Source organism: Ignavibacteriota bacterium, from assembly GCA_016212665.1.
Classification (GTDB): Bacteria; Bacteroidota; Ignavibacteria; order UBA10030; family SZUA-254; genus FW602-bin19.
This window is the reverse complement of sequence record JACREZ010000002.1, coordinates 57,672-151,075: the sequence shown is the minus strand read 5'-3', so window position 1 is coordinate 151,075 and position 93,404 is coordinate 57,672. Positions and strand designations below refer to the sequence as shown.

Below are 93,404 nucleotides of genomic sequence, written 5' to 3'. Positions count from 1 at the left end.
TGAGAAAATCAGGTCAGAAGTTCCCAAGAACAGGCGTGAAGTAGGGAAGATTAGGTCTGAAGTTCCCAAGAACAGGCGTGAAGTAGGGAAGATTAGGTCTGAAGTTCCCAAGAACAGGCGTGAAGTAGGGAAGATTAGGTCTGAAGTTCCCAAGAACAGGCGTGAAGTAGGGAAAAACAGGTCTAATGTTCTCCAAAATATCTTTGGATTTCACGGTTCCTACTTTGGCACGAAGAGTCAAGTCACGGATTGGTACAGAACCAAAGGTAAACTGTGAGAATCCGTGTCATCATTTGTGGCAATTCGTGGTGAATTACAAAATGAGCCTCACTCCGCCATTGATCACTCTTCCTTCAAGCGGCGCATAGATGGGGAGAGTTCTGAATGTTGAGAGTTGGTCACCATCAATGATTGGTTCGAAGCGTGTTTGTCGCGTGTCGAAAATGTTTTCAAAATTCACAAAGAGGCGAACAATGCCGAACCCTTTTTCTGCAATCAAACCGGTAATCCAATAACTTGGTGAATAATCCCGCCACGGGTTTCTTTCCAATCGTTGAGTTCCGGTCCAATAATTTTCCAATCCTATTTTAAATTTCTGATGATGATTTTCATAAAAGAGAATCGCTCCGAAAGAATGTCGCGGATTGAGAGCGAGTTCATAGATTCTATTCCTGTCGTTCTGCGTTGCAAACGTGTAGGTGTAACCGAGCGAGAGTTTGAAATCTTCATACGCAAGTTTCAGGGAAAGTTCTCCGCCGCGTGAGAATGTCCGGTCGTCTGCGTTGCGAAGGTAAAGGATATTCTGTGCAAGCGAATCGTCATCGGCAATGAGTGCACGGTCTATGTTTGTCAGATAGAGAGCGGCGTTCGTTGTTACTCCGACCTCGCCGATAAGTGTTTTCCAGTTTACATCAAACGACAAACTTTGTGAACCTTCTGCGGATAAATTGCCGGTTGTTTTAATGTTTTGATACCGTGTTTCCTCAATCTCTTCAACAAAGATAGTGGGCGCTTTGAATCCTGTACCGATTCCAAGTCGCATAGTAAGTGAAGAAGAGGGACGAACCATGGCAGAAATTTTCGGAGTGATGAACGTCCCGAATTCATTGTGAGCATCGAGACGACCGCTTAATAAGATGGTCGTAATCTCTGTCAAAGCAAGTTCATCCTGAACAAAGAGACCGAAACTGTTGTAGCGATAATCAAGAGGAAGTGAATGTGTCGTTGTTCTGTCTGTCAGGATATCGGAGGTAAACGCCGCGCCAAGAACAAGAGTTTGCTTTTCGTAATCAACGGTATATTGCAACTCCGAGTAGAATAATGATTGTGTTGCATTGAATGGCAACGTGCCGAATACTGCATCCCGTTTCAATTGTGCGGTTGCAAATTTGAACAACAGCGCTTTATCGGGTGAAGGTTCGTATTTCGTACTTCCCGCAACATCCGTTCTGTTCGTATTGATAGTTTCGACATAGAGCGGATTGGTGAGAGGTTGCGATGTAAAGCCGAGTATTCCCCCTGTCCGTTCTTCTTCCATATATCCGAACGAAACGATTGCGGAGAGTTGTTCAGAAAAATTATAGGTAAGTTTTGGAGTCACTAAGAAGCGTTTAAATTCGGGAACATCAGCAAACATATCGTCGTCAACAAGAGCATGGTCTTGTGTGTTTCTGCTTACGAGAATTGTTGTGCCAATATCTCCGTGTTGTTTGGAATAAAATGTTGCAACGTCAAATCCGTTTTGCGTAGTAGCATTGACAAGCGCCTGAAATTCCTCTTCGGGTTGCGGTACTTTTGTAATGAAATTAACAACGCCGGAAATTGCATCCGTACCGTACAGTGCAGAAGTCGCCCCTTTAACGACTTCCACTTGTCGAAGATTGAGAGGAGGAAGTTGCGTGAGACTGAAACCGGAAGAGAGTCCGCCGAAGTTTGGAATACCATCGGTCAGCAATTGTGTGTATCGTCCCGCAAGTCCCTGAATGCGGAGATTTGCTGAGTTACTTGTTGCCGAGGTTGTTTGCACTCTCATTCCTGTTGATTCGTTCAGTAACATGGCAACGTTGGAAGGAGTCATCAATAATTTTTCCTCAACTTCTTCCTGCGGAATTGCTTCAACCCGAACCGGAACATCATCAATCGCCCGAACCGTTCGTGTTGCAGTGACAATGAATTCTTCTTCTTCGAGATGTTCTTCTTCGAGTTCAATCATGAAAAAGAGTGAATCATGTTCTGCTGTGTTGATTTCCGTTTCAAACTCTTCGTAGCCGATGATGGAAACATTCAGTAATAAAATTGAATCCTTCGGAATTGAAAACGAAAACTCGCCTTCCTCGTTCGTTGAAGAACCGAGCGTTGTACCTTTCAGCGTAACAGATGCGCCGGTCAGAGGTTCGAATGAATCAGCATCACGGACAACTCCTTTGAGTGGAATTGTCTGCGATTGAAGCGAGAGTGAGAAGAGAACAGTAAAGAAAAAGAATAGTACAGTAAGTTGAAGTTTCATTAGTTATGATGTTTACATTAAGAATGGATGCTCGAAAGAAAGATAGAAAAACAATCCGACATTTGTCATCTCTTCGGAAATTCTGATTGGAACGGCGATGCCCGGAACGCATTGCAGTGAGTTCGTATCAATCGCATACCGGAAGCCGGGGCTGATGATGAGTTCGTTTTCATAAACTACATCTCCGTTTGTGTCAAAGTTTGCATTGATGTTATCTGCAACTTCCAGCATGAAATTGTATTTCTCATCTGCAAGGTAGATGAGACTTGCGCCGATGTTGTAAGAGAACAAAGCTCTTTGAGCCGTTGCTTGACCTCCATCATGGGTTGTGTACCCATGGATTATTGCATTTGGCAACCACGTCATCCCTGCATTTATATGCGTTATGAAGTCGTTGCTCATTCTTTTGCTTATAGGAAGATTAAACTGAATTCCCCAATCACCCGGGTCGTAGTCCCTTCCAAGTGACGATGGAAACATGAATGATAATCGAGGAGCCGTTGTTATTTCGTCTTCATGAGTAGTAAGTTGATAACGATAGTTTAACAAGATGTCACCCGGTTCTTCAATCGAGCGTGATTCTAAACTGTACGGAATCGTGTAACTAAATTGATGGGTTTGGTTGACAACCCACCATTCCTGAGTGAAGGTAAAAACAAATTCCTCTTCGGGAGATGTAAAATATGTTGAATTAAAAATATGTTGTACAACTCCATCTTCCTGATTGTAAGCTTCTTCAATGAAGAACGAGTTGTCTTCGATTGCATCCGAGAACTGTGTTTCTGTTTCCTGACTGAAACAAAGTATGTTTGAAAGAATAATGAGAACAAGTATTGGGTATTTTTTCATAAGCCATTATCTGAATGTTAATTTAACATTATTTCTTTGGTTGAATTACATCGTACACATTCGGTGCATTGGGATTTGATTTTCCGCCACCAATCCACTCGCCTGCTTCAGAACTGACAGAACGAAACTCTCCTATGCCCGCGCCGCCGTGGTCATCCTGACAGCCGACGAGAACGGTGTATTGCCATTGCTCGCTTGCTTTACCAATTTGTTCAATCGGTAACGAGAACTCTATTGTCTTTGTCAAAACATTTCCGAGCGGATTCTTTTCATCCCCCGCCACAGGGATATGTTCAGCAATGATTTTCCCTTTTGAATCAACCAAACGAATTCCCCCGCCAACAAAAATTATTTGCTCGAAGGCATTTCTGTTTTCCAAAACATAATTTGAATTCATTCCGACAACCGTTTGACCGGAGTTAAGTTTGTTATCTTTATCAATTGCGATTGCAACGTAGGTCAATTGAAATCCATACTCAGGATGCCAACCCGGATTGGAAAGAATGGCAAACTGCAATTTGAAGAAAACATTTTTCTCGTCTGTGCTGACAGTGAAGCGCGTAATATCCAAACTTTTTGCCTGCAAATATGGAGTTTGCGGATAAATGAAACCGCTCGTGCCGGTATCATCGCCTTCGGGGTCGCTGGCATCAAACAGTATGTTTGCTTGATTTGATTCTCGCTTGATGTCTGAATTCCTCAACATCGTGTGTGTTGGACCTTTCAGTGAGGAAAGGTCAGATTTCACTTGCGGCGTTGCAAGTTTAATTTCTGTAAACCGAATCGGTGGTAATGCCGGAATCGCACCGCTCTGATTGATTCGTTTCTGATTGAGTGTTACCAATCGTTCATCTATGGAAAATACAGTTCGCTTATTTGCCGGAGCGGTGAAGCGATAAATCGGCAGAGAAAGAGTTTCCGGAGTTGCGTCGAGAACGAGGTCGTGAGGAACGATAAATTCAATTTGTAGCGGCGTAGCATCGGGTGGCGAAGTAAGGGCAAGTTCAAATTGCGTTTTTGTTTTCTTATATTCGACCACAATTTGCTGATTGCCGATTGTTACTTTGAATTCTGCTTTTGAAAGAGCAAGCGGAAGTCGTGGAGCAAAAAGGATTCGCGGATTCTTCGACAAATAAGAAATATTATCTGATGTTTTGAAGTAATTTGTATTGACATACACGCCGAGATACGATTGGTAACAATTCCGAATGAACTCTGCCAAACTCCACGCTTGAGAATATGTTCCCGAATTTCTCGGTTCAATTTCGTCCGGGCGCGCCGCCGCATCCATCAGTTCAGGAATTGTACCGATTGCATTTCGTTCGATGAGATTCTTTGCCATGGTTGATGTTACATCGAACGCGAGGTTCGAGAGACCAAACTCGGTTGCCAAATCAATCCACGCACCGGCAAGCCACGTCCACACAATGCCGTTGTGGTAAGCGGCATCGGGAACGTAGTTCGGTTCGTAGTGATGGAACGGATGGAAGTTTTCATCGTCGGGAGAAAGTGAAGCAATACCATGTTGAAAAACAAGATTTTCTGTTATCGTTCGGAACGGTTTGACAAAATTATTCTTTTCAGGAAACATCGAATACGTAAACAACGCATTCGGTCGGAGTTGCTTATCCGGTTTATGGTTTGGTTTCAGATGGTCGTAAATCATCCCGCTCGATGAATCATAAAAATATTTGATAAAGTTTGTCTGCAATTTTGTGGCAAACTTTCCCCACTTCAGCATTGAAGAATCATCTTTCATGAATTCGGCAAGGCGAAAACCGACATTGAGTTGTTTATACCAAAGCGCCTGAATATCGTTTGCACGATTTCCGCGCGGGCTCCACGCACCGTCCGGTCCGACTGCATCCATCCACGTTTCTGCTTCTCCATGTGTAAGAAAATTCATGGAGTCGGTATGATACTTTATTGTTCCTTCGATGGAACGCTTGACGACCGGATACATCTCACGAAGGAATTCTGCATCGAGCGAGTATTTGAAATAATCATACAATGACATTACAAATCTTGGAGTCCCATCAGCCGTGTTGTACGCAATCGAATTTGTCGTAACAAGATTGGGAATACGTCCGTAGTTTGCACTACTCTTGTTTGTATCTTGCCACGCGGCGAACGATTTTAAAATTTCTTTTGCATCAGAAAAATTTCCGTTAACAAGTGTTGCACCGGGAAGCGTGATGTATGTATCTCGTCCCCAATAATTATCAAACCACGGTAAGCCGGCGAATATTCCTTTCTTTACTTGATTCATGATGAGCGCATCGAGAGAAAGTTTTGCCCATTGCATTGCAATTTCAAACCGTTTGTTTGATGTTTGAATGAATGACTCATTCAGGAGAGTTTCCATCCGCTCTTTTCTTGATGAGATTCTTTCAGAATAATTTTTCAATACGCTATGAGCAAGTTGAACGGTTTGTTCTTTTGTATCACCCGCGACGAAAACGATTATTGATTTTTGATTTGAGATAACAGTTTTTATTCCCATCGGTGAGAATGATTGCTGAGCAATTTCGCTTTGATTCATTAAGCCCGGATTAGCAGTTGCAACACCAAGCCACACCGGAAAGTTTCCTTTTTCTGTTCGTGTAAGTTGCCGTTTGCGGGCGATGAGAAGGACGTTGTGCTCGAAACTTGCTTCGCATTGTTCGAGAGTGAGAAAATCACTGAAGAAAGGACGAACCAAAAGTTCATCACCATTGATTTGTTCGAGTTCAATAACAAGAGCGTCAACGGAATCGAGTAACGTAACAGTTTCTTTCACCCCGTTCGGATACGTTCTGACAAGTTGATGAGGTCTCACTAAAGCGCTTGCCTCTGATTTTAAAAGCGGAGAATCATCAATCATCAAACGATAATCATCCAATATTTCATTCGACATAATACGCCAACCCTGCCACGCGGAGCGATGATTGCCATTCGTTTCTGTATAAAACACGCCCGCTTGTTTGTTCGTGTAAGCGACCTCGCGGGAACTCCCGGCTTCAACTCCGATGGATAATTCTTCTAACGAAATCTGTTGTTGACCTTGAACGTCATGAAAAAAAATCGGGATAAAGTTGAGTGTGAGAGCAAGTAAACAATAGAATATTCTGGACTTCATTAATTGTCGAAAATAATTTGAGGTGTAAACATAACAAAATTCCGTCTGTCATTCAATAGAAAAATTGGAACGCAGACGCGACTCTCGTGTGTTCATTTTCTGATTCTTGTAAATCACTCAATTATTCCATAAATTTTGACCACTTTTTGAAAGGTTGGATACATTAGATACTTATGAATACGCTTAAAACAGTCTTTTTAATGACACTCATGACCGTTTTGGTTCTTCTCATCGGCTCAATGTTGGGCGGAGAGCAAGGACTCATTATGGCTTTTGGAATTTCTCTGTTAATGAACTTCGTTTCGTATTGGTTTTCAGATAAAATTGTTTTGATGATGTACCGGGCGAAACAAGTAACGGAGGCAGACGCGCCAAAACTTTATTCGATGGTGCAACGGGTTGCATCGCAAGCACAATTACCTATGCCGAAAGTGTATATCATTCCTGAAGATTCACCCAACGCATTCGCAACCGGACGTAATCCCGAACATGCCGCAGTTGCCGCAACCGAAGGAATACTTCGCATGCTAAGCGATGATGAATTGGAAGGAGTTATCGCACACGAATTTGCACACATCAAACACAGAGATATTTTAACCGGAACCATAGTCGCAACAATGGTTGGCGCAATAACGATGCTTGCCCGCATGGCTGGCTTTGCCATGATGTTCGGCGGCGGGAGACGAGATGATAGGGAAGGTGGTAGCGGTTTAGGTGAATTGGCATTATTGATTTTAGCGCCGATTGGCGCAGTCTTAATTCAAATGGCGATTTCACGTTCACGCGAGTTTGCCGCAGATGAAGGCGCGGCAAGAATTACCGGCAGACCTCTTTCATTAGCAAATGCTTTGCAGAAATTAGAGCGCGGCGCTGACCGAATTCCGATTGAAACTCAGCAACCGGCTACCGCCCACATGTTCATCGTCAATCCGTTGCGTGGCGGCGGTGTTTTCAAATTGTTTATGACTCATCCACCGATGGAAGAACGGATTGCACGCTTACAGCAATTCGCTATGGGTGGAATATAATTTCATCGTACGTTCTTTAATCATCATTTAGTTTATGCCGAATACAAATTCTTCTCCTACGGTCGGGTTCATCGAGAAAGATAACCCGTTCGAATCCATGATGCATCGGTTTGATGTTGCCGCCGAAATTCTTCAACTTGACCCGGGAATTTACAATTACTTGAAAACTCCGGTGAAGCAAGTCATTGTTTCAATTCCAATCCAAATGGATGATGGTCGCATTGAAATCTTCGATGGCTACCGTGTGATTCATAATGATATCCTCGGACCATCGAAAGGTGGAATTCGCTACTCGCCTGATGTCACGATTGATGAAGTGAAAGCACTCGCCGCGTGGATGACATGGAAATGTGCGGTGATGAATATTCCTTTTGGCGGCGCGAAAGGCGCGGTGAAATGCGACCCGAATAAATTGACAAAGGTTGAGTTGGAAAAAATTACCCGTCGTTACACGGCGAACATGCTCGACGTGTTCGGTCCCGACCGCGACATTCCCGCTCCCGATATGAATACGAACGAGCAAATAATGGCGTGGATTATGGACACCTACAGTATGCACATGAAGAGAACAGAGACTGCTGTCGTGACAGGGAAACCACTCATTCTTGGCGGTTCACTTGGACGACGAGAAGCAACAGGTCGCGGTTGTATGATGGTGACACTTTCTGCTATGGAAAAAATAGGATTGAAGCCAAAAGACTGTACCGTTGTCGTTCAGGGATTCGGGAATGTTGGTTCTGTTACTGCTCAACTGCTTTCAGAGCATGGCTGTAAGATTATTGGAATTTCAGATGTAACAGGTGGATATTTCAATGCGAACGGCATCAGTATTTCTGATGCGCTTGATTGGGTTGCGAAGAATAAAACATTGGAAGGATTCACCGGCGGCGATAAAATCACTCAGGAACAATTGCTTGAACTACAATGCGATGTGTTGGTTCCTGCCGCAAAGGAAGAACAAATCACAGCTCAGAACGCTCCCAATATAAAGGCAAAAATAATTTGTGAAGGAGCGAATGGTCCGACTGTTGCCGCCGCAGACCCGATATTGAGAGACAAGGGAATTGTTGTTATCCCTGATATTCTTGCCAACGCAGGTGGTGTGACGGTCTCCTATTTTGAGTGGGTACAAGACCGTATCGGTTATTTCTGGACGCTTGACCGTGTGAACCGTCGGCTTGAAAGGATGATGAAACAATCGTTCGATGCAGTATATGAAACTGCACGCAAGCATCAAGTGACGTTACGAATTTCTGCCTACATTATGGCGATTGATAAAGTTGCAAAGACATTGAAAGTGCGAGGCATTTACGCCTGACGAAGATTCATATCCGGCAAACACGTTGCGTCAAACATTCCGTGTTTTCATTTTCCTTTTGATGTTACCGTTTTCGGTTGCACTTTCTCGCGGGATGCAATCAGGCGATACCAGCAAATCGAACATGGAACTCTTCCGGCTCGGAATTTCAACTTTGACCGATTCAATCCTTCAGTCTTTGCCTTCTGGTAAATCAAACTCGATTGTGCTTTCATTTCAAAGTGAAGATGAACTTTTATTTGTTCGTCAAGCGGTTGTTTTGGAGTTGCAAGCGAAGGGAGTTCAAGTCTTTCTGGATTCATCAGACATGAGCCAAACAGCGGTTGAACTACAAATTATTTCTCCCGATTTGAAGGTGAAGTATGATGATTCGTTTCGAAGTGGATTTCTTGGAGAGACAAAAGCACGGCGAACGATTTCTCTTTCGTTTCCATTTCTCATTAAAGAATCTCAAACAAATAAAGTGTTGGCAAGCAGTACGTTACCTTACAGTTATTCTGATACGGTTTCAGTTTCAATGATTCCGATGCTTGAGCAGGAGGGAATTCCAAGTACACACGCGCCCCTGCCGGAAGGAAGTTTTTTCGACAAACTGCTTGAACCGTTTATCATCATAGGTGCAACTGGAATTGCAGTCTATTTATTTTTTCACGTTCGTAGTTGAGTTAAAATTTCATGACAAAAATAATTTATGTGTTTATTTTTTTGATTTCCATTTTCTTCCTCGGCTGTTCGTCGTCTGATTTGACAAAGAACATGACTGCTGAGGAACGGTTTGAAATCGGGAAACAACTGTTTGATGAAGAAGACTATTTCGAAGCAAAGAAGGAATTTGAGTTGATTAAACTTCAGTTTCCGGGAAGTTCCGTTACCGATGATGCGCAGTATTATCTTGCTGAATGTTTTTTCATGCGGGAAGAGTATTTACTCGCCGCCGAGGAATACAAATCCATCAAACGAACGTTGCAGGGAAGTCCCTACTTACCTCTTGCGCAGTACAAAATTGCAATGAGTTATTACAATCTCGCACCGGTTTCTTATTTGGATCAGGAATACACACTCAAAGCGATTGATGCATTTCAAACATTCATCGAATATTATCCAAGCAACGAGTTAGTGGCAGAGGCATCGGGCAAGATAAAAGAATTGAATATCCGTCTCGCGCAGAAAGATTTTGATTCTGCGGAAATGTACATGCAACTCGGTTATTACCGGGCGGCGGCATATTATTTCAATAGCGTCGTGGAAAAATTTCATGACACTCCGGTTGCAGAACCGGGGCATTTAGGATTGGTGAAAGCATTGGTTGGCCGGAAAAAGTTTGACGAAGCAAAAAAAGAAGTCGGCAAATTTTTAGAAAAATATCCACATTCAAAATTCAAGAGCGATGCAGAGTCCTTGCAGAAAGAAATTGAAGACAAACTGAAATCGCAATCCTCCGCGTTGTTTCAACACACGAATTCACAAACAAGCAAATAAAAGGGTTTCACATGCACGGGGCAAATCAAACAAAAAAGAAAAAGCGATTTGTGAAAGATTCCCAAGTCGAGATGACGCAATTAGTCCTTCCTAACGATACCAACACACTTGGAAATCTTCTTGGCGGAAGATTGATGGAGTGGATGGACATCGCCGCGGCTATTTCTGCACAGCGTCACTCCAACAGGGTGTGTGTTACTGCCGCGGTTGATAACTTAGTATTTCATCAACCGATAAAACTTGGAGAAGTTGTTGTGTTGCGGGCGTCGGTCAATCGAGTGTTTGGAACTTCGATGGAAGTCGGTGTACATGTTACGACGGAGAATTTACTTGCGGGGGAGAAAAAAATCTCCAACACTGCGTACCTTACATTTGTCGCAGTAGATGGGACCGGCAAACCAATTCAAATAGAACCGGTGATTCCGCAGACGAAAGAAGAGCGTCGTCGCTATCGGGACGCGCTCGAACGACGAATGATTCGCCTTCAACAATCGGAAACAGCGAAACGTTAGTTTTTCTCTTGTTTCAATTTATCCACATCCCTTTTTTGAAACGTGTTCAGGTTGTTTCGGTAACACTGACCCTTCAATTCATTCTTACCGCCACCGTCTATTCCCAATTCCAAAAAACGACGTTCGGAGCGATTTCAGAAATTCGAGCGATAAAAAATCCGCTCGGCTTATTCAAGGGTGATTTTAATGGCGATGGGATGACAGACCTCGCCACCTACAATCGAACACAATTATTGTTTCAAATACAATCAAGCGATTCTTCCGGGTGGAAGGCAAGCAGACAAATGACGGAGGGAGGAAACGTCACGAAAATCTTCTCCGCTCAATGTAACTCAGATAGAATGTCAGACCTGATTGTCGTTGACGGGAAGTCATCACAAATCAGAATTCATCTTGCGAAGAAGGAGATGGAGTTCTATGTTCGCACGACGCTCCGGTTCAAGGATGAAGTTCCTGAAGTTCTGACAGCAGACATCAACAAAGATTCAAAAACAGATTTACTCTTGTTTGGAAAACGTGAAAGCGGTTTGACTGTCTATCTCGGTGGCGGAACAGGTGGATTTGCAAAATCAATGACCCTCTTCCCCGAACATAGTTTCAGTTCCGTTTGTATTTCGGATATGAATGACGATGGTGTTCAGGATATTATTGCATCGGATTGGTTGGAGAACCTCGTTTGTGTGTATCGCGGTTACGGCAGAATGAAATTCGGTGACCCGACAGTTCTTCGGTTAGATGCTGAGCCAACCATTGTCAAAGCCGCGTACCTTGATGCAGACTCAACGAAAGATATTGTTGTTGCCTTTGCACATTCAAATGACTTGTCTGTTTTTATCGGAGATGGTGCAGGGGATTTTACTTCAGAGTTTACACTCCATTCTCAGTCAACGAGTGACCAATTATTTCTCGATGACACTAATTCGGACGACCACATGGACATTCTTTCTTTCAATCAACATCAGAAAGCATGTACTATTTGGTTGATGAATGAAAGCGGCTCGTTTGATGAATCTGCTCAGTTATCATGCGGAAGAAATCCTGTTGAAATATTGCTCTTTTCACATCAACGAACTGATACATCAAATATCGCGGTTGTTGATAGTGAAGGTTCGACGATACGACTGATGTGGAACGCGCAAGTAGCGAGACCGGTAGCGGTTGAAATGCTATACGCTCTTTCACCTGAACCGAGCGGCATCATCGCAACGGATTTGAACGGCGATACATTTCCTGAAGTTGTTGTTGTCAATAAACAAGCAAAAACATTTTCCTTTTTGATGAACAACGGTGATGGCTCATTGTTCGGGCAACGCTCACTGTCAATTCCAATTCATGCGACCAAACTGAATTACAACTCGAAGAACGGACAAGGGGGAATTTTGATTGCCTCGAATAGAGAGGAAGATAAACTTTCTATAACAGAATTTACCGGCTCGTTAGAAAATCAAACAACATACACATTACCGATTCAACGCGGTTCTCAAATCCTTTCCCGGTATGTAGATAAACAAACAAAACAATTGCATTTCTTCGTTCTTGAACGGGATACGGAAACAAAACAATTTTCCATTATTAAGTTCTCTCAGATTGCGCCGACAAAATATGTCGAGCAAAATATCATCTCGCGTTTTGAACCCTCGCTTATTGCCGCGGCAATGAATGATTTCGACAAGGACGGGGACAACGATATCGCGTTTCTCGGTCAGAAGTCTTCCGGCAGAACACTGGAGTTGCGTCGAATCATAAGAAGTGAAACGACAAACGTTGTTCAACCGTTTCTTGATTTTACAATTGACAAAAGAGAAACTCCACCGACGTTGATGTGGAGCGCAGATGTTACGGGCGACGGCTATCCCGACTTGATTATGAATTTTCAAAAGCCGGAAAACTCGCTTGTAGTTTCGGTAAACGGTACTAATGGAATTTTTCTCCAACCGAAATTTCAATCTCGATTTCCCGTTAGTGTTTCCTCGCGCGACCAATTACGGGTGTTTGATGTGAACAACGATGGCAGGATGGACATTGTTGTGAATAACAGTCTCACCAAAGAAATTCAGGTGTATTGGGGAGCTGGGAACGGGCAGTTTCCGAACGTGAACAGATTAATCAGTGCAGAAGGAATCGGCGGATTCACAGTTGCAGATATTAATGCAGATGGTATCCAGGAATTAATAGTGACAGACAGTATGAATGGCTGGCTGAAAGTGATTTCGTTACGATGAAAAAAAGAATCTCCATATCAATATTCTTATTGATTATTCCATTGGTGTATACTTTCTCTGCCGGGAGGGAAAGAACATTATCTTCGTATGCAGAATTGAGAAGCGCGATTTTACAGGTAACGACAAACAACAATCAACAAAATGTATCGCCCGAATCACCGTCGGAAAAGTGCGGACTCTGGTTGTCCTTTGAGATGCAACGGTTGATGCCCGAACTTTCACACTCTGAACAGGAGGAGATACGCCAGTTACTCTCTCCGCAAGAGTATCAGACGAACAGAATCATCGGACGCTTTCAAATCTTCTACGATACAACCGGAAACGATGCGCCAACGATGTTGAGAAATGTCGGTGATGATGTTGAACCAATTCCGGGAACTGTCGAGGAATTTGTTGATTCTGTAGGAAAATTTTTCAACGATGTATGGGAGGTTGAAGTAAACATCCTTGGTTATCCTGCTCCTCCTCTTGATAATTCAAATTTGTATCGAATTAACATTCGGGACTTAGGATTAGGTTATTATGGAATAACTGAGCAGGTACATCAAGTAGGGACTACTCCTTTACCAACATACCTGACGTTTATAACAATTGATAATGATTTCCGTTGGGTTTATTCTCCGAGCAGAGGAATACCCGGACTAAAAGTTACGGCTGCACATGAATTTCACCATGCGATTCAACTTGGCAATTATGGCGAACGGTATGATGACAGGTACTTCTATGAAATTACTTCGACATGGATGGAAGATGTTGTGTACGATGACGTTAACGATTACTACCAATATCAATCGAACAGTCTTGCGCGAAGTTCACAATTTTCCAGACCGGAACTATCGTTCAAGCGCTATGACGGACAGATGGAATACAGCCGTTCGGTGTGGGGAAAGTTTATCGAAAAAAAATATACTCCTGAAGTGATGAAGCGAACGTGGGAACATCTGCCAAATTATTCCAGCATCTATGCGATTGACCGTGCATTGACAGAAATCGGAAGCACGTTCCGAAATGCGTTTGCTGAATATTCTTTTTGGAATCTGAATACAGGTCCCGGTTCTGACACGGTGAAGTTTTATTCTGAGGGAATCTACTACCCGCCGATGCGAATGAGACAGATGACGGAATATATGAACACTTCACGTTCAATCGAAGATAGTATGCAGGCAATCTCATCGTTGTACTTTCCGATTTGCAGCCGCAGAACAATTTCTGACACATGTGGTTCTGCTATGAAAATGATTACAATCGTTTCCAACGCGAATGTTACACCGAATCGAACTTGGTTTCGCTTTTTGTATCTCATGGATAGTATCGGAGACGCTTCATATCGAAAACTCAGCAACGGCATATTTGTGAAACTTGACGTAGCAGACCCGATAAACTGGTTTACGTACGAATCTGTTCCTGCTGTCGTTCAGAATGTGTTGGTGTATCCGAATCCATTCCTTGCCAAAGAGCGAAAGCCATTAAATTTCCGGTTGCCGACTGCAATTCAACAAAAAGCGATGCTGTACGTTTTCAGTTCGAGCATGGATAAAGTGATTGCAAATGAATTTCCTATTGATTACAAACGTCCACTTGAACCGAGCATCGCATGGGATGGACATGACGAAAACGGGGAAGCAGTTAGTTCGGGAATTTATTTTTTCATCATTCAGATTGACGGAAATGAATATCAGGGAAAATTTGCTGTGGTGAGGGAGTGATGAACGGTTTGAGGTTCGAAGTTGCCGGTTTGAGTAAAACGTACAACAGGAGAAGTATTTTTTCTCAGGTAAGTTTTACTTTAAACGAAGGGGATTCGATTATTATTGGAGGAAGAAACGGAAGCGGTAAATCAACGCTTTTGAAAATTCTCATTGGAGTACTTTCTCAAACGAAAGGAACAATCTCTGTGTCGGTTGATGGGAAGGAAGTGAAGAAACAAGATTTGTTTCGCTCGATTGGTTTTGTTTCTCCTTATCTACAGATGTATGATGAATTTACCGCGCTTGAGAATTTAGATTTATACAGGAAAATCCGGACAATCAACGTTGCGGATGAAATGCTTTCTTCGTTGTTGGAACGAGTGAATCTTACACAAGCGAAGAATCAACTTGTGAGAACATTTTCCTCCGGTATGAAGCAACGCTTGAAGTACGCATTTGCATTACTTCATCAGCCGCCGTTCCTTTTGCTTGATGAACCGACAGCGAATCTTGATAGCGAAGGAAAAGCAATTGTTCATGAGATTGTGCAAGAACAGAAAAAACGCGGACTTATCATCATCGCAACAAACGAACCGGATGAAATCAAATGGGGAGACTCTGTTTTGAATCTGGATGAATTCAAAACGAAAGCAGGAAACAGCAAATGAGTTCGTCCCTTCGTTCTGCATTTACTGTTTTCTTAAAGGATTTCAAATCGGAAGTCCGAACACGCTACGCGCTGAACGCGTTGCTGATGTTTGTCGTAACAACAATTTCCATCATCATCTTTGCAATCGGTAATGAAACGGTCAACACCGACATACTTTCGGGAATTCTCTGGGTGATTATTTTCTTCTCTTCGATGGCAGGACTTTCCCGAACGTTCGTCAGCGAAGAAGAACGGGGAACGGTAATGACGCTTCAACTCATCGCAACTCCAATGACAATCTTTGCTGGCAAGTTATTATTCAATCTTGTTTTGCTTGCGATGTTGAATCTCGTCAGCGTTGTGTTGTACTCGCTTGTCATTTCCAATTTCGTGATTAAGAATTTCGAGATATTTCTTCCGACAATCATTTTCGGGACGTACGGATTAGCCGCCGCCTCAACGATTATTGCGGCAATTATTTCCAAAGCCGGCTCGAAAGGGACTCTCTATCCCGTGCTTTCTTTTCCGATTTTATTACCACTTCTCTTAACCCTCATTAACGCAACCAAACTCTCCGTCGAAGGAGCAACATTTACCGATGCACTGAGCGAGTTTCAGGTTCTTATCGCATACAGCATCGTCATTACAACCGTTTCGTATTTGTTGTTTGAGTTTATTTGGAGAGAGTAAGCATGTAGGTCGAAAAGCCTTTTCGACCCATTCTCACCTTACCAACTACAGAATTATTTCTAATAGTTTTATTGAGTTGTGTATATCGAAAAATCAGAAAAATATAAGAAAGGAGAATAAAAAATGACCAGTCTCGATATTGGTGCTACTATTTTGGTCGTTATCGGAATTATCACGTTGTTTATTTCCCGTGAGCCGAAAGAGCATCCCAAAAAACAATAACACCATGCACAAGTATTAAGCCGGACGCAACATTGATTGAAAGAAGTTGATGCACGAACATTTTTACTAACACACTTAAAGGAGCTACACCATGTTTACAAACTCAATTTATTGAGAAACACCTGATACAATTTTCTTTCACTACCATTCTTTAGTGCTCTACGAGTCGTTGACTTTGCTTGTTGGTGGAGGTTGATGCGCAGGTCTAAGTCCCGTGGGGAATACCAGCCCGATGCAAATTGAGGCGTTACGCCGATAATTATTGGATTTAACAAGTTGAATTCGTACAATTGCGCAAACGAAAATAACACATTCTGGACAGACGATGGAACAACAAAATATTTACCACACAATTGAAACACAGTTTGCCACATTAGATGAACGTGAGCAAGAAAAGGTTCTCTCATTTATTCAATCGTTGCTTGACCGGAAATATTCGGAGAGCAAGAAAAGGAATCTTTGAAGTCTTGAACGTCTTGTTGGTATTGGGATAAGCGATGTTACTGATGGCGCTGAGGAACATGACCATTATATCTATGGCACATCTATAGGATGACGATGTTGCCTGAGGAAGTAGAGTCAGGGAGACACAAGGTTATTCCTGCCGACCACGATATTGGGATGAAAGCGTTTCAACTATTACAACACTATTACGATAAGCCAGATATTTCGTTTGTAGATTTTACATCGTTCGTTATTATGCAGGAAGAAAAAATTACAAATGTATTCTCCGGCGATAGACATTTTGAGCAAGTGAATTTGGGTTTTCATTTGCTGAAATAGACAGAAGCAAAGTTCTCTCTACGGTAGTAAGAAATGCTTCGCAAGGCTGAGGAAATGAGTTTCAGAAATAAATATTACAATACACTTTACAAGACAAAAAGGAGTAGACATGCAACATATTATATTTGTATCAATGAGAACATTCATGTTTGGATTAGTGATAATGTTCATTGGTACTAATTCTGGAGTTTGGGCTGAGCGTCAATACGATGCAGACAATAATCTTATGAGTGAGAACAGAAATATCGTTTCACAGGGAAGTAGACACGACGATACTATGGATAAAGTAGGTGTGACTACACAAGGGATCATCTCTGGAATAGTCTATAATGATCTCAATACAAATGCCATTTATGATGTGAATGAACAAGGATTGGAAGGTTGGACAGTAAACCTTTCAGGAGATGTAAACCTTACAACAGAATCTGACGTTAACGGGAATTATTCTTTTAATAATCTCCCTATAGGGCAATATCTTGTTACAGTTCACAATAGAGAGGGTTGGACACGTACTCCTCCAAGACGGAGGTTCACAAATTATATTAATGAGAATGAACGAACTATTTTTACACGCTTACAACAAATCCGTGAAAATGCATATCAATATTATCTTGGATCGGGAGGGCGTTCTTATCTTAACTATACAATTCCTGGTTCTCTAACAAGTGATAGCGCGGCTACCTATTCGATAAGCGCTAAATCAACAAAAACGTTCACACTGCTTGCTTCTTCAGTTCGATGGACTTATTTAAGGGGAAGTATTACTGTAACCATTGATAGTAATGGTACCATTGCATCATATACTCCATGGGGACCTTATTATAACAATGCATACTTTATCAAAATAACTTCGACTGGTCAGTCTGTTACACAAAAAAATTTTGGGTACTTCCCATTCGAGGTACGTGGGCGGGTTGTTTCAAGTATGCGCGATCAAACCGGAGGAGTTAGTGGAAGGACCGTGTTACTTTCTTCACCATTTTTTACTACAGCGACATCTACTGATACACTTGGATATTATGTCTTTAGTGACATTCCGTCAGGGATTTATTCTATTGAATTAGTGAGTAGTGAAGGATGGACGCAAACTGTACCGCCGGAAAGTACTCTTGCCTCTAATGATAGTATTTACAATAATTCGTTCCAACTCATGAAAGGTATTTATCAAATATTTGATAATGCGATATACTATTATCTCAACCATGCTACGTATGAAGGATATATTATTCCTGATTCTTTATCGGGTTCAGGAAATCCTGAGGGGACTTTTTCAATTGTGAGTGCCTCTTCTCTTCAGTTAAAAATACAGGCAACATCGAAACGATTTGTTGAAGTATTTCAAAATTACACACTGAATCAAAACGGACAATTCGAATCTAATTCGGGTTCGGGTGGGGCGACAATCAGTAATGGAAAATATGTTATTCCATTTTTTCAAGATGGTAGCCACGGTCTTAAACCTCATTATTATGATGAGTTTGATCGCTTCAATTACAACTTTGCAGTTTCCCAAAACAGTTCTATCACCGGCGTAGTTTTCTATGATTCTACTTTAGATGGAGTAAAAGAGGTAGAAGAAAATGGGGTCTATCAAATTCCCATTTTTATTACCGGCGCTGAGAATGCATCAATGGTTACAGATAGTAATGGAAATTATTTGTTTACAAACATTCTTCCCGGTAGTTATTATGTTACAGCGAGAACAAATGAATCTTGGAAACAAACAAGTCCTTCACCAAGTGTTATTGTTCATTCACGGGATTCAGTCCTTAATAATTTTCGTGATGTAACAACCTGGTTTTATCGGCTTGCTCATGATGCTTTACTTTTTCGTATTCCCCCAAGTTCACGAGGTGGTGGAGAAGGAGATTATTGGGGGTATTATCCTAATCCCGGACTTGTTTTACCAGGCTTTGCAACATATAGTGTAGTTTCGAGATCACAATTTTCTGTGAGTTTCCAAGCTACATCAGCTTATGGATTTGGAACCGTAACGGCTTCTGCTGATTCACTCGGAAGGGTAAATTTTACTTCTGTAACTGGTGATTTTGCATCGTTAGGCTATTATTCGATTGCAACGGATTCTGCACAATTTTCCGGGCAGCATTATGATTTTGCTATGATAAACGTAGGAACCGTTTCCGGCACATTATTTCACGATGCAAACAGAAATGCTGTGAATGACCCCGGTGAACTTCCACTTTTTGGTTGGACTGTAAAACTCGATGGTCTGTCCCACCATGCAGCCGTCACCGATGAGCAAGGAAATTATTCCATTGATGACTTACCGTTTGGTAACTATCTTGTCAGTGAAGTGATGAAAGAAAACTGGTTTCAAACGTATCCTGAAACAAGTTATCAAAACAAAACGTGGTTGCGCTCAAAATTTGAAGTGACAGCATTCAGCAGACTTGAAACAATTGCAAGTGATGCCCGAAATTATTTTTATGGAGTTGGAAATCATTCTTTTGTCGGGTACCAAATTCCGGTAAACCTCAGTTACGATAGTATAGCAACTTATACAATTCGTAACTCTCAAACAGGTAGCATAGCGTTGAAAGCTGTTAACTCCATTCCTTTTGATTTTTTCTTTTTTGTAACATATGATTCAACCGGTAGTTTAATTGAATATGACAATAATGGATTTACTATGGGAACTTCATTAGTTCGTGTGACGCCGGATAGTGCAGAAATTACATCAATAAATTTTGGCAATAAACCATATGAAATATCGGGAATGGTTTACCACAGCCAGTATGATAGTGTGTCAAGGCTTTCAGGTCGGCTCGTACACGTACAAGGACCCGTTGATACGGTCTTAGTAACTGATGCACAAGGCAACTATTCTCTCAGTGATATTCCGTCAGGTGTTTATTCAATCGCCGAAGAAACAAACGATAGTTTATTTCTCGTGGGTCCTCCTCAACATAATATTCCCCGGAACGACACCTTGTACGAAAAATTGTGGGGACTGACTTCTACTCTTTATCGGATAACAGAAGATGCTACGAAGTATTATCATGAGCATTTTTCATATGTAGGTTATAGTATTCCAGATTCACTTTCTTCATTCGGTAGTTCCTATGGTACTTACACTATTGAACTTGCAACTTCAACAAAAATCAGATTGTGGGGAGTCTCAAACTACGACGGCTTCCCTTCCGAAATGATAGAGTTGGAACCATTTGGAGTATTTTCATCTGGAAGTGGTAGCACTCGCGGGTTTATTGCAGGAAGATATATTGTTCCGTTTGCACATGTTCAGGAACATGGGTGGAAAGTAAATTGGAGAGACGGCGTGGATCAATACGGTTACAATTTTTATCTTACTCCAAAAAATACATTTCATGGTACAATTTACAATGATGAAAATGGAAATGGCAATATAGAGCCTTCCGAACAAGGCATTCATGGAGGAAAGGTTTTCATTGCCGGTAGAACTATTGATACGGTAGAAACAGACGTAACGGGTAACTACATAGCAGAAGGAGTAGCGCCTGGAAGTTACGTTCTTACAAGTGCAGTAGATTTTGGCTGGGAACAGACAGTACCGGAACGAGTAAGTTATTCAACGAGAAGAGATTCTATTATTTCAAATCTCAATCAAATAATTTTTACTTTGCATCAGGTCGCTCAAGATGCCTATGCTCTTTGGCTGACTCCAACAAAGGCATCGGGATTAGAAAAAACATATTTTGGATACTACATACACCATACTACTCAAGAAGGTACGTTTTATAATTCAAACGCGACAGATGCCACTTCAATTCCACTCAATGGAGAATCGTCTCGCGGTTATGGTAAGGTTGTAGCATCGCTTGATACATTAGGGAAGCTTGTATTCACATCGTTTACTGGCGCTTTCGATTCAGTTGGAAGTGTAGTAGTTTATACCGATACACTTCGTTCAACGACAGAGTATAATTTCGGACTTTATCAACAAAAATTCAACGTTATTTCTTCAGTTATAGGAAATGGAACAATCACACCAGTGGATACCCAAGTGGTAAACTACGGCACAAACATTCAATATTTGTTTTCACCGGGAACGGGTTATCATTTTGATAGTTTACTCATTGATGGGATAGCAGTTGATTCAAGTACAAGTTATACGTTTAATAATGTAACCGAAAATCACACTATCAGAGTTGTTTTTGCAGTGAATCATTACACGCTTACTGTGAATGCGGAACATGGAACAGTCAGCAAAACACCTGATCAAGACTTATATGATGCTGGTTCTATCGTTGGACTAAAAGCGATTCCTTCGACAGGTTATCACTTTGTCGGTTGGAGCGGAGACACAACAAACTCAGCAGATTCCCTTACTATCACAATGAACCGCAATAAGAATATTATTGCTACGTTTGCAATTGATACTTTACTCATTACTGCGACAGCAGGTGAGAATGGTTCAATCACTCCTTCCGGTTCTGTACAAATTTTGTATGGAGGGAGTCAGAGATTTACATTTACACCTTCGTTGAATTATCATGTCAATAGTGTAATTGTTGATGGGAGCAAAGTGGATTCACTTGAAGGTTATACGTTCTCGAATGTAACAGAAGATCATATAATTCTTGTAACATTTGCTGTTATTACAGGTTCAATAAGCGGATTGAAGTTTCATGACTTAAACGGCAACGGAATCAAAGACGGGAATGATGCAGTGTTGGAAGGCTGGAATATCCATCTTTCCGGCGTATCAAGTGAAACCACACAAACCGATGCAATCGGTCGTTATACATTCTCGAATGTTCTTCCCGGCACGTACACTATTTGTGAAGAGAACAGAGCCGGATGGGTTCGGTCAATGCCGGATTCGTGTTACGCCATTACCATCGCCGCCGGAGATACGGTTGATACTCTGAACTTTGGCAATTATCAGAGAGGGATGATTAGCGGAGAGAAAATAGTTGACATGAATGCAGACAGTTTGTTGAACGGAGAATTGGGAAGATATAATTGGGTTATCAAGTTATACGATTCCGCAACGTGTCAGTTAGTAAAACGAACAACAACTTCATCACAGGGTGAGTTTAGTTTTCAGAATTTAGAACCGGGAACATACATCCTCGAAGAAAGTTTGGAAGTCGGGTGGCTCCAAACATTCCCGCGAACAACAACACCGAATGTCAGCTATCGAACATGCGGAGTGAATTCTGCACAACGTTCTTATCATCTTTCCGTTTCCTCCGGTGATACAATTGCAAATGTTGATTTCGGGAATTACCAATACGGAACAATCACCGGAATGAAATACGAAGACTATGATGCAGACAGTCTGATTTCCATTAACGACATTAAAAAATCAGGGTGGGTAATAAAACTCTTCAATCAGGGAACGTGCAGTTTAGTCAGTGAAACAGTAACAAATGCCACAACCGGTTACTCGTTCAGTAATCTTTTACCCGGAACATACATTGTAGAAGAGAGTTTGCAAACAAGTTGGATTCAGACTGTGCCGAGAGTTGGTGCATCGGGCGTTACTCTTACAACGTGCGACGCCAATGCCGGAACACGTGCGTATGTTGTTACTGTTACTTCAGGAACAAATGCCATTGGGAAAGATTTCGGTAACACACGATATTGCAGTATCAGTGGGAAGAAATATCAGGATGCAATTGCCGATAGTCTGATAACGAATGATTCAGCGATGAACGGCTGGACAATCAAATTGTATCGTCTGGGTTGTACGTTAGCAGAAAGAACGGTAACGTCCGGCAATGGAGACTTCGTATTTGATAGCTTATTGGCAGGGACATACATTGTCGAAGAAAGTTTGTTCACGGGTTGGTATCAGAGTTTTCCGCGACAAGGCTCGGGCATTGTTTCTCCGTGCGGGCAAAATGCAGGGGGAAGAGTTTATAGTTTTGTTTTACACTCGGGAGAAAACTCAACCGGGGTAAGTTTTGCAAATTACCAACATGGAAATATTACAGGAGTAAAGTTCCATGATATTGATGGAGATTCTGTTTGGGATGGGAATGAACAAACGCTGCAAGGCAGAATCATGTATTTGGATTTAAATCTCAATGAAAATCTTGATACGGGTGAACCGATTTCTCAGACGAATGGAAGCGGTGAATATCAGTTTTCCAATCTCAAGCCCGGAATGTATTATCTCCGTGAGGTTGAAGTGAGCGGATGGATTCAAACGACATCGAATCCTAAAATTGTTTTGCTCCACAGCGGAGAAAGTCTTGCATCCCTTAATATTGGAAATTTCCAACTTGGCAGTATGAGCGGAATGATGTTCAATGACAGGAATGGGAATGGAACAAAAGAACAAAACGAATCGCCACTCAGTGGGTGGAAAATGTATTTAACAAAATCATCTCCAACGTTTCGTCTTGATTCAACAACAACAAACGTCAACGGAGAATTTATGTTTGATTCGTTGAAGTATGGAGAATATTGTTTGTCGGAAGAGATGCGTGAGGGATGGGAATTTACTTTGTTGCCTGTTTGCCCGGAAATAATATACAGCGGGAGTAATCATGTTAACCGGAATTTTGGCAACAGGCAGGAGGAAACTGTTCTGTGTGAGTTACTGAATCGGTGGAATATGGTTTCTGTTCCGGTTGTTCTTAGTCAAATGGATGAGGATAGTGTTTTTCCTGACAATGCTTCTCAAACATTTTCTTTCAGTTGTAATGCAGGCTACGTTGGGACAGATACATTAAGCAACGGCGTCGGCTATTGGTTAATGTTTTCTGATACTACATCGAATAGAATTATTTCGGGTGGAATAATTTCAGAAGATACGATTGATGTTTGTGCCGGATGGAATATGATTGGTTCGATGAGTGATACAGTAAGTACAGTATGTATCAACACAGAAGGTACAACTATTGAAACACCATTCTTTAGTTATCAGGATGGATATGTTACTTCATCAATCATCAAACCATGTAAAGCGTATTGGGTGAAAGTGAGCAGCGATGGAAAACTGATATTGAGGAAGTGTGATTGAAAATTGGAGTAGTGGAGTAAAGGAGTTTTAGAGTAATGGAGTAATGGAGTAATTCTCCAATTCTCCATATCTCCAACACTCCAATCCGCGAGAATTGCTTGCTTTTCGGAAACGAAACGGTTATCTTCTTGCCGCAGTATGAAAATAGGAATCGCTTGTTACCCGACATATGGCGGAAGCGGAGTTGTCGCTTCTGAACTTGGCAAGGCATTAGCCGAACGTGGACATGAAATCCACTTCATCAGTTATGCCATGCCGATGCGGTTAGATAGTTTCATTGGCAATATATTTTACCATGAAGTAGAGTTTGCAAGTTATCCGTTGTTTGACTTTCCGCTTTATACGCCCGCTCTTGCAAGTAAAATTGTTGAAGTGGCACGGTTTGAAAAAATTGATATTATTCATGCTCATTATGCAATTCCTCATGCGACAAGTGCGTATCTCGCCAAACAAATTCTTGGTAACAACCTCAAAATCGTTACAACACTTCACGGGACAGACATCACGCTTGTTGGACTTGAGCCTAGTTTTCTTCCGGTGATGAAATTTAGCATCGAACAGAGCGACGGAGTAACTGCTGTTTCTCGCTTCCTCAAAGAAAAAACTCTCACCAATTACAACATCGAAAAAGATATTACTGTCATCACGAATTTTGTTGATATCAATAAATACAAGAAAATAACTGTCCCGGAAGTACGGAAACGTGTTTCGCCGGATGGGGAAAAGGTTCTTGTTCATGTTTCCAATTTTCGTCCGGTCAAGCGTGTGCAAGATGTTATTCGTGTGTTTGATGTTGTGAGGAAAAAGGTTCAGTCGAGACTCATCCTTGTCGGCGATGGACCGGAACGTTCCAACTGCGAATTGCTATGCAGAGAATTGGGGATTGAGCATGATGTTCAATTTCTCGGAAAGCAATCGGAAATAGTTTGCCTGCTTTCTGCTTCCGATTTATTTTTGATGCCAAGCCAATCGGAAAGTTTTGGTCTTTCCGCGCTCGAAGCAATGGCGTGTGAATTACCTGTTGTATCTTCGAGTGTCGGTGGTTTGCCTGAATTAGTTGTTCATGGTGAAACGGGATACATTGCAGAAATAGGGGACATCGAACGGATGGCGAAATATTCAATCGAATTGCTGACGAATGATTCGAGATATAAAATGTTTGCATTGAATGCGCGCTCGCGCGCCGTCGAAAAATTCAATAAGGAATTGATTGTGAATCAATATGAAGAGCATTATCAACAAGTATTGAATGCAAAATGAGTTCTTCTCCCAAACAAATTGACCCGCGTACCGCCGACAAACAAAAATTGACTGAGTCGGGAATTTATCAACTCATCAAACCATACAAGCCGATACATTCGCCTACACCTCCAACCCCAAAGTTACAGCCCGATGGAAGTATGTTAGATTTTTTCTACCGGATGCGAATCCGGACAAAACTTAGTTTTATTGTTGCTATCTCTGTCGTTATCGTAGCAGTGATTTTGATTTCGACAACGCTACAACAACAGGAAGAAGAACTTCGAAAGCAGACAGAAATTCTTGGTACAAGCATGGTGCAGAGTCTCGGTGCCGCATCAAAAGAAAACTTGTTGCTCAGTTCATACCCTGTTATTCAAGATTACATTAAGGAATTTATTCAACGCCGACCGATACCGGGTTTGGAAGCGCAATATGTGTTTGACAGGAGCGGAATTATTGTCGCCCATCTCTATGCCGATTATGTGAACAGAGAAATATCGAAGGTTGAATTGGAAATGGTACAGAGAACCGATTCAATCTTATTCCGGGAAACGGAACGTTCGTTCCAGTACATACTTCCGATTTATCAGCGCATTCAGGATGAGACTATGCACAGAAGAATTTTGCTTGGCGGGGCAAGTGTCAGTTTTTCGAAGGATGTTTTGTTGGAACCTGTTGACCGGATGAAACGTATAGTCATTGCAACGGCATCAATCGTTTGTATTTTCGGTATTGCGTTTATGTTTCTTGTTTCAGGAAGATTCGTTCAGGTTATCACATCGCTTTCGGATGCAGCTCGAAGAGTCGGGCAGGGCGATTTACTTGTCGCGATTGATACAAAAATCAAAGATGAACTCGGAGTGCTTGCGAATGAATTTAACAAGATGGTGCAGCAACTCCGTGAAAAAACAGAAATGCAGAAATTCTTGTCACGCTCTGCTGTCGAAATGTTATCGGAAGAACACACCGCGACACTTGGCGGGACAAGAAAAACAGTAACAGTGATGTTCACGGATATCCGGGATTTTACCGGCGCATCGGAAACTCTTTCACCGGAAGAAGTTGTTGAGACACTCAATCAGTATCTTGATTTACAAACAAGAATTATTCATTCATTCAACGGTGTTGTTGATAAATTCCTTGGCGATGGAATCATGAGCATTTTCTCTCAGGAAGATATGGCGTTCGATGCAGTTGCTGCTGCCAATAGAATTCAGGAAGAAATCGGGGTGTTGAACAAAGAACGATTTTCCAAACAGGAAACTTCATTCAAGGTCGGCATTGGTATCGCGACAGGAAGTACGTTCCTCGGAAGTATCGGTTCGAGAGACAGAATGGATTATACAGCAATCGGTGATACGGTGAATCTTGCATCGCGGTTATGCAGTGTCGCCGGTCCAAACGAAATTATTGTTACGGAAGATGTTGTAGAACGGTTAAACGGACGATTCCCGTTAAAGCCGGAAGGAAAAGTTTCCATCAAAGGAAAACAAAGTCAGGTTTCAGTGTATCAGGTAATTTTTTCGGAATCGAAATAATGAAAAACGTAGGGAAAATATTTAGTATCATACTCCTGCTTTCAGTTGTGGGATTTTCACAATCGCAGATTGCAGGAAGCAACAATTACGCGTTAGGCGGTTCATCGGTAATGAGAGTAGCAAAGCCATCTGCGCTGTTTCTCAACCCGGGAGAACTGGCACGGATTCATACTCGAGAACTTTTTCTCGGAACAAGTCGGTTTGAATCGTTGCCAATAATCGGTGTTGCCCATTTTGTACCATTCGTCGGGACGTTCGGCATAGGAATTGGAAACGAATTTGGTTCGTCCCAATATTCGATTGGATATGCGCGCATCATCGGAACTCGTCATACAGTCGGAGGGACACTGACATACATAAACAACACGAATCCGGAAATAACTGCTTCACTGGGGAGTTCTGTTCATTTTCCGGGGACTGAAGGAAAGAATTCGGGCATTATGGCTGGATTGAGTTTGATAAATCTTTCCTCGAATTCGTCACTCAACGAACAACAGTTAAATGCCGGTGTCGGATATTGGTTGATGCCAAATCGTTTGAGATTACAGGGGAGTTTGTTGTATGAACATAACGATACAGAATTTCCTCTCGGTGCAGAATATTTACTATCGTCCGAACTTGCACTGCAAGCCGGAACAAAATCCTTTGATGATTTTGCTTGCGGCGTGAGTTATGAGATGCCTGCAATGAATGTAGACTTTGCAGTCGGAAAACAAAGCCTTTCCTTCTCTGTGAACTTCCGTTTTGGTGATGACCCCCGACAAATCAGTGAACGATATTATGAGGAGGGAATAAAATTATATGAGGATGATGCGTTTTCTCAGGCAAGGAATTCTTTTGTCCATGCAATTGAATACGATGAATATTATGAACCGGCTCGAACGTACATCGGGTTATCTCAGGGTGTGACGGAAACCTCGACACGATTTCTTCTAACCGAAGCCAAGCAATTTGAACAGGAAGGGAAATATTTAGCCGCGAAAAAGAATTATCTCAAATTTCTAAGTTCACATCCTGATGATGCAATGGTCACGAACAGATTGCGTGCGTTACAACCAAAATTACATGAGGAGGCGATGAAGATTTTTGTCGTTGCCGACAGCCTCAAGCAATTAGGAATGTATGACGCTGCGCGAGATCGTTATCAGCAAGCGTTTGATTGTGATTCGGAAGATGAAACAATTCTTCAAACACTTTCAGAAATGGAAAAGATGATTGCCGATAGTGTTGCTGTGTATCTATCAAAAGGGGGGGCTCGAATGGAAAGAAATCAATTAGAAGCGGCGCAAATTGCGTATGAACGAGTGTTGCGATACAATTCGAACAACCCGGAAGCGAAAAGAAATTTAGCAATCATCGAATCGAAAATGAAAGCAAGTTCTGATGTGGTGAAGACTCAACGTTCGTCGAAAGAATTGTTTGATAAAGGGAAGGTTGCTTTTGAACAAGAAAACTACCTTGAGGCGATTGGTATATTCCAAGAATATTTAAAACAAGACCCGAAAAGTAAAGAGGCTCAAACATTTGTTGACCGTTCCAGAGATTCTCTTGTTCCAAAGGTCGAAGAATACTTTAAGATTGGTTTGCAATATTACGTTGAGGAAAATTACAAAAAAGCGCTCGAAGTTTGGACCAAAGCGCTAACGATTAAACCGGAACATCAGGCAATTCTTGAATATAAAAAACGTGCTGAGTTGAAACTCGACGCGTTGGAGAAACTCAAATAATTTGTCTTCGCTTCACAAAATGCGCGAAGAGATATTTATCCAACAATGCGATTGCACTGAGGAAGCATACCAGAAAAATAATTAACGTTACACTATCACCCGCGAAGGCGAATGGAAATAATTTTTTCAGCCAGACATTAAGAGCGGTTGATGCAGTGGAAATCTGCTTTGTTGCATCGGAATACGCTGTTTGAACTTTCTCAACGGCAAGTGTAATTTCCTGAGACTCCGTCGTTCCTGAAATTTGTAACGCACCAACCAAAACTACCATAACGATTGTCAGCATAAAAAGCGGAGCGAAATTTGTCAACACTTTCCATGCGAACGATGGCGCTTCCTTGATTCCGATCTTCCGAATGAGTTGAGATGTAAAATCTTTTGACGGATGTTCAAGTCTAATTTTTTTGATTGAACGGGAGAGTTCGCTGATTGCTCTTACGCGCTCTGCACAAATCCGGCATTCCATCAAATGCCGGTTCGCCTGTGTGAAAGAATTATTCTTCACCTTCGTATCAGCCAACTCTTGAATTTCTCTATCTGTTAAGTGTTGCATTGTATTTCTTAAACTGTTTCTATTTGATATTCAGACGCTAATCGGTTGAGTAACAGCGTTCGCGCGCGGAACAAATGTGTTTTCACTGTTCCGAGCGGTAACTCAGTCACTTGTCCGATTTCTTCATAGCTTAATTCCTGGAAATAGAAGAGAGATAAAATCGCCCTGTATTTTTCCGGTAGTTCTTCAATCATTGATTTGACAATTCCCAACAACTCCAGATTATCGTATTCAATTGAGGGAAGGACGGAAGGAAATAATTCTGTTTCAATTTCTGCATTATCTTCATCGCGAACAAATTCAATTTGTCGTTCTGCTTTTTTCAATCTCGTAAGACAAACATTATACACAATGCGATATAACCATGTGCTGAATTTCGCTTTCTGTTCAAACTTCTCCAATGCGTTATATGCGCGTACGAAAGCATCCTGTGCCGCCTCCTCAGCGTCATCCCGATTCTTCAGGATACGAACGGCAAGAGTCATAACTTGGTCTTTATATCTCTCAACGAGATGAGTGTAAAGATATTTCTTGCCCGAGCGGATCTGTTCGAGGATTTCACGTTCCGATAAATGCATTTTCTATGTTGTTAGACTTATCAACCGGTGAGAATGTTTCATTGATAATGATAATAAATTGAATGAAACATTCGTGTTAAAATCGGAGTCAAAGTAAATAAAGAGTTTAACAAATCAAATAAGGAAAAATATATGAACGGTCCCGAAATTCTGATACCATTAGTCTTCTTCATTTCAGTAGCGGCTATTTTTATCACTCATATCACTTCCCGCCATCGGGAACGAATGGCGATGGTGGAAAAAGGCTTGTCTTCAGACGAAATAAAAGCATTCTTTACACGCGAGATACGGCGCGATCCCTTTTCTTCACTCAAGTGGGGATTATTATTCGTTTGTGTAGGATTGGCTGTTGTCTTAGGAAATTATCTTCACTCACAATTCTATGTAGAAGAAGGAGTGATTATCGGGTTAGTCTGTTTGTTCGCGGGCTGTGCTTTACTTGTTTACTACGGTATTGCATCAAAGAAAGATTTCAATAGTTGAGTTACGGCTTATCGCTGATTCGTCTTTGAGATTCCCCGTAGAGGTAATTCCAAAGAAATGATTTTACTTCCGATGGGTGTCCAGAACAACTTCGCACCCATCGGAATGTTACGTGTAATATGAACACGTTTGATAGAGGTTTTGTGTGGAAATGTAAAAGACTACCATTCAAAGTTGTATCAAACTCATAATACTCTCGTGAGGCGTTTGTACGTCATTGTTAGTTTCCACGCTAATTTGCAAAAAACCCATTCCATTTATATATTTGCACGCCTTTTTAAGGAACTTTTCTTAACTATTTCTTTGTATATCTGAGGAATTTTATCTAAGGATTATTAAATGTCAATTTTAGTTGAAAATTTATCGAAGTCGTACGGTACCGCGCGTGCCGTGAACGATATTTCTTTCGAGGTTCACTCGGGCGAAGTATTGGGCTTTCTCGGTCCGAACGGGGCGGGAAAGACGACTACTATGCGAATTATTACAGGGTATCTGGCATCGAGCGGCGGAGCGATTAAAGTCGAAGGTCGTGATGTCTTTACCGAATCGTTCGAAGTGCGTAAACTCATCGGCTATTTGCCGGAAGCGAATCCGCTCTATCACGATATGAATGTGTTGGAGTATCTCGAATACGCCGCACAGTTGCAAGGTGTGCAGAAACAAAACATCAGGCGACAAGTCAAAAAGATGGTTGATGTCTGTGTGCTTGGAGAAATGAAACACAAAGATATCGGGCAACTTTCGAAGGGTTATCGCCAACGCGTCGGACTTGCGGCGGCGATGATTCACGAGCCGCGTGTGTTGATTCTTGACGAACCGACGAGCGGTCTCGACCCGAATCAGATTGTCGAAATTAGAAGTCTTATCAAAGAACTTGGTCGGGAAAAGACGGTAGTTCTTTCGACACACATTCTTTCTGAAGTTCAGGCGACTTGCTCTCGCGTTATCATCATCAACCGCGGAAAGATTGTGGCTGATGGCAACATCGAGGAATTGCAACGAAGTTCTTCCGGCGGAGAGAAAATCGAAATGGAAATTGATGTTCCGGACGGACAATCGTTCGAGACGGTCGCTGTGCAAGTCAAAACCATTCCGACGATTGAGCAGGTCTTGCTTAACCATGAACAGAACGGGACAAAGAAATTCTCTGTCTCGACGAACAATGCAATCGCAGTTGATGTTCGTCGTGAACTGTTCAACATGTGCGTTCAAAAAGGATGGACCATGCTGGAAATGCACTCAGTCAAAACAAGTTTGGAAGATATCTTCCGTCAATTAACTTCGGAGGTGACAAAATGAACCTGACTAATATCAAATATATTTTCTTGAAAGAATTGCGTTCATATTTCAACTCGGCGATTGCCTACATCGTCATTGTCGGGTTTTTAGCAATTCTCGGTTGGTTTTTCACCACCAATCTTTTCCTGATGAACATGTCGTCGCTTCGCGTGGTGTTCGAGATAACTCCTTTTCTTTTGCTTTTCTTCGGCCCGCTTATTACTATGCGTCTGCTTTCGGAAGAGATGAAGACGGGAACGCTCGAACTTCTCATGACGAAGCCGATTCGAGAGCATGAAATCGTGATTGGAAAATTCCTTTCAGCATGGGCGTTATTTTTCTTCACGCTTTTGCCGACCATAAGTTACTACATCACTGTAGCATTACTCGGCAGGCTCGACCTCGGTCCCGTTATCGGTGGCTATCTTGGGTTGATGTTTGTCGGCGGAGTTTTCATCTCGGTCAGTATGCTTGGCTCGTCGCTCTCGGAAAATCAAATCACTTCGGCAATAGTCAGTTTTATTATCGTGTTCGGGTTGTTTATGCTTGATAAAGTGCTGTACGTTGTTCCTCCGTATTTAGCAACGGTGCTTGAATACATGAGCATTGATTATCACTTCTCAAACATAGCCCGCGGAGTGATTGATACGAGAGATTTGATTTACTATCTCTCAATGATTTCATTCTCATTGATGCTTGGTTCGTTTGCACTTCAACGGAAACGGTGGTAAGGAGTAAAGAATATGAATCAGAAACGTCAAACAATAATCAGAGTAATTCTCATAATCGGGATTTTAATTTTCCTGAATATCGTCGGGATTCGGTTGTTCACGCGATTCGACCTGACAGAAACACAAATGTACACACTCTCGGATGCAAGCAAGAACTTGGTGAAGAATCTGGAAGACAAGTTTTTGGTGAAAGCATATTTCACGAGTGAACTCCCATCACCGTACAACAATCACAAACGGTATTTGCAAGACCAACTCGACGATTACCGTGCGTACGGCGGCGGTAATTTCCAATACGAATTCATTGACCCGAAAGATAAAGAGGAGATTGAAAAAGAAGCACAGGCATACGGAATTCCTCCCGTGCAGGTGCAGGTTGTGAAGGAAGATAAGATGCAAATCGAAAAAGCATACATGGGAATGGTTTTCCTTTATGGCGATAAAAAGGAAGTTATGCCTGTTATGCAGAACACCGCCAACATCGAATACGAAATCAGTTCAGCGATGAAGAAGATGACGGCGACGGATTTGAAGAAAGTCGGTTTCCTTTCAGGACACGATGAAATCGGTATGGATAAAATCGGTCGTTTGAAACAGATGTTAGAAAAGCAATATCAAGTTTTACCTGTCAGTCTAAGTAATGGACAACCAATCGCTTCGGATATTGCGGTGCTGGTAATTGCCGCGCCCGAAAAACCGTTCAAGAGTTGGGAAAAATATGTGATTGACCAATACATGATGAAAGGTGGCAAAGTTGCTTTTTGGTTGAACAAAGTGAAAGCAGATTTGCAATCACAAATGGGTCAGCCGTTGCAACTTGAAATGGATGAGATGCTTGAATCGTACGGCGTTCGCATCAATACAGATTTGGTGCGCGATGTTCGTTGCGTACCGGTGACGGTACAACAACAGATGGGATTCTTTACGATGCAAAACCAGATTCCTTTTCCGATGATTCCGATGGCGAGCGAGTTCAGCAAGAACAGCCCGATAGTAAAAGACTTAGGAACAATTATCTTTTTCTTCACAAGTTCAATTGATACCTCGCTTGCCCGAAGCAAGGGTTTGCAGGTTGAAACGCTCGTGAAGTCATCCGAACAAAGCGGACGGCAGGAACAATTCTTTATGATAAATCCGAACGCACCTATGACGAAGGATTTATTCAGCGAGAAAAACATTCCCCTTGCTGTGACGTTGCAAGGTTCATTCACAAGCGCGTTCAAGGATAAACAAGTTGAACCGGATACAACGCTCATAGCTCCGATTGACCAATCAAACAAACAAAACACAAGCGTTGATACGAAGATTGCTGTCATCGGTGATGGTGATTTTATTCAAGATGCGTACGCCGGGAACAACAAAGATAATCTCATCTTCGCTACCAATTTAATTGATTGGCTTGCCGATGATATCGGTCTTGCTTCGATTCGTTCACGGGAAACCGGCGCAAAGCCTCTCGATGAAGTGAGCGAAGGAACAAAGAGCATGGTGAAGTACGGAAATCTTCTCGTGCCGCCAATTCTTGTTGTCTTGATTGGAGTTGTTCGCTGGAGATGGAGAGTCTCAATGCGCAAACGACTTGAAAGCAGAGAATTGTAATTGAACGGAGACAAAAATGAATAAATCAACAGTAATATTGATTGCAGTATTTGTATTGCTCGGAGCGTTGGCAGTTTTTTATTTGATGCCTTCGGAAGAGCGTGAAGCAAGTTACGACACAGCAACATTCAGCATGTCGCTCGACTCTGCTTCAATTGTAAAAATTGAAATTACAAAACCGGAGAAATCCGTTACGCTGGAAAATCAAGGGGGAAAGTGGTACGTTACTTCACCGTTGAAATATCCGGCAAACATGGTGAACTTATTCCCGATTCTCGGTGGAATGCAAAAGTTTAAAGTCGGTAGTTTGGTTTCTTCAAATGTGGATAGACAAAAAACGTATCAGGTTGATAGCGCAGGAACAAAACTTTCCGTTACTGACCGTTCGGGAAAAACCGTGACGATGATAGTCGGAAAGATGGGACCATCATACGAAGAAATTTACTTTCGGAAAGAAAACTCGAACGATGTGTATCTCGGTTCCGGTTTAAGTCCATGGTCGTTGAACCAGGAAGTTCGTGAGTGGAGAGATAAATCAATCTATGCAACGATGAAAGATTCCATCAGGCGACTTGAATTCATCACAGGCACAAAGCAATACGTTGTTGAGAAGGATTCTTCCGGATGGAAAATCGGCGCTGATTCAGTCGAAACAACCACGATGAATTCAACGCTCAGTACGCTTTCAGATTTGAAGACGGAAGATTTTGCCGATACGCTTACAAAGCCGGAAACGGAGCCTATACATTTGAAAGTCACTTCAATGGAAGAAGTTGCCATTAATTTCTATCCGCAACTTCCCGACACGGCAAAGTATTATGTTCAGACTTCAAAATCACCTCAATATTTTGTGTTGAGTAAATGGTCGGTTCAAAATATTTTGAAGTCGGTTGAAAAGTTTTTGATCTCAGCGAAAGGGAAGAAGAAGTAGTTCGTAGGCGATGGAATACGATGCATCGGCGATAGCATTTTGTTCCGTGGGAGACGCACTTCGTTTTTCGGGGGTCCCATATTGTTTGGAGGCGATGGCACACGATGTATCGGGAATTGCATTTTATTCCGAGGGAGTCGCACTCGGTTTTTGGGGAGTCGCATATTGTTCGGCGGCGAAGGCACAAGATGTATCGGGAATTGCATTTTGTTCCGGGGGACTCGCACTTCATTTTTCGGGAGTTGCATTTTGTTTGGAGGGGACTGCACACGCTTTCCGGAACTCTGCACACCGTTTGGTGGGCTTTGCATTTCGTTTCGGAAATTCCCTCCAACATTTCGGGGAATCCCCGAAAGATTAGAGGGAAGCTGAAAATGCCGAAATATAGGCTATTTTAAGCAAATGGAACATATTATTGCCGTGTGTAAAACTCCTGAATTGATTTCCCTAAACCCACGCCCCGTCATTCCGAAATCAACTTCCTGACCCCTTCATGAATAGCGGATTACAAAATCACGGATATACTTTTCGGTTGTTAAAAATGCGAGCAAAATTGAAATTATTTTGTTAGTTGTTAGTGGGTAGTAGGCTGTAGGTGTGGAGAGCATAAACTTTCTTTATTCACCACTCACCAACTGAGGATTGAAATTCCCAAAGAAAATTCGTATATACCTGCCGCGAAATAGAAGCTAATTGTGAGTGCATCAAAAATAAGCGAACAGGAGACACGATATAGTCTCATTGACCGGATGTTGAAAACATTCTGTTTGTGTGTCGTGAGCCTTGTTGACTTCCTAAAACCTGTATTACACTTAGAAACACTGCCGACATACGAAACATTTACACTGAAAGCGTTTGATGCATTTATACTTGAGTATAATTACAATGCAGACCAATCCCGTTTTCTCAGTGTTGTGCAGAGTGTATTTTTACAACGAAAGAAACTTGAACTTGCCTATGAGAGTGAGATTGAGGAGTTGACGAAGGGGTTGGAAGAGTGAGACGAATAAGGCAAATTGTTGGGGACTGCTAAGATGCCAGTCGTTGAAACTATATTGGTGAAGGCACTTTCTCTCCTTGGGAAGTACTCCAAAGAGAAACTAGAATCGAATGTGAGATACCAGCTAATCATAAGGGAGTTGGGTCTTGATATCCCCACGCTTAAACCTGATTTCCAATCAGTTTATGTGAGTGCCCTAGTTCGTTTCGCTGAAAATAAACATGCCGATATCCTTAAACTCTTTGCCTTTGAAGATGTACAGACCGCGTATAGACAAGAATTGTACGATGGAGATACTGGCAAAACACTTATCGCTCTGGACCATTTCCTTCACACAAATACACAGGTACATGAGCTAAAGAACGTGAATGTCGATGTTGAGAAAGAGCTTGAACAATTCTCCGCGATTTTTGTTCGCATGGTGCGCCAAAGCAGAACTCCCTCTGAGTTGGAGCAGTTCTCCCTTCTCAAACAAATCGATGACGGGGTAAAATCAATTCTTTCCAGGAGTGCTCAAGTCACTGAAAGTATCAACCTTGAATACATTGCTCAAAAAGCTCCAAAGGTACCTAACGACTTTATTGAAAGGAAACATAAGACCAATATTATTAATGGAATGCTAAGTCAGAAGCCACTTCTGTTTATTCATGGAGTTACCAGAAGTACCAAAACTTTTCTTGTAAGCCAGTATGTAAGTGACTTCAACATCGCAAACTACTATTGGTACGATTTCAAAGTGAATCAGGGTGTGGGTGATAATTTTATCTTTAACGACCTCGTACATTTTCTTGACTCGGTTATCCCTAATGCCAATGTTAAAGAGAAATGGATAAGCCGAGAACTGAGTCTTAACAAATTAGTTACTCTTTGCACAGAGCAAATTCATGGTTCAACTTTCCAGTTGATCGTATTAGATAACATCCAATCTGTCTCAGTATTCAACGGACTTTTCGCTTTTCTCGAGATCCTTCTGAAAGAATCCAATGGTTCAATCAAGGTGATATTAATCTCGGAAGATCGGGATACCCTGAACCCCTCTGCAACTCTTGCATTACATAGCAATGTCATGGAACTAAATGGGTTCGACGAAGAGGAGATCATGGAGTTGATGAAAGCTAGTGGTTGTAATGTCGAAGGTGTTAATGAGAACTTGTTGACTTTGATTAGAGTGGGGACATCTGGGCATCCCGATTTTATCAATGGATTAATTACAGAAATAAATTCGGCCGCAAGTACAAGGCATACAGTGGCAGTCTTGGTTGAAAAGGTGATTGCTGGATGGAAGAATGTGGGAGGTTCGGAGGCGATCACAGAAGCTATCGCGAATCGAATTTACAATGTTCACCTTCAAACAACCGATGGAAAGAGGATGTTCAACCGTCTTTGTGCTCTGACTGGTCAGTTTTCAGGGGAGCTTGCAGAATACTTGGCAAGCATTGATCCAAAGGTCGCAGATGCTGGGATGATTTTTCAGCTGATAAGTAACAAGTTTCTTGATGTGTATCCAAATTCAAGATTCTCTGTCCCAACCCTCTTTCAAAGAGTTGGGATAAACAATCTTTCAAGTGATGAAAAACGAAATATACATTCGGCTGCTGCGGATTATCTGTTTACTCCGCGACGAGGCACTGTCGATTTTAAAGACGCTACGCAGTCCTGCTTTTATTTTCTCATGGCTGGCAAGATCGATGAAGTTCTAAGAAGATGTGGACTTCTATTGAGTCGAATTATTCTTGAGGATAAAGATATTACCACAATACGATATGTTATCAATGAGCTTAATATTTTTTTTAACCTTGACCTTGAGCCAAAATATAACAATCAATATTTACTCATCTTGATTTTGGCACTTAAGACTTATCACCAACTTAAGGATGTCAAAAATCAGGACCGGATATTGGCAAAAGTTCTCGCGATGCCTACCTCTTCTCTTGATCCAGTAAATCGTCTTTTTCGCCATATCTATCTCATTTACCACTATTCCCATGATCCAGAGAGATCTGAACAGTCGATAAATTGCGCCATCAAGATGGTTCAAATCATTACTCAGGAGCGATTACCAAAGGAACTAACCGACCCCAAATTCATGAATCAAGTTTTGAGCGTCCCGTTTTATTTCATCGCCAGACAGGAAAAACCGAGAATCGATTTGTTAGTGCTCCTCGTGAAGGCGTATTCGGCGGCAAAGATAGAACTTTCGCGAGTTTTTAGAAAGAAGGAACTATCAGATTTTTTCCAAATATTATTTACCAAGCTATATCGTAATTTGAGCATTGACCCATCGAGGGTAACTACTTTGGAGGAAGCAATCTCTGACTTGGAGGAACTAAGAAATCTGTTCGAAGTCAATGCACACTTATCAGCAACAAGAGATATTAGCTATCTAATAGGATGTCTTCTAAATGACCTCTCAAATGACTGTCATCGAACGCTTCAACATTTTGATCGAGCAAAGAATACCCACGTATCTAGTGACCTTTCTGATAACAAGATTCTTGCAGAAATCATAGTAGGCATGGCAGATTGTTATTACAAATCAAAGGATTATAAAAGTGCTTTGATGAAATATGAAGAGAGCATCAAAATTTTTGAAACCTCAAATATCAAGGATTTTCTATTACTACATACATATCGAAGGGCAGCAATCTCCCAATCCGAACTAGGCCTGAATATGGATGCCAAAAAGAATTTTTTTAAGGCACTGTCAATGGCCCGAAACTTAGGTACCCGTCGTGAGCAGAATAGTTTGGAAACTCTTGGAGATATGTCAACCTTCTATATCCATATCAACGAATATTATAACTCAGCAAAATGCTTTTCAATTATGGTCAGCATGTTGAACAATCCTGAACTTGCGGGATACATGCAAATCATATCTCATTCTCTTGGCTGGCTAACATTTACGCTGGATGGTAATTGGGATGGTAAACTAGTCAATCCTGATGGGACAAAGTCAAATGAGCCATGGGTAAAACCATACTTTGGCATGTATAACAAGACACTGGATTATCGAAGTCCTGAGTTATCAATTATAAAAGTCAAATTACTCTTGGCAACAACTCTTGCACATGTTGGTTTGCCAGATAAGGGTATCTCGATCTTTGAACAAGTGTCGATGTTTTCTCTTACCAAAAGCAACGATAAGATTTTGGCCGTAGGCACGCTGATGAAGTTTCATCCTTATCTCAAAAGCCTTCGAGATTTGAAAAGTGCTTTTCGATGTATCGTAAACCAATTCCGTCTTCTTAATGAAATTAATGATGTTGAACTACCGACTTCCCTTCGAGACAAGAATTTTTTTGATACAATTCTCACGCTTGAGGTAATACCTGTGGTGAACTCAATTATTGAAAAATACGATAATCAGATATCTTTCACTCGAGCGGAAGATTCTCTTCTTTACTTTCTTGCTCGTTGTGATGAACTGAGTGAGCCATCCAAATCTAAATTATGTGCATTTATTATGTCCGTACTAGGTTGGCTTTATGGTCAAAATCAACACTTACAATCGGATTATCAAGGCAAAGCAGCAAATTGGTTGTTCAAGAGTCATCGACTTGCGATTGTTATCAATTACTTGTATGTGATTATACACAATCGGATCTATTTTGATTTCATCTTGACTGTTGAGATTCGAGATTTGAGTAAGTTTGTTAAGAGAAACTTTGAAACTTTCTACCTCATTATGCAGAACTGGATAGATGCGCAATACTTTGTTGAGTTGTTTTCCAAACATTTTTTTCGGCTGTGGCTTAGCATCAGTCCTCCTGATGGGGAAGATGATTCTCAAGATGTAGATATTGTATCTAAGATACAATCAGTATTAAGAGGTGAAAATATTGTTGAGTTGGACTTTCCTGATCGAACTGTCATTATTACGTCAGCCATGATGAAACTTGATCAGGAATGTAACTTTGACCCGATTAAACTCAAAGTAGTAATTGAGGTCTGTTTCGATATGCTGACTGACAAGACGAAACATCATTTGGAATCTCTTTTAGAAGTCTATCATCAAGTAGCCAAACGCGCGATCGTCTCAAACTTGCAGAATATTGGCACTATGGTTTCTCTTGCTCAGAAAGCAGTTGATACTTTGGAAACCCTTGCAATGAAGCCCTATGTTATTGCAAATCCAGCCATTCAATTAAAGTTAGAAGAAATAATCAGAGAGATGAATGTCCTTTCTGGAAAGTTGCTATAGAACTTCTCATTAACAATAAAACTAAACATGCTTACCGACCCACAACTAAAATCAAAAATAGACACGCTCTGGGATAAATTCTGGTCTGGAAAAGTTGCCACTACCTTAAGGTAGTGGCAATAATAACAAAATGAATAATTACAAAACGATTTTTTTCAATGAGTATAAAATAGAATCCTATGCCTTTTACAAAAGTATTAATTCATATGGTATGGTCAACAAAAAAACGAGAGCCAATTCTCACCAAGGAACTTCGGGAAAAGGTTTTTGACCACATCCGCGCCAATGCAAATGATAAAGGGATTATTCTTGATACGATTGGCGGTTATGTTGACCATGTTCATGCCCTTTTTGTTTTGAAACATGATCAAACATTATCCAAAATAGCTATGTTATTGAAAGGCGAATCCTCACACTGGGTGAATGAGAATAATCTCTCAACTGGATATTTTGAATGGCAGGATGAATATTTTGCAGTTTCGGTAAGTGAGTCAATGGCGCAGAAGGTAAGGGATTACATTTTGAATCAGGAAGAACATCATCGAACTAAAACTTATGCAGAAGAAGATGATGAGTTCAGGAAGAGATTTGGATTTAAGGAGACAAATAAGGGGACAAAATGAATGCAAGCAAGAGAACCAAAATCCTTGTTGCCACTACCTTAAGGTAGTGGCAAGTGAGTCTACAAGCAACTCTGTAAACATCATCAAAACAAACATTTTGAATCAGGAAGAACATCATCGAACTAAAACTTATGCAGAGGAAGATGAGGAGTTCAGGAAGAAATCTGGATTTGGGGAGATGCAAAAGAGTGACAAAAAATGAACAAAAAAATATTAAGGAAAAATAAAGGAATTCCTTGTTGCCACTACCTTAAGGTAGTGGCAAAGTGAAAGAAAATGTACATGCAAATTTTCATGTGAAGCATTAGCAATATTTTGGATTGACACCAATGAACTACACTCTCCTCAGCTCAAACCTATCTTTCGTTCGTGTATAAAAAGCCCCGCCCATTCTCCCAATTGCATTCAGTTTCTCTGCATCAATCCTGAAATTATTAAACAATTCATCAGCGATGTGGAAGCGGAGGACTTCTCCGAAGATTGTAGCGGCTCCGCCCGGCTGGTTTCCGAAATGAATAATCTGATTTAACGTACACTCCATGCTGATGCTGGATTCTTTTACTCGCGGCGGTTTAATGAGGTCGCTGGGAGTTGGAGTTAAACCGGAAAGCAGAAATTCATCAACATCGGGAGGAACATCTGTTGCGCATTTGTTCATCTGTTCTGCAATCTCTTCCGAAACGATATTCACGACAAACTCTTTCGTCTCAACAACATTTCTGTAGGTGTCTTTGTGTGTTCCGTCTTTCCGAATCGAAGTCGAGAAAAGAATGATTGGTGGATTGGAACAAACAGCATTGAAGAAACTGAATGGTGCAAGGTTTCTGATTCCTTCTGCGCTGACTGTCGAGACAAAAGCAATAGGTCGCGGAACGACTGTGCCGATGAGGAGTTTGTAGATGTTATTGTATTCGTGTTCGTGTGGATTGATTATCATTGTAGGTTATTGGTGAGTGGTTAGTTGTGAGTAATCAATAGTCAGAAGTTATTTGATAACGACTAATTTCTGTGTTTGAAGATAGTTGTCGGTTTGCATCTTGCAGAAGTAAATTCCGCTTGGCTGTGTTGAGGCATCCCATGTTATTTGATATTCGCCCGGCTGTTTTTTTTCATTAACAAGTATAGAAATTTCATTACCTACAATATCATACACTTTTAAGGTCACGAAACTATTAACGGATAACTGATAACGAATAACTGTCGAAGGATTAAATGGATTAGGATAATTCTGCTCTAATCGAAAACCGTACGATTTCTCCGATGCATCCCAATCAAGAACTCCGGTTAAGCGGACGTTTTCAATTTTCAACTCATAACTGCTATCGGGATTTGTCGGCGTTTGAATGTAAAGAATATTCTTGAGTGTATCGTAATAATATCCATCGTTTCCTTGTCGCAGTGCAACGTATGAGTATTTTTCATTGACAGTTGTCCCGTTCATTGTTATATCAACCGGATGTTTCTTCATCAAATGAATTTCAGATAAATAAACACGATGTGTCGGTTTTCCTGTGTATGTTCCTTTCGTCGGATTGATTGTGAGAGTGAGAATTGTATCCGAGCCGGATGTGGTGAGTTCCTGAGAGAATTCTGTCTTTGCAAAACTTCCATCCTGATATTCTAATGTCTTTCCATCGTCTTCATACATGGAATTGGTAAATTGAAAATCGGTTGTTGGATGTGGATAGACTGCAAGTCGAAGCGTATCGAGCGGACGTTCATCGGTGTAGTTCATCGGGAATTGCATCGGAATGATGCTTCCTGCTTTCACAAATATCGGCATCGTTTCGAGAGGCGTTTGAATCGTGATTGTTTGTTTGCCGAAATAAAAATTATCCGTCCAGAAATCAATCCAACCTCCCTTGGGGAGATAAATATTTTTTGATGTTTGACCTGCTTGAACCACAGGAGAAACCAGCATCGAACTTCCCCACATATACGAAGAACTTTCATTTGTCAGATTTGCATCTGTCATGTCATCAAAAAATAATGGATAGGCTAAAGGATAACCGGTTTTGCTATTGAGTTCTGCAAGCGTATAGATATAGGGAAGAAGTTGATACCGGAGTTCGATATACTTTTTACTGATTGCTTCTGCTTCGCTTCCGTAGCCCCACGGCTCGGTCGGTTGGTCAACTCCATGTGCGCGGGTGATGGGACAAAATGTTCCGTACTGCATCCATCGTACGTACAATTCGGGCGTGGTTGTGCCGCAACAAAATCCACCGATGTCGGAATTATGATACACGATTCCTGACATTCCCATATTCAACATCATCGGAAGTTGAACGGCAAGTCCGCCGAATGTCCGGGAAACATCACCAGACCAAATCGAAACGCCGTAGCGTTGAATACCTGCAAATCCCGAACGAGTGAGATTGAAGAAGCGCTGGTTCGGTCTGAATGAATTGAATCCTTCGTACAGAGTTTTCGCCCAGAGAAGATTCATGATATTGTGAACCTTCGGAGTTTTTCCCAAGTAATGATACATCGAATCGGGATGACGTTCCGGTTCGCAGAGGTCAGTCCAAATTCCGGCAAGTTCATTTCCGAAAAATGCCGGGTGCTTGTTCCACCACCATTGTTGTGCGGCAGGGTTTGTTAAATCAAGCAAGTACGCGTTGCAATTACACGACCACCAATTTGCAAGGACAAACGGTGAACCATTTTGAGAGAATTTTCCGAGATACCCATTGCTTGCCGCCGCGCTGTAGTTTGATGAAGGCTCAATAATGTACGGCTCGGTAATGACAATCGTTTTTATTCCTTGCCCAAGAAAATCAGACATCATTTGAAATGGGTTGGGAAACGCTGAAGATTTCCAACTGATATCGCCCATGTGTTGGAACCAATACAAATCTAGAATGATTGCATCGCATGGGATCTGTTTATCTCTCATTGTTTGAATCATCGAACGGGCTTCCGTTTCATTTCTGTAACCATATTTGGATTGAATAAAACCAAGCGCCCATTTCGGAGGAAGCGGCTGATTACCGGTGAGCCAAGTAAATTTGTCAAGTTGTCTAGAAACAGTTTCTTTTGCGATGAGATAATAAGTTAGTTCGCCTCCGTCAGCTGTGTATGTAAAGATTGAGGAATTTGTTTTTCCTAAATCGTAATGCCCGCGATACGTATTATCAAAATATAAAGCATAGCCGTTTGATGTTGCAAGAAACGGAATGTTCGCGTTCATGTTTGGCAAGGCGTTTTGATAACCGCCGATTGCAACATTGTATGACTCGAACGAAAGTCCCCGTTTATCGAGTTGCGTTCCTCGTTCACCGGTTCCATAGAAATGGTCATTGGTTGTAAGATTAAAACCGGCAATTCGCTTCTCTCCTTGCCTTGATAGTCCGCCAGAAGCAGGTTCAGAGAGGAGGAGTTTATTCATTGAATTATAAAAAGAAAACCGTAAGGGATATTTCTTGCACTGTATTATTATTTCGGCAAGGTCAATAGTAAGCAACGAATCAGTTTCTGTAATTGTCGGCACAATTCCGACTGTACTTTTTATTACTACAAAGGAAGAGTCGGATTGAGAAGTTGAATCCGGAAGATATTCTACACGAAGGATGTAACTTTTAATCGAAAAGAATTTTACTGACGCAGAACCGGCAAAAACCTGAACCGTATTATTGTTGACTGTGTATCGAGTATAATTGGAGAGGTAAGTTTGAGAATACAGAAATGAGGTGAAGAACAAAAGAAATATTGATGATAATGCAAATCGGAGAATTGGCTGTTTCACTTCTTCACTTTCGGGTTGTGGAAAAAAGACGGACGAGCGGCATCTTTTAGACTGAGTCGTTGTTCGTTAAAAGAATCTGCCAAAGATACCAAAGCCCTTGAATAAAAACAATCATTTTCCTTTGGAGAAGGCGTGCTTTTTCTTTACAATTGTCAGCGATGAACCAAATACGAATTCAAACGGATAATCAGAGAGATACAGTCATTCAATGAATCGAAAGCGCATAATTATTTTATGTTTCGGGCTTTGTGTTTTGGTATTCTTTTCTTTGAATGCTCAGCAAGATTGGTTGGGAAGTGACTCGTTATATAAAGAATCGTTCACTTTATCAAGGCATGAATTTATTGTCCAACTTTCTCGTCAGTTCATCGTTCATGGGAGTGAAGTTGTGTTCCTCGATTCATTAAAACTCGTTCGAGGCGAAGATTATCAGTTGGATGAACGTTTTGGCATCGTGAAATTGAATGCTCGCGATTCATCAAATCAAACAAAAACACATAAAATTGAAATTTTGTACAAAGCGCTTCCGGTTTCATTTAAGGAAAAGTATCGGCACCGGGAATTGGTAAGGGAAGTTGATTCCTTAAAAAAGGTTCAGTCTGTGGTGAAGAAAGTGGAAGAGCCGTTTTCGTTCAATGATGTCTTTGGGAAATCAAATCTGCAAAAAAGCGGAAGCATTGTTCGTGGATTGACAATCGGCTCGAACAGGGACTTGTCATTGAATTCCGGATTTCGTTTGCAAATGGCAGGAAATCTCTCCGACGATATTGAAGTCATTGCTGCACTGACGGATGAAAATTCTCCGATTCAACCGGAAGGAACAACGCAAACGCTTCAGGAGGTGGACAAAGTCTTTGTCGAGTTGAGAAGTAAAAATGTTAGCGCTACGCTTGGTGATTTCAATTTTAATGTCGAGGGGAGTGAGTTCGCTTCCTTTACAAGAAAGTTACAAGGTGGGAAACTTGATGCAAATTACCGAACCGGTTTTTCCAATGGAACGATATTGGTGGCAGGAGCAACGACAAGAGGAAAGTATCATTCCATCTCGTTTATTGGTTTGAATAGCGTTCAGGGTCCGTACAGATTACAAGGCAAAAACGGTGAACAGGAAATCATTGTCATTGCCGGGAGCGAACGCGTATATATTAACGGAGAACAGATGACGCGGGGAGAACTGAATGATTACACAATCGAATATGGAACGGGCGAAGTAACATTTACTACAAAGCGACTCATTTCTCATGCCTCCAGAATTACCATTGACTTTGAATACAACGATAGAAGATACAATCGTTCTTTACTGGCAACGCAGGTTGAAAGTAAGTTTCTGAAAGATAAATACAGTATCGGTTTTTCGTTTGCTAAAGAATCGGATGACCATGACTCCCCTGTGGATTTGGTGTTCAGCGAAACGGACAAAGGAGTTCTTGAACAAGCAGGAGGTAATCCGCTTTCTGCATACCGTTCAGGAATTGATTCTGTAGGAGCGGGGAAGGGGAATTATGTACGAATTGATACGTTCGCCCATTCGGCTAATACTCAAACAAATATTCCCTATTTGCTTTATCGTTTCGAGCCGGTTGATACTTTGAATGCTTTGTATTTGGTCACGTTCAGTTTCGTCGGTTCCGGCAACGGAGATTACGAAAAGGTTTCTGTCGGAAACTATAATTTTGTTGGAATATCGAAGGGAAGTTATTTGCCGATTCGATTGCTTCCTTTGCCGGAGCAACATTCGATGCTTGATGTTTCAATAAAAGCAAAGCCCGTTGAATCAGTTCAGTTTTCAGGAGAGTTTTCACATTCTGTATTTGATAGAAATAGGTTCTCCTCGCTTGATGATGACATGAATGATGGGAATGCTTACAAGTTTCTGTTTGAATTTCAACCAAAAGAAATACTTGTTGGAAATACAAACTTCGGCTCAATGGCTATATCCCTAAGCGAACGATTCATCGCTCGCAATTTCAACACGTTAGACAGATTCAATGAAATTGAATTTGACAGAAAATGGTCTTCAGAAGGAATTGGCGGAGAGGAAAAAATCCGGGAAGCGAAATTGAATTATCGTCCCGCAGAACAAACGATGTTACTCGGAAGTTACGGAACGATGTCCAAAGGCGATTTCTCCTCGAAGCGCTTCTCTGCCGGAGTTGGGTTAAACGGTGTAAAATCTCCTTCTGTCAATTATCAAGTTGAAAATGTCTGGAGCAAGAACAATTTCAATTCCTCAAACGGTTGGTGGTTAAAACAGCAAGGGAATTCGTCATACAATTTCTCAGATGATGTTACTGCTTCGTTCAAAATCGAACAGGAAAACAAGCAGATGAAGGATAATGTAAGTGATTCGCTTCAGTGGGGAAGTTACCGGCTTGTTGATTTCGGTCCATCAGTTTCGTTGAAGAATCTCTGGCGGATGTCATTGAAGGCAGCATTGGGTTGGAGAGTGCTGGATTCTCTGAAGTCTTCGTCTATCATTCCTACTTCAAACATATTTGTACAACATTATGGATGGGAGTTAACCGATTGGAGTTCATTCACTTCCAAGATTGATTTAACGGTAAGAAATCAGAAAGAAAAATTGAATAATCAAACGGATGATGCTTTCCTTATTCGATGGCAAACGAAGTACAATCCTTTCGAGAGGGGAATTGAGACAGATTGGTTTTATGAAGTCGCCTCAGAGCGGACTGCCAAAATGGAACGAATCTTCCAGCGAGTTGCCAAAGGGTCAGGAAATTACATGTACGCAGGGGATGTCAATCAAAACAGAATTGTGGACGAACCGGACTTCCAGCCGACGAGATTTGACGGAGAATACATTGCCTTTCTCTATCCATCTCAAGAATATATTCCTGTAACAGAGGTGAAATCAAGCGTTCGGTTCAGGGGGAATGGGTCACGACTTTTTGGTAAGTCGAATTTCCTCTCAGCACTCTCAAACGAAACCTATTTCCGTGTTGAAGAGCGGAGTACGGAATCTGATAAATCAGTACTGTACTTGATGAAATTGGAGAGATTTCTAAACGAACAAACCACAATCACAGGGAGCAATTACTTTTCAAACGATTTCTATTTGTTTGAAAATCAATCGGAATTCTCCGTTCGATTAAGATACAGCCAACGAAAGGGTTTGACTCAGTTGGCAACTCAAAACGAATTGACCTATACACGTGAGCGGGCAATCAGGTTACGATTTGCTTTGTTGAAGGAAATATCCAACCAGACTGATTATGTTGTGAAGGACGATAATTTGCTTGCTAATCAATTCAGCAGTCGAATGAGAAACATTACATCAACGCTGCTAAGTTCTGATTTTTCATATCGTCCGAGACAGGAACTTGAACTTGGAATGAAGTTCGGAGTTGGTTCTGCTACGAACTATGGTAAGGACAATGCCGACCTGAACGAACAATCAATCCGAATTATTTATTCGTTTGAGGAAGCCGGACAAATGAAGGTGGAATTTATTCGGGAAGAAGCGGTATTAAGCAATTCACTCACTTTTATTCCGTTTGAATTGACTTCCGGCAGGGTCGCGGGGAAAACCTGGCTTCTGCGTCTTCAATCGGATTACCGGTTGACTCAATTTCTTCAGGCGAACTTACACTACGAAGGAAGGGTCGAGGGAGAGCGGGAACCGGTACATACCGCGCAGGCAGAAGTGCGGGCATTTTTCTGAAAATGTTCTTTCAATTTTTCAAACCACTGCATAAGACAATGTCAAGAAAAATATTTTCTGGAAAAGGATTTAACCCTTGTTTTTGTAGTTGATTCTGGTTATACTTAGCCCGCGTTTATGCGCGAACGAAGAGTGTGTGGCTCTCGAAAAAAAATCTCTCCAATCATTTTTCAATTTTTATTTTTTGACTGATACAACCGGGGCAAACGGTTGTCTTGTTCTCCGTACTTTGAGCAAGAAATATTTACATGATTTTATCGCAGTTACAGTGTCTGCTAATTTATGGTTTCTGATACTCTCGTTGCAACCGAAGTTGCTCCACTATCCACGTTGATTCGAAAGAAGATGAAAGCAGAAAACAAAGAATTCGAATCTCCGTCAGTTCGTACAATCACGAAAGTGTTTTGTACTTCATTTGATTCCCGCATCGGGAAAATTTATGTTGCGTCAACAGAACAGGGAGTCTGTAAAATCAGTCTTCCGAAGGAAAACAGAAAAGATTTTATCAACTGGATTGATGAACATATTAATCTTGATGCTGTCATTGATAACCGTTCGAGAAACAAAGAAGTGATTGACCAACTCACGAGGTATTTCGACGGGAAACTTGCAAAGTTCAAACTCCAATACGATATGCTCGGAACGCCGTTTCAAATTCGTGTCTGGAAAGAATTAATGAAGATCGAGTACGGAACAACAATCTCCTACAAACAATTGGCAAAACGAGTAAAAGCGCCGCAAGCGTTTCAGGCAGTTGGTCGGGCGAATGCTACGAATCCACTGCCGATTGTTATTCCGTGTCATCGGGTTCTCGGTTCAAACGGTTCGCTCGTCGGTTATGGAGCAGGAATTAAGACAAAAGAATTTTTACTTCGCCTCGAAGGCGCAATTATGCTTTGATTGGTTTCAAAAACCAACAATGAAATTTTCAGACCGGACTATTGTTCGGTCTTTTTTTTGAAATTCTTCTTTGACAATTCATCACATTTGCCTATCATTGCACACACAAAATCGAACTCAATGACTTTTCTTCAAGAATTAAATCCGGTACAGCGAGATGCTGTAAAAGCGTTAGATGGTCCGGTCCTGATTGTTGCCGGTGCTGGAAGCGGTAAGACACGAGTCCTCACGTATCGCATTGCGCATTTGCTTTCCATCGGAGTCCCGGCGTACCAGATTCTCGCACTGACATTCACGAACAAAGCCGCAAACGAAATGAAGGAACGCATTCACAAAATTGTCGGAGAAAAAAGTCATTCGTTGTGGATGGGGACTTTCCATTCCGTCTTTGCAAGAATTCTCCGCTCCGAGTGTACGAAGATTGGCTTCGAGAAAAACTTTTCGATTTATGATGACAGCGATAGCGTCAGTCTCATCAAACGCATTATGAATTCGATGGGGATTTCGACTCAACAGTTCAATCCGAATGCGATTCAATCGTCCATTAGCAAAGCGAAGAACCAACTTGTAACGCCGGACGAGTTTGGCAGATATGCCGGTTCAATGTATGAAGAAAAAACAACGGTCATTTTTGCTGAGTATCAGAAGCAACTTCTTCAAAGCAATGCAATGGATTTTGATGATTTACTTCTCAAACCGATTACTCTCTTCCATCAGCATAGCGATGCTTTACAAAAATATCAGGACAGGTTTCGCTTCATTCTCGTTGATGAATATCAGGATACGAATCATGTTCAGTACATCTTACTGAAAACGCTTGCGGAGAAATACAAGAACATCTGTGTCGTTGGGGATGATGCACAGAGTATCTATGCGTTTCGGGGAGCCGATATCAGAAACATCCTCGATTTTCAAAAAGATTATCCGAACGCCAAAACGTTCCGGCTTGAACAGAATTACCGCTCGACAAAGTTTATTCTCGGAGCGGCTGACCGTCTTATCAAACATAATCAAGGACAAATTCACAAAACACTTTGGACAGACAACGACGAAGGCGACCCGATTCATGTCATTGAATGTGTTGATGACCGTGAAGAGGGAAGTCAGATTGTGAATCGGATTACGAACGATGCACAACGGTTCAAGTTAGATTTGAAACACTTTGCTGTGTTGTATCGAACGAATGCTCAGTCACGTTCCCTTGAAGATGCAATGAGAAAAAACAGTATTCCGTATGTCATCGTTGGCGGTGTGGCTTTTTATCAACGGAAAGAAATCAAAGATGTGCTTGCGTACTTTCGCGTAGTTGTTAATCCGCAAGACACGGAAAGTTTATTACGTGTCGTCAACTACCCTGTTCGGGGACTTGGTGATGTAGCGCTCGGGAACATCAAGGAGTTTGCAGTTCAGAATAATATTTCTTTGCTCGAAAGTGTTCATCGTTCAAAAGAGAATCTGAAACTAAGTCCTCGTGCTAAATCGGGAGCGAATCAATTTTCTCAGATGATTAAGAAATATACCGAACTCGAGAACGCAGTTTCGATGAGCGAATTCTCCCGTGCATTTGTTGATGAAATCGGTCTGCTGAAAATGTTTAAGGAAGAAGCAACACCGGAATCTATGGCTCGATGGGAAAATGTGCAGGAGTTGCTTTCGGCAATTTCAGAATATCAGGACGAACATCCGGAAGCAACATTCGAACAGTTTCTTGAAGAAGTTGCGCTCGTTTCTGATGTTGACCAATGGGAAGATAAACACAATGCGATTACGCTGATGACACTGCACAGCGCGAAAGGATTGGAGTTTCCCGTTGTTTTTGTTTCCGGACTTGAGGAAGGATTGCTTCCATTTTATTCTTCACAAGTTGAAGAAAATGAACTCGAAGAGGAGCGTCGGTTGTTGTATGTCGGTATTACGAGAGCGATGAAGAAACTTTATCTTACATACACCCGTAGTCGTTATCGTTTCGGTGATGTTACGTTTCAGTCTCCTTCCCGTTTTATTTCGGAAATTCAGGGGAAGGGTGTTGAAGCCTATAACTCATTCAAGCGATTTCATCAACGGAAAGACGAAAACAGTTATTCGCCATCGTACAAAAAGAAAAGCTATCAACAAGAACGAGAAATATTTGCGGACACGATGCCCGACTATGAGAGCATGAATGATGTTTCAAAAGGTTTGCGTGTCGGTAGCATCGTTGAGCATGAAGAGTTTGGTCGGGGAAGGACGTTGAGTATTTCCGGAAAAGGGGATATGATGAAAGCAGTTGTGTTGTTTGAAAGTGTCGGAGCGAAAAGTCTTATGGTAAAATATGCACGGCTATTGATTTTCTCCTGATGAAAATATTTCTGAACATACTGAAATCAATTTGGTACTACATCAAAGGAGTCTATCTTCGGTTCAAAGAGGAAGATATTCTCTTTATGGCTTCGGGTTTGTCGTTCAATGGCATTCTCTGTTTGATTCCGTTGCTGTTGTTGCTGACTTCATTGCTCGGCATTTTTCTCAGTTCCGATGAACTCGCATTGAAACAACTGAACGAAGTGTTGAACACAGCGTTTCCCTCCGAGCCATACGCGCTCACTATCAAAGAAACGATTCAACAAGTAATGGAAGACACGATGAATCATAAAACATCGTACGGTTTAATCGGGATGGGAATTTTACTGTGGACTGCAACATCGCTCTTCAGCGCGACGCGAACAATTCTAAACAGAATTTACCGAAGCAAATCATCCAAACTTGTCATCCTGACAATTCTTGAAGATTTGCTCTGGGTTGTCATCGTCGGTGTGTTGTTTATTGTGACAAGTATTTTCCCGTGGTTGATGTCGGTTGCCGAATCGCTTGTGCATGAAGTTCCATCCTTCGGCAGGATTGATTTGAAAGCAGTTTTGGATTTTGTCCCTTCTGCCGTTTCTATCTTTCTGACGTTCCTCATGTTTTTCATCCTGTACCGTTTTGTTCCCGATTATGGTGTAAACACGAAAACAGGAATCATTTCTGCCATTGCAACAACAATTATGTGGATTGGCGCCGGGAAACTGTTCGGATGGTATCTGGCACAGTTTCATTCGTTCACAAAATTATATGGAACATACGCGTTTATGCTTGTTTTCATCGTCTGGATTTATTATTCTTCTGTTGTCTTTATCGTTGGTGCGATAATGGGACAACTTTACAAAGAACAACCAAAGGAATAACACAATGGAAAACCACAACGAAGAACGGAATCTTGTTCCCATCGAAACATATTCCAGTCAAATGGATGCTCAACTTGCGCAAGCAACATTATCTGCCGCAGGAATTGAGTCGTTAATTTCAAGTGATGATGCTGGCGGAATGTTACAATACATGGACTATGTAAAAGGAGTAAAACTTTTTGTTGATGAAACAAATCTCGAAGAAGCCAAGACATTGCTCGAACAACAAGCAACTCCTGAAACAGACGAAGCACAACCTTCAGAATCTTTGTGAATCAACTTTGTGTTCTCCGCGTTTCTGCGGTTCAATTTCTTTTATCAATCTAATTTAACATGTTCAATCATATCTTTCGTACAAAAAGTCTCGATGCAATTCTCAAAGACACTGAAGAACCACAGCATCAATTAAAACGAACGCTTGGTGTTTTCGATTTGCTGATGCTTGGCATCGGCGCAATCATCGGCACGGGAATATTTGCAGTCGTCGGAACTGCCGCCGCCGGTGGCGCAGACCATCTCGGCGCCGGTCCCGGTGTGATGGTTTCTTTTTTGATTACTGCCGTTGCTTGTGCTTTTTGTGCGTTGTGTTATGCTGAGTTTGCTTCGATGGTTCCGATTTCAGGAAGCGCATATACTTATTCGTATGCAACACTCGGTGAACTTATTGCATGGATTATCGGCTGGGATTTGATTATCGAATACGCTATTGGAAATGTTGCCGTTGCAATTTCATGGGCGGCGTACTTTCATCAATTATTCGACGGCATGGGAGTTCATATTCCTGCATGGATTTCTGTTGACTATCGCTCGGCGGTTCAAGCGGCGAGTGCCGTTGCAATTGAGGGCGCACCGAATCCGGCAAACTCGCTGGCGTACGAAGCGTTTTTGAATCATCCCACATTTCTTGGAATTCCCATCGTATTCAATTTTCTGGCATTTACTATCGTCGGCTTCGTTACATGGATTCTTGTCATAGGAGTAAAAGAATCGGCACGAGTGAATAATCTTATGGTGATTCTGAAGATCGTCATTCTCTTTTTCTTCATCGGAGTTGGCGCGATGTATGTCAAGCCCGAAAACTGGTCTCCATTCTTTCCGAACGGATTGACAGGTGTGTGGACGGGAGCGAGTTTAATCTTCTTCGCCTTCATCGGGTTCGATGCAATTTCCACTGCGGCAGAAGAATGTAAAAATCCCGCGAAAGATATGCCGAGGGGAATTTTGTGGTCGCTGTTTATTTGCACATTGATTTATGTCGCTACAGCCGCCGTTCTTACCGGCATCATTCCGTGGAACCAACTTGGTGTTGCTGACCCGCTTGCCGCCGCGTTATCGTACCTGCAACTTGATTGGGCGGCGGGAATTGTTTCCTTCGGTGCAGTCGTGGCGATGACAGCCGTTCTCCTTGTCTTTCAACTTGGTCAGCCGAGAATATTTTTTGCCATGTCCCGCGATGGATTGCTGCCAAAAATATTTGCCAGAGTTCATCCGAAATATAAAACACCTCATGTTACAACAATTTGGACTGGAGTTGCTGTTGCAGTCTTTTCAAGTTTTGCCAATTTAAATGAGATTGTCGAACTCACAAATATCGGAACTCTCTTCGCATTCATGCTTGTTTGTCTCGGTGTGTTAATCTTAAGAAAAAAAGATCCGAACAGACGTCGCTCATTCAAAACGCCTTGGGTTCCGCTCGTACCGTTGCTCGGCATCGGAATGTGTTTATATTTGATGCTCGGTTTACCGTGGGTTACTTGGGCTCGGTTTGGAGTCTGGTTACTCATCGGAGCGGCGGTATATTTCTTCTATGGATTCCGGCACAGCAAACAAAAAGTAACAGCATAAGATTTTCAGTACAACGCTCGCATTCACATAACACGGAAGGGAAGAATATTCCCGACCACAACATGGAGAACTACAATGAAAAAATTCCTTCTTTTTCCATCAATGGTTCTTGTTCTTACAATAAATATTTTTGCCCAATCAGATTCGATTCATAAAACCACATTTGTCGAACGAAATTTGGGCGGACCACGTTTGGGCTTGACCTACATTGCCGACAACGGTGAATTAACTCAATCATTCAAGGGCAAAAACCTTGGAAGATTGATAAGTCAGTTTGGTTGGTTGTTTGAGTATCAGGTCATTCCGAAAAGCGAAGCGCCAACGTTTCTTGTACAATTCAGCGCGATGGTTTCCGGAGTTGAGCAGGGAGTGTTTTATCCAAACATTGCGCTTGTTATGGGACTTCGAACATTCGATGGATATGAACTTGGCTTGGGACCAAATATCATGCTTGGAAGCGGAATGATTTCGCACTCAGCGTTGATGGTTGGTATCGGCAAAAATTTTATGTACGGAGATGTCAACATCCCCGTCAATCTTTCCATCTCGACAAGCCCGAAAGGAACGAGAGTGAATTTTACGTTCGGGTATGCGATAGCAAAAGCGAAATGAATAAGATTTTCTAGTTAACATTATCAAAAAAATCAATTTCAAGAAAGGAGTAATATGAAATCCCTTAAGTTAATTGCAATATTTCTCTCTGTTCTTTGCTTTGTCGGTTCTTCTTCTGGGCAAACCGATACTACTCAAGGTTTAGATATGGAAGGGAAGTTAGCTTTGTCCTTCCAACTTGGAGGTTATTTGCAAATTTCATCGTTTGATGGTTCGTTACTATCAATAAAAAAGATGATCAATAATGAATCTGCTTGGCGCATGGGAATAGGTTTGAGTGGGAGTCATACAGAAGGCGAGGAAATACGATACTCGGATTATTCCGTTCAAGAAAATGATGATTCGAGGCTTAGTGTATATCTGACGTTATCAAAGCAGAATTATTTTAATAACAATGAGAAATTCCGTGGCTACTATGGAATAGGAGGACGAACTGATTATCAACATGCTTGGGGTACAGATGTAGAAGGCTACTCAAGAGAGACGATAAAATTTGGACCTTCAGGATATTTAGGGGTAGAATGGCTTGTCAATAGACAAATTAGTTTGACATGCGAGTACGGAGCGTATCTTTATTTTTCTTATTCACAATACAAAATATATGTTGTAAGTCTATCGAGAGAAGTTGTTACAAGAAACCGTATGATAGGGTTTTCAAATGATGGCGTAAAAGTAGGTGTGTCTGTTTATTTCTAAATAACAAAAGCAAAATAGGTTTAATCTGTGGAAGGTAACATAACGCAGGTCTTTGTCGTGTAGGATGGTTCCACAGATTTCGATAGCCATCCTACGTGTATACTCTACTTTTCAATTTGAAAAGGCAATCTGTCGCCCCCGCAGATCAGAACAAAGACAGGGGGCTTTATTTTTACTTGTCCTGCGCCATATTATTTCATTTCATTTATCATTATATTTCATTCAGAAATCATAACTGAACAACCGAATGAAATATTACCAGCAGATTACTTTTTCGCTCTTTCTCCTATTTTTCTTTGTTTTTGATGCAGATGCTCAGGTTTCACTTTCCGTGACATCTTTGAGTTTCGGCAACAAAAGTACAGCAAACACCGACAGTTTATCTTTTTGGATATGGAACAGCAACGATACTACTGTTTCCATAAACGATATTAATACGCACGACACGGTATTTTCTGTCCGGGATACACAGTTCACCATTCAAGCGCATGATAGTTCGCGTGTGTGGGTCTATTTTTATTCAAAGCATAATCTGAGTTATCAGGATGTAGGAGTTATAAAGGTATCAGGCACGCAAGGAGATTTGGCGCTCACTCTTTCCGGAACAAAACAGTATCCGGATACTTACTACAGTTCAACTCAAGGACTTTCAGGGGAGGCGCTGAAAACTGCATTGAGAAATCTTGTTATCAATCACACCAATCGGGGATACAATACAATACGAGATAAAATGTTTTTGGAAATTGACCCGGTAGGTGGTCAACTTGAATGTGTGTACACGGGCAGACAAATTCCAGTTACAACTCGCGATGATATGCAGACCAACGGCAATTTCAACACCGAGCATACATGGCCCCAATCAACATTCAGTCAACAAGAACCGGAACGTGCTGACATCAATCATCTCTTTCCTACAGATGAAACAGCGAATAATCAACGCAGTAATTATCCGTTTGATGTCGTCGTTTCAAATATTACTTGGTCGGTTGGCGGTTCTAAACTTGGGAGAAATGCAAGTAACACAATTGTGTTTGAACCACGCGATGTACATAAGGGCGACCTTTCACGTGCGATGCTTTACTTCATCATCCGCTACCAGAATTGGGCAATGTATTGGACGAATAGCGGTGTGAATCAGGAAGCGGTTTTCAGAAATTGGAACAAACAAGACCCTGTTTCGACAAAAGAAACCAATCGTAATAATGCAGTTGCTCAGTCGAGTGTGCAAGGAAAGCGCAATCCGTTTATTGACCATCCGGAATTCGTTGACCGCATTTCTGATTTTGATGGAACTGCAACTGTAACAGCTTCACCGCGACTTGTCATTCCATCAACACAAATTAATTTCGGAACGACACCGCAAAATGACACAACAAGTTTTCAATTAGCAGTTGTCAATGCCGGTTCGGCTTCGCTGACAATAACTTCTGCCGTTTCATCTGATTCTGCTTTTTCGATTTCATTTCCTTCATCAACAATTTCTGCCGATAGTTATTTGTATGCAACTGTTCGATTTATCCCAAGGCAAGGGAACCAGTCATATTCCGGAACGATTGTCGTAAACAGTTCTGATACGCAAACCGGGGCGATAACAATTAATGTCAACGGTAATTCAACGGCAACAAGTACAGCACGGATTTCCGGTCTTGTCTTCAATGATATTGATGGAAATGGAACGAAAGATGAGACTGATGGAGTATTAGAGAATTGGAGCATCTATCTTTCAGGTGCTGCAAGTGAAACGACGCTGACCGATGTGAACGGGAATTATTTGTTCACTGAACTTCCGGCTGGAACATATTCCGTTCGAGAAGAACAGCGTGCAGGTTGGGATAGAACGTTACCCGTGACAGATTCCTACTCGATTGTGTTAGGAATAGGTCAAGATACAAGTGGGTTTGATTTCGGGAATAAACTTCAATCATTTATCATCGTTGCAACAGCAAGTACAGGCGGTAATATTTCTCCGTCGGATACGGTAACAATCAATTACGGTGATGACCAACAATTTACCATTACGCCGAACAAAGGCTATCAACTCGATAGTCTTCTCGTTGATGAATCCAACGTAGATTCGCTCGATAGTTTTACATTTACAAATGTAACCTCGAATCATTCCATCGCCGCGTATTTCTCGGCAATTATTCCAACAATCTCCGGGATGAAATTTAATGACACGAACGCGAACGGCGTGTTGGATGGTAATGAAAGCGGATTGGAGAATTGGAGTATCGTTTTATCCGGCGCTATGAATGACACGACTCAAACGGATTCATTGGGTAACTATTCATTTACAAACCTGATTGAAGGGAAGTATCTTGTCAGCGAAGTTCAGCAAGTCGGATGGAACCAAACAACAACCAATCCTGATTCAATTACAATCGGACCATACACCGTTCAAACCGGAATTAATTTCGGAAATGTGTTCGGCGTTGATTGTATTTTTTCGGCAGGATGGAATATGATTTCGAATCCATTATATCCATCACGAAGAGTTGCTGTCGTTTTGCCCGAAGGTTCGCCTGCCTACGGATTTTTCAACGGATATATTCAGTCAGAAACATTGTTCGTAGGTTATGGATACTGGAAAAAATTTCCCGTTGCTGATTCTGTCAGAATATTTGGAGACGCTGTTTCAAGGGATTCAATTGAGGTAGATGCCGGATGGAATTTGATAGGTATGATTAGTTCTGCTGTTCCGCCTGTTTGCATTCAACCGATAGGAACAACAATTGAATCTCCTTTTTATCAGTTTGATTCCGGCTATATCGAATCTGATGTTCTTCAGCCTTGTAAGGCATATTGGGTGAAAGTTTCTCAGGCAGGGCAACTGTTGTTGGATGTCAATTGTACAACAAACAATATTATACAGAAGAAGTAAACTTATTGGGGATTTCAAAATGTCTTCGTAATTTCATGGCATAATTCAACATATCCATAGATAAAAATGAAGAACCAAGACATACGATGGCAACAACGCCTGAATAACTTTGAGAAAGCGCTTGGGCATCTGGAAGATGCACTGAATATTTCACAGCCGGATATAATTCAAAAAGCCGGTTTGATTCAGTTCTTTGAAATGAGCTTTGAACTCGCATGGAATACTCTCAAGGATTATCTTGAAGAACAAGGATTCGCGGATGTTAAAACTCCCAGAGCAGCAATCAAAAAAGGATTTGAAATAGGGTTGATTCAGGACGGAAGAAGTTGGCTACAATTATTAGAGAACAGAAACCTTACTTCACATGCGTACGACGAGAGAGCCGCAACAGAAATTGAAATGAGCATCCGCCAAAACTATTTTGCATTGCTATTATCCCTCTTCAATTCATTGAAAGCCTTACAACCGTGAACGTAGACGTTGGATTGTCGGAACAGGATACTTCCAATATTCTTGAAGTGTTAGAGCAATTTCCAGAAGTTGATGAAGCGGTTATTTACGGAAGCAGAGCAAAAGGAAATTATCGTTCCGGTAGTGATGTCGACATTGCATTAAAGGGAAATCAACTTACTTACAATACGATAGTTTCAATTAGTTTTCAACTTAACGAAGACACGCTCTTGCCTTATCATTTTGATGTAACAGATTATAGTAAAATCAGCAACTCAGATTTACGTGAACATATTGATCGGGTTGGAAAAAAATTCTATAGTAGGCAGAATCAGAAATCAAGGTAGAGTCTATTAGCTTATGCACTTGCGAGTGTAATCTTCGTAATCTCAGGGGGACAATTCAATCTTACTGGAATTCCCACCGTTCCCAATCCTCTGTTCACATATAATTTTGAATCGCCGAGTGCATAGAGACCTGACACGTAAGGAGAAGCCATTCGTGCGGGTGAGATAACATTGTTACTTGAGCGGAAGAAGACGACCTGTCCTCCGTGAGTATGCCCACTGAACGTAACATCAATTCCTCGTTCCTTGGCAACTTCAAAGAAATAGGGGCGATGACACATCAGAATCTTTGAACCGGGCTTGTCTACATTCCGCATTGCCTGTGTGATGGCAAAGTCGGCTTGCTTGTTCGTTCCGATGTCATCAACACCGAGAAGGTATAACAACTCGCCATTCATTTCGATCTTCACACTGTTGTTTCTGAGTAGAGTGATTCCGCATGAATTGATTTCATGTGCAACTTTCGTTACCTCTCGCGTATAAAAGTCGTGGTTGCCAAGACAGCCATACACTCCATGCTTTGCTTTCAACACAGAAAATGCTTCTGCAAAAGGATACACTTCATCCAATTGCATCGTGACAAAATCGCCGGTTGCCAAAATCAAATCGGATTCCAAGGAGTTAACAATCTCCGCGTATTCTTTCATCCGCTCTTTCGACATAAACACACTTGAATGAACATCGCTGATGAGTGTTATGGTAAATCCATTGAACACGTTGGGAAGATTTTTTATTGAAATTGTCTCGTTGACAATTTCATAACTGTTACGACGTAGTGTTCCGTACATCGCGCCTGTAAATGTTGCTCCTGAAAGTACGACGATTCCTCGTTGCAGAAACAACCGTCTATCTGAACTATATGGAAATTTTGTGTGCTCAGCAGGTAAATCTTCTGATTGTACGTTCTTGATTTTCCGTTTAAGCCAAACAGTTGAAACAATCGGAAGTTTGAGCAATTTCCCAATCATCAAAAACAGAAAAATAAAAAATGTCGAGGCATGCCAGATGTAAAACGGCATGACCCCGAAATAAATAAACCAGTAGGGTAAAGTTGAAAGTTGAGGTCTCCAAATAGCTATAGCAAGCAACGGTAAATTGAAAACGAAGAACAACGATGTAGCAAGGTTCACTTGCCATCGCTTCGTTTTCTTTTCAATAAAATACCGTCTCACCCGTTTGAACAAATACAGTTGTTCGAGGAGGAAGATGCTGATAAAAAGTAAACTAAATAAAACAGTCGTCCAATGATTCATTTAAAAAATAGATTGCTTTGTTTTTATTGCCGTCAGATTGAACTGATGGAATAGATGGTAATTGATTCTGTAAACTTGTTGTATAAATTAACGCACAACCGCTCATTCAAGTTTCAAACTCATTTTCGCTTGGCGACAACGAGAACGTGGTCGCCTAACAGGTAGAAAGGAGAACGGTGTGTAATTTTATCGTCCAAAGTAAGCAGGAATTTTGTTAATGACTCGTGTTTGAAAATAAACGCTCGTGAATTCGGATTTGGTGAGAAGACATTAATGCCGAAAATATTTTCAACCGAAAAATAGGGGGGCAATATTCGAATAAATTCACCAACCGAGTAATACCAAACGTGAACAGAAGTCTTACCAAGTCTCGCGTCGATTCCTTCTTTCTGAAATCTACGGAATGCAGATTTGAATTTTCCTCGAATTGCGAACGAAACAATTTCCCATGGGTAGACTCTGTTAATCAAACATGCGACAAAATATTTTTCTGGTTTAATCAATGTAGCGACATTGGAAATCACGCTCAACAATTCTTTATTACAATTCAATCCGCCGAAGTTCGAGAGCGCTCCGTCAAACTGTTTGCCATTCAATGTATTCAAGTCTTCATTGTTGATATTCAGAAACGTAAGCGCATGAGAAACAATACTATTATCGGCTTTTCTCTGAGCAACCTCCAGCATTTTCGATGAAGCGTCAAGACCGGTTACTCGTATTCCGTTGCGCGCAAGGTACAATGCATCCGTTCCGGTTCCGCAATTCAATTCAAGAATATGCTCAGAGGGTTTGAATCGCTTGAGTAACTCTTTCCAAATGACAGAGCGGATGTGTTGCGTTACCCAATGTTCTTCAAACTCTTTATCATACTCACGCGCAATCTCATCAAACGGACTCGATTGTATTTCGTTCATGTGAAGCATTATGAAACTCTACGAGCCGTTGGTGGAATCTTTTGTCAGTTCCATCCCAATACGTGCCGCTTTTGCTTTAAGGAATGTTACAGCACGTTTCATTTGATTTGCATTTCCGTCCAAACTCATTTTGTACTGTTCGACTTCATTCACCATGTAACGGTTTGCAAACCAATAAAATCTGTCCGAAAATCTTCCCCGAAGTTTCAACTGACGGTCAGTTCCTGTCTCCCAATCTCCTGTAACTTTTATGTTCGCTTCCGATTGTTCATAAAACTCTGTTCCTTTGATTGGATAAGCAACCGTTGTCAGATAAATATCAGGGTTTGATTGTTTCAAATGCTCGACTGTTTCTTCAATGTCGGAAATATCTTCTCCCGGATAACCGAGCATCACAAAAAGTCCTGCCTGAATTCCATATTTCTGTGCCTGCTTCGTTATCGTTTGAATTTCCTCTTTTGTAACTTTCCGTTGCATTGCATCAAGAATCTTTTGTGAACCGCTCTCCGAGCCGTACCAAATTCTGAACGAACCGAGTTCAGCCATTTTCTGTAAGATGTCCTCGCTTAGTCTGTCGGCACGGGAGATACACTCAAACGGAATTTTGATGTTCCGTCGTTTCATCTCTTCATAAAATTCATAAAACCATTTGTGTTGGATTGTGAAGACGTCATCAGCAAACCAGAGCATATCCGGCTTGTATGTTTCGCGAATCAGTTCAATTTCATCAACGACATTCTTTACAGAACGACGGCGATGCGATTCACCAAACACAGAACGACTGCACCATGTGCAGGTGAACGGACAACCGCGCGCGCAAATCAACGAGACCGAGCCCATGCCATGATGAGTTTTCCACGTGTTTACATATTGGAATACATCAATCGCATTCCGGTCGGGAAGAGGAAGCATGTCGAGGTTTTTGATGAGCGGACGCGATGGAGTTCGGACTATCTCTCCCGAATCATTTTTGAATACTATTCCGGCGACATGTTCAAGCGAAGTATTTTTTGTTAATGCAGGAAGAAGTTCTGCCATTGTTTCTTCTCCTTCACCAATGACGGCAACATCTGCGCCGAAGCGAACATAGTTTTCTGCATACTCCGGAACATCAGGACCGCCGACGATAACTTTGCAACCGTTTGCTTTGCAATGTTTGATTTGCTCCAACACATTCAACTTCGTCATCAGGTTCACATAGATTCCCACAATGCCCGGTCGTTGCTGTGAAATGTACGAACTGAAATCAGTTTTCATCTTGAACGTTGTGTCGTACACGGAAACGTCAAATCCCTTCGACTTCAAATACGAAGAGATGTACAATATCCCAAGCGGCGGATACGGTTTCATGATTCGCCGTTCCGCTTCGTCTTCGTTCAGGAAGTAGCCGTGTGTGAGGAGGATGTCCATATATTATTAGCATCCGCCTTTACGAATGGAAGCCACTTTTTCAACTAACTTACCTTCCTTAGCTTGCGAAGAAAGAAATAACGTTGGTTCTCTAAGATTGTAATGATTAGCGATGTCTATGAGTAGGTCTAATTTTCCATCTCTGTCTAAATCACCTGCCCACAATATTTTTGGTGGCCCGTCATCATCGAGAAATCTAAAATAAGTTAAAGTGTCAAGGGTAGCATTAATATTTAGTAGTAAAAAAACATCTTTAGTAATGGTATGTCCATCTTCAATAACTTTCTTTTTAACGTTTCTCAAATAATATCTATCAGAATCATTCATGTTTATGGTTACAACATCAAAGTTAGCAAGTGATAAATCTCCTGAGAATAGAGTTTTTATGGAACCCCGTTTGAATAAATCTCCTTTCAAAAAAAATATTGGTTGTGTATTAGAAAGAGAAGAAACAAATTTTCCTGTTTTCTGATTACCCGTGTCAAGTATGATATCAACAGTGAACTCAACTTGTATTACACATTTATCCAAACTATGTCCATCTGATGTACTAAATAAACCGAACCATTCTTCTCCTGAAACTGCCTGTATTTCGTTCCCATGATATTGTCCTGTAAATAGAATTCTAATTCCCGAATCTTCTGTACCGGAATCTGTCTGAAAACCACAGAATAAAACAACAATCATCAAACCAATCAATAATTTATTCATAGGTAATTCCCTTTAACTTTTGTCTGAATTATTTGAGTGAGTCACTAAACTATTCAATTTTGTCTCTAAAGAAGGCAACGTAACAGAATGATATGCCATTGCCGCAAGTTGCCGTACATTCCTTTTTGAAATCTCCAACGGATTGTTCAAAACACGATGAAGTATTTCTTTTCCCTGCCAAATCCGAAATCGCTTGTGAGTAATTTTATGAAGCGCACGATAAAAGTCAGGATGAAATTCTCCGGGAAACATCAGATCGAGGTCTTGACTTTCAACCCAATTCTTCTTTTCGCCGAGTTGATTTTTTACTCGCTCATAAAACTTCGTTCCGGGAAGCGGGTAGGAGACCGAAATTCCGATTTCATCCGGCAGGCAATCTTTCACCATCTGCAACGTCTTCTCAATATCTTCACGCGTTTCTCCCGGATAACCGTACTGCAGAAAAAATCCAACTCGAATATTATGCGCTTTCATTCGTCTCGTTGAATCATAAATCTGTTCGACCGTAGTTCCTTTGTCCATCGCATCAAGAATCTTTTGTGAACCGGATTCAGCGCCAATCCAAACTGTTTGGCAACCGGCTTTTGCAAGATGCTCGACAGCGTTTTCTTTCAGAAGTAAATCAGCGCGGCTTAAACATTTGAATGGAATAGTTGCGTTTTTCTGCTGAACGACTTCCGAGAAGCGCGGAACCCAGCCCGGCTTCAAACCGAAAATATCATCGCAGAACCAGAGATGGTCAGGCTGAAAATCTTTCTTCACAGCCAACATTTCTTCAACAACATTTTCCGGACTGCGTGTGTTGTACACTTGACCGTAAATTGGTTTTGCACACCAGTTGCAGTGAAACGGACAACCGCGCGTTGTCACCATGTTCAAGCTGAAATATCCGTGATGTTGCTTCCAGAGTTTTCTGTACTTTTCATTGTCAACTAAGTGACGAGCCGGGAAGGGGAGCGAATCTAATTCGTGCATGACTCCGCGCTTCGCGTTGTGATTCGTTATTCCATCCTGACGATAAGACAATCCTGCAATCGAATCAATTTGTTTGTTTGAAGGATGTTCAAGAAACTCTATCAACTCGCCGAGTGATTGTTCTCCTTCTCCAACAATAATATAATCCGCTCCATGTCCGATATATTCATCAACATGGTCAGCCGCATCAGAGCCATGAACGACAACTTTGCAACCGAATTGCTTAGCAATCCGACTCATCTCAAACGCCGCAGAGCGCATTCGACTCAAACACATCTTTGTCAGGTAATTAAAATCATCATCATAAATGATGACAACATCGGGTTTGTGTTTTTCAAGTTGTCGAATGATTTCCTGTTCACTTTCTGCAAGCATCGCATCAAAGAACGTCGGCGTGTATCCTTTCGTTTGAAGATAGGAAGCCGCGTACAACGTCCCGAGCGGAGAGTAGGGCATCATTGCCTTGTACTCTTTCGGGTCGAGTCGGAGAAAATAGGAATGTGTGAAAAGAACGGACAACATGATTATGGTTAAATTTCAAATATCGAAAATCTAATCTCTAAACAAATACGAAATCCGAAGCCAACAATATTTGTCTCATAATTTGGAAAATCTGTTTTGAACATTCTATATTAAAATTTGTTTTGTAATTAGATATTAGGATTTCGGATTTCGAGAGCAAAATGTTTTCTTGAGCAAATTAAATAAGATTGTGTGTTTTCAGTTTCTCTTCATATTCTTTTTCAATACGGTCGGAAAAATTGCCGATGAACGCCCGCGATTCATTCGGTGTGCAACGGAACAACCGTTCGTGAATAGTGTTTTCAAACATGTTGTATCGTTTCTCCCAGACACGTTTCATTTTATCCATTAAGTATAAATCGAAAGTATCGAGCCAATCGCCCTGAAGGAAAAATTCAAACACTTTCTGCAATAATCCGGGAGTTTCAAATGTTGGTTCGGAAGTCAAACCGAAAACAGAATAATTCGGAAAATATGTTTTAATCCAACCGTTACTGTTGATGTATTTCAGAAACAAAGGGAAATTGTATAGCGGTTTCAAATGTGCTATTTCCGTAGCACTGTAATAACTTCGTTCAGGAAGTTCGAATTGCTGTTCCGTAACAAAGTAATTCAAGCAAAAGTACTTTTTGTTATTGAATAAAAAAATTTTCTTTAAGAGAATTAGTACAGACCTCGTAAACCAAAGGCGATTTGGCGCTGTAACAATAACATAATCAATATCGCTCCCTTTCGTTGCTACATTCTTAGATAACTCGCCCGAAAGAAACACTCCTCGCACGAACGGAAATTGTTTGACGATGAAAGTAAAGAATTTAGCAAGTCGCAACATTCGTTTTGCAGATTGTTCCTTCTCCATTCTTAAGAGTGAAAAGTCTTCATCGCCGTTATTCAGATAATAAAAACCAAATGATTCTTTCAACTTTTCTTCAAGAACGAGTGCCGCTAATTTTGATTTGAACTCTTCGAACGTTAAGGAGTTTGTCGGAAATAGAACAAACAATTCTTTTGCTGTAAGCGGATAGCGAAATATCTCGTAGTACAGTAGGGTACGAGCAAGGTCTTGTTCAAAATTGGTCGAAAACATTTGAGTCAAAGATAGAACAAAATGAAATGATTGCAAAAAATCAGTCTTAAGTGGAGTCCACCTGCAGATGTACTCCACTTTAACCACTTCAAACCCTGTTGTGTTTGTACAAGCAAACTCCATTTTCTATATTTGGTCGCACAATAACAGACTGAGATTGAAAAAGATAAAAGAAATTATTACCAAACAAAGAATTAAAAAAGCGCTTCTCATATTCGCTTTGTTTCTTACATTCTTTTTTCTCTTTAATGAGTTGTTGATGCCCTGGTATGTCGGTCAGCGAGAGGAGGTCATGGTTCCCTCGGTGATTGGCAAGCCGAAAGATGAAGCGATTAACATACTTACCACTGCCGGACTTGACCCCCGTGAAGGGGATGTTCTTAATGACCCGCAATATCCGCTCGGTTCGGTCATCAGTCAAAATCCTCTCGAAGGAAAATTTGTCCGAAAAAATCGTCGTGTGTATTTAACGTTGAGCGGTGGCGAACGACACGTTACTGTTCCCAATCTTCGGGGGAGAACTTTTCGCGATGCAAAATTTCAACTTGAAAGTGTGGGGTTGAAATTGGGAGAAGTAGTTCGTCAAGGTTCTGACGAATACCCGGAGAATACTGTTATTAATCAGTCTATTTCTCCTCGTCAAAGTATCAAACGAGGAAAACATATTTCACTTATCGTTAGTCGCGGGCGTCTCTCAGAAAAAATTGCCGTGCCGGATTTGGTAAACAAAACCTTAACCGAGGCGACGGAAGTTCTCACTACGCTTGGACTAATTGTTGGAAAGGTAACATACCAATCTCTCCCTGATGTTTTACCTAACACTATCGTTGACCAATTTCCCCGTGCTGGTGAAATGGTTCGGCTTGATGAAGCAATTGATTTATTTGTCGCTCAGGAAAGTACAAAGCAAGCAGAAGGAGAGGAAAATTAATTGACGATTGCAGATTTCATCATCGGTTTACGTTATCTTTATTCGTTACTTGTTACTCGTTCATATGTTGTCAATAAACTAATTCGCATTTGACAATTCGCTCTACGAGCCGTAGGCTATTCGAAATCAGTCTCAATCGTCAATGACACAATCATAAATTTTCAATGAAAATCAATCCGCAATCAGCAATTCGTAAACCGAAATCAATCATAGTGGCTCCTTCACTTCTCTCAGCCGATTTCCGTCATCTCGAAAAGCAAATCCGGTTGGTCGAAAAAGGCGGAGCCGATTGGCTTCATCTTGATATTATGGATGGACATTTCGTTCCCAACATAACATTCGGACCGATGCTGGTAAAAACAGTCAGCTCGATTTCCAAACTTCCGCTTGACACTCATTTGATGATTGAAAAACCCGAACGATATATCGAAGCATTCAAGCAGGCAGGTAGCGATATTCTCACAGTTCATGTCGAAACATGTCCACATCTGCATCGGACAATTCAGCAGATTAAATCATTTGGGATGAAAGCAGGTGTTGCGCTCAATCCATCTACCTCAGCCAAAGCGATTGAAGAAATCATTGAAGATGTAGATTTGGTTCTTGTCATGACAGTCAATCCGGGTTTTGGAGGGCAGAAATTTATCGCCTCAATGTTAAAGAAGGTGGAGAGAGTTTCTTCGATGATGAAATCATCAAGACAGTACTTAGAAGTTGATGGCGGCGTTGATTCTACCACGGCACCTGCATTAATTAAAGCCGGTGCAAATGTATTAGTTTCCGGAAATGCTATTTTCTCTCAGAAGGATATTCCTCAGGCGGTCAATCTCATTAAGAGAATTCCCACATAAGTTTTTTTTCATTCTGAAAATGTTTATATTCTAACCGTATTTAGAGAAAGATAAGGAGATTGATTACGAAAAATATCCCTCGACAGATGATTTCTGTGAAAAACCGAGCCAAAGTATTAGGAATCATCATTACGAGTTGTCCATCATGCGGTAACCCGATAAATTTTGATAGACAAGGCTCGAAGGTGTGTGCATATTGCGAAGAGTTAGTTCACATTGACCTCGACAAAGTAGAAGTGATGTTGCACGGACCTGTCCTTGAAAACAAGAAATTAAAAATTAGTGTAAATTAAACATAAGTCTCCTTTAAAGATTCCGCAAACGCGGAATCTTTTTTGGACATAAAACGGACAAAATTAGTCGTATTTAGAAAACAGTGTTTCAGTTATCAAAGCGTGTAGAATATGGGTTGATTGCAATTCGCCACATGGCGAAGGGTCAATCAGGACAAATTTTTACTGCGAAAGAAATTTCCGAGCGGTATAACTTGCCGTACGACCTGCTTGCCAAAGTTATGCAGAAGTTGGCAAAGCGGGGATTTATTTCTTCGTACCAAGGTGTGCGTGGCGGCTACACGTTTTCCAAAAATCCATCTTCGATGACGATTGCTTCAATCATTGATGCGATTGAAGATAAACCGCTGGTTGCACTCATGCAATGCGAAATTGAAGCGCCGGAGAATTGTATCATTCACGGAATGTGCACCATCAAAGACCCGTTGATGAAATTGCAAGGAAACATCAATAAGATGATTTCCGAAATGACAGTGATGGAGTTAGTGGTATGAAAACTCCAATCTACATGGACTATCATGCAACAACGCCGGTGGATAAACGAGTGCTTGATGCGATGCTTCCGTATTTTTCTGAGAAGTTTGGAAACGCGGCAAGTCGTCAATACAGTTTTGGTTGGATTGCCGATGAAGCGGTGGAATCATCTAGAGCGATGATTGCCAAACTCATTGGTGCGCAGACGAGAGAAGTTGTCTTCACAAGTTCTTCAACTGAATCAAACAATCTTGCTATAAAAGGAATTGCAGAAGCGTGGAGACAGAAGGGGAATCATATCATCACTGTTCAAACTGAGCATAAATCTGTCTTAGATGTTTGCAAGCGATTAGAAAAATATGGTTTTGAAGTAACATATCTTCCTGTTGATAGTGATGGAGTCCTTGATTTACAACAATTATTCGACACATTCACACCGAAAACTATTTTAGTTTCCGTTATGACTGCCAATAACGAAATTGGAGTTATTCAGCAGATCACAGAAATCGGGAAAATGTGCAGACAAAAAAATGTGTTCTTCCATACTGATGCGACGCAGGCAATAGGTTATCTGAACATGAATGTTGAGAAGATGAATGTTGATTTGATGTCGTTCAACGCACACAAGATTTACGGACCGAAAGGAATTGGCGCGTTGTATGTTCGCAATGCAAATCCGAAAGTGAAACTTGCAATGCAAATGGATGGTGGCGGACATGAACGAGGAATGCGCTCAGGAACTTTGAACGTTCCGGGAATCGTCGGGCTTGCTAAAGCGATGGAACTTTGCTCTATCGAACGAGAAGTGGAAGTTGGCAGATTGAGTTTCTTGCGAGATAAAATGTACACAACATTCAAAAGCGAACTTGAAGAAGTGTATCTCAATGGTTCTCACGAACAACGACTACCACACAACCTCAATCTAAGTTTTTTACATGTTGATAATAACGCCTTGATGATGAGCATGAAGGACGTTGCATTATCAACCGGCGCCGCGTGTAGCACTGCCGACCCCGAACCTTCTCATGTACTCAAAGCGCTTCATCTCCCGAACGAGCAACTTCATTCAGCGGTTCGATTTAGTTTGGGAAGATTTACTACAGATGAAGAAGTTGATTACGTCATACATCGAACAATCGAAAATGTGCAAAAGTTGAGAAAATTATCTCCGCATTATCACAAATTTGCTGAAACAACTATCTGAAACGAGAAACCAATGAACACACTTGAACTCATCATTCAAAACAAAACTGAATTTCTGAGTTATCTGAAATCGAAGTTTAATCTTATTCATAATTCAAATATTTTCCTGAGGGATTTGCATTACGGTTTGATGTTTTACACAAAGGAAACAATGAAAAAGAAATTAAAATACTTTGCCGGTGAAGAACTTGCAAAAGATTTTGCATCTGAACTGGTGAAGCAAGGAATCTTCAGCGCTATAGACCATCAATCATGGCGACTGAACTATCCTGAATTCGCATTGCCAAGAATCGAAAAGAAGGCTCCGTAAGAATGTCAACCGAAACTCCGACAATTGAATCGTTAGCGATTCAGGAATACAAATACGGTTTCATCACCGACATTGAGACGGAAACTGCGCCACGTGGTTTGAATGAAGACATCATCAAGTTAATTTCGTTCAAGAAAGGTGAGCCGCGTTGGTTGCTTGATTGGCGATTGAAAGCGTATCGTCATTGGTTAACGATGGAAGAACCGAAGTGGCACAATGTTCACTATCCGAAGATTGACTATCAGGATATAATTTACTACGCTGCGCCAAAACAAAAAGTCAAACCAAATAGTCTCGAAGACATTGACCCGGAAATCAGAAGAACGTATGAGAAACTTGGAATTCCACTTGTTGAACAAATGCGCCTTGCAGGAGTCGCAGTTGATGCTGTGTTCGATAGTGTTTCTGTCGCAACGACATTCAAAGAAAAACTTAAATCGCTTGGTGTGATTTTCTGTTCGTTCTCGGAAGCAGTTCAGGAATATCCTGATTTGATAAAAAAATATCTCGGGACTATTGTACCGTACACAGATAATTATTTTGCTGCCCTGAACTCAGCCGTGTTTACCGATGGCTCGTTCTGTTATGTTCCAAAAGGCGTTCGATGTCCGATGGAACTTTCGACCTATTTCAGAATCAACACTGCAGACACAGGACAGTTCGAGCGTACATTGATTGTCGCCGATGATGCAAGTTACGTCAGTTATCTTGAAGGATGCACCGCGCCGATTCGGGACACGAATCAATTACACGCGGCGGTTGTTGAATTGGTTGCACTTGATAATGCTCAAATTAAATATTCGACGGTGCAAAATTGGTATCCGGGTGACAAAGAAGGGAAGGGCGGAATTTATAATTTTGTAACGAAGCGCGGCAAGTGTGCAGGCGTCAATTCAAAAATTTCATGGACTCAGGTTGAAACCGGTTCGGCAATTACGTGGAAATATCCGAGTTGTATTTTGCAGGGAGATAATTCAGTTGGCGAGTTTTACTCTGTCGCTGTTGCGAACAATTATCAGCAAGCGGATACCGGAACGAAGATGATGCACATCGGAAAGAATACGCGAAGTACAATCGTCTCAAAAGGTATCTCTGCCGGATTTGGACAAAACTCGTATCGTGGCTTGGTTCAGGTTCACAGGAACGCGGAAAACGCGAGAAATTTTTCTCAATGCGATTCGCTCCTCATCGGAGATAAATGTGGCGCGCACACGTTTCCGTATATTGAAGTGAAAAATACTTCTTCAACTGTTGAGCATGAAGCGTCCACATCAAAGATTGGTGAAGACCAAATATTTTACTGCAAACAGCGCGGCTTATCAACGGAAGATTCCGTGAACATGATTGTAAACGGCTTCTGCAAAGAAGTCTTCCGCGAACTTCCGATGGAATTTGCTGTTGAAGCGCAGAAACTATTGGGGATAAGTTTGGAAGGAAGTGTCGGCTGATGAATGCAAAATTAAAAATGCAAAATGATATAATAACTGAAAACTGAAAACAGAAAACTGGAAACTGAAATCGAATGTTAGAAGTAAAAAATCTCCACGCCACAATCAATGGCAAAGAAATATTAAAAGGTGTGAACTTAACCGTGAACGCGGGGGAAGTTCATGCAATTATGGGACCAAACGGTTCGGGAAAAAGTACGCTTGCACAGGTCCTTGCCGGACGTGAAATGTATGATGTAAATGAAGGCGAAGTGCTCTTCAACGGAAAGAATATTTTAGATATGGATCCGGAAGAGCGGGCGAGAGAAGGAATGTTCCTCGCGTTTCAATACCCTATTGAAATTCCCGGCGTGAGCAATACATATTTTCTCAAAGCAGGATTGAATGAAATCCGAAAACATCGCGGACTCGAACCGCTTGATGCAGTAGAGTTTCTCGCACTTGTTCGGGAAAAGTTGAAAGTTCTTCATCTGACTGAAAACTTACTCAGCCGTGCAGTGAACGAAGGATTTTCCGGCGGTGAAAAAAAGCGTAACGAAATTTTTCAAATGGCAGTGCTTGAACCGAAACTTGCCATTCTTGACGAGACAGATTCCGGGCTTGATATTGATGCGCTTCGAGATGTTGCCGATGGCGTCAACAAACTTCGTCGTGCTGACAATGCGACAATTGTTGTAACACACTATCAACGATTGCTCAATTACATCGTTCCTGATTTTGTGCATGTGTTGCAGAACGGTCAGATAACGCTTTCAGGCGGGAAAGAACTTGCGCTTGAACTCGAAGAAAAGGGATATGATTGGGTAAAAGAGGAAGCGCACGCCGCATGACAGAATCAGTTCAACATAGTTGGGTGAAATCAAACTTCGAGCAGTTTGAAAAAAGTCTGAACGGTGAATCAACGTCGTCGCTTCATGCACTCAGACGTTCTGCTCTTGAGACATTCGAGCGATTGGGATTTCCAACAAACCGAAATGAAGAATGGCGATTCACGAACGTTTCTCAAATTGCAAAGACGAATTTCAAATCGCCGCAAAAATCAAATGTCGCTTCTGTCAGCAAGAAAGACATCGAAGAATTCATTATTGAAAAAGCATCGTCTCAATTTTTAGTATTTGTTGATGGATTCTTTGCTGAAGAATTATCATCGCTTCATACGCTATCGGATGGTGTTGTGATAGAAAATCTATCCGTCGCAATTCAATCTCTTAAAGCGATACAGCATCTCGGCTCCCTTGCAAAACCGGAAGAGAATCCGTTCAATGCCTTGAACGCGGCATTCATTCAGGACGGAGTTTTTATTTCAATTCCCGATAATATTGTAATTGAAAAACCAATTTATTGTCTCTTTCTTTCATCAGAAAATGATTCGCCCGTAACGATTCATCCGCGAAATCTCATTCTTGCAGGCAAACAGAGCAAATGCAGTGTCGTTGAGTATTATTCTTGCCTGAAAGAAAATGTTTACTTCACAAACACTATCACAGAAATACTTCTCGATGAAGGTGCGATTATCAATCACACAAAATTACAACGAGAAAGTGCGCAGTCGTTTCATATCGGAACAACGCAAGTCTATCAAAAAGCGGCAAGTAATTTTATATCGAACTCGATTGCACTTGGCGGAACAATTGCTCGGAATAATATTCTTTCCAAGTTAGACGGCGAGGGGAGTGAATGTACATTGAACGGGCTGTCGTTGGCAACAGGTCAGCAGTTGATTGATAATCACACAACGATTGACCATGCAAAACCAAACTGTCCGAGCCATGAATTGTACAAATCAATTCTTGACCAAAAGTCACGCGGCGTATTTAACGGAAAAATCTTTGTCAGGAAAGATGCTCAGAAGACAGACGCGAAACAGACGAACAAAACTCTCTTACTTTCTGATGAGGCGACGATTGACACAAAACCTCAACTTGAAATATTTGCAGACGATGTAAAATGTACGCACGGCGCAACGGTCGGACAACTCGATGCTAATCAGATCTTTTATTTGCGGTCGCGTGGCTTCAGCAAAGAACAGGCACGGGATACACTAACAACCGCATTTGCAAATGACGTGATTGACAGAATCAACAACGAACAACTTCGTGAGAAACTGTACCCGATGATTTTTGAAAAACTCCATAGCGGAAGACAAATTGTACAACCTGTCTGAGCATGATTAGCACTCAAACACAACCAACGAAATTGACGTTTGATGTTGTGAAAATCAGGAAGGATTTTCCGATACTCAGTCAACAAGTTCACGGCAAAGCGCTTGTATATCTCGATAACGCGGCGACAAGTCAGAAGCCGCAAGTGGTTATTGATTCTCTTGTTCGGTATTACACAGAGTTCAATTCCAATGTTCATCGCGGTGTGCATCTGTTAAGCGAACAGGCAACGAAGGCGTATGAAGAATCAAGAGTGAAGGTTCAACGATACATCAATGCCAAGCGAAGCGAGGAAATTATTTTCACTCGCGGAACAACTGAAGGAATCAATCTCGTTGCTCAATCTTTTGGACGAGCGAATATTCATGAAGGAGATGAGATTATTATTTCAGGAATGGAACATCACTCCAACATCGTTCCATGGCAAATGTTATGCGCTGAGAAAAAAGCGACGCTACGGGTTATCCCGATTGATGATAACGGCGAAATCATTCTTGATGAGTACGTGAAGTTGTTCAATGATAAGACAAGATTCGCGGCGTACACACATGTTTCAAATGCACTCGGCACTGTCAATCCAATCAAACATATGATTGAAACCGCGCACGCGCATAATGTTCCGGTTTTGATTGACGGCGCGCAGGCAATTCCTCATTTAAGAATTGACGTTCAGGAATTAGATTACGATTTCTATGTCTTCTCAAGTCATAAAATGTTTGGTCCGACCGGAATCGGAGTTGTGTACGGAAAGAAATCGCTTCTTGAAACTATGCCGCCGTATCAGGGCGGAGGAGATATGATTAAGTCAGTAACGTTCGAGAAAACGATTTACAATGATTTGCCCTATAAGTTTGAAGCAGGGACGCCGAATATTGCAGATACAATCGCCTTTGGAGTTGCAATTGATTATCTGAACTCGCTCGATTTTGAAGCGATTCATGACTATGAACAGGAACTCCTCGAATATGCAACCGAGAAATTATCAACAGTGAATGGTTTGACAATCATCGGAACTGCACGAGAGAAAGCCGGAGTAGTTTCGTTCACCCTCGATGGAATTCATCCGCACGACATCGGGACAATTCTCGATACAGAAGGAATTGCTATCCGCACAGGACATCATTGCGCACAACTGGTGATGCAACGATTTTGTGTTCCTGCAACAGCGCGAGCGTCGTTTGCATTTTATAACACAAAAAACGAAATAGATGCATTGGTTGACGGTATCAACAAAGTGAAGGAGATTTTCAGTTGAATCCTGAATTGAAAGAATTATATCAGGAAGTAATTCTTGACCACAATAAAAGTCCGCGCAACTTCCGTGTGATGGAAGATGCCGATAGAAAAATAGAAGGATTCAATCCGTTGTGCGGCGACCATTATGTTGTGTATCTCAAAGTCAGAGATGGTGTTGTTCAGGATTTGAGTTTTACAGGTTCCGGTTGCGCAATTTCGAAGGCATCGGCATCGGTGATGAGTTCCATCGTCAAAGGAAAATCAGTGCAGGAAGCAGAACTACTCTTTGAGAAATTCCATCAATTAGTAATGGGTGACTTGAATGGTGAAGCAAATGCTGAGTCATTGGGAAAACTCATTGCGTTCGCAGGTGTTTCAGAATTTCCCGCACGGGTGAAATGTGCAAGTCTTGCATGGCACACGCTTCACACCGCTCTTACATCAAACGAAGAACAAGTTTCAACAGAATAATCATGGAAGAAAACGTACAAGTTATGACGGCTGATGAGCCGCAGATTCTCAGTTCAATCGAAAAAACAATCATCGAAGCGCAGGTCGTCGAGGCTATTCGTTTGTGCTACGACCCGGAAATCCCGGTCAACATTTATGAACTCGGTTTAATTTACGGAGTGGATATCAGCGACACGGCTATTGTTAATGTTCGAATGACATTAACGACGCCCCATTGCCCTGCCGCGCAAACGCTTCCTGCTGATGTCGCTCGCCGGGTGAAATCAGTGAAAGGTGTGAACGAGGTTGTTGTGGACATCGTATGGGAACCACCGTGGAATCCGAGCATGATGACCGAAGCGGCAAAACTTGAACTTGGATTTTTTTAATCAATAGAAATTGAAAGGAATAGTATGTTGGAAACATTAACTGATACTACAATCGAAACTAAACAAGAAATTCTCATAACTCAAAAAGCCATAAATCAAATTGAAGAAATCAGAAAGAAAGAAAATCTTACTTCCGACTTTGCCTTGCGAATCGGGGTGAAGGGGGGAGGATGTTCGGGCTTTTCGTATGTGCTTGGCTTCGACAATGAACAGCATCACTACGACAAAGTACTTCAATCCAACGGCGTTACAATTTACATTGACGAGAAAAGTCTGATGTATCTTGCCGGAACAGAATTAGATTTTCAGGATGGATTGAACGGAAAAGGTTTTGTCTTCAACAACCCAAATGCGGCAAAGACGTGTGGGTGTGGAAGTTCGTTTGCAGTATAATCAAGAAATAAATTAAACATGAACGAAATAGCAATTCAAGCACAAATAATTTCTGACGATGCATGTCAATTTATCGTTGACAGAGCGGTCGCTGACGGCTCAATGTATTTTGACGGAATTGACTCCGCACAAGGTTCTCCGCTCGCGGAGAAATTATTTGAAATAAAAAATGTTGACGGTGTTTTGATTTCAAACAACGTTGTGAAAATTTCCAAACTCGGATTTGAGCCGTGGATGCCGATCGCCAAGCAAGTCGGAACGCTGATTCGAGAGCAAATCCAATCCGGTGTTCCTGCAATTTCTGATGAAATGTTTGCTCAACTTCCAGGCGAAGATGTTATCAGAGAGAAAGTGCAGAAACTTCTTCAAGTTGAAATCAATCCATCGGTTGAGAGTCATGGAGGATTTGTTTCGTTGGCAGATGTCAGGAAGAATGATGTGTATCTTGTGCTCGGTGGCGGTTGTCAGGGATGTGGAATGGCAAATCAGACGTTAAGAAGCGGCATCGAAAAATTAATCAGGGTTCATATTCCTGAAGTCGGTGCAATCATAGATGTAACCGACCATCAAAGTGGAACGAATCCATATTATCGCTCGAACTGAAATGGAACGAAGAAAATTTTTACAAACGTCATTGATTGTCGGCGCGGCGAGCGTACTGCAATCAACCAAAGTTTTATCATCAAATTATTTTACTCAAACTCAAAAGGAACAATCTACTATGCCATTTACATTACCCGAATTACCGTACGCGCACGATGTGCTTGAGCCATTCGTTGATAAAATGACGATGGAAATCCATCACGGAAAACATCACAACGCGTATGTTACCAATCTCAACAAAGCAATCGAGGGAACAGAGTGGGCTTCAAAATCCATTGAAGAAATTCTCGCGAACGTTTCAAAAGCATCGCCTGCAATTCGCAACAACGGCGGCGGACATTTCAATCACACACAATTCTGGAACTGGATGAAAGCCAATGGCGGCGGCGAACCAACTGGCGAACTTGCAGTAGCCATTGCTCGTGATTTCGGTTCGTTTGATAAATTCAAAGAGCAATTTGGCAACGCCGGTGTCACTCGCTTCGGTTCCGGTTGGGCGTGGCTTGTGAAGCAACATGACAAACTCGTTGTTTGCTCGACGCCAAATCAGGACAATCCGTTGATGGATATTGCCGAAGTGAAAGGCGTTCCTGTTCTCGGACTCGATGTGTGGGAACATGCGTATTATCTCAAGTACCAAAACCGCCGCCCCGATTACGTCGCCGCGTGGTGGAACGTTGTGAATTGGGATTACGCGTCGAAATTGTTTACAAGCGCGAAATAATCCCTCGACTTCGCTCGAGATGACATCATGGTTCGACTTCGCTCACCATGACGATAAGAAGGTCGGTGATGAGCCGACCTTTTTGTTTTTTCATTGATTTGTGTTAAGTTTTGACAACTTAGAGTCAAAAAATTGCCAACAATTTTAATAACAGGTCCGTACAGGTTCTACTTCTATTCATGTGACAGAGATGAACCACCTCACGTGCATGTACAACGAGAAAACTTTACTGCAAAATTCTGGATAGAACCAACCATCCTGCAGCGGAATAATGGTTTTGCTCGTACGGAGATAAGTCGAATTAGGACAATAGTAGAAGAACAAAAAGAACATTTTTTGAAAGCATGGAATGAGTACTTTAGCAATTGAAATACAAGAAGTCAGAACCCTCAATGTTTTGGTCACAGACGATGAATTAACAGTTGACCTTTCGGACGGACGTACCATTTCTGTCCCACTTTCATGGTATCCACGATTAGTTTATGCAACTGCATCAGAGCGAGATAATTGGCAATTGATTGGAAGTGGGGAAGGCATTCATTGGCTTGACCTTGATGAAGATATTAGTACTGAGGGGCTGATATTTGGTCGAGCTTCCTCGGAAAGTCAAACCTCGTTTAATAGATGGCTCAAATGGATTGAGGAAAAGAGAACGCGGTCTCAGAATTAGGTGTAGCATTTTCTCCCCAATTCTGAAATCGAAAATCAGCAATCGTAAATCAAAAAAATTCCCTGTCCATTTTTCGGTGGATTAATTCATTCCATTCCTGTATCTTATATCCATCGTTAAACTAATACAGGAAAATACATGACATCTTTACCTACTGCAATCGAAATGGAACGAGCATACACGCAGAAAGATGCTTCGTACGACGGAGTATTTTTTCTTGCTGTTCGAACCACGGGAATATTTTGTAAGCCATCATGCACAGCGCGGAAACCGCTTCGTCACAATGTGGAGTTCTATCAAACTCAGAGAGAAGCAATCTTTGCTGGTTATCGTCCATGCAAACGTTGTCATCCACTTGAGAGTAACGGAAAACAACCGGAATGGGTAGAGCGGCTTCTCACAATTATTGATAAAGACCCTACTGCACGATACACAGATTCATACCTTCGCTCGATCGGTATTGACCCGGCGCGTGCAAGACGTTTTTTTCTCAAAATGTATGGAATGACATTTCAGGCGTACTGTCGTGGCCGCAGGTTGGGAAAATCGCTTGAGCAAATTCGTCTTGGCGTTGATTTGGATGATGTTGCTCTTGGTTATGGGTACAATTCTCACAGTGGTTTCCGGGATGCATTTGTCAAGACGTTTGGCAAAGCGCCGGGCAAGAGCAGAGCGGAAGATTGCATTGTCACATCATGGATTGAAAGTCCGTTGGGACCTCTCGTTGTTGCCGCAACCTCAGAAGGTATTTGCTTGCTCGAATTTACCGAGCGAAGAATGTTGGATGCACAGTTCGCCTCCCTCCGTAAATATTTCAAATGTGCGATTGTTCCGGGGGAAAACGAGCACATCAAACTCTTGAAGCACCAACTCAAACAATATTTCGATGGAACGTTGAAACGATTTACTGTCAAACTTATTTATCCCGGCACTCCGTTTCAACAAAACGTGTGGAATCAATTGTTGAAAATTCCTTACGGCAAGACTGTTTCATACGAAGCGATAGCCAAGCGAGTCGGTTCGCCGGGCGCGTGCCGCGCTGTTGGAACTGCCAATGGAATGAACCGGATTGCGATTGTAATTCCGTGTCACCGGGTTGTGAATAAAGATGGTGAACTCGGTGGTTATGGCGGAGGACTTTGGAGAAAGAAGAAGTTGCTTGAATTGGAAAGAGGAGAGTGAGATTGAATTGATGCAACCCTGAGAATGCGTTTGTATGAGTTTTCAGAATAGAGAACTATAAACCGATTGAAGTTTTTCTCCCACACGTTCCCATACAAACTCTTTTTTAATATGTTCACGCAGTTGTATGTTCTTCGCTTTTTCCATGGATAATGAAATGCCGTTCCTGATACTTTCTACCGATGAGGGTTCAATATACACTGCATCATTCCTGAAGTAGTCGGTTGTGCCGCCATGTTTGGTTACGACTAATTTTGCCCCAGCTAAGCCCGCCTCAAGTGCGGCGATGCCCGGCGTTTCAAACAATCCCGGAAGAACAAATGTATCGCACGCTGAGTAGGCAGATGCGAGCAAGTCAGAATCATTCGGGAGATATTCGATGATAGTCAGACGGGGATTCTTTTTTGCTTCATCTAAACAGCGTTGTCCATCTAGGGTCAGTTCAATTCTTCCGATGATGACAGCAGGGTGGGGGATTGTTTCGAGCGCTTGAATCAAACGAAACACATTCTTCCTCTCCGGTCCGATATGTCCGACGTTCAGAATGAAATTCTCCACTCCATACGTTTGAACAAATAACTGAGGTGTTGCGTGATAAAATCGTTCCTCAACTCCGTTCGGAACTACAATTATTTTCTCATTCGGGATTCCGAATCCTTCTTCTACAAGTTTTGCTTCATGGGTTGTATTGGGAAGAACAAGTTTTGCCCATTTGCAAATATCTGTTATCAATCCGTAATCAGACCACAGTCCTTTAGCAAAAGTTCGTACCAATGAATCCACGGCGACAATACTCCGAACGAATTGAAAATTCTTTCGTGTATAAAATATCGGGCTGACAACAAATGGAATTCCTGTTCTGTGTAATTCCCGTGCAAGGTGATACGTGCCGATGTTCGCCCCGAACAGATGCACTACGTCCATGTTTGCTTTGTTTAACTCTTTCCATGAATCAAACAAGGATACATACAGACCGAGATTCTCCAATGCACGTTTCGATTGGAAGATTTGTGTGCGCGGTCCGCCTTTCAAGAGCATGAGGGATTGATATGTGGCAAAGACGATATTCACTTGTTTGTTGGTTACTGGTTACGGATTTCTGGTGACTGAATACTCAATACTTACTACTTAACTTACTGAAAATATAATCTTGCAGGTGAATAAATGAAATCCACGGGTTGTATTTTCTGATTCGAAGATAATTATTCGGAAATGGATGCACTTCCGGGGTTAACTGCCATCGCAATTCATCCAATGGTATTAATGATTGAACTTCACACATTGATTCGGTTTCATTTTTTCTTGTTATGCGTATTCTGTCATTAGTATTTTCATCTGAACAATACATGCTCAAGACATGTTCATGCAAATCAATGTTCAATTGTTGTGCAACTCGTTTTTTCCACCAAGTTGCATAGTCAATGAATCGAACAGTTGAAATATCTAAATGTTTTATGTGTTCAAAAATACACTCCAACACTTTTTCATGTCCGTCTTTCGGATGATGATATAAAATAATCGGTTCACGCGCCCGGTATTTTTGTTCAATGACAAACTGAAAATACTTTATCATTATTTCATCTGAATAACCAAGACGCTTCAATGTCCCGATGCTGATGGGATGAATCGGTACTTGTAAAACCGTACTTTCCTCGTTGCCAAAGAACGGATACGAGGGATAATTATCGTAATCGTACGAAAATTCAGATGAATACTCAAACCCCAAATCCCTAATCGCCTGTCCCAGTTCCTGATTCCACTTCCCAAACGGAGCGGCAAATCCTTTTGCATTAATATTGTTTGATTCGAAAAGTTGTTTTGCCTTCAAAATATTATCGTAATTTGCTTGATACTCTTCATACGTCTGATGTTCAAAGCAATGGATTCCGATTTCCTGATTTTCCATTTCAGCAAAAGAGGAAAGAATATCTTGCTGACTTTTTACATCTACAAACCATGTGAACGGAACTTGATATTTTCGAGAGAGAGCATAGAGTTTGTTGATTTCGTCGCCACCAGCATAATCAGTGTCAATTCGAAAAGCAAACAGCGATTGGTTTATACCGGGATAATGACTGAGATGTACAAACGGTAGATTCCTCTGATGAAAGAGATATTCGAGCGAGGTTGTAACGAATTTCCTCAACGAATGTTTTGAGACAAGCGAAACGCGTTCAAACGGAAGTCTCGGGTAAGGTGAATAAAACGATTTGTCGGTTGTTCTGTTCTCTGTGAATAAACATCCTGCATCAAAAGGGAGAACAAAAACATTCGCGCCATTCCATTTGCCGATGAAACAGGTCGGCTTTCCGTCAACAGAATGCAAGTCGTTTGCATTTGAAGGAATCATGCATTCAGAAAAAATATCCAACAATCCAATTTCAGAGAAGAGTGAATCTTGACGGGGAAAAAGATAACTGATTGTCTTCGTTTGTGCTTCAACACCAGAAAGTTGTTTGAACGAACGCGAGGAAAGGAGTAAACTTCCTCCTGATTTTGCATACGATTGAATTCGTTCAATACTTGCTTCATCAAGTACATCACCAGTAATAATCGCGCTGAACTCCACATTTTCAAAATTGCTTGAGATAATCCTAAACGGTAAACCAATTTGTTTCAGCAAACCCGACCAACCCGGCGAACAATTCATCAATCCAACCTGAAGTTTCACCAAACCCTCCTGAACATTAGTTGTGCTTCAGTGATTGTCACTGCTTTCACGAATAAAGCAACCAAACTATAAACAAGCGCTCCGATACCTATCCTGAGAAGGAAATGAATCTCAGGCAGAAAGTGAAGCGAGAGTGTCATCGCAATCAATGCAAGAATAATTTGAGGGAGATTTGTTGGAAATGCAACTTCTATGCTTTTTCTCAAACTATAACGGGAAAGCAAGACCGTGAGAAGTTCAGCAGATACCATTGCTATTGCCGCGCCCGTTTCCTGATAGAAATAGGTACCGACGAGAATGAAGAGAACATAAACGACCGCGCTTAATCCCATCACTTTTGCAAAAAGTTTTTCTTTTCCGATTGCAACAAGTGCTGACGAATAGACCGTGTGTAACATCGTCATCAACAAAAACCAGACAAGCACGGAAAAAATTGGTGATGAAGCCGCATATGCTTCACCGAAAACAAATCGAATCAGTTCGCTTGAGAGCAATGTGCCACCGATGCACAGTGGTAATGCCAGCAGTAAAACCCATTTCAATGTTTCCTCCAGACGCTGTTTGAATTGTTCCGGCTGTTGAGAAAATATTCTGCAAGTTGCCGGGAGAAGGATGGTCGCAAGCAATCGGTCGAACATCATTAACAAAATGACAAGTTTGCTTGCCGCGCTGAAGATGCCGACACTGTGTGTTGAAAGGAGGATTCCGAGAAGAAGGGGAGAAAGGTTCACGCTTGAATGAGCAAGGATGGAACCAAGTCCGAGAGGAAATGCCTGCTTGAGCAATTTTATCGAATCTGAAATGTTGAAGTTGAAACGAAATGAAAGTTTCTGAATTCTTACAAAAACAAAATACATGAACGTTGCACACACATCTCCGGCAATTGCCGCAATTGCTACCCAAAGAATATCAGCCGAAGACTCAACGATAAAAAATATCAGTAAGAAATTTACAACCGCCGCAATTCCTCGTGCCGCACCAATCGAACTCATAGATTCTTTTCCTTGAAAATACCAGTCAAGGAAAAAGGCATTTGGAATGGATGCAAGTGTAAAGAGAATGAAGATTGTTGTTGTGAATCTGTCCTGAATAACAAAGAGGATTACAACAGAAGCCAGAAGAATGAGAATGATGGTAAGAAGGAATCTTGTCGTGAGCACTCGACCGATAAAGAGCGGGTCGGTTGAACGGGCGATTTCTCTTGTAGCGAAGGATGGAATTCCCGCCGCTCCGAAAATCAAAACATACGAGAGAATCGTCAGTCCGATATTTATTACACCGAAGTCGGAGATGCTGACATGTCGCGTCAGGTAAGCGATGGTGAGAAAGCCGAAAAACTTTCGTGTCAGGTCACTGCCGACGAGAGCAATAACGTTTTTAGTCAGCCGCTTCATGAAGTAGTTTTTCTATGAGGGAGAACAAATCCGCTTCACGTTTCTCTTTCGGAAAAAGTGCAACGATTCGTGACCGGGCTTTGACGGGCAACTCGGTTCCAGATTCCAACGCGTAGTTTAAACCAGAAACAAGTGCATCAACATCATTAGTGGGAACAAGAAATCCTGTGTCAGCAATCGCCGTGGCATTTCCTCCAACCCGTGTTCCCACCGGAATGCATCCGCACAGCATCGCTTCGCAGAGAGCGTTTGGCAATCCTTCACGACGCGAAGGTTGGCAATACACTTTCGCTTCCTGATACCATTGTAACAAGCGTTCCTTTTTGACTGACGGATAAAAGGTCATATTCATTGGCGGTTGGAGACGATACGCTAAATCAGATTCAGTTCCAACTACGACAAATTCGGCATTCGGCATTCGTTGCGCCGCCTGAATAAGTACATCAATTCCTTTTATTCTTAAGCGAATCTCATCCGAACAACTTGCAACGGTGAGAACAATCTTCTTTTTTTCGATTAACGGTTTCCAGAACAACGCATCATAACCGGTGGGAAGATAGACGATATTGTTTCCATCATAACCGGCACGTTGCATTGCTTCTTCTTTCAAGGAATTATCCACGACAAGAACGCGGTCAGCCAATAGCAATGCACGACGAACAAGTTTACTTTTCCATTTCGATAACCAGATGCCGTAACCGAGTTCTTCATCTGCTGCAACATCTACACCGCCAAGAATGAGAACTGATTTCACTCCCAGATATTTTCCAATAATCACTCCAACCGCAGAGTAGACAGAAGCGAACCAGCAAAAGATAATATCGGTTTGAAATAAACTCAGGATAATTTTCAGGAGATGAAGTATGCCATGACCGATGCGTGGTTGAACCTGAAAATGTTTGGAGAGAAAACGGAGGTCTTCTTCAATAAAAGAAGTGCGGAAGGCAGAAACGAATAATATGTTTACATTTTTCGGCAGAGAATGCCTAAGTAGTCTTATGATTGGAAATAATTCGCTGAAGAAGTTCAACCGTTTTTTGTGCGACGGTTTCCCAATTAAAATTCATTGACCATTTGTATGCTTCGTTGCTCAGTCGCTGACGGAGTTCTGCGTCGTTCAACATCGTAAGCATTTTCTCTGCAAGCATTTCGATGTTGCCGTACTCGAAGAATAATCCGGTTTCATCTTCCCGAACGGCATCGCGCAATCCCGGAACGTTGCTTGCAATCACGGGAGTTCCACACGCATTTGCTTCGATAACTGTCAATCCCCAACCTTCCTTCGATGATGGATTGACAACGAACCAAACTTCTTGCATCAATCTGACTTTTTCTTCTTCGCTCACAAATCCGGTAAACTGGATTTTATTTGAAATGTGCAAACTTTGAGCAAGTTTCTCAAGTTCAGGGCGATTGTCTCCTTCGCCGACGACAATCAATTCCGCTTCGGGAAATTTTCCCTGAACGATTGCAAATGCTTTCAGAAGATGGTCAACTGATTTATACTTTTTGATTCTCCCGAAATATCCAATCAACGGTTTCGAACTTTTCGCCGGGTCATTTCTTTGATAGCGCGAATGGTCAACGCAGTTGTAAACCGTCTCAAGTTGCTTATCGGAAATGCCGTGAGAAGTCAATTCATTGATAGTGCTTGGCGAGACTGCAAAAATGGGAATTCGTTTCTTCCGGAGTAAATCAACGCCTAGCCACTCGGTCAGATAGACATACAATGCGAGAGGGAAGGGGGCCTCAAGAAAAATCGTTTTGGAAAATAAATGATGAATGATGACGGCAAGTGGTTCCCGGATGAACCATGGAGTATAAAATGGAATCTTGTTCATATCGTCAATAACGATATCGAACTTTTCTTTTCTGAATCGTGTAAGATACCTCAGCGGAACATAGAAGTTGAAGAAGAACCGTCCGCCCTCCCGAATAACTTTTATTCCGTTGATGGTTTCCTCTTTCGACGCGCCATCGAACATTGAACAATATAGGGTAACTTCATGTCCAAGGTTGACAACACGAGAAAATATTTCATGAAGATGAACCTCCGCTCCGCCTGCGAGCGGATTTTTAATATCCTGCCAATTGAAAATAAGTATCTTCATTTTGAGGAAATTTTGTGGTTCGTGTGAAACAATTGTCTGAGGACTCTTCTCAATTTATGAAAAGAAGAATCCTCAGACATACATTGAACTATTGCTTCGGAACAGTTGAATCAGCAACTTGATTACCCTTCAGGTTTTGCTGATACATGGTAATCATCTGGTCAAGATACATCATCTGTTGTTGGAATCCGCGATCGTTCGCGTAACGCGGGTCAGAGGCGTACGCCTGAAATTGTGCTTTCCAACGTTGTGCTACATCCAATGCTTTGGCGTAATCTTTTCTGCCTTCGTAAATATCCTGTAATACCTGATAAGGATTGAAGTCCTGTGATAGGACATTTCCGGCGTTGACAAGTTCCCAGCATTTCTTCTCGGCGACATCTGCATACTTGCTGAAGTTTTCCATATCGCCGACATTGCGGAAGAGATTCATGAAATGTGCTGTGTATCTCCAATCCAAATTCGGAATGATATTTACCGGCATGACCGTTTCCATTCGTTGTAGAACTTGCTTTGCTTTTTCTTGATTGCGCTCGACACGCATTGCATATTCATACATGCGGAGGAAACTTGCCCGATAGTTCATCACCATGCGCTGAGTGTTTTCATCGTAGTAAATATCTGAGAGGTTGAGATTGCGCCAGAGAAAGCCACTTTGGAAATTCTTTGACGGCTGAACATTATCTGTCAATAAATTCTTTTCCATGTATGCGCCATCGAGTCCACTCTCAACAGACGGAACTTTGAATGGTTTCAATTTTAGTGCAAGACCTTGCATCCACAGATAATCATCAAGTCCCATCTTGGAATCGGGCGAGCATGTTGCTGCAAAATAGACAGGTCGTTGCCAGTTATTTGCCCGGATAATTTCCCACACCATCAAATCCTGAACGCGGAGAAATCGCATCTCATTATTAAACGGAATTCCATTGACGGTGAATGTAATTCTTTCCTGATTCATCACCGTGCTATCTAACGACCATGTTGGCAAAGCCGGTTTATCGCTTGTGAGAAACTTTTGAAGTATATCTCGTGGAACCGGTAAATCCACGTTGCGCGGTTTCCATGGTCTCGGTTCTATTTGTTGAATTGCCTGGTCAGACAATGAAATAGGAACTTTCTGAGCACCGTGCGGCATTTCATTCTTCAACTGAAGAATGTACCACGAAGTGTTGACAAGACTGAGATTGACAATACGGATGTCCCGACGCACTCCTTCAACATCATGCAAATACCAGAGTGGAAACGTGTCGTTATCTCCGTTTGTAAAGAGAATTGCATCTTGCTCACAACTTTGGAGAATGTTATATGAATAATCCCACGCGATAAAGTTTTTGCTTCTGTCATGGTCGTGGTAATTGATTCTGATAAGATTTGCCGGGACTGCTCCTGCTGTCACAACAAGTACCAGAGAAGCGGCGGCTATTTGAATCGTAGTACCTTTCAATGCTTTCCGAAGTAAATCAATCAAGCCAAAAATCCCAATACCAATCCATAGAGCGTACACATAGTACGCTCCGACATAAAAATAGTCACGTTCACGTGGTTGTGGCTCTTGTTGATTCTGATACCATGCGAGTACAAATCCCATAATAATAAACATAATAAGAAGCGTCAACGCCATTTTTTTATCCCTCCAATACTGAAAGAATATGCCGAACAAACCGATAAGTAGAGGTATGCCCCATGTTTTTTTCCAACTTACTCCGGCATCTTGCCAATCGCCCTCTGCTCCGACAAAATTCCACAGTACATATCGTATAAACATATGGTTGGTTTGATAATTCCAGAAGAAATCCCAATCATCTTTGTACTTCGTCCGGGTTTCTTCGTGCATCGCTTCGCGTGAATGTCGACGCGGGAAGAGTTTTTCGCGGTAATCTTGCAGATTGTTGTCCCAACTATCACCACGCAATAAGGGTGTATCTCCGTATTGTTCCCGGCTCAGATAACTTACCAAGCCGGCGAGATTATCCGGCGCATTTTCATTCATCGGTGGTCTCGCGTTCGAGCGAATAATCACACCGGTGTATGTTGTATATCCGATGACAACTAACAAGAAAGAAAGACACGCTATGTGAATCAATCGGTGTTTTGTTTGATATGCTTTATACGCGCCCCATGCCGCACCGATAATAATTGCTACGGGCAAGAAGGGGAGCAATTCAAATTTGAATCCTTTAAAATCTCCATCCAACATCGAAGGCAAATATTGAACGACGCCGGGATAAATTGCAATAAAGGTAGCAACGGTACTGATACTGAAGATTATTAAACTTCGTTTGTTGATTTCATACAGACGAAAATAAATCAACATCATTACCGGAAACACCGCAAGCACCGCAAGCAGATGAACGCCGGTTGATAGTCCTATCAGGTATGCAATAAGAAGAATATATTTTTCGTTGTGTGGTTCCTCTGCACGTTCCCACCAACGCATAATCAGCCACATAATGATACAAACAAATAGCATACTCAGTCCATACACTTCCGCTTCACTGCCGTTGAACCAATAGGTTGTACTGAACGCAAGTGACAAAGCGCCAATTGCTGAAGAACCATAAATTGCAATTTTATCAAGTGTGGTCGTAATTCCACCGGTCATTCGTGCTATAACTTTTACACTGAAAAGATATAAGAACATGACACCAAGGGCGCTTGAAATTGTGGACACAGCGTGCATACGAGCCGCGATATCCGGTAAGAACGGAATCATCGAAGCGACTTTGGCAATGATGAGGAAAAGCGGAGAACCGGGAGGATGAGGGACTTGCATCAAGAACGCCGCAGCACAAAATTCACCTACATCCCAAAAGACGACAGTGACAGAAAGTGTTTTGAAATAAACAACAAGTGTAATAAGTAAGACACTCAGTGCAACAATTCGATTTATAAGTTTATCGGACATTAAGTTCCTCAAATTTGCAAAATCAGTTTGATTATGTAATAAAAAAGCGTGACAATATAGAAGAATTCAGCACTATTTACAAGCGACTTACGCCGCCTGAAGTTGAATTAGCAGTGACTCGGCAATGCTATCGCAGAGCAGAAATCCGTTGTCAGTCAGATGTAATTTGTTTCCTTTGAACACTGCAAGTTTAGAAGCAACGAGTTCTTGAATTTTGGCTTGATGAACCTGACGAAGATTGACACCAAACCGCTGTTCAATTGTTCGTAAATCGAGACTGTTGCTTCTCAATCCAAGCATAATTGCTTCATCGAGCAACTGAGTGTTCGAAAGTGTTTCTTCCGATTCTGTTGGAAATGTTTCGTTGGCAATCCGTTCGATGTAGAGTTGAAGATTCTTTACATTCCACCAACGACGATTTGCCCAGAATGAATGAGCCGACGGACCGAAACCCAAATAGTTTGTATGATTCCAGTAATTTGAATTATGTTTACTTTCAAATCCGGGACGGGCATAATTTGAAACTTCATAATGGATAAAGCCGCGCTCTTGTAAATACTTCATGGTAAATTCATACATCTCGGCTTCCTGTTCGGTTGGAGATGGAGTAATTTGTTTTAATTCAACCATCCGGTGTAGCGGAGTGTTCGGTTCGACAATCAAACTGTAAGCAGAAATGTGCTGTGTTTTCAATGCAAGCGCTTTCTCAAGTGTTTCTTCCCAATTCTTCATTGATTGTTGGGGGAGCGAATAAATCAAATCAATGTTGATGTTCTCAAATCCAACATCCTGTGCCGACTTGACGCTGTTCATTGCCTGTTCACTGTTATGTATTCTTCCAAGAAACTCAAGTTCATTTTGATGGAATGATTGAACCCCGAAACTCAAACGATTAATGCCCACATTGATGAACGAACGTAATTTCGTTTCATCCACAGTTCCCGGATTTGCTTCGAGAGTAATTTCAGCGTCGGGATTGATTTCATAATTTTGGTGAAGCGTCTCAAAAATTCTTTTCAGTGAATCATCGGAGAGGAGGGAAGGAGTTCCGCCGCCGAAAAATATTGTCTCGACTTTTTCGCGATGAGAATATGATTTATACATCGAAATCTCTTTTTGCAATGCCTCGACGAATGTCAGCATCGGCTTGAGATTTTCAATCGAGTAAAAATCACAGTAGATACATTTGCGCTCGCAGAAGGGAATATGGAGGTAGATACTCGACATTATTTAAATTTCTAATTGATGAACATTCCGATTCGACCCCAACGAATAGAACCAAGGAAATCGGAAACGGATTTACTGCGGTGATTCTCTTCCAACGACCAATACACAATTGCTGCGTCACCGATGACATTTTTCTCAGGGAGAAATCCCCAAAAGCGACTGTCGTAACTATGAAAGAAATTATCTCCGAGCATAAACAAATAATTTTCTTTGATGACGTACGTTTCAACAGGTTGTCCGTCGAGTAAACAGCCACGCACATCAGACCAAGAGACCGAATGTCCTTCCGAACGAATGAGATTTTCCCATTGCTGGTACGTTTCTTTTGTGAGAAGAATAATGTCCCCTTGTTTCGGAATCCGAATCGGACCGTAATTATTGAAAGTAAAATTTTCATTTGGAGGAAAGAGTTTTGTCTCCGAACGTAAAGAAGGATTTCCTTCGATGAACGCTTTACGCTCTCCGTTCACCCAAATACTTCCTTTGGAAATTTCAAGGAGGTCACCGCCTTTGGCAACACATCGTTTCACAAGTAAATCGTCTTTTGCCAAGACAGATTTTTCTGCCGTTCCGGGGAATCTGAATACCACAACATCGCCTCGTTCAACATCTACTTGTTTAGAAAATGAAAGAAAGGGAATTGTAGCGTTGAGACTTGAAGACGAAGATGATGCTGAACTAAGACTGAGTTTATTCACAAGCACGAAATCTCCCGGCAGAAGTGTCTCTTCCATCGAAGCAGATGGAATGAAAACCGCTTCGAGAACGAACATCTTCAAAAACAACGCGGCGACTATGGTCACCGTAAAAATGATTGCTAAATCTCTAAACCGCAACATGAATTATTTGTGAATGAATTTCGGACGGATAGACAACACGAATGAGGAAATTGCAGTTCCAAATTACACCATTCAAAAAAAAATAGTAGGACAGAAATCTGTTTCTGTCCTTTTCTGTCTTAATCTACTAACGTCCCGATTCTATTCCATCGAACCGTCGCCAACTTATCGAAGATATTAAATAATGATAAATCGGGATTCCATGACCAATAGACAATCAGCGGTGTACCGATGACATCATCCTTTGGAATAAAACCCCAAAAGCGGCTGTCCAAACTGTTGTCACGGTTGTCACCCATTCCGAAAACATAATCACGTCCGACTGTGTAACTTGTTACTGCCTGACCATCAACTTGGATTTGCCCGCCGCGCATCGAAATTGAATGCCCTTCACGTTTGATAAATGTTTCCCACACAAAATAATTTTCAGGAGTCAACGGAATGACTTGACCTTGTTTTGGAATAATAATAGGACCGTAGTTGTCTTCATTGAAAGGTGCGCCTTTCGGGAAGATTCGTTCATCAACCATTCCCTGACCGTGCAACATTGGTGAGTTGAATTTCATGTTCTCAGGAATTGGCGCAGGTACACCATTCACATAGACGACTCTGTTTTTGATTTGCAATGTATCACCGGCAACGGCAATGCAACGTTTCAAATAATATGCAAACATGTCGGCTTCAACTTCTTCTCGGTAGCCGGGGAAGATAAACACTATCACATCGCCACGCTCAACTTCCCAAAAGGATGGAAGTTTGAAAGCAGGAATTTTAATATTCGTTAAAGGAATAGTTCTTGGAGTTGTTCCGCCGAACACAAATTTGTTTACGAGGAGAAAATCTCCGGTCATGATTTCGTTTTCCATTGAGCCGGTCGGTACTTCGAACGAAGCAATGACGAAACTGTTCAGGACAAGAAAGATACTAAAAACAACTGCCATTTCACGTGCAAATGCTTTTGTTTTCTTAGAAAACGAAAGTTCCTCTTTTACTTCAATATATTCATCGCTATGTTCGTACTTGAAATAATTATACCGAGCAACGATGTAATCATATAAACCAAAAATAATTGGTCCCCATGCCAAGATATAATAATTACCAAGGGGGAAAAAATAGGTAAACACCGTTATAAAAAGTCCACCTAGTAACCATTTTTTTGCATTCCTAAGTTTTCTTTCGTAGAACTCTTTTTTTGTTATTTTTTTTTTCATTTTATTGATAAATGTTGTTCTAATCTTCTTCCATTGAGAGCACTGCCAAGAATGCTTCTTGTGGTATCTCGACACGACCCACTTGTTTCATACGCTTTTTGCCTTCCTTTTGTTTCTCAAGCAACTTTCTTTTTCTTGAAATATCTCCCCCGTAACATTTGGCAATAACATTCTTGCGCATCGCTGAAATTGAATCGCGGGCAATGACTTTACTTCCAATTGCCGCTTGTATGACAACTTCAAACATCTGCCGGGGAATCAATTTCCTGAGTTTGCCACACAGTTTCTTTCCCCATTCATACGCCTTATCGCGATGAACAATCGTAGAGAGTGCATCTACGGATTCTCCATTGAGAAGAATATCGAGTTTGATTAATTCCGACTCGCGATATTCCAAGAACTCGTAATCGAGTGAGGCGTAACCGCGAGTTGTGGATTTGAGTTTATCATAAAAATCAAAAATGATTTCCGAGAGAGGCATCTCATAGCGAATGTCAGCACGGGTTGGAGTCAAATAAGTTGTATTTTTGTAAACTCCACGACGGTCTGTACACAACTTCATAATGTTGCCGATGTATTCGGTCGGAGCGATTATCTGTGCGGAAATGATTGGCTCTTCAACATGTTCAATCTCGACGGCAGGAGGCATCAACGCGGGATTATCAACCAACACAACTTCCTTGTTTGTTTTGATAACCCTATACTCGACGTTCGGAACAGTAGTGATAAGTTCTTGTTGGAATTCCCGTTCAAGTCGCTCCTGAATAATTTCCATGTGAAGCAAGCCAAGAAATCCCGCACGAAAACCAAATCCAAGTGCGACAGAAGATTCCGGTTCGAAGATGAGTGATGCATCATTCATCCGGAGTTTCTCTAAAGAATCTCTCAGTTCAGAAAAGTTGTCAGCATTCACGGGATACAATCCGGCAAACACCATCGGCTTGGCTTCTTTGTAGCCGGGCAATTGTCCTGCGGCGGGATTATCCGCATTCGTTAAGGTGTCACCGACTTTCGTATCGTGAACATCTCTCGCCCCGGGAATGAGATACCCGACGTCGCCTGAATTTAACACACCGGTTCGAACTCTCTGCATTTCGAGCACGCCAACTTCTTCGGCATCAAATATTTTATTTGTTGCAAAGAACTTCACCCGGTCACCTTCTTTTAAAACACCATCCACAACTCTGATATAAACAATCGAACCGCGATAGCCATCGAAGATGGAATCGAAAATAAGTGCAGTAAGTGGGGCTGATAGATTTCCTTTCGGAGGAGGGATACGCTTTACAACCGCTTCAAGAATATCATCAATCCCGATTTTCATCTTCGCACTTGTGAGAAGAATTTCTTCCTCTTTGCATCCGAGCAAATCAATAATTTGTTGTTTAACTGAATCAACCATTGAAGCGGGTAAATCAATTTTGTTGATAACCGGAATGATTTCCAATCCGGCTTCAATTGCAAGGTAGAGATTGCTGATGGTTTGCGCTTCAACTCCTTGTGAGGCATCAACTACAAGTAGAGCGCCTTCGCACGCGGCAAGCGAGCGGGAAACCTCGTAAGAAAAATCCACGTGACCGGGAGTATCAATCAGGTTGAGGGTGTAATCCTTTTTATCCTGCGCCTTGTACTTCATCTGAATCGCATGGAGTTTGATGGTAATGCCGCGCTCCTGCTCAAGTTCCATGTCGTCCAACACCTGATTGAACTTCATCTCACGAGCGGTAATTGTTCCCGTTCGTTCGAGAAGCCGGTCGGCTATAGTGGACTTTCCATGGTCAATGTGGGCAATGATGCAAAAGTTTCTAAGATGCTCCATGCAGAGTTACGTGATTTTCAATTGATTTGACTTCATAACAAAAAGAATCCCGCTCATCAAAAGCGGGAATTGCGTTGAGAATATACCACAATCCGACACGAATTCCAATCAGGCTACAAACGCCGTTTTGCTTTTTCAATCAAGG

General features: G+C 41.6%; 78 protein-coding genes. 53 read left to right on the top strand and 25 right to left on the bottom strand.

From position 1 onward, the window contains the following. Nucleotides 1-13 precede the first annotated feature (13 nt). The 4 genes from HY960_00735 to HY960_00720 form a co-directional block, all read right to left on the bottom strand. Nucleotides 14-214 carry a hypothetical protein gene (locus HY960_00735; protein MBI5214258.1) on the bottom strand — a complete coding sequence of 67 codons (201 nt, stop codon included), beginning with the start codon at nt 212-214 and terminating at the stop codon, nt 14-16. 99 nt (nt 215-313) lie between these two features. Beyond that, nucleotides 314-2,506 carry a TonB-dependent receptor gene (locus HY960_00730; protein ID MBI5214257.1) on the bottom strand — a complete coding sequence of 731 codons (2,193 nt, stop codon included), beginning with the start codon at nt 2,504-2,506 and terminating at the stop codon, nt 314-316. A 12-nt stretch (nt 2,507-2,518) separates the two neighbouring features. Then, nucleotides 2,519-3,355: a transporter gene (locus HY960_00725; protein MBI5214256.1), complete on the bottom strand. Its 837-nt coding sequence runs from the start codon at nt 3,353-3,355 to the stop codon at nt 2,519-2,521. Between the two features lie 28 nt (nt 3,356-3,383). Then, a complete protein-coding gene (locus HY960_00720; GenBank protein MBI5214255.1) occupies nt 3,384-6,473 on the bottom strand; it encodes a hypothetical protein in 3,090 nt (1,029 codons plus the stop codon). A 173-nt stretch (nt 6,474-6,646) separates the two neighbouring features. On the opposite strand from HY960_00720, the gene htpX reads away from it, so the two are divergent. After that, the gene (htpX, locus tag HY960_00715; GenBank protein ID MBI5214254.1) at nt 6,647-7,501 is read left to right on the top strand and encodes a zinc metalloprotease HtpX; all 855 of its coding nucleotides are present in this window, start codon (nt 6,647-6,649) and stop codon (nt 7,499-7,501) included. A gap of 34 nt (nt 7,502-7,535) precedes the next feature. Beyond that, nucleotides 7,536-8,819 (top strand): Glu/Leu/Phe/Val dehydrogenase, encoded by a 1,284-nt coding sequence (locus HY960_00710; GenBank protein ID MBI5214253.1) that lies wholly within the window; start codon nt 7,536-7,538, stop codon nt 8,817-8,819. 47 nt (nt 8,820-8,866) lie between these two features. Here HY960_00710 and HY960_00705 read toward each other — a convergent pair whose 3' ends face one another. After that, nucleotides 8,867-9,121, bottom strand: coding sequence for a hypothetical protein (locus HY960_00705; GenBank protein MBI5214252.1), 255 nt, complete (start codon nt 9,119-9,121; stop codon nt 8,867-8,869). A 5-nt stretch (nt 9,122-9,126) separates the two neighbouring features. Between HY960_00705 and HY960_00700 the strand changes: the two genes are divergently transcribed. The 13 genes from HY960_00700 (at nt 9,127) to HY960_00640 (ending at nt 28,547) form a co-directional block, all read left to right on the top strand. Further along, nucleotides 9,127-9,483 carry a hypothetical protein gene (locus HY960_00700; protein ID MBI5214251.1) on the top strand — a complete coding sequence of 119 codons (357 nt, stop codon included), beginning with the start codon at nt 9,127-9,129 and terminating at the stop codon, nt 9,481-9,483. An 11-nt stretch (nt 9,484-9,494) separates the two neighbouring features. After that, nucleotides 9,495-10,298 carry an outer membrane protein assembly factor BamD gene (bamD, locus tag HY960_00695; protein ID MBI5214250.1) on the top strand — a complete coding sequence of 268 codons (804 nt, stop codon included), beginning with the start codon at nt 9,495-9,497 and terminating at the stop codon, nt 10,296-10,298. A gap of 11 nt (nt 10,299-10,309) precedes the next feature. Further along, nucleotides 10,310-10,810 carry an acyl-CoA thioesterase gene (locus tag HY960_00690; GenBank protein ID MBI5214249.1) on the top strand — a complete coding sequence of 167 codons (501 nt, stop codon included), beginning with the start codon at nt 10,310-10,312 and terminating at the stop codon, nt 10,808-10,810. A gap of 35 nt (nt 10,811-10,845) precedes the next feature. Further along, a complete protein-coding gene (locus HY960_00685) occupies nt 10,846-13,032 on the top strand; it encodes a VCBS repeat-containing protein (protein MBI5214248.1) in 2,187 nt (728 codons plus the stop codon). After that, nucleotides 13,029-14,738 (top strand): hypothetical protein, encoded by a 1,710-nt coding sequence (locus HY960_00680; protein MBI5214247.1) that lies wholly within the window; start codon nt 13,029-13,031, stop codon nt 14,736-14,738. Before HY960_00685 ends, HY960_00680 begins: the two co-directional genes overlap by 4 nt. Continuing rightward, entirely contained in the window at nt 14,738-15,388 is a 651-nt protein-coding gene (locus HY960_00675) for an ABC transporter ATP-binding protein (GenBank protein ID MBI5214246.1), read from the top strand. Before HY960_00680 ends, HY960_00675 begins: the two co-directional genes overlap by 1 nt. Next, nucleotides 15,385-16,059: a heme exporter protein CcmB gene (locus HY960_00670; protein ID MBI5214245.1), complete on the top strand. Its 675-nt coding sequence runs from the start codon at nt 15,385-15,387 to the stop codon at nt 16,057-16,059. The genes HY960_00675 and HY960_00670 overlap by 4 nt, the downstream gene beginning before the upstream one ends. A 547-nt stretch (nt 16,060-16,606) precedes the next feature. Next, nucleotides 16,607-16,744 carry a hypothetical protein gene (locus tag HY960_00665; protein MBI5214244.1) on the top strand — a complete coding sequence of 46 codons (138 nt, stop codon included), beginning with the start codon at nt 16,607-16,609 and terminating at the stop codon, nt 16,742-16,744. 95 nt (nt 16,745-16,839) lie between these two features. Further along, a complete protein-coding gene (locus HY960_00660) occupies nt 16,840-17,064 on the top strand; it encodes a hypothetical protein (protein MBI5214243.1) in 225 nt (74 codons plus the stop codon). Between the two features lie 109 nt (nt 17,065-17,173). Then, nucleotides 17,174-24,040, top strand: a complete 6,867-nt coding sequence (locus HY960_00655) for a hypothetical protein (GenBank protein ID MBI5214242.1) — start codon at nt 17,174-17,176, stop codon at nt 24,038-24,040. 138 nt (nt 24,041-24,178) lie between these two features. Then, a complete protein-coding gene (bshA, locus tag HY960_00650; GenBank protein ID MBI5214241.1) occupies nt 24,179-25,300 on the top strand; it encodes an N-acetyl-alpha-D-glucosaminyl L-malate synthase BshA in 1,122 nt (373 codons plus the stop codon). Then, nucleotides 25,297-26,820 carry a HAMP domain-containing protein gene (locus HY960_00645; protein ID MBI5214240.1) on the top strand — a complete coding sequence of 508 codons (1,524 nt, stop codon included), beginning with the start codon at nt 25,297-25,299 and terminating at the stop codon, nt 26,818-26,820. The genes bshA and HY960_00645 overlap by 4 nt, the downstream gene beginning before the upstream one ends. Further along, nucleotides 26,820-28,547: a hypothetical protein gene (locus tag HY960_00640; GenBank protein ID MBI5214239.1), complete on the top strand. Its 1,728-nt coding sequence runs from the start codon at nt 26,820-26,822 to the stop codon at nt 28,545-28,547. The genes HY960_00645 and HY960_00640 overlap by 1 nt, the downstream gene beginning before the upstream one ends. Here HY960_00640 and HY960_00635 read toward each other — a convergent pair. Both HY960_00635 and HY960_00630 read right to left on the bottom strand, forming a co-directional pair. Then, complete coding sequence (locus HY960_00635) at nt 28,540-29,100, bottom strand: hypothetical protein (protein MBI5214238.1); 561 nt, start codon at nt 29,098-29,100, stop codon at nt 28,540-28,542. The genes HY960_00640 and HY960_00635 overlap by 8 nt on opposite strands. An 8-nt stretch (nt 29,101-29,108) precedes the next feature. After that, the gene (locus tag HY960_00630; protein MBI5214237.1) at nt 29,109-29,678 is read right to left on the bottom strand and encodes a sigma-70 family RNA polymerase sigma factor; all 570 of its coding nucleotides are present in this window, start codon (nt 29,676-29,678) and stop codon (nt 29,109-29,111) included. 132 nt (nt 29,679-29,810) lie between these two features. Between HY960_00630 and HY960_00625 the strand changes: the two genes are divergently transcribed. The 9 genes from HY960_00625 to tnpA all read left to right on the top strand — a co-directional run bounded on the left by HY960_00625 (nt 29,811) and on the right by tnpA (nt 40,524). Beyond that, nucleotides 29,811-30,161 carry a hypothetical protein gene (locus HY960_00625; protein MBI5214236.1) on the top strand — a complete coding sequence of 117 codons (351 nt, stop codon included), beginning with the start codon at nt 29,811-29,813 and terminating at the stop codon, nt 30,159-30,161. A gap of 339 nt (nt 30,162-30,500) precedes the next feature. After that, nucleotides 30,501-31,460, top strand: a complete 960-nt coding sequence (locus tag HY960_00620) for an ATP-binding cassette domain-containing protein (GenBank protein MBI5214235.1) — start codon at nt 30,501-30,503, stop codon at nt 31,458-31,460. Then, the gene (locus tag HY960_00615; protein ID MBI5214234.1) at nt 31,457-32,170 is read left to right on the top strand and encodes an ABC transporter permease subunit; all 714 of its coding nucleotides are present in this window, start codon (nt 31,457-31,459) and stop codon (nt 32,168-32,170) included. Before HY960_00620 ends, HY960_00615 begins: the two co-directional genes overlap by 4 nt. Nucleotides 32,171-32,182: 12 nt before the next feature. Further along, nucleotides 32,183-33,769: a Gldg family protein gene (locus HY960_00610; protein MBI5214233.1), complete on the top strand. Its 1,587-nt coding sequence runs from the start codon at nt 32,183-32,185 to the stop codon at nt 33,767-33,769. Between the two features lie 16 nt (nt 33,770-33,785). Then, the gene (locus HY960_00605; protein MBI5214232.1) at nt 33,786-34,700 is read left to right on the top strand and encodes a DUF4340 domain-containing protein; all 915 of its coding nucleotides are present in this window, start codon (nt 33,786-33,788) and stop codon (nt 34,698-34,700) included. Between the two features lie 94 nt (nt 34,701-34,794). Continuing rightward, entirely contained in the window at nt 34,795-35,061 is a 267-nt protein-coding gene (locus tag HY960_00600) for a hypothetical protein (protein ID MBI5214231.1), read from the top strand. Between the two features lie 334 nt (nt 35,062-35,395). Beyond that, a complete protein-coding gene (locus HY960_00595; GenBank protein MBI5214230.1) occupies nt 35,396-35,701 on the top strand; it encodes a hypothetical protein in 306 nt (101 codons plus the stop codon). A gap of 33 nt (nt 35,702-35,734) precedes the next feature. After that, the gene (locus HY960_00590; protein MBI5214229.1) at nt 35,735-39,901 is read left to right on the top strand and encodes a tetratricopeptide repeat protein; all 4,167 of its coding nucleotides are present in this window, start codon (nt 35,735-35,737) and stop codon (nt 39,899-39,901) included. A gap of 179 nt (nt 39,902-40,080) precedes the next feature. Continuing rightward, entirely contained in the window at nt 40,081-40,524 is a 444-nt protein-coding gene (gene tnpA / locus HY960_00585; protein MBI5214228.1) for an IS200/IS605 family transposase, read from the top strand. Nucleotides 40,525-40,858: 334 nt separating this feature from the next. Here the strand turns inward: tnpA and HY960_00580 are convergent, their stop codons facing one another. Further along, a complete protein-coding gene (locus HY960_00580) occupies nt 40,859-41,461 on the bottom strand; it encodes a flavin reductase family protein (protein MBI5214227.1) in 603 nt (200 codons plus the stop codon). A 48-nt stretch (nt 41,462-41,509) separates the two neighbouring features. Further along, nucleotides 41,510-44,272 carry a DUF5110 domain-containing protein gene (locus HY960_00575; GenBank protein ID MBI5214226.1) on the bottom strand — a complete coding sequence of 921 codons (2,763 nt, stop codon included), beginning with the start codon at nt 44,270-44,272 and terminating at the stop codon, nt 41,510-41,512. 208 nt (nt 44,273-44,480) lie between these two features. On the opposite strand from HY960_00575, the gene HY960_00570 reads away from it, so the two are divergent. The 11 genes from HY960_00570 to HY960_00520 all read left to right on the top strand — a co-directional run bounded on the left by HY960_00570 (nt 44,481) and on the right by HY960_00520 (nt 58,888). Beyond that, the gene (locus tag HY960_00570; GenBank protein ID MBI5214225.1) at nt 44,481-47,954 is read left to right on the top strand and encodes a hypothetical protein; all 3,474 of its coding nucleotides are present in this window, start codon (nt 44,481-44,483) and stop codon (nt 47,952-47,954) included. 345 nt (nt 47,955-48,299) lie between these two features. After that, nucleotides 48,300-48,854, top strand: coding sequence for a methylated-DNA--[protein]-cysteine S-methyltransferase (locus tag HY960_00565; GenBank protein MBI5214224.1), 555 nt, complete (start codon nt 48,300-48,302; stop codon nt 48,852-48,854). A gap of 120 nt (nt 48,855-48,974) precedes the next feature. Further along, a complete protein-coding gene (locus tag HY960_00560) occupies nt 48,975-51,191 on the top strand; it encodes a UvrD-helicase domain-containing protein (protein MBI5214223.1) in 2,217 nt (738 codons plus the stop codon). Further along, entirely contained in the window at nt 51,191-52,057 is an 867-nt protein-coding gene (locus HY960_00555; GenBank protein MBI5214222.1) for a YihY/virulence factor BrkB family protein, read from the top strand. Before HY960_00560 ends, HY960_00555 begins: the two co-directional genes overlap by 1 nt. Before the next feature lie 4 nt (nt 52,058-52,061). Further along, a complete protein-coding gene (locus HY960_00550; GenBank protein ID MBI5214221.1) occupies nt 52,062-52,331 on the top strand; it encodes a DUF2007 domain-containing protein in 270 nt (89 codons plus the stop codon). Between the two features lie 59 nt (nt 52,332-52,390). Next, nucleotides 52,391-53,902: an amino acid permease gene (locus HY960_00545; protein ID MBI5214220.1), complete on the top strand. Its 1,512-nt coding sequence runs from the start codon at nt 52,391-52,393 to the stop codon at nt 53,900-53,902. 75 nt (nt 53,903-53,977) lie between these two features. Continuing rightward, on the top strand, nt 53,978-54,514 hold the full coding sequence (locus HY960_00540; GenBank protein ID MBI5214219.1) for a hypothetical protein: 537 nt from the start codon (nt 53,978-53,980) through the stop codon (nt 54,512-54,514). 54 nt (nt 54,515-54,568) lie between these two features. After that, a complete protein-coding gene (locus tag HY960_00535) occupies nt 54,569-55,210 on the top strand; it encodes a hypothetical protein (protein MBI5214218.1) in 642 nt (213 codons plus the stop codon). Nucleotides 55,211-55,457: 247 nt separating this feature from the next. After that, nucleotides 55,458-58,091, top strand: a complete 2,634-nt coding sequence (locus HY960_00530) for an endonuclease (protein ID MBI5214217.1) — start codon at nt 55,458-55,460, stop codon at nt 58,089-58,091. 66 nt (nt 58,092-58,157) lie between these two features. Beyond that, complete coding sequence (locus tag HY960_00525) at nt 58,158-58,562, top strand: nucleotidyltransferase substrate binding protein (protein MBI5214216.1); 405 nt, start codon at nt 58,158-58,160, stop codon at nt 58,560-58,562. Continuing rightward, the gene (locus HY960_00520; GenBank protein MBI5214215.1) at nt 58,559-58,888 is read left to right on the top strand and encodes a nucleotidyltransferase domain-containing protein; all 330 of its coding nucleotides are present in this window, start codon (nt 58,559-58,561) and stop codon (nt 58,886-58,888) included. The genes HY960_00525 and HY960_00520 overlap by 4 nt, the downstream gene beginning before the upstream one ends. Before the next feature lie 11 nt (nt 58,889-58,899). Here the strand turns inward: HY960_00520 and HY960_00515 are convergent, their stop codons facing one another. The 6 genes from HY960_00515 to HY960_00490 form a co-directional block, all read right to left on the bottom strand. After that, nucleotides 58,900-60,141, bottom strand: coding sequence for a metallophosphoesterase (locus HY960_00515; protein MBI5214214.1), 1,242 nt, complete (start codon nt 60,139-60,141; stop codon nt 58,900-58,902). Between the two features lie 119 nt (nt 60,142-60,260). Further along, nucleotides 60,261-61,055 (bottom strand): class I SAM-dependent methyltransferase, encoded by a 795-nt coding sequence (locus tag HY960_00510; GenBank protein ID MBI5214213.1) that lies wholly within the window; start codon nt 61,053-61,055, stop codon nt 60,261-60,263. Between the two features lie 18 nt (nt 61,056-61,073). Further along, nucleotides 61,074-62,465 carry a B12-binding domain-containing radical SAM protein gene (locus HY960_00505; protein ID MBI5214212.1) on the bottom strand — a complete coding sequence of 464 codons (1,392 nt, stop codon included), beginning with the start codon at nt 62,463-62,465 and terminating at the stop codon, nt 61,074-61,076. 6 nt (nt 62,466-62,471) lie between these two features. Then, entirely contained in the window at nt 62,472-63,176 is a 705-nt protein-coding gene (locus tag HY960_00500) for a hypothetical protein (GenBank protein MBI5214211.1), read from the bottom strand. A 12-nt stretch (nt 63,177-63,188) separates the two neighbouring features. Next, nucleotides 63,189-64,673 carry a B12-binding domain-containing radical SAM protein gene (locus HY960_00495; protein ID MBI5214210.1) on the bottom strand — a complete coding sequence of 495 codons (1,485 nt, stop codon included), beginning with the start codon at nt 64,671-64,673 and terminating at the stop codon, nt 63,189-63,191. Between the two features lie 178 nt (nt 64,674-64,851). Then, nucleotides 64,852-65,760, bottom strand: a complete 909-nt coding sequence (locus HY960_00490) for a hypothetical protein (GenBank protein ID MBI5214209.1) — start codon at nt 65,758-65,760, stop codon at nt 64,852-64,854. A 157-nt stretch (nt 65,761-65,917) separates the two neighbouring features. Between HY960_00490 and HY960_00485 the strand changes: the two genes are divergently transcribed. The 18 genes from HY960_00485 (at nt 65,918) to HY960_00400 (ending at nt 79,079) form a co-directional block, all read left to right on the top strand. Beyond that, nucleotides 65,918-66,691 carry a PASTA domain-containing protein gene (locus tag HY960_00485; GenBank protein MBI5214208.1) on the top strand — a complete coding sequence of 258 codons (774 nt, stop codon included), beginning with the start codon at nt 65,918-65,920 and terminating at the stop codon, nt 66,689-66,691. 164 nt (nt 66,692-66,855) lie between these two features. Beyond that, complete coding sequence (locus HY960_00480) at nt 66,856-67,542, top strand: ribulose-phosphate 3-epimerase (GenBank protein MBI5214207.1); 687 nt, start codon at nt 66,856-66,858, stop codon at nt 67,540-67,542. A gap of 59 nt (nt 67,543-67,601) precedes the next feature. Beyond that, on the top strand, nt 67,602-67,835 hold the full coding sequence (locus HY960_00475) for a hypothetical protein (GenBank protein ID MBI5214206.1): 234 nt from the start codon (nt 67,602-67,604) through the stop codon (nt 67,833-67,835). Between the two features lie 83 nt (nt 67,836-67,918). Continuing rightward, nucleotides 67,919-68,329: an Rrf2 family transcriptional regulator gene (locus HY960_00470; protein ID MBI5214205.1), complete on the top strand. Its 411-nt coding sequence runs from the start codon at nt 67,919-67,921 to the stop codon at nt 68,327-68,329. Then, a complete protein-coding gene (locus HY960_00465; protein ID MBI5214204.1) occupies nt 68,326-69,513 on the top strand; it encodes an IscS subfamily cysteine desulfurase in 1,188 nt (395 codons plus the stop codon). The genes HY960_00470 and HY960_00465 overlap by 4 nt, the downstream gene beginning before the upstream one ends. Nucleotides 69,514-69,525: 12 nt before the next feature. Next, a complete protein-coding gene (locus HY960_00460) occupies nt 69,526-69,822 on the top strand; it encodes a hypothetical protein (protein ID MBI5214203.1) in 297 nt (98 codons plus the stop codon). Nucleotides 69,823-69,824: 2 nt separating this feature from the next. Next, nucleotides 69,825-71,270, top strand: a complete 1,446-nt coding sequence (gene sufB, locus HY960_00455) for a Fe-S cluster assembly protein SufB (protein ID MBI5214202.1) — start codon at nt 69,825-69,827, stop codon at nt 71,268-71,270. Nucleotides 71,271-71,344: 74 nt separating this feature from the next. Beyond that, a complete protein-coding gene (sufC, locus tag HY960_00450; GenBank protein MBI5214201.1) occupies nt 71,345-72,100 on the top strand; it encodes a Fe-S cluster assembly ATPase SufC in 756 nt (251 codons plus the stop codon). After that, nucleotides 72,097-73,434, top strand: a complete 1,338-nt coding sequence (gene sufD, locus HY960_00445; protein MBI5214200.1) for a Fe-S cluster assembly protein SufD — start codon at nt 72,097-72,099, stop codon at nt 73,432-73,434. Before sufC ends, sufD begins: the two co-directional genes overlap by 4 nt. A 2-nt stretch (nt 73,435-73,436) precedes the next feature. Further along, nucleotides 73,437-74,687 carry a cysteine desulfurase gene (locus HY960_00440; GenBank protein MBI5214199.1) on the top strand — a complete coding sequence of 417 codons (1,251 nt, stop codon included), beginning with the start codon at nt 73,437-73,439 and terminating at the stop codon, nt 74,685-74,687. Then, entirely contained in the window at nt 74,684-75,139 is a 456-nt protein-coding gene (locus tag HY960_00435) for an SUF system NifU family Fe-S cluster assembly protein (protein ID MBI5214198.1), read from the top strand. Before HY960_00440 ends, HY960_00435 begins: the two co-directional genes overlap by 4 nt. A gap of 2 nt (nt 75,140-75,141) precedes the next feature. Beyond that, on the top strand, nt 75,142-75,507 hold the full coding sequence (locus tag HY960_00430; protein MBI5214197.1) for a DUF59 domain-containing protein: 366 nt from the start codon (nt 75,142-75,144) through the stop codon (nt 75,505-75,507). A gap of 24 nt (nt 75,508-75,531) precedes the next feature. Next, nucleotides 75,532-75,900, top strand: coding sequence for an iron-sulfur cluster insertion protein ErpA (erpA, locus tag HY960_00425; protein MBI5214196.1), 369 nt, complete (start codon nt 75,532-75,534; stop codon nt 75,898-75,900). A gap of 18 nt (nt 75,901-75,918) precedes the next feature. Then, complete coding sequence (locus HY960_00420) at nt 75,919-76,503, top strand: NifU family protein (protein MBI5214195.1); 585 nt, start codon at nt 75,919-75,921, stop codon at nt 76,501-76,503. Nucleotides 76,504-76,621: 118 nt separating this feature from the next. Beyond that, a complete protein-coding gene (locus HY960_00415) occupies nt 76,622-77,227 on the top strand; it encodes a superoxide dismutase (GenBank protein MBI5214194.1) in 606 nt (201 codons plus the stop codon). Between the two features lie 132 nt (nt 77,228-77,359). Then, complete coding sequence (locus HY960_00410; GenBank protein ID MBI5214193.1) at nt 77,360-77,596, top strand: DUF4160 domain-containing protein; 237 nt, start codon at nt 77,360-77,362, stop codon at nt 77,594-77,596. Next, nucleotides 77,577-77,897 (top strand): DUF2442 domain-containing protein, encoded by a 321-nt coding sequence (locus HY960_00405; GenBank protein MBI5214192.1) that lies wholly within the window; start codon nt 77,577-77,579, stop codon nt 77,895-77,897. Before HY960_00410 ends, HY960_00405 begins: the two co-directional genes overlap by 20 nt. A gap of 138 nt (nt 77,898-78,035) precedes the next feature. Further along, on the top strand, nt 78,036-79,079 hold the full coding sequence (locus HY960_00400; GenBank protein MBI5214191.1) for a methylated-DNA--[protein]-cysteine S-methyltransferase: 1,044 nt from the start codon (nt 78,036-78,038) through the stop codon (nt 79,077-79,079). A 42-nt stretch (nt 79,080-79,121) separates the two neighbouring features. Here the strand turns inward: HY960_00400 and HY960_00395 are convergent, their stop codons facing one another. The 10 genes from HY960_00395 to lepA all read right to left on the bottom strand — a co-directional run bounded on the left by HY960_00395 (nt 79,122) and on the right by lepA (nt 93,259). After that, the gene (locus tag HY960_00395; GenBank protein ID MBI5214190.1) at nt 79,122-80,150 is read right to left on the bottom strand and encodes a glycosyltransferase; all 1,029 of its coding nucleotides are present in this window, start codon (nt 80,148-80,150) and stop codon (nt 79,122-79,124) included. A gap of 43 nt (nt 80,151-80,193) precedes the next feature. Continuing rightward, the gene (locus HY960_00390; protein ID MBI5214189.1) at nt 80,194-81,750 is read right to left on the bottom strand and encodes a polysaccharide deacetylase family protein; all 1,557 of its coding nucleotides are present in this window, start codon (nt 81,748-81,750) and stop codon (nt 80,194-80,196) included. After that, the gene (locus HY960_00385; GenBank protein MBI5214188.1) at nt 81,747-83,144 is read right to left on the bottom strand and encodes a flippase; all 1,398 of its coding nucleotides are present in this window, start codon (nt 83,142-83,144) and stop codon (nt 81,747-81,749) included. The genes HY960_00390 and HY960_00385 overlap by 4 nt, the downstream gene beginning before the upstream one ends. Beyond that, entirely contained in the window at nt 83,128-84,174 is a 1,047-nt protein-coding gene (locus HY960_00380; GenBank protein ID MBI5214187.1) for a glycosyltransferase family 4 protein, read from the bottom strand. Before HY960_00380 ends, HY960_00385 begins: the two co-directional genes overlap by 17 nt. After that, nucleotides 84,131-85,255, bottom strand: coding sequence for a glycosyltransferase family 4 protein (locus HY960_00375; protein MBI5214186.1), 1,125 nt, complete (start codon nt 85,253-85,255; stop codon nt 84,131-84,133). The genes HY960_00380 and HY960_00375 overlap by 44 nt, the downstream gene beginning before the upstream one ends. A gap of 88 nt (nt 85,256-85,343) precedes the next feature. Continuing rightward, a complete protein-coding gene (locus tag HY960_00370) occupies nt 85,344-88,163 on the bottom strand; it encodes a DUF2723 domain-containing protein (protein ID MBI5214185.1) in 2,820 nt (939 codons plus the stop codon). An 87-nt stretch (nt 88,164-88,250) separates the two neighbouring features. After that, on the bottom strand, nt 88,251-89,390 hold the full coding sequence (gene hemW / locus HY960_00365) for a radical SAM family heme chaperone HemW (protein ID MBI5214184.1): 1,140 nt from the start codon (nt 89,388-89,390) through the stop codon (nt 88,251-88,253). 11 nt (nt 89,391-89,401) lie between these two features. Then, nucleotides 89,402-90,229: a signal peptidase I gene (gene lepB / locus HY960_00360; protein MBI5214183.1), complete on the bottom strand. Its 828-nt coding sequence runs from the start codon at nt 90,227-90,229 to the stop codon at nt 89,402-89,404. 119 nt (nt 90,230-90,348) lie between these two features. Further along, nucleotides 90,349-91,440, bottom strand: coding sequence for a signal peptidase I (lepB, locus tag HY960_00355; GenBank protein ID MBI5214182.1), 1,092 nt, complete (start codon nt 91,438-91,440; stop codon nt 90,349-90,351). Nucleotides 91,441-91,459: 19 nt separating this feature from the next. Continuing rightward, complete coding sequence (gene lepA, locus HY960_00350) at nt 91,460-93,259, bottom strand: elongation factor 4 (protein MBI5214181.1); 1,800 nt, start codon at nt 93,257-93,259, stop codon at nt 91,460-91,462. Between the last annotated feature and the right edge of the window lie 145 nt (nt 93,260-93,404).

What these genes read in the sequence shown, in the direction of transcription:
- HY960_00495 (MBI5214210.1), bottom strand. Translation starts at nt 64,673, where the DNA reads ATGTTGTCCGTTCTTTTCACACATTCCTATTTTCTCCGACTCGACCCG.
- HY960_00430 (MBI5214197.1), top strand. Translation starts at nt 75,142, where the DNA reads ATGGAAGAAAACGTACAAGTTATGACGGCTGATGAGCCGCAGATTCTC.
- HY960_00690 (MBI5214249.1), top strand. Translation starts at nt 10,310, where the DNA reads ATGCACGGGGCAAATCAAACAAAAAAGAAAAAGCGATTTGTGAAAGAT.
- HY960_00655 (MBI5214242.1), top strand. Translation starts at nt 17,174, where the DNA reads ATGCAACATATTATATTTGTATCAATGAGAACATTCATGTTTGGATTA.
- HY960_00525 (MBI5214216.1), top strand. Translation starts at nt 58,158, where the DNA reads ATGAAGAACCAAGACATACGATGGCAACAACGCCTGAATAACTTTGAG.
- HY960_00405 (MBI5214192.1), top strand. Translation starts at nt 77,577, where the DNA reads ATGAGTACTTTAGCAATTGAAATACAAGAAGTCAGAACCCTCAATGTT.
- HY960_00580 (MBI5214227.1), bottom strand. Translation starts at nt 41,461, where the DNA reads ATGATAATCAATCCACACGAACACGAATACAATAACATCTACAAACTC.
- HY960_00680 (MBI5214247.1), top strand. Translation starts at nt 13,029, where the DNA reads ATGAAAAAAAGAATCTCCATATCAATATTCTTATTGATTATTCCATTG.
- HY960_00665 (MBI5214244.1), top strand. Translation starts at nt 16,607, where the DNA reads ATGGAACAACAAAATATTTACCACACAATTGAAACACAGTTTGCCACA.
- HY960_00540 (MBI5214219.1), top strand. Translation starts at nt 53,978, where the DNA reads ATGAAAAAATTCCTTCTTTTTCCATCAATGGTTCTTGTTCTTACAATA.
- HY960_00415 (MBI5214194.1), top strand. Translation starts at nt 76,622, where the DNA reads ATGCCATTTACATTACCCGAATTACCGTACGCGCACGATGTGCTTGAG.
- HY960_00590 (MBI5214229.1), top strand. Translation starts at nt 35,735, where the DNA reads ATGCCAGTCGTTGAAACTATATTGGTGAAGGCACTTTCTCTCCTTGGG.
- HY960_00515 (MBI5214214.1), bottom strand. Translation starts at nt 60,141, where the DNA reads ATGAATCATTGGACGACTGTTTTATTTAGTTTACTTTTTATCAGCATC.
- HY960_00625 (MBI5214236.1), top strand. Translation starts at nt 29,811, where the DNA reads ATGAACGGTCCCGAAATTCTGATACCATTAGTCTTCTTCATTTCAGTA.
- HY960_00370 (MBI5214185.1), bottom strand. Translation starts at nt 88,163, where the DNA reads ATGTCCGATAAACTTATAAATCGAATTGTTGCACTGAGTGTCTTACTT.
- HY960_00555 (MBI5214222.1), top strand. Translation starts at nt 51,191, where the DNA reads ATGAAAATATTTCTGAACATACTGAAATCAATTTGGTACTACATCAAA.
- HY960_00400 (MBI5214191.1), top strand. Translation starts at nt 78,036, where the DNA reads ATGACATCTTTACCTACTGCAATCGAAATGGAACGAGCATACACGCAG.
- lepA (MBI5214181.1), bottom strand. Translation starts at nt 93,259, where the DNA reads ATGGAGCATCTTAGAAACTTTTGCATCATTGCCCACATTGACCATGGA.
- HY960_00645 (MBI5214240.1), top strand. Translation starts at nt 25,297, where the DNA reads ATGAGTTCTTCTCCCAAACAAATTGACCCGCGTACCGCCGACAAACAA.
- HY960_00570 (MBI5214225.1), top strand. Translation starts at nt 44,481, where the DNA reads ATGAATCGAAAGCGCATAATTATTTTATGTTTCGGGCTTTGTGTTTTG.
- HY960_00550 (MBI5214221.1), top strand. Translation starts at nt 52,062, where the DNA reads ATGGAAAACCACAACGAAGAACGGAATCTTGTTCCCATCGAAACATAT.
- HY960_00700 (MBI5214251.1), top strand. Translation starts at nt 9,127, where the DNA reads ATGAGCCAAACAGCGGTTGAACTACAAATTATTTCTCCCGATTTGAAG.
- erpA (MBI5214196.1), top strand. Translation starts at nt 75,532, where the DNA reads ATGTTGGAAACATTAACTGATACTACAATCGAAACTAAACAAGAAATT.
- HY960_00385 (MBI5214188.1), bottom strand. Translation starts at nt 83,144, where the DNA reads ATGAAGCGGCTGACTAAAAACGTTATTGCTCTCGTCGGCAGTGACCTG.
- HY960_00560 (MBI5214223.1), top strand. Translation starts at nt 48,975, where the DNA reads ATGACTTTTCTTCAAGAATTAAATCCGGTACAGCGAGATGCTGTAAAA.
- HY960_00635 (MBI5214238.1), bottom strand. Translation starts at nt 29,100, where the DNA reads ATGCAACACTTAACAGATAGAGAAATTCAAGAGTTGGCTGATACGAAG.
- HY960_00730 (MBI5214257.1), bottom strand. Translation starts at nt 2,506, where the DNA reads ATGAAACTTCAACTTACTGTACTATTCTTTTTCTTTACTGTTCTCTTC.
- HY960_00640 (MBI5214239.1), top strand. Translation starts at nt 26,820, where the DNA reads ATGAAAAACGTAGGGAAAATATTTAGTATCATACTCCTGCTTTCAGTT.
- sufB (MBI5214202.1), top strand. Translation starts at nt 69,825, where the DNA reads ATGTCAACCGAAACTCCGACAATTGAATCGTTAGCGATTCAGGAATAC.
- HY960_00420 (MBI5214195.1), top strand. Translation starts at nt 75,919, where the DNA reads ATGAACGAAATAGCAATTCAAGCACAAATAATTTCTGACGATGCATGT.
- HY960_00710 (MBI5214253.1), top strand. Translation starts at nt 7,536, where the DNA reads ATGCCGAATACAAATTCTTCTCCTACGGTCGGGTTCATCGAGAAAGAT.
- lepB (MBI5214183.1), bottom strand. Translation starts at nt 90,229, where the DNA reads ATGTTGCGGTTTAGAGATTTAGCAATCATTTTTACGGTGACCATAGTC.
- HY960_00720 (MBI5214255.1), bottom strand. Translation starts at nt 6,473, where the DNA reads ATGAAGTCCAGAATATTCTATTGTTTACTTGCTCTCACACTCAACTTT.
- HY960_00480 (MBI5214207.1), top strand. Translation starts at nt 66,856, where the DNA reads ATGAAAATCAATCCGCAATCAGCAATTCGTAAACCGAAATCAATCATA.
- HY960_00610 (MBI5214233.1), top strand. Translation starts at nt 32,183, where the DNA reads ATGAATCAGAAACGTCAAACAATAATCAGAGTAATTCTCATAATCGGG.
- HY960_00615 (MBI5214234.1), top strand. Translation starts at nt 31,457, where the DNA reads ATGAACCTGACTAATATCAAATATATTTTCTTGAAAGAATTGCGTTCA.
- HY960_00630 (MBI5214237.1), bottom strand. Translation starts at nt 29,678, where the DNA reads ATGCATTTATCGGAACGTGAAATCCTCGAACAGATCCGCTCGGGCAAG.
- lepB (MBI5214182.1), bottom strand. Translation starts at nt 91,440, where the DNA reads ATGAAAAAAAAAATAACAAAAAAAGAGTTCTACGAAAGAAAACTTAGG.
- htpX (MBI5214254.1), top strand. Translation starts at nt 6,647, where the DNA reads ATGAATACGCTTAAAACAGTCTTTTTAATGACACTCATGACCGTTTTG.
- HY960_00600 (MBI5214231.1), top strand. Translation starts at nt 34,795, where the DNA reads ATGGCACACGATGTATCGGGAATTGCATTTTATTCCGAGGGAGTCGCA.
- HY960_00530 (MBI5214217.1), top strand. Translation starts at nt 55,458, where the DNA reads ATGAAATATTACCAGCAGATTACTTTTTCGCTCTTTCTCCTATTTTTC.
- HY960_00510 (MBI5214213.1), bottom strand. Translation starts at nt 61,055, where the DNA reads ATGAACGAAATACAATCGAGTCCGTTTGATGAGATTGCGCGTGAGTAT.
- sufC (MBI5214201.1), top strand. Translation starts at nt 71,345, where the DNA reads ATGTTAGAAGTAAAAAATCTCCACGCCACAATCAATGGCAAAGAAATA.
- HY960_00490 (MBI5214209.1), bottom strand. Translation starts at nt 65,760, where the DNA reads ATGTTTTCGACCAATTTTGAACAAGACCTTGCTCGTACCCTACTGTAC.
- HY960_00505 (MBI5214212.1), bottom strand. Translation starts at nt 62,465, where the DNA reads ATGGACATCCTCCTCACACACGGCTACTTCCTGAACGAAGACGAAGCG.
- HY960_00605 (MBI5214232.1), top strand. Translation starts at nt 33,786, where the DNA reads ATGAATAAATCAACAGTAATATTGATTGCAGTATTTGTATTGCTCGGA.
- HY960_00545 (MBI5214220.1), top strand. Translation starts at nt 52,391, where the DNA reads ATGTTCAATCATATCTTTCGTACAAAAAGTCTCGATGCAATTCTCAAA.
- HY960_00670 (MBI5214245.1), top strand. Translation starts at nt 15,385, where the DNA reads ATGAGTTCGTCCCTTCGTTCTGCATTTACTGTTTTCTTAAAGGATTTC.
- HY960_00460 (MBI5214203.1), top strand. Translation starts at nt 69,526, where the DNA reads ATGAACACACTTGAACTCATCATTCAAAACAAAACTGAATTTCTGAGT.
- sufD (MBI5214200.1), top strand. Translation starts at nt 72,097, where the DNA reads ATGACAGAATCAGTTCAACATAGTTGGGTGAAATCAAACTTCGAGCAG.
- HY960_00465 (MBI5214204.1), top strand. Translation starts at nt 68,326, where the DNA reads ATGAAAACTCCAATCTACATGGACTATCATGCAACAACGCCGGTGGAT.
- HY960_00675 (MBI5214246.1), top strand. Translation starts at nt 14,738, where the DNA reads ATGAACGGTTTGAGGTTCGAAGTTGCCGGTTTGAGTAAAACGTACAAC.
- tnpA (MBI5214228.1), top strand. Translation starts at nt 40,081, where the DNA reads ATGCCTTTTACAAAAGTATTAATTCATATGGTATGGTCAACAAAAAAA.
- HY960_00535 (MBI5214218.1), top strand. Translation starts at nt 54,569, where the DNA reads ATGAAATCCCTTAAGTTAATTGCAATATTTCTCTCTGTTCTTTGCTTT.
- HY960_00500 (MBI5214211.1), bottom strand. Translation starts at nt 63,176, where the DNA reads ATGAATAAATTATTGATTGGTTTGATGATTGTTGTTTTATTCTGTGGT.
- HY960_00705 (MBI5214252.1), bottom strand. Translation starts at nt 9,121, where the DNA reads ATGAATCCAGAAAGACTTGAACTCCCTTCGCTTGCAACTCCAAAACAA.
- HY960_00725 (MBI5214256.1), bottom strand. Translation starts at nt 3,355, where the DNA reads ATGAAAAAATACCCAATACTTGTTCTCATTATTCTTTCAAACATACTT.
- hemW (MBI5214184.1), bottom strand. Translation starts at nt 89,390, where the DNA reads ATGTCGAGTATCTACCTCCATATTCCCTTCTGCGAGCGCAAATGTATC.
- bamD (MBI5214250.1), top strand. Translation starts at nt 9,495, where the DNA reads ATGACAAAAATAATTTATGTGTTTATTTTTTTGATTTCCATTTTCTTC.
- bshA (MBI5214241.1), top strand. Translation starts at nt 24,179, where the DNA reads ATGAAAATAGGAATCGCTTGTTACCCGACATATGGCGGAAGCGGAGTT.
- HY960_00375 (MBI5214186.1), bottom strand. Translation starts at nt 85,255, where the DNA reads ATGAAGATACTTATTTTCAATTGGCAGGATATTAAAAATCCGCTCGCA.
- HY960_00440 (MBI5214199.1), top strand. Translation starts at nt 73,437, where the DNA reads ATGATTAGCACTCAAACACAACCAACGAAATTGACGTTTGATGTTGTG.
- HY960_00620 (MBI5214235.1), top strand. Translation starts at nt 30,501, where the DNA reads ATGTCAATTTTAGTTGAAAATTTATCGAAGTCGTACGGTACCGCGCGT.
- HY960_00660 (MBI5214243.1), top strand. Translation starts at nt 16,840, where the DNA reads ATGTTGCCTGAGGAAGTAGAGTCAGGGAGACACAAGGTTATTCCTGCC.
- HY960_00565 (MBI5214224.1), top strand. Translation starts at nt 48,300, where the DNA reads ATGAAAGCAGAAAACAAAGAATTCGAATCTCCGTCAGTTCGTACAATC.